Genomic DNA, 115343 nt, shown 5'->3' with positions numbered 1-115343 from the left:
TGGGCGATCCGGTCGGCGCGGCGCGGCATGCCTACGATTGCCTGAAGGACGACGGCACGGTGCTGTTGGTCGAACCCTTTGCCAACGACACGCTGGACGACAACATCAACCCGGTCGGGCGACTGTTCTATGCCGCGTCGACGTTCATCTGCACGCCGAACTCGCTGTCCCAGGAAGTGGGTCTGGGGCTCGGTGCGCAAGCCGGCGAGATGCGCTTGCGCAAAGTGTTCAGCGAAGCCGGGTTCAAGCAGTTCCGGCGGGCGACGCAGACGCCGTTCAACCTGATTCTGGAAGCACGCAAGTAAAGGGCCCCTTTACCCGGTCAACGGGACGTGACCGGGTAAACACCTGCTCGCGCTATTTATCGCCTGGAATGTAACCGTTGACGAACCAATGGTATTCACCCTCGAACGCCACCGTTTCCAGCATGACATCTCCCGGCTCGCTGGCAATGGCCTGCAGGACAACGTCAGGTATCACGATCTTGCCGCGTTTGAAGATCAGCGCCGGAACCCGGCGGGAAGTGCCGACAACAGCTTTGTATCTCTCAGGCACAGGATCCTGCTTCCAGACGGTTTCTCCTGCCTTGCGTCTGAAAACCAGATTGTCTTGCCTGGAAAACTCGTTCATGACGCCCGTGTCGAACAGGGGGTCGCTGGTCAAGGCTCTGATCCGTAAGAACAGCGGGAGTGCCTGTTCTTTCTCCATCGGAGCCATGCGGACAACCGCGTCATCTTCGCGTTTGAATCCTTTTGAGTACGGCGAAGGTGCCCCCAACAAGTGGTCGAGTTTGCCTCGTGAGTCATGCAGACCATCGCTGACCAACCGCATGGCGCTCGACCCTCCGAAACGCCCGCTGGCCCATTGTTTTTTCATGACTGCATTGAGATCGGGCAGGTCGTCAGTACAGTCATTCAGACAGGGAGTCTTGAGCCCCATGACCTCGATGATGTTGGTGGCGATTTTGGTTACCTGCGGCCCCGAACCAGAATCGTAGGAGTCGCCCAGGTCGGAATGGGCACCTGGCAAGCGAACCGTGAAGATCCGTTTACCCAGTTCTCTGGAACCGTATCCGGCGGCATAACGCTCATATTTGGAGTCGTCGTCGATGATGGGATGAAACAGGGTTCGCGTTTCATTCTTTGCCACCAGATGAAGGCCGAACTCAAGGTTCGGTGGAAACTCCAGATTCAACACATCGCCCTGGCCGGTTGCCACGGTATCGATCAGGATTGCCGACGACCAGACAGGCGCTCTGGTGCCTAACGAATGTTCCGCAGACGCGTCGTAGACCTCATTCAAGAAGTGCTTGGCAGTGGCGGCGCCCCGACTGAAACCAATGACCACGACCTTGACCAGCGTCGCCGATGGATTCTGCGCAATGAATTGCTTGAGTTGGGCAAATGCGTCGGCCGCCACCATACGAGAGCTGAACGCGAAGGCTGCATCTAGAGCGCATGGCCAGCTGTCAGCGCAACCTGGCCCGCGAATATAGGCTTTGCGGATAGCCGAGTCGGGGTACTGAACCGGCTTGTCGGCACGGTTGCCTTCAATCCTGTCAAACAACTGGGCAACAACGGTTTGAGTTTCACCCTCGGGGACTTGTTCGCGGTCGTTATTGGTTCCGTCGAAACTCATGACAAAAACGATCGTACCGGGCTTTTTGTCATTCACCCGCGGGATTTTTTCCAGGAGACCTTCAGTCGCAAGGACACTGGTCAGCTCCTCCATTGACGATTGGCTGATCGGTACATTGCGAGAGCCTGAAAAAAAACCGCTGCAGCCACCGAGTGCACCCGACAGGATCAAGGCTGCAAACGTTCGTGCACCGATGGAAAAAGCATTAAAAGTCACTGGACCTTCCATAGTTAAGGAGAGAGAGTTGCATCCATGCAAACCTTCGGTCGGTCAGCATCTGCGTGCTCGCTTATCGGCATGACACCGGCAAACTTGACGATGCAACATCGGCCAGCATGGCTGGCGAACGCTCTGGAGTTGACAGATGCCCCATCAACATCACGTGGATGAAATCGAACGTTTCCTCAGTCAGGGAGCATTTCTCGTCCTGACCGGCGCCGGCATCAGCACACCCTCGGGCATCCCCGACTACCGCGACAACAACGGCGTGCGCCGGGGCCGGCAGCCGATGATGTATCAGGAATTTCTGTCGGCGCCCGAGTCACGCCGTCGCTACTGGGCCCGGGCGATGCTCGGCTGGCCCCGTGTGCGCCAGGCGCAGCCGAATGCCGCGCACGAGGCGCTGGCCAGCCTGCAAAGTCATGGGCGGATCGGTGGATTGATCACCCAGAATGTCGACACCCTGCACGATCAGGCCGGCAGCCACGATGTCATCGAACTGCACGGCAGCCTGCATCGGGTGCTGTGTCTGGATTGCGGTTTGCGCAGCGAGCGGGATTCGATTCAGCAACTGATGGAGACGCAGAATCCGTATCTGGCAGGTGTCGATGCGGTGCAGGCGCCGGACGGCGATACCCTGCTCGACCCGGCTTTCGAGGCGCGTTTTCAGGTGCCGCATTGTCCTCATTGCGAAGGCGAACGGATGAAGCCGGATGTGGTGTTTTTTGGCGAGAACGTGGCGCAACCGACGGCGGCGCGAGCCATGGCGGCAGCGGAGAATGCTGCCGGGATGCTGGTGGTCGGGTCGTCGTTGATCGCGTATTCGGCGTTTCGCCTGTGCCGGGTGATTGCGGATCGGGGCAAGCCGTTGATTGCGATCAATCTGGGGAAGACACGGGCGGATGAGTTGCTGGATTTGAAGATCGAGGCGTCTTGCGAACAGCTGTTGCCGCTACTGACACAACGCCTCAATGCTCAGCCTTAAGGATGTCGAACAACGCCTGCGCCGCCGCCGACAACTCATTCCCGGAGTCAGTCAACACGCCAATCGCCCGCTCCACCACCGGCTCATGCAACGTCAGACACCGCGCCCCCAGTTCGCGCATCTGCTCGGCGCACAACGCCGGCACCGCGCTGACGCCCAGCCCGCTGGCAACCATCCGCCCGACCGTCGCCAGTTGATGGCTTTCGAATTCCACCGGCAGTTTCATGCCCCGGGCCTGCAGGTGTTCCTCAAGCATCACCCGCACCGTGGACGGGCGTTGCAGGGTGATGAACGGTTCCTGCAGCAAGGTCTGCCAGTCGATATCGGTGCGCCGGGCCAGCGGCGAATCCTGTGGCACCACCGCGACGAAGCGATCCTTATAAAGAGGTGTGAAGGTCAGCGAGGTGTTCTGCAACGGCTCGAACGCCACGCCGAGTTCAACCTGACGATCGCGGACCATTTCCAGCACTTGCTCGTTGATCACGTCGTTGACCGTGACGTTGACGTTCGGATAACGCGCACGGAAGGTCTTGAGGATCGGCGGCAGCAGGTTGCCGGCAAACGACGGCATCGCCGCCAGCGTCACTCGCCCCCGTTGCAGGCTGAAGCGCTGGCGCATTTCGTCTTCGGCGTTGTCCCAGTCGGCGATCAGACGCCGGGCCAGCGGCAGCAGCGATTCCCCTTCCGGGGTCAGCGCCACGTTGCGCGTGTTACGGCTGAACAGGCGCCCGCCCAGTCCCTCCTCCAACGCCTTGATGGTCAGGCTCAGCGCAGACTGCGACAGGTGCAGGCGCTCGCAGGCCACGGCGAAACTCAGGCTCTGGGCCACCGCGAGAAAGGCGCGAATCTGCTTGATGGTCATGATCGTGTCGCTCCAACGGCTAAGCTGAACATCCACCCGCCGACGACGGCGAGCATTTCTTGATCCTGCCCACGCTCCCGCGTGGGAACAGAGAACCAAACCAACTATTGAGCTTTATCAATCAATCAACCTTAAAAATCAACTTAACAAATATATCCCCCAGCGAGACACTCCAGTCATTCGGCTAGCCAGCCGCCCGACAAACAATAAAAGAGGTGCATATGGCAGGTTTCGACAAGCGCGTGTATTCCTACGAGGAAGCCATGGCGGGCCTTGAAAACGGCATGACCGTAATCGCCGGCGGCTTCGGCCTGTGCGGCATTCCGGAAAACCTGATCGCCGAGATCAAGCGTAAAGGCACCCGCGACCTCACCGTCGTCTCCAACAACTGCGGCGTGGATGGCTTCGGCCTCGGCGTGCTGCTGACCGACCGCCAGATCCGCAAGGTGGTCGCCTCCTACGTCGGCGAAAACAAACTGTTCGAAGAGCAACTGCTCAAAGGCGACATCGAAGTCGTGCTGACCCCGCAAGGCACCCTCGCCGAAAAAATGCGCACAGGCGGCGCCGGCATCCCGGCCTTCTTCACCGCCACCGGCGTCGGCACTCCGGTTGCCGAAGGCAAGGAAGTACGTGAATTCCACGGTCGCAAGTACTTGATGGAAGAGTCCATCACCGGTGACTTCGCCATCGTCAAAGGCTGGAAAGCCGACCACTTCGGCAACGTCATCTACCGCCACACCGCCCAGAACTTCAACCCGCTGGCCGCCACCGCCGGCAAGATCACCGTGGTCGAAGTCGAAGAAATCGTCGAACCCGGCGAGCTGGATCCGTCGCAGATCCACACCCCCGGCATCTACGTCGACCGGGTCATTTGCGGCACGTTCGAAAAACGCATCGAACAACGCACCATCCGCAAATAATCCAGGCTGACGGAGAACAAGAACATGGCACTTTCCCGCGAACAAATGGCTCAACGCGTCGCCCGCGAAATGCAGGACGGCTACTACGTGAACCTCGGCATCGGCATCCCGACCCTGGTCGCCAACTACATCCCCGAAGGCATGGAAGTCATGCTGCAATCGGAAAACGGCCTGCTCGGCATGGGCCCTTTCCCGACTGAAGAAACCATCGACGCCGACATGATCAACGCCGGCAAGCAAACCGTGACCGCGCGCATCGGCGCTTCGATCTTCAACTCTGCCGAGTCCTTCGCGATGATCCGTGGCGGTCATGTCGACCTGACCGTGCTGGGCGCCTTCGAAGTGGACGTGCAAGGCAACATCGCCTCGTGGATGATCCCCGGCAAACTGGTCAAGGGCATGGGCGGCGCGATGGACCTGGTGGCCGGCGCCGACAACATCATCGTCATCATGACCCACGCGTCCAAGGACGGTGAGTCCAAGCTGCTGAGCCAGTGCAGCCTGCCGCTGACCGGCGCCGGTTGCATCAAGCGTGTGCTGACTGACCTTGCCTACCTGGAAATCGAAAATGGCGCTTTTGTCCTCAAGGAACGCGCACCTGGCGTCAGCGTCGAGGAAATCGTCGCCAAAACCGCTGGTAAACTTGTCGTCCCGGACCACGTACCGGAAATGCAGTTCGCTGCCGAGTGAGGAATTCGAAAATGCAAGACGTCGTCATTGTTGCCGCCACGCGTACCGCGATCGGCAGTTTCCAGGGGTCGCTGGCCACCGTCTCCGCCGTGGATCTGGGCGCAGCGGTCATCCGCCAGTTGCTTGAGCAGACCGGTCTGGACGGTGCTCAGGTCGATGAAGTGATCATGGGCCAGGTGCTGACCGCCGGCGCCGGCCAGAACCCGGCGCGCCAGTCGGCGATCAAGGCCGGCCTGCCCCACGCCGTACCGGCCATGACCCTGAACAAGGTCTGCGGCTCGGGCCTCAAGGCCCTGCACCTCGGCGCGCAGGCGATCCGTTGCGGCGACGCGGACGTGATCATTGCCGGCGGCCAGGAAAACATGAGCCTGGCCAACTACGTCATGCCGGGCGCGCGCACCGGCTTGCGCATGGGCCACGCACAAATCGTCGACACCATGATCAGCGATGGCCTGTGGGATGCGTTCAACGATTACCACATGGGCATCACTGCCGAAAACCTGGTCGAGAAGTACGAGATCAGCCGCGAGCAGCAGGACGCCTTCGCTGCCGCCTCGCAACAGAAAGCCGCTGCCGCCATCGAGGCCGGTCGCTTTGTCGATGAAATCACCCCGATCCTGATCCCGCAGCGTAAAGGCGATCCTGTGGCGTTCAAGGTCGACGAGCAGCCACGGGGCGACACCACCGCCGAATCCCTGGCCAAACTGCGCCCGGCCTTCAAGAAGGACGGCAGCGTCACCGCCGGCAACGCTTCGTCGCTGAACGACGGCGCTGCCGCGGTCATTCTGATGAGCGCCGAAAAAGCCAAGGCCCTGGGCCTGCCGGTACTGGCGAAAATCGCCGCCTACGCCAACGCGGGCGTCGACCCGGCGATCATGGGCATCGGCCCGGTGTCCGCCACTCGCCGCTGCCTGGACAAGGCCGGCTGGAACATTGGCCAACTGGATCTGATCGAAGCCAACGAAGCCTTCGCCGCGCAATCCCTGGCAGTGGCCAAGGATCTGCAATGGGATCTGGACAAGGTCAACGTCAACGGCGGTGCCATCGCCCTCGGTCACCCGATCGGTGCATCGGGCTGCCGTGTGCTGGTGACCCTATTGCACGAAATGATCAAGCGTGATGCGAAAAAGGGTCTGGCGACCCTGTGCATCGGCGGCGGTCAAGGCGTGGCGCTGGCGCTGGAACGCGCTTAAACGCAAAAGAGGTTCAACGGCGGGCGGCGGATCCACGACATCCACTGCCCGTTGGCAACAAAACCCGGTACGACTCACGTCGCACCGGGTATTTTTTTGCCTGAGCGTCAGGCGAACTTCACCAGATTCAGCACCGGCAACGGCCCGCCCGGGAACTGCACCAGGCGCGCCCCCACGCTCAACTCGCCCAGGTCGATCCCGAAGAAGCCGAGCTGATCGATCAGCGCACCCACTTCAGCCTTGGCCTGCGTGTCATCCCCGGACAGAAACAACACGCGCTTGCCGCCCTCCGACGCTGGATCCGCTTCCAGCAAACGCGCCAGCAAGTGGTTGAACGCCTTGACCACCCGCGCACCCGGCACCCATTCAGCGAACACTTCGCTGGACGGCCGCCCCTGCAGATCCACCGGTTTGAACGACGGCGCTTCAATCGAGTTGTTGGCGTCGATGACGATCCGACCGCCGAAGTCCGGCAGCCCGGCCAGCGCCGTCGGCAGTTTCGACCAGTTCACCGCGACCAGCACGATGTCCTGGGCGGCCGCTTCTTCACGGGTAACGGCGCGGGCGGTCGGGCCGAGTTCTGCCACCAGCCCGGCCAAGGTCTCCGGCCCGCGACTGTTGGCGATGACCAACGGGATGCCCTGACGCGACAAGGCTTTGGCAAACGCTGAACCGATGGCGCCAGCGCCGATGATTCCGATAGTGTTCATGGTGTTCTCCAGAAAGTGGGGTAAGACTCGAAACGAATCTTGCGCTTGCCATTCCCACTTGATTAGCCGGTAATGCCTTGAATGATCTTCAAGCATCGCTATCAGGTCGAAACCATGGAAACCCTCGCCAATCTCGAATCCTTCGTCCGCAGCGCCGAGACCGGCAGCTTCTCCGCCGCCGCACGGTTGCTGGCGCTGACTCCGGCAGCGGTCAGCCGCAACGTGGCGATCCTGGAACGCAACCTCGGCGTGCGGCTGTTTCAGCGCTCGACCCGCAAGCTGTCGCTAACGGAGGCCGGTGAAGGTTTTCTGGCGAGTATCGGCGGCAACCTCGACGCCTTGCAGGCAGCGATTGCAACGGTGGCAACCGAGCGCGGCGAGCCGGCGGGTGTGCTCAAGATCAGCCTGCCGCCGACGTTCGGCATCGATCACATGCTGCCGCTGCTGCCGGAGTTTCTGGCGCGCTATCCGTTGATCCGCCCGGAATGGCACTTCGAAAATCGTCAGGTGGATCTGATCGCCGAGGGCTACGACGTGGCGATTGGCGGCGGATTCGAGCTGACGCCCGGTGTGGTTTCCCGGCGACTGGCCTCCGCTGAAATATTGGCAGTGGCCTCACCGGCCTATCTGGCCGGACGCACCCTGCCCCGGCATCCGACAGACCTCGCCGACCATCAGGGCATTGTCATGCGTGGCCTGCGCACCGGGCGCATCCGCCAATGGCAGATGCACAACGACGCTGGCGAACAGGCCAGCGCCCTGCTGAATCCGAATATTGTGCTGAACGATCCGATGGCCATGCGCAAGGCTGCGCTGCTGGGGCTCGGCGTGACGATGCTGGTGTTGCCCGATGTCAGCGTGCAAATCGAGCGCGGCGAACTGGTGCGGCTGCTGCCCGACTGGCAGTGCGATGCCGGGGCGATATCGCTGTACTACCCGAGTCGCACCTTGATGCCGGCCAAGACCCGGGTGTTCATTGACTTTGTGGTGGATGCCTTCGGCCGTTAGGCAGCCAGCTGCAGAATCAGCCAGGCATTCGCCCCACTGATCACCACAAACAACCCCCACGCCAGAACCCGGGTCGGCAACCGGTTCACAAACGGCCCCATCAGCTGTTTGTCGTTGGTCATGCGAATCAGCGGATACAGGGCAAACGGCAATTGCAGGCTCAACACCACCTGACTCAGCACCAGCAACTTGCCCACCGCGCCGTCGCCCATCAGCCACACGCCGATGAACGCCGGGATCAGCGCCAGCCCACGGGTAATCAGGCGCCGTTGCCAGCAGGGAATCCGTAGGTTCAGATAGCCTTCCATGATCACCTGCCCGGCGATGGTGCCGGTGAACGTCGAACTCTGCCCCGACGCCAGCAGCGCCACGCCGAACAGCACACTGGCCAGCGCGCCGCCCACCAGCGGATCAAGCAAGTGATAGGCGTCCTGGATATCCACCACATCGGAGTGCCCGGTTTGATGAAAAGCTGCCGCCGCGAGAATCAGGATCGCCGCATTGACCAGCAACGCCAGCGCCAGCGAGCCGATAGTGTCGATACGCGCCAGGTTCACTGCATCCTGTTTGCTCGCCAGATCCTGGCCGATCAGCCGCGTTTGTACGATCGAGGTGTGCAGGTACAAGTTGTGTGGCATCACCGTGGCGCCGAGGATGCCGATGGCCAGGTACAGCGGCGCCGCATCGCTGATCGCCGATAGCGATGGCTTGAAGCCTTGGGCGACGTCCGGCCAGTACGGTTTGATCAGCAGCAGCTCGACGAAGAAGCACACGCCGATGGTGCCCACCAGTACCAGCATGATCGCTTCCAGCCTGCGGAAACCACGGTTCTGCAGGGCCAGCACCAGCAATGTATCGAACGCCGTGAGGGCGATGCCGAACGTTAGCGAGCAACCCAGCAGCAAGTGAAACGCCAGCGCACAGCCGAGCACTTCCGCAAGGTCGGTGGCGATGATCGAGATTTCCGCCAGCACCCATTGCAACCGCGCCGTCGGGGTGCTGTAGCGTTCGCGGGACAACTGCGCCAGGTCGCGCCCGGTGGCGATACCCAATCGCGAGCACAGGCATTGCACGACCATGCCCGCCAGACTCGCCAGCAACACCACGAACAATAGGCTGTAGCCGAAGCGCGAACCGGCCTCGATGGCGGTGGCCCAGTTGCCCGGGTCCATGTAGCCGATCGACACCAGCAAACCCGGGCCGGCAAAACGCAGCACGCGTTTGAAGAACGAGGCATTCGGATCAACCGGGACGCTGCCAGCCACTTCCGGCGGGCAGAACGGCGCCGTGGCGATTTTGGGCAAACTGAATTTCACGCACACATCCAGAAACAAGTCGAAAGACGCAGCTTAGACGTTTCAGTCGACGCGCCCAAGCGCCGATGTGCTGCGCTCAGGGTTTGGCAGTGCCGAGCAATTGCTGGCGCAGTTCGGGATTGCGCGTGCGCGGATCCAGCCAGATGTTGAAAAAAGCCTGGGCGAACAACGGGTCGTCAATTTCATGCTGCAACTGTTGGCCGACAAAGAACCGCGCGCCCTTCCCCGGCAAATACACCCCGGTAATCCGCGTGCCGGCCTGCACATCGACAAACGATTGCTGCATCTGCGCTTGCCACACCGCCAATTGAGCCGGGCTGATGGAAGAACCAGCCAGGCGTTTGATCTCATCGACACTGGCCTTCACCAGATCTTCGCGGGACACATTGCGCCGGTAGATCAACTCCAGAGCGAAGGGCTGACCATCGGCCAACGGTCGCGCGGCACTCCACAATCGGGCGTTATAAATGTCGAAACCGAACACGCTGAAATCCCCGGTGCCGATGATCTGCGCGCCAGGCACTGCGTCCTGCCAACTGGCCCAGGTCGGCGTCAGCAGCAGCGCCCACAAGCCGATTCCGCAGCATCCACGCAACACCTTCGGTGTTCTGCTCATCGCGGCATCGACTCCGGTAAACCCTGATAGTCAGAGCATAGTCGGCGATTACGCCCGGCACTTTGTATACATTTATTGCATGCATTTACAGCAATCCATTAACGACAGTGCTAACGTGGCCCTCATTGATCCGATGGAGAGACCTGCGTGCTGATCCTCAAACTGCTGCTGATTCCCGGTTTCCTGCTGCTGATTTCCCTGGCCGGCAAGCGTTGGGGCCCCAGCGTCGCCGGGTGGCTGTCGGGGTTGCCGGTGGTGGTCGGGCCGATTCTGTTTTTTCTCGCCATCGAGCAAGGGCCGGCGTTTGCCGCGCAATCGGCGGTCGCGGCGTTGTCGGCCATGTTTGCGATGATCGCGTTTTGCGTCACCTATGCGCAGGTGGCGCAGCGGGCGAACTGGCCGCTGGCATTGGTAGTTTCTTTATCGGTCTGGGCCGTGCTGGCGGTAATCCTGTCGCTGATTCCGGCGTCACTGCCGTTCTCGGTGGCTGCGGCTGCAACCGCCCTTCTTGCTGCGCCGTACCTGTTTCCCAAGGTTCAACCGGTGGTCAGCGGGCCGGCACCGAAGTCGGACAAACTGATCTGGCGGATGATTGCCGGGGCGGCGTTGACGCTGGTGGTGACCATGCTGGCCAGCACCGTCGGCGAGCGTTGGAGCGGACTGCTCGCGGTGTTTCCGGTGTTGGGCAGCGTGATGGCGGTGTTTTCCCAGCAGACCCGTGGCCCGGCGTTCACCGCTGCATTGTTGCGGGCGACGGCGACGGGGATGTATTCGTTTTCGGCGTTTTGTCTGGTCCTGGCGCTGACCGTTCCAGGTCTGGGCTTCGGCGGTTTCGTGGTGGCGGTGGCCGTTTCGGTGGCGATGCTCGGGGTTACCCGGCAATTGCTGGCCAAACCGGTGCCTGCGCCGTCGACAAACTGAACCCGCCCGGACAAACCGCTCTGGAGTGCCGGGTGTGCTCCGTGGGATGATCGCCGCCCAAGCGCGACCATCCCTCGGAGATTCGAATGTCATTGCTTAGCAAGAAAGCCGTCGTCCTGTTGCTGGCGGCGGTGGCCGGTTTCGGCGCCCTCGATGCTCAGGCAGCCAAGGCCAAAGAGAAGGCTGTCACCGAGAAAGTCTCGATGCTCGACGGCAAGCTCAGTTTTGTCCTGCCCAAAGGCTTTGTCGGCGACCCGCTGCCGGCCGGCCCGACCGGTGCCAAGGGCACGATGTTCACCAACGACGCCACCAAAACGGTGGTCATCACCGCCGAAAACCAGATTCCCGAAGGCAACAACGTCAAAGACAACGACAGTGCGTTCCTCGACGGCACCGTGTCCGACTTCATCGACGCCCAGCGCAAGGCACTGCCGGACTTCAACAAGCTCAGCGAGAAAAGCCTGACCCAGAAAGGCAACGGCCTCGGCCTACGTCAGGTGGACAGCACCGCGACCCAGGGTGGCGGCCAGACCCTCAACACCACGCTGATCGCAGGCTCCGGCACGCACATGGCGCTGGTCCAGGTGATTTCCCGGGCCAGCGACAAGAGCGGTCACGATGCCCTGGTGAAAACCATCCTCAAGGAAAAGTGATGTTCAGGGATTGAGTCGCTGCAACCAGTCGTTCAGATCCCGAAGCTCGGCCGCGCTGATGCTGTGGCCGACGCCGGGATAGGCATGAAATTGCGGTTTGTAATCCAGCTTCTCCAACAGCTCTTTGGCAGCGGTGGCGCCACTGTAAGGCACTCGATCATCCGCCGTGCCATGGCCGATGAAGATCGCCAGCGGCGGATGCTGTTGCGCTGACTTCAGCTCACCCTTGAGTACCGGCAACACTCGCCCACTCAACGCGGCGATGCCACCGACCGCCGCCGGCTGCCTCAGCCCTACCTCGTAGGTCATCATCGCGCCCTGGCTGAAACCGATCAGGTACACCTTGTCCGGTTGCGCGTGATATTTCTGCGCCGCCGCAGCGATAAAGGCCCGCAGCTTCTGGCTGGCATCCTTCAGATCATCGGTCTCGCCGTTGTAGGCACCGTCACCCTTCTTGCGAAACCACTGGAAACGCCCTTCCCCCAACGCCATCGGCGCCTGCACCGACAGGTAGTTGTACTGCTTGGGCAACTGAAATTTCATACCGATCAGATCGGCTTCGTTACTGCCATAGCCATGCAGGAACACCACCAGCGGACGCTGTTCGGCGTCCGGGTGAACCTGAGCCAGGTAGTTGAGCGGCAGATCGGTTTGCAGCGAGGTTTGAGCATGGACGGCGCTGGACGCCAGCAGGGTCAGCAGAGCAAACACCTTCAACATAAGCCTTCCTTCACACAGTGCAGGGTTCGGGGCAGAGCCTAACACTGTGATCCGGAAGATGGGGGCATCAGTCGTTGATCAACTTGCCCGCCCGAATCGGCTCGCGCCCCGCCACTTTCGCCTGCCAGATGCCCGGCTGGGTGTAGCGTCCGCGATCAATGGCGAACAGCACGCCGCTGGTGCCGGCACGCACGGTGGTGACGCGGTCGTTCAGCGGATCGACCACTTCGAACAGCGCATCACCGCGCTCGACCCACTCACCGGCATCGCGCAGAAAGCTCACCACGCCGTGGTGCGGGGCAAACAGATATTCGGTGCCTTCGAACGGCATGCCTTCACAGCATTCGTCCGGTGCCTTCGGCCATTCGCCGCTGATGAAGCCCTGTTCGGCGAGGAACCCCAGAATCGCTTCGCAATTGGCCTGGGCCTGATCGACCCGGGTGTCGCCCATGCTCCCCAGTTCCAGGGTGGTGGCGAGGTTGGCCGGTGGAATCGCCGCACCCGGGAACATCCGCGCCAGACGCAGCCATGGCGTGGAGCACGATTCGTCGAACGAACTGCCGCCGGAGTCTTCACACAACAGCGCCACGCCAGCCTTCAGGCGCGCGGCCAGGGATTGCCACTGCGGCCAGTGTTGCGGCAATGCGTAGATGTGGATCGCGGCGTCGAAATCGCAATGCAGGTCCAGCGTGACGTCTGCCTCGCAGGCGTGGCGCAGCAACAGGCGATGCAGCGCTTCCAGTTGCGAAGCCGGGGCCGGCAGTTCGTCGAGTACCTGGCCCATGGTCTGACGGATCAGGCGGATGTTGGCCTCGGCATCGCTGCCCAACTGATCGCCGATACGCGCGGCCACCGGGGCGCTGAGTTCGACGAAGGAACGGTTGAAGTTCTTGCCGCTGCCCAGTTCGAAGCGGCCCATGTGACTGCCTTGCAGGTGTTGATCGAGACCGATCGGGTTGGCCACCGGCACCAGTTCGATCACGCCTTGCAACTGGCCGTTGCTTTCCAGCTCGGCCAGGCGTTTTTTCAGTTCCCACGCGGTGCGCATGCCCGGCAGCTCATCGGCGTGCAGGCTGGCCTGGATGTAGACCTTGCGCGGGCCAGCGCCGTAACGGAAGACGCTGAGGGAACGTTCGCTGCCCAGGTGGCTCCAGGGCAGAACATGATCGATGCGTTGCATGGGGAACTCCGGAAATTCTGTAGTCGCTGCCAGACAGCGACTGCATTGAAAAATGTGCTGACAGGATAAATCACAGGCGAAAAAAAAGTGGCCACCGCGTCGACGGGGCCACTTTTTTCTACGGCGTATTAATGGCCGTACACGTCAAAGTCGAAGTACTTGTCCTGCACTTGCTTGTACTTGCCGTTGGCGCGGATTTCGTTGATGGCGGTGTTGAATTTCTCTGCCAGCTCGGTATCGCCTTTACGCACGGCAATACCGGCGCCGCCGCCGAAGTATTTGGCGTCTTCGTAGGTCGGGCCGACGAATTCGAAGCCTTTGCCGGCGTCGGTTTTCAGGAAACCGTCGCTCAGGTTGACCGAGTCGGCCAGCATCGCGTCGATACGACCCGACACCATGTCCAGGTTGGCTTCCTGCTGCGAGCCGTAACGCACCAGTTCGATCCCGGCCGGTACCAGCACTTCGGTGGCGTAGCGGTCGTGGGTACTGGCGCGCAGCACGCCGACTTTCTTGCCTTTGAGCTCGACCAGCGGGTCTTTCACGCCGGAGCCTGCCTTCATCACGAAGCGCGCCGGGGTGTGGTAGTACTTGATGGTGAAATCGACGTTTTTCTTGCGGTCGTCAGTAATGGTCATCGAGGACAGGATCGCGTCGATCTTCTTCACTTTCAGCGCCGGGATCAGGCCGTCGAACTCTTGCTCGACCCAGGTGCATTTGACTTTCATCTGCTCACACAACGCATCGCCGATGTCCACGTCGAAGCCGGCCAGTTTGCCGTCAGGGGTTTTCATCGAGAATGGCGGGTAACCGGCTTCGATACCGATACGGATCGGCTTGGCGTCTTCGGCCACGGCGGTCAGGGACAACATCGACAGTGCCAGGGCACCGAACATAACCAGCTTTTTCATTTATTACTCCCGTGTGCGGAGGCTTTTATTGGCAGCTTTCGATTGTCAGGTTCGGCCTTGGGCTATGGAGCGCAAAGAAACCGAAGTGGCCGGCAGTCTATGGCGGCGCGCACGGGGCAAATTGTGTTTAAGCGACAAATACTTACAGAAAATCGGCGAGTGCCATCACGCAGGAAAAGTGTGCGCCAGAGCGGTGCAAGGGTTGTAGGACAAAGCCATTAAAAGTTGCCGCCGAGGGCGGCAACCCTCTGGTTATCAGCAGTCGCAAGCGATTGGCGCGGTGGCGACCCGTTGTGTCTCGACACTCAACTGAAAGCCTTCATCCAGCCAGCCGGTCACCCCGCCGATCATCTCCTTGACCGGATAACCCAGCGCTGCCAGCTTCACGGCGGCCTTGTTGGCGCCGTTGCAGTGGGGACCCGCGCAATACACCACGAAAAGTGTGTTTTTCGAGTAGTCCACCAGCCCTTCCGCCGTCAGCAAACGCCCGGGAATGTTAATTGCCCCCGGCACATGGCCGCGCTCGAAGGCCAGCGGCCCGCGCACGTCCACCAGCACGAAATCCATCTCGCCGGCCTCCTGGCTGTTGAAGACATCAGAACAATCGGTTTCAAAGGTCAGACGGTTGCTGAAGTGCATCAGGGCAATCGCCGACGGGGCGGCAGGAATTTCGCGAACCAGGCTTGGCATGTTGAATCACTCCTTTATCTGTGTGGGATGAACAGACTTTATCGAGCCGCCGCTTACCGCTACAGTGGCGCACAAGACACTCACCGGGAAGTTTCCGCCAAATGCCTGATTCACCTGGATTGGTCGCGATTCTGGCCTATGACGGCCTCTGTACCTTCGAGTTCGGCATCGCCGTGGAAATCTTCGGCCTCGCCCGGCCGGAGTTCGATTTCCCGTGGTACACGCACTGCATCGCTGCTGTCGATCAAGGCCCGATGCGCGCCATGGGCGGGATTCAGGTGCTGGCCGATGGCGGTCTGGAACTGTTGACGCAGGCGCGCACCATCATCATTCCCGGCTGGCGCGATCGCAGCGCGCCGGTGCCGGAGTCATTGCTCGAAGCATTGCGTGATGCGCACTCGCGCGGCGCCCGGTTGCTGTCGATCTGCTCGGGGGTCTTTGTTTTGGCCGCCAGCGGGCTGCTCGATGGGCATGGCGCCACCACCCACTGGCGCTACACCTCGGAACTGGCCGAGCGCTTCCCGGCCATCGATGTCGATCCGGATGTGCTTTACGTCGACTCAGGTCAGTTGATCACTTCGGCCGGCAGCGCGGCCGGGATCGACGCCTGCCTGCATCTGGTGGCGCGGGACTTCGGCACCCAGATCGCCAACTCGGTGGCGCGACGGCTGGTAATGTCGCCGCAACGCACCGGCGGTCAGGCGCAATTCATTCCGACACCGGTCAGCCCGACCCCGCGCAGCGACTTGTCGCGCGTCATGCAGTGGGCCCGCGAGCGCCTGCACGAACCACTGGAAGTACGCGACCTGGCCAGCGAAGCGGCGATGAGCGAGCGCACCTTCCTGCGCAAATTCACCGAAGCCAGCGGCCAGTCACCCAAGGCCTGGCTGCAACACGAGCGTCTGGCCCGGGCCCGGGAGTTGCTGGAAAGCACGCCGCAGAACACCGAGCAGATCGCCCAGCGCTGCGGTTATCGTTCGGTGGAAAGCTTTCGCGTGGCGTTTCGCAGCGTGGTCGGGGTGCCGCCATCGGTGTATCGCGAGCGCTTTGGTCGTGAGATCAAGGCTTGCGCAACAAATAGGTGTCCATGATCCAGCCATGCTCGGCCCGCGCCGCCTTGCGCACCCGTTCAATTTCATCGGCGACATCCTTGAGCTTGCCACTGATGAGGATTTCATCCGGTGTGCCAAGGTAGGCCCCCCAGTAAATCTCTGTCTCCTGATCCGCCACCCGATGGTAGGAATCTTCAGCATCGAGCATCACCACCAGACTGTCGGTATCACTCACCTGCCCCGCCGACAGGCGTCGGCCGGTGGTGATTTCAATCGAGCGGCCAATGGTGTTCAACGGCACTTTATGCTGCGCCGCCAGGGCCTGAACGCTGGTGATGCCGGGGATCACGTCGAATTCAAATACGCATCGCCCTGAGGCCAGGATTACCTGGAGTATGCGAATCGTACTGTCGTACAACGCCGGATCGCCCCACACCAGAAAACCGCCGCACTGCCCGTCAGCCAATTCGTCATTGATCAGGCGTTCGAAGGTTTGCTGCTTGGCGCGATTCAGATCATCGACGCTGGCGCTGTAGTCCACATCGCCGCGCTCACGCTCAGGGCTGTGGGCTTCGGCGAAACGGTACGTACGATCAGTGATGTAGCGCTCGCAGATTTCGCGACGCAGGTCGATCAACTTGTCCTTGCTCTGACCCTTGTCCATCAGGAAGAACACGTCCACCTGATTCAGCGCCTTCACCGCCTGCATCGTGATGTAGTCGGGGTTGCCGGCGCCAATGCCGATGACCAGCAGTCGCTTCATGAACGGTCTCCTTCAAAGTCGATGCCGGACAAGCGTAGCCGCCAGCGTCCGAAGAAACTCAACTCGACCACCGCCAACGGCTCGACATCGATGCTGTGGAAGGCCTGACCCTGCATGACCTGCATCAGCGCCGCCCGAATGATGAACGGATGCGTGACGGCCACGACATGACCCGGCGTCGTTTGCAGGGTTGCCAGCCATCCGGCCACTCGCTCGCCGAGTTGTGCCACCGACTCGCCACCATGGGGTGCGGCGCCGGGATCGTCGAGCCAGGCTTGCAGCGCTTCGGGCTCATTACGCTGCAGGTCCTTGATCGATAGCCCCTGCCAACGGCCCCAGTCGCAATCGCGCAGCGCTTCGTCAACCGTTGCATCGTGACCGAACCCTTCGGCGGTCTGGCGCGTGCGCAATTCCGGGCCGCAGATCAAACGACGCGGAATGGCGAACCGAGTGGCCAGCAAGTCAGACGCCAAGGCACTTTCTTCAACAGGCTCATCCGTAGGAAAACGCGCCAATTTTTGTGAGACGGTTCTGGCATGGCAAATCAAGGTCAAACGGGTGGCTTGCACAATGAGTCACTCGGTCAGAAGGTAAAAAACACCCGGCGAAGTGCCGACAGGGCAGCAATTGTGCCGTAAACCGGAGGGTTCAGGGCAACACCATTCAATTGACCACCCTCAACAAAGCGGCAATGTCTGACGCAACAATGGGCAATGGACTACAAGATCGATCGACAGACGTGTAGCCCTTGCTACACGGGCATCTCGCCCCATTTTGGGGCTTCACGGAAGCTGCGGAAAATTCACTAGACATGTAACGTCAGTTACATAAATACTGTTTTAACGGATTGTGAAGCGAATTCAACACACCCATCCAGCAGGAGCCCGGATGCCCCCTCTCAGAGACCTGATTACTGATCCCGGCCTGGACCTTACGCCCTCAGAGCGCAAAGTCGTCCGGGCCTTGCTCGATCAGTACCCGCGCAACGGGCTCGGCCCGATGGCGCGGCTCGCCGAGCACGCCGGCGTCAGCGATCCGACCATCGTGCGTCTGGTAAAAAAACTCGGTTTTGGCGGTTACGCCGAATTCCAGGACGCCCTGCTCAGCGACATGGACCATCGCCTGCGCTCGCCGCGCACGCTGTTGCAACCCCGTTCGAACCTGAACCAGGACGATGCCTGGAGCCATTATCTGGCCCACAGCCACAACCTGCTGGCGGAAACCCAGGCCCTGACCCAACCCGAAGACGTGCGGATTCTCGCGCAATGGCTGCTTGATACGCGCCATCAGGTCTACTGCTTCGGTGGGCGCTTCAGCAGCCTGATGGCCACCTATCTGCTCAATCACTTGCGTCTGCTGCGCCCCGGTTGCTTTGCGCTGGAGGACAACGCGCAACTGCCGGATCGCCTGTTCGACCTGCAACGCCAGGACGTGGTGCTGGTGTTCGACTATCGCCGCTACCAGACCCAGGCCCTGCGCGTGGCCACCGCCGCCAAGAACAATAACGCTCGCGTCGTGCTGTTCACCGACATTTACGCCTCGCCGCTGCGCGAACTGGCCGACATGATCATCAGCGCCCCGGTGGAATCGGCTTCGCCGTTCGACACCATGGTCCCGGCGCTGGCCCAGGTTGAAGCGCTGATCGCTTGCCTGACCCTGCGCAGCCCGGACCTGGCCGATCGCCTGGAAGGCATCGACGCCCTGCGCAACGACTTCGACACCCACTTGCTGGAGGATAAATAAGGATGTTCAGCCTTCCCCACCGCTCGCCGCGGGACCTGCCGTTTGTCACCGACCACACCGCACTGTTGCTGGTGGACATGCAGCGTGCCTGGCTCGAGCCGCAGTTCGACCCGCACCTCGAAGGCCCGGACGCCGCGTACTTCCTCAATCGCACACGCTCGCAAGTGGTGCCCAATCAAGTCCGTCTGCTCAACGCCTTTCGCGACGCACGGCAGAACGTGCTGCACACCCTGATCGAAAGCCTGACCGCCGACGGCCGCGACCGCTCGCTGGATCACAAACTGTCGGACATGCACCTGCCCAAGGGCAGCCCGCAGGCACAGGTCATCGCCGAACTGACCCCGGCAGAAAACGAAATCGTGCTGCCGAAGACCTCCTCCGGGGTCTTCAACTCGACCAACATCGACTACGTGCTGCGCAACCTTGAAACCCGTCATCTGATCATCGCCGGTATCGTCACCGACCAATGTGTGGACATGGCCGTGCGCGACGCCGCCGACCGTGGCTATCTGGTCACCCTGGTGGCGGACGCCTGCGCGACCTACACCGAGGCACGCCACAATGCCTGCCTGAACGCGATCAAGGGCTACTGCTGGATCACCGACACCGATACCGTCCTCGGTCGTCTGCGGGAGATGCAGCCATGAGCGAGCGCCTGTCGCCGTTGCCGATGACCACCATCGTCACCACCGACCTTATCGGCATCACCCGGGGCCGTTCGTTTCCCAGCGATGAGCTGGAGCACTATCAGGCCGCCGGCTGCGGCTGGGTGCCGGCCAACAGTGCGCTGACGCCGCAGGACATCATCGCCTCGACCAACCCGTGGGGCGCCTACGGCGATCTTCGGCTGATTCCCGACCTCGCCAGCCGCGTCACGGTGGGCAACGGCCCGGACGCCGCCGCCCCGGCGCTGGACTTCATCCACGGCGACATCCGCGAGACCGACGGCCGCCCGTGGGGCGCCTGCCCGCGCACGTTGCTGAGCGATGAAATCGAGCGTTATCGCGATCAGCTCGGGTTGCAGGTCAACGCCGCGTTCGAACACGAATTCAACCTGCACGCCGGGTTTGCCGAGCATCTGGCGTTCTCTCTCGAATCCCAGCGCCAAGGCGCTGAATTCGGCGGCTGGCTGCTCAGCGCATTGCGCGCCGGCGGTGTCGAGCCGGAAATGTTCCTGCCTGAATACGGCAAGCACCAATACGAAATCACCTGCCGACCGACTCTGGGTGTCGCGGCGGCGGATCGAGCGGTGAACGTGCGCGAAATCACCCGTGAAATCGCCCGGCAGATGGGCCTGGACTTGAGCTTCGCGCCGAAGACCGCCGCCGACGCAGTGTGCAACGGCGTGCACCTGCACGTCAGTCTGCTTGATCTGGCCGGGCAGCCGATGCTCTACGACGCCGGCACCAGCAATGGTTTGTCCACGCTGGGCCAGCACTGGGCGGCGGGCGTGTTGCATTACTTGCCGGCACTGTGTGCGTTCACCGCACCGACACCAGTGTCGTACGAGCGTTTGCAACCGCATCACTGGAGCGCGTCCTACGCCTGTCTGGGCCAACAGAACCGCGAAGCGGCGCTGCGCATCTGCCCGACCGTGAGCCTGGGCAACAAACCCGTGGCGAAGCAGTACAACCTGGAATTCCGCGCCATGGACGCCACCGCCTCGCCGCACCTGGCGATGGCTGCGCTGCTGATCGCCGGACGCCTGGGCATCGAACAGCGTCTGGCGCTGAACGCAATCACCGATGAAATCCCCGATGCACTCAACGACGAACAACGCGAGGCGCGGGGCATCGTTGCCCTGCCCGCCTCTTTGGCTCAGGCACTGGATTGCCTGCGTCGCAGCGAAGCGCTGATGGCAGCGCTGCCGGCACCGTTGCTCGACACGTATTTCGCCCTTAAAACCGAGGAACTGGCGCTGACGGAACAGCTCTCGCCCGCTGACCTGTGTGAGCACTATGCACGCCTGTACTGAATCCGCCGAGCTTGGGTTGTACACCCGACCGGTCTACAACCTGACCCGTGAAGATTCGACGCACCCGCTGATTCTGGTGTGCGAACACGCCAGCCGCTACATCCCCGATGCCCTGAACAATCTGGGACTGGATGACACGGCTGCGCGTGAACACATTGCCTGGGACATCGGTGCGCTGGAGCTGGCCGAACAACTGTCGGAAAAGATCGGCGCCACGCTGTTGAGTGCCAATTATTCGCGACTGTTGATCGACCTCAACCGGCCACGCCATGCCCCGGACAGCATTCCGGCGCAGAGCGAAATCTACCAGGTGCCGGGCAATCGCGAGCTCGACGAAGCCACCCGCGAATACCGTCGCCAGTGCCTGTTCAAGCCGTTTCACACCCGGCTGCAACAACTGATCGACGAACGTCTGGCCGAAGGCCGGCCAGTGCGGGTGGTGGGGATTCACAGTTTCACCCCGATCTATTACGGCCAGCCACGGGAGCTGGAAGTCGGCGTTCTATTCGGTCAGGCAAAGGCCTATGCACAGCGCCTGCTCGACGGTCTCGGTCAGCATCCGCTGAAAGTCGCCGGCAACCAGCCGTACAAAATCGACCCGCTGGGCGACATGACCGTGCCGGTGCACGGCGATGCCCGAGGCCTCGAATCGGTATTGATCGAGGTGCGCAACGACCTGCTGCGCAGCCCGGAAGCGGTGACCCGCTGGGCAAACTATCTGGCTCCACTGCTTTGAACATTGCTGTAAACACTGCTGACGCTGTAAACGACGGACCGACATAACAACTAAAACGAACGATTGGCTGACAAGGAGTTGCGCTTCATGGAAATAGAAGAGTTCGGCTACAAACAGGAGTTGAAACGTAGCCTGACACTGACCGACCTGGTGGTATACGGGATGATCTTCATGATCCCCATCGCCCCGTTCGGCGTGTATGGCTACGTCAACGCCGAGGCACCGGGGATGGTGCCTCTGGCGTATATCATCGGCATGGTGGCAATGGTTTTCACCGCGCTGAGCTACGGCAGCATGGCCCGGGCCTTTCCGATTGCCGGCTCGGTTTATTCATACGCGCAACGAGGCCTGAATCAACACGTCGGCTTCCTCGCCGGCTGGCTGATGCTGCTCGACTACCTGCTGATTCCGCCGCTGCTCTACGTCTATGCGGCGATGGCGCTCAACCACTTGTACCCGGACATCCCGAAAGTCGGATTCATCCTGGCGTTCCTGGTCAGCGCCACGTTCGTCAACCTGCGCGGCATCACCTTCACCGCCCGCATGAACATCCTGTTCCTGCTGGCGCAGCTGGTTGTGTTGGGGATTTTCCTGTTCTACGCCTGGAACGCCCTGCACAACGGTGGCGGCAACGGCCAGTTGACCCTGGCGCCGCTGTATCACCCGGAAACCTTCAATTTCGCCCTGCTGATGCAAGCAGTGTCGATTGCGGTGCTGTCGTTCCTCGGTTTCGATGCGATCTCCACGCTTGCCGAAGAGATCAAGGGCGATCCAGGCCGCAGCGTCGGCAAAGCGGCGTTGATCACCCTGATGGTGATGGGCGCGATCTTCGTCGTACAGACCTGGATCGCCACCGATCTGGCCGCCGGCATGGGCTTCAAGTCCGCCGACACCGCGTTCTATGAAATCGCCGAAATCGCCGCCGGCAGCTGGCTCGCGACCCTGACTGGTGTGGCCACGGCCCTGGCCTGGGGCGTGGCGGTGGCGATCACTTCGCAAGCGGCGGTCTCGCGCCTGCTGTTCGGCATGGCCCGCGACGGCAAGCTACCGAAAGTGCTGGCCAAGGTTCACCCGAAACACAACACGCCGTACCTGAGCATTTATCTGGTGGCCGTGCTGTCGCTGGTGATCTGCTACCTGTTCATCAACTCGGTGGACACCCTGACCTCGCTGGTCAACTTCGGCGCCTTGAGCGGCTTCATGCTGCTGCACCTGACCGTGATCAATTACTACTGGCGCCGACAGAAGTCCGGCCAGGTGATCCGTCACCTGATCTGCCCGGTGATCGGCTTCGGCATCGTCGCGGCCATCATGTACAACATGGGCGTCGATGCGCAGAAGCTCGGCCTGATCTGGATCGCCTTGGGTCTGGTGTACCTGTTCTTCCTGAACAAGCTCGGCGCCAGTACCGCGCTGCCTGACCCGAGCAATGGCTGACAAGAAAAAGGGCGGCGTCTGACAAGAATTCAGGCGACCGCCGCTTTAACGCGTGGAAACCGACAGTGATAGTCAGGTTCGGCGAATGGGCCGAACCTTTTGATACAGGAGTGCATCCATGCTGGTCTTACGTCCAGTCGAGCCAAACGACCTGCCTCAATTGCAACAACTGGCTCGCGACAGCCTGGTGGGCGTCACGTCCCTGCCGGATGACAGCCAGCACCTGGGCGAAAAGATCGTCGCGTCCTGCGCCTCGTTCGACACGAATGTCGCGGCCCAGGGCCCGGAAAATTACTTTTTCGTGCTGGAAGACCTGGACAGCCGTCGCCTGGTCGGCTGCTCGGAAATTCTCGCCACGGCCGGCCATAACGAGCCGTTCTACAGCCTGCGCAACCGCCACTTCACCAGCGCTTCGCGGGAACTGAACATCGAACATGGCGTTCCGGCGCTGTCGCTGTGTCACGACCTCAGCGGTCACACGCTGCTGCGCGGTTTTCACATCGACGCAGCGCTGGTGCGCACGCCGTTTTCCGAGTTGCTGTCACGGGCGCGCCTGCTGTTCATCGCCGCCCATGCGTCACGTTTTGCCGAAGCGGTGATTACCGAAATCGTCGGCTACAGCGACGCTCAGGGCCACTCGCCGTTCTGGGATGCGCTGGGAAAACATTTCTTCGACCTGCCCTACGTCGAGGCCGAGCGCCTGTGCGGCTTGCAGAGCCGTACGTTTCTCGCCGAACTGATGCCGCAATACCCGATCTACGTGCCGATGCTGCCGCTGGCGGCGCAGGAGTGCATCGGCCGCATCCACCCGGACGGTCAGGAAGCGTTCGACATCCTTGAGCGCGAAGGCTTTGAAACCAACAGCTACATCGATTTGTTCGATGCCGGACCGACCTTGTACGCGCGCACCGCCAACATCCGCTCGATCGTGCAGAGCCAGATCGCAACGGTTAAAGAGGAACCTCTGATCGACGCCCGCGGTCGTTATCTCGTGAGCAACGACGCACTGCACGGCTTCAGGTCGGTGGTCGCCGAGCTGGATTACCAGCCCGGTCAGCCCCTGGCGCTGACCCCGGCGATATGTGCGGCGCTGAACGTCGGCGCTGGCGACTCGATCCGGGTGATTGCCCTGTGAACCGCGCCCTCACCCAACGACAGTGCCCGAGCAGGCGCGCAAAAGGAGTTGCAGCATGATTGTCCGTCCGGTCCAAGTCAGCGACCTGCCAGCGTTGATGACGCTGGTGCAACAGGCCGGGCCGGGGTTCACCACCCTGCCCGCCAACGAAGATCGCCTGGCCCACCGGGTACGCTGGGCGCAGCGCGCCTTCGCCGAGCAGGTCGAGCGGGCCGATGCCGATTATCTGTTTGTGCTTGAAGACGACGAGCAGCGAGTGGTCGGGGTCAGCGCCCTGGCGGGGGCCGTCGGCCTGCGCGAGCCCTGGTACAACTATCGGGTTGGGCTGACCGTCAGTTCGGCACCGGATCTGGGCATCCAGCGGCAGATCCCGACCCTGTTCCTCAACAATGAACTGACCGGCCAATCGGAACTGTGCTCGCTCTTCCTGCGCCACGACCAGCGTCACGGCAGCAATGGGCGTCTGCTGTCGCTGGGGCGCTTGCTGTTTGTCGCCGAGTTCCCGCACCTGTTCGGCGAAAAGATGATCGCCGAACTGCGAGGCAGTGCCGACGAGCAAGGCTGTTCGCCGTTCTGGGACAGTCTGGGCCGGCACTTCTTCCAGATGGACTTCAGCCATGCCGACCATTTGTCCGGGCTGGGCAACAAGTCGTTCATCGCCGAACTGATGCCACGCCAGCCGCTGTACACCTGCCTGCTCACCGAACAGGCCCAGGCCGTGATCGGTCAGGCCCACCCCAACACCGAACCGGCGCTGAAGATCCTCCAGTCCGAGGGTTTCGCCCACAAAGGTTATATCGACATCTTTGACGGTGGCCCGGTGATCGAGGCGCCGATCCGCAGCATTCGCACGGTGCGCGACAGCCTGGAACTGACCCTGAGCATCGGCACGCCGGACGAACAGGCGCCGCTGTGGCTGATCCACAACCGCCGCCTGGAAAACTGCCGCATCACCGTCGCTGCGGGCCGCCGGGTCGGCAGCAGTCTGGTGATCGACCGCCTCACCGCCAAACGCCTGCAATTGCAGCCGGGCAACTCGGTACGGGCGGTGCCGCTGCCCAATCAACAGCAGCAGGCAGTGGCGGCCTGAGCGCCTCTGCCTGCAGCAAGAAAGCCTGAACAGGTTTTTCCTGGTTAACTTCCTCGTTAATTCGTCATGATCCTTGACCCATTGGCGTGATAGCCTTTTCACCTTCGGCGTTGACACCTTTGCTCAAGCCTTTCCATTCCTTTGTATTGGTGGAACTCGTATGACCAGGCTTTCTCATCAAGATTTGCGCCGTAACTTCCGTCAGCTGCTGGCTTCCGACACCTGCTATCACACCGCATCGGTGTTCGATCCGATGTCCGCCCGCATCGCCGCTGACCTGGGTTTTGAAGTAGGGATTCTTGGCGGCTCCGTCGCCTCGTTGCAGGTGCTGGGCGCCCCGGACTTTGCCTTGATCACCCTCAGCGAATTCGCCGAGCAGGCCACACGCATTGGTCGCGTCGCCCAGTTGCCGGTGATCGCCGACGCCGACCACGGCTACGGCAACGCGCTCAACGTGATGCGCACCATCGTCGAACTGGAACGCGCCGGCGTCGCCGCGCTGACCATCGAAGACACCCTGCTGCCGGCCCAGTTTGGCCGCAAATCCACCGACCTGATCACTGTCGCCGAAGGCGTCGGCAAGATCCGCGCGGCACTGGAAGCCCGGGTCGACTCGGAAATGGCGATCATCGCCCGGACCAACGCCGGCATCCTGCCGAACCAGGAAATCATCAGCCGCACCAAGCATTACCAGGCCGCCGGTGCTGACGGTATCTGCATGGTCGGCATCCAGGACTTCGATCAGCTCGAGCAGATCGCCGAACACCTGACCGTCCCGCTGATGCTGGTCACCTACGGCAACCCGGCGCTGCGCGACGACAAACGTCTGGCCGAGCTGGGTGTGCGCGTGACCATCGACGGCCACGGTGCTTACTTCGCGGCGATCAAGGCCACTTATGACAGCCTGCGCGAACAGCGCCAGATCTTCAGCCAGGCCTCGGACCTGAGCGCCACCGAACTGACTCACACCTACACCCAGCCTGAGGAATACATCCTCTGGGCCAAGGAATACATGAGCGTCAAAGAGTAACCTCGCACCACGCTACAAAGAGGCAGAGCGGCCCGACGCCATTACGAGTCCACTCGCATGGCGCCCGCCGCGAAACCGCTAGCTGCCGTTAGTGTTTCGCCAACTCCATAATCATCCGCGACAACAGATAAACCCGCGGCGCCACGCTCTCCACTTCCGCGTATTCCTCCGGCGTATGAATATTGCCGCCAACAATCCCGAACCCATCCAGCGTCGGCGTCCCCACCCCGGCCGACAGGCTCGCATCCGCCGCCCCGCCGCTGCCTTCTTCAGTCAGCTTGCGGCCAATCTCGCCGTAAATCCCCTGAGCCATCGCCATCAAACGATCCGACTCCGCCGTCTGCGGCATCGGCGGCAAGCCGCGTTGAAGCGAGGTCTTCACTTCGGTATCGGGAACCAACTTGTCCTGCGACACCCGCGCCAGATCCTTCTCGATCCGGTCGAACTCTTCCGGCACCGCCGCCCGCACGTCAGCCTTGGCCGTGGCCTGATCCGGGATCACGTTGGTGCGGTCGCCGGCCTTGAGCACGGTGAAGTTGATAGTGGTTTTCTTCGCTTCATCGCCGAGCTTGCCCAGTTGCAGGATCTGGTGCGCCGCCTCCATCGCCGCGTTGCGCCCCAGTTCCGGCGCGACGCCGGCGTGAGCAGCCTTGCCCTTGACCTCGACCAGCGCGGTGGCGCTGCCCTTGCGCCATACCACCAGACCATCCGCCGGGCGACCCGGTTCGAGGTTCAGTGTGACGTCATGAAGCTTGGCGGTTTTCTTGATCAGGTCGGTGGCAACCTCCGAGCCGGTTTCTTCGCTGGCGTCGAGCAGGAAGGTGATTTTCGCGTAGTCCTTGAAGTCGAGGTTCTTCAGGATTTTCAGCGCGTAGATGCCGGCGACGATCCCGCCCTTGTCGTCCATCACCCCCGGCCCATAGGCGCGGCCGTCCTTGATATGGAACGGACGCTCGGCGGCGGAACCTTCCTTGAACACCGTGTCCATGTGCGCCATCAACAGAATTTTGGCCTTGCCGGTACCTTTGAGCGTGGCGAGCACGTGGTTGGTTTTTTCCGGCGTGTTGGGCACCAGCTCGATAGTCGCGCCAAGCTTTTTCAGCTCATCAATTGCGATTTCGCTGACTTGTTTGAGGCCTTTTTCATCGCCGGAACCGGAGTCGATATTGACCAGCCGCTCCAGCAGTTTCAGGGCTTCGGGCTTGTATTGTTCGGCGTCGGCCATCACCTGTTTGTGCGGTTCGGCAAAGGCGCAAGCGGTGACGAAAGAAAGGGTCAGGCCGAGACCGGCGACCAGCAGGGAACGAGGGAATTTGAACGTCATGAATCAATCCTTGTTTCGTGTCGGGTACTGAACCGTACCTGACATCGCCCCAAGGCTCTATCCCGGATGCGACACCCCATCCGTTCAAACCGAACCCAGCACCTCGCGCCGCGGCGGATCGTCATTGCAACAGATCACCCGGTTGCGCCCAGTCGCCTTGGCTTCGTACAGCGCCTGGTCAGCGTCATTGAGCCAGCGTGTCGCATCGCCGTGAGCCGGATCGAGTGCGGCCAGGCCGATGCTCAGACTGACTTTCAGCGCCGGATTCTGCTCGTAGACCAGAAAGGAAAAACGCTCGCGCAAGGCTTCCATCACCTGCGCCGCATTGAACAGCGGCAAGTCCGGCAGGATCACGCAAAACTCATCGCCGCCGTAGCGTCCGGCCACGTCCGCCATGCGCAGGTTCTGCTTGAGCATCTTGCTCAACTGGCGCAGGACGATATCGCCGGCCACATGGCCGTAGGTGTCGTTGATCGCCTTGAAGTGGTCGATGTCGATCAGCGCAATCGCGGCGCCTTTTTGCTGCCCTTTGCAGCGCAGGAATTCGATGTCCAGTTGATCCTTCCAGGCGCCGTGGTTGAGCAGACCGGTGAGGCTGTCGGTACGGCTCAGCGCCAGCAATTCACGTTTCTGCACGCCCAGGGTGTAGGCCTGGCGAAAGCAGATCCAGCCCAGCGCCAACGGATACAACATCAACAACGGCAGACAGGCATACATCTGCGCCGGAGTGGTCGCCGGGATGAAGGCCGGGGCAAATACCACCAGCCCGACACCGACGCCCAGCAACTGCGCCGCCGACCCTGCCAGCAGAAAGCGCAGACCGCCGATGGCAACGTTATTCATCGCCATCATCGAAATGGTCGTGGCACTGGGCAGCGGATTGAATTGCATGGCAGCGACCCATAGGCCGCCAAGGAAGGCGTCGATCAGCAAGTTGCGGTGTTCGGCGTGGTAAGGGACTTTCGAGCGTCGTGCCCACTGATACGCCAGGTGTGGCCAGACCAGGCCGTTGAACAACATCAGCGCCCAGACCCAGGCCGGGGGATCGAGCGGATACATCGCGACGCTCACGCACAAAAGCCCCAGGACCAGCCCCAGGGTTCGCGATGTGTAAAGCCTCCTGGCCAGTGAAAGTCCCTTTCCTCCCGTTCTTCCCATAAGGGCCTCGAGTACACCGCAAAAGGATGTGCTCGGAGTCTAACAGGGCAACGTTAAATAGCCATCACCGGCCAGCGGCCGGCAGTCTCCGACCCCGCGGCCCGCCAATTCCGGCACACGGCAGGCAAATGATTGGCTATACATGAAGTAGGAAAATGGAAAAAAGACTCTAAGAAGGAGGCCCATGCAGACCTATCAAGTGTTGATCATCGGCAGCGGGTTTGGCGGCCAGTGCGCGGCGGTCAATTTGCTCAAGGCCGGCATCGACGATTTTCGCTTGCTGGAGCGGCGGGACTTTTTCGGCGGCACCTGGTGCCAGAACACCTACCCCGGCGCGGCGGTGGACGTGCCGTCGCCCCTGTATTCACTGTCGTTCGCACCCTACCCGTGGACGCAGATGTTCGCCGGACAGGCCGAACTGCATCGCTACACCGAACACGTGATCGAGCGTTTCGGCCTGCGCGAGCGGGTGGAACTGCAGGCCAATGTCGAGCAGATCGAGTGGGATGAAAACGAAAAACGCTGGGCCGTACACACCGGCGCCAAGGGCACCTATTACGCGCAGTTCGTGATCAATGCCACCGGGCCGCTGAGTCAACCGGTCGTCCCACACTTCCCCGGTCGGGATCGCTTTCAGGGCAAGACCTTTCATACAAACAATTGGGATCACAGCTACGACTATCGCGGTAAACGCGTGGCGATCGTCGGCAGCGGTGCCAGTGCCGTGCAGGTGATTCCGACGATTGCACCGGATGTCGCGCACTTGCACGTCTTTCAGCGCACACCCCATTGGGTGCTGCCACGCCCCGACCGAAAGTTCGGACGTTTCCAGCGCTGGCTGCTGGGGCTGAAACCGGCCTGGAAGCTGCTGCGCTGGCTGATCTACTGGCAGTTCGAAACCCGGATCATCGCCTTCAAATATTCGAAACCGGCGATTCAGATGGTGCAAAACCAGGCGCTGAAATTTCTCAAACGCCAGGTGACCGACCCCGAGTTGCGGAAAAAACTGACGCCGGACTTCACCATCGGCTGCAAACGGGTATTGCTCTCCAACACCTATTACCCGGCGCTGACCCGGCCCAACGTCACCTTGCACAGCCGCGAGCAAGGTATCGCCGCCCTCGACGAAACCGGCATCGTCACCACGGATGGCCAGCACATCGATGTCGACCTGATCGTCTGGTCGACCGGTTATGACGCCACCGATGGCGTGATTTCCTACCCGGTCAGCGGAAAAAACGGCGTAAAACTGCGCGATGTCTGGGCGCAGTACCCGCGCGCCTACCTCGGCACCAGCCTGCCGGACTTTCCCAACCTGTTTATCGTCACCGGGCCGAACACCGGTATTGGTCACACCTCGGCGCTGTTCATCATCGAATCGCAGATGAACTACATCCTCGACTGCATCCGTACCGTACAGGCCAAAGGTCTGCGCAGCATCGAAGTTCGCCCCGAAGCAGAACGTACCTACACTCAGATGATTCATCGGGAGATGGAGCGCACGGTCTGGAAAACCGGCGGCTGCCACAGTTGGTATCAAAGCAGGAGCGGTCACGTGATCGCGATGTTCCCCGGCTTCAGTTTCAGCTATCACCGCTTGACCCGGGCGCTGAAACCGGCCGACCACATTCTGTCTTGAACAAGGAAGACCCACGATGCTTTTGCTGTTTGTCGCCCTCGCAGTTTTCGTGGCCTGGAGCTGGTTGAGCTACCCGGCGGTCGGTCACTGGCTCTACGACCTGAGCGCAGCTTTGGAGGCGAAACTGTACCGGCTGCACAAGATTGAAGTGCCGATCGCCGAAATGACGGTGTCGACCTGGCAAGGCGGGCCTTACGAAGCGTCGAGCAGCATTCTGATGCTGCACGGCTACAGCGCCGAAAAGAACCTGTGGCTGCGCTTCGCCCGGCACTTTGTCGGGCAGTACCGGGTGATCATCCCGGACCTGGCCGGTCACGGCGAAACCGGCTTCAAGGCCGGTGGTGGCTACGATATTCCGGTTCAGGCCAAACGAATGATCCAGTTGCTCGACGTCTGCGGCGTCGAGAAGGTCCACGTGATCGGCAACTCCATGGGCGGTTACATCGCCGCGTGGCTGGCGGCAACCTACCCGGATCGCATCGCTTCGGTGGCGCTGATCGACCCGGCCGGCGTCACCGCGCCCGAGGCCAGCGACATGGAGCGTCACCTGGCCCGTGGGCACAATCCGTTCCTGATCAACTCCCGGGAAGAATTCCGACACTTCTATGCGATGACCATGGCCTCGCCGCCGTGGGTGCCCGGCCTGGTGCTCGACGCCATTGCCCAGCGCTACGAGCAACAACGTGACGAACTGGAAGAGATCTTCCGGGATTTTCGCGCAAGTCCGCCGATGGAACCGAAGTTGCCGGACATCAAATGCCCGGCGCTGCTGCTCTGGGGCCGCAAGGACCGGTTGATCGATGTCAGCAGTGTGCCGGTGTGGAGCAAGGGCATCACCAATCTGCGGGTGGATGTGTGGGATGGTGTCGGGCACATGCCGATGGTCGAGCAGCCGTCGAACACGGCGCGTTTATATCGGGAGTTCCTGGGGGAAAACTCACGCGCAGACAGGTAAACGGTCAGTCGTTGGCAGAATGAAGTTCGTAGGATTCTTCGTTTGCCCGCGTGGGCGAAGGCTGCGATCTTTTCCTCCATCCTTTACGTGACCGTGCCAGGAATTTTTTTCATGACCGTGCAGCCGTTCGTCAGCCCCGACCTGATCCGCCAACGCTTCTCCAAAGCGATGTCCGACATGTACCGCGAAGAAGTGCCGCTGTACGGCGCACTGATGGAACTGGTGGAGCAGACCAACCGCGAAGTGCTGGCCCGCGAGCCGCAGATCGCCAGCCAGTTGCACAGCACCGGCGAAATCGAACGGCTGGACATGGAGCGCCATGGCGCGATCCGCGTCGGCACCGCCGCCGAACTGGCCACCCTCGCCCGCCTGTTTGCGGTGATGGGCATGCAGCCCGTGGGTTATTACGATCTGACGCCCGCCGGGGTGCCCGTGCATTCCACGGCGTTTCGAGCAGTGCATGAAGATGCGCTGCAGGTCAGCCCGTTCCGGGTGTTCACTTCGCTGTTGCGACTGGAGTTGATTGAAGATCCGGAGCTGCGTGCTTTTGCGCAATCGGTGCTGGATCAGCGTTCGATCTTTACGTCAGAGGCATTGCGCCTGATTGAACAGGCCGAAGCCGTTGGTGGACTGACTGAGTCCGAAGCCGGGGAATTTGTCCTGCAAGCGCTGGAGACTTTTCGCTGGCACCACAGCGCCACCGTCACCGCCGCGCAATATCAGACCCTCAGCGCCCAGCATCGTCTGATCGCCGATGTGGTTGCGTTCAAAGGCCCACACATCAACCACCTGACACCGCGCACCCTGGACATCGACATCGTTCAGGCGCAGATGCCGCTGCATGGCATCACGCCCAAAGCGGTGATCGAAGGGCCGCCGCGCCGGCAGCATCCGATCCTCCTGCGTCAGACCAGTTTCAAGGCGCTGGACGAGCCAATCGCCTTCACCGACCAGACGCAAACCCGCGGCAGCCACAGCGCCCGGTTTGGCGAAATCGAGCAACGGGGTGCGGCGCTGACACCCAAGGGCCGAGCGTTGTACGACCGTCTGCTGAATGCGGCGCGAGATGAGTTGGGTGACTTCCCCAACGAAGCCAACGCCTCACGCTACAACGCGCTGATGACCCACCACTTCAGCGAATTCCCTGACAGCCTCGAAGGCATGCGCGAGCAGGAATTGGCCTACTTCCGTTATTTCTTGACAGACAAAGGGCTGGCGGCGGGTCGTCTCGCTGAGGTTTCGCTGCAAGCTTTGTTGCGCGACGGCTATGTGAAAGCCGAACCGCTGGTGTACGAAGATTTCCTGCCGGTGAGTGCGGCGGGGATTTTTCAGTCGAACCTGGGGGACGCCGCGCAGACGCATTATGGCGAGCACTCCAACCAGCAGTCATTCGAACTGTCCCTGGGACGTTCGACCATCGATGAACTGGGCTTGTATGCCGAGACTCAACGGCGTTCGATCGAGGAATGTTTGAAGGCGCTTGCCCGATAACGCGACGAGGCAGCACTTGGCCATACTGCGCAAGAAGTTGCGCAGTTCCCCGTAATAAAAACCCCATCAGAATCGCTGCAGCCCTTGCACATCAAGGGCTGCAGCCAAGTGCGCAAGAAGTTGCGCAGTACTGCGCAACTTCTTGCGCACTTTTTGCCTGAAATGCAGGTTTTTTCGCCCAGGAAACAGTTCCCTCCGTGCCATATCCTTGATCTACAAGGCTTCTGAAAAACTGGCACGCTCTTTGATAACAGTCAGGCACCCACCGGGCGATTTCGCCTCCCGGGCACCCTAACTTTATCCGCAAGGAGCACCTCCCATGGCAACACCAGCGTACATGTCGGTTACCGGCGAAAAACAAGGCCTGATCACTGCCGGCGCTTTCACCGCCGACTCCGTTGGCAACACCTATCAGGAAGGCCACGAAGACCAGGTCATGGTTCAGGCTTTCACCCACGACGTGATCATCCCGCGTGACCCACAGTCCGGTCAGCCAACCGGTCAGCGCGTGCACAAGCCAGTTGTGATCACCAAGGTCTACGACAAGGCTTCGCCTCTGCTGCAAGCAGCACTGACTTCCGGCGAGCGCATGAGCGAAATCGTTATCCAGTGGTACCGCACTTCGGCTCAAGGTACCCAAGAGCACTACTACACCACCAAACTGGAAGACGCGATCATCGTCGCCATCAACAACAAAATGCACAACTGCCAGGATCCAGGCAACGCGCACTTCACCCACCTGGAAGAAGTGCAGTTCACCTACCGCAAAATCACCTGGACCCACGAAGTATCCGGTACTTCGGGTTCCGATGACTGGCGTGCTCCAGTCGTTTAATTACGGCTGATCGTTTCAAGCATCGGCCAGCTCTGCTGGTCGATGTTGTTTACGCCCCTCCAGAATTTCGCGCGCGCTGACCGGTCTTGCGGTCGACGGGCGCCGCTGTACAGCACGAGGAACAAGGGATGTTCGCGCCGGCCAATGAAACCCACTTTGCCCTGACCATCGAAGGGCTTTCCGCCGATTTCCAGGTGTTTACCCTCACCGGTCGGGAAGCCATCAGCCAGCCGTTTGCCTTCGAGGTGGAGCTGGTCAGTGAGCAGCCGTCGCTGGACCTCGAAACCCTGCTGCACAAACCGGCCTTTCTGCAGCTGTCGCCCGACGGCAGCGGCATCCATGGCCTGATCGACCGCGCCGCGCAAGGTGATTCCGGCAAGCGCCTGACGCGCTACTCCGTGACCCTGCGCCCGCAGCTTTCGTACCTGGCGCACCGGATCAACCAGCGGATCTTCCAGAACCTCAGCGTGCCGAAAATCATCGGCAAGGTCCTCGAAGAACACGGCATCCAGGGCAACGCCTACGAATTCCAGACCGGCTCGATCTCCCCCGATCGCCTCTACTGCGTGCAGTACGACGAGTCGGACCTGCATTTCATCCAGCGCCTGTGCGAAGAAGAAGGCATTCACTACCACTTCCAGCACAGCGCCACCGCGCACAAACTGGTGTTCGGCGATGACCAGACGGTGTTCCACAAACTGGCGCCGGTGGCCTATCAGCAGGACTCCGGCATGGTCGCCAGCGACCCGGTGATCAAGCGCTTCGACCTGCGCCTGGAAACCCGTACCAGCCGCACCACCCGCCGCGACTACGACTTCGAAAAACCACGGATCACGTTAGAGAGCGAAAACCGTGGCGACGCCCTGCCCGACCTCGAGGACTACGACTACCCGGGCCGTTTCGTCGACCGCGAGCGCGGCAAGCACCTGGCCAAACGCGCCCTCGAACGTCACCGCAGCGACTTCCAGCTCGCCGAAGGCAAGAGCGATCAGCCATTGCTGGTCAGCGGCCATTTCCTCGCGCTGAAAGAACACCCGAAAGCCAAGTGGAACGACCTCTGGCTGCTCACCGAAGTCCACCACGAAGGCAAACAGCCGCAGGTGCTGGAAGAGTCCGTCACCAGTGACACCACCGCGCTGAAAGACGATTTCCATCAGGGCTACCGCAACCGCTTCCAGGCCACCCCGTGGGACGTGCCGAACCGCCCGCCCCTGCGCCACCCGAAACCGCGCATCCTCGGCAGCCAGAGCGCCGTGGTCACCGGCCCGCAAGGCCAGGAAATCCACTGCGACGAATACGGCCGGGTGAAAGTCCAGTTCCACTGGGACCGCGAAGGCCAGTCCGACGACAAGACCAGCTGCTGGCTGCGCGTGTCTTCCGCCTGGGCCGGCGCCCAATACGGCGGCATCGCCATCCCGCGCATCGGTATGGAAGTGCTGGTGACCTTCCTCGAAGGCGACCCCGACCAGCCGCTGATCAGCGGCTGCCTGTACCACAAGGAAAACACCGTCCCGTACACCCTGCCGGCGAACAAGACGCGCACCACCTTCAAGACCCTGAGTTCCATGGGTGGCGGCGGCTTCAACGAACTGCGCATCGAAGACAAGAAAGGCCAGGAACAGATCTTCCTCCACGCCCAGCGCGACTGGGACGAGAACATCGAACACGACCAGAAAATCCGCGTCGGCAACGAACGCCACGACGTCGTGGAAAAGAACAGCTACACGGAATTCAAGGCCGAAGAACACCACACCGTCTACGAAGACCGCAAAGTCGAAGCCCGCGCCAACGACCATCTCACCGTGGGCGTGAACCAGCACATCAAGATCGGCACCGGGCAATTCATCGATGCGGGGCAGGAAATTCACCTGAGCAGCGGCATGAAGGTGGTGCTGGAGGCCGGGGCTGAGCTGACGCTGGTCGGTGGCGGCAGCTTCATCAAGATCGATGGCGGCGGCGTGACCATGAGCGGGCCGGCGATCAACATCAACTCCGGCGGTGGGCCGGGGAGCGGGACTGGGGCGGCGCCGTTGATGCCGGGCGTGCTGAAACAAGCCGATGCCGACAAGGCGGGTGCTGTGCTGACGCCGGCGCAGATCAATACCCTCAAGCGTAATGCGCCGTTTTGTGAAGAGTGTGAGAAGTGTAAGGCGGGTGCATGCACGATCTGACTGTCGAGAGATTCGCATGGGCAAACTCAATGCGAGTTTTTGCAGCCTGCTTGCTGAGTGTCTTGCTGATTCAACCAATGACTGCTTCCGCCGCCGAGGCTCGCAGCACCGTACCCGACGACGTATCCAGCTACGTAATCAAGAGAAACAACTGTGACTCGCTTCGCGGTGATATTCCCGAGCAAGACCCGGCCGACCCTGACAACATTCACCGGCTCGCCAGCGAAGCGAACACATACTGCAAAGGCACAGATCAGCAACTGAAGCAGTTGAAAGAAAAATACGCAGAAAACGAAAGCGTGCTGAAAAGGCTTTCGGGTTACGAAGAACACATAGAAGCGGATATGAGCCAATAGGCTCACCCATCAAGGACGGTTGTTGTGGCATCTGAAAAAATCACCCCCCAGGCCTGGCTCTCCGCGCACCCGCTCAAGGCGAACGAACGCCTGTACCTGATCGTCAGCGCTGCCAGCGATGCCGACGCGCTCAAGACCCTGTATCAGAGCGAACCGTCCGTCCAGGCCATTCCCGTCTGGGGCGGAACGCCCTACTCCACCTGGCAACCAGTGATGCCTTACGTCGCCGAACTCAAGGCCAACTCCGCCTTCCTGCCCTGGATCAGCGAAACCGACGCCCTCGACTGGGGCTGGCTGGCCGTCTCCCGCTCCGAACCCAACGAAGTCTTCGAACACCTGCGCAGCCTGACCCAAGTGAAAATGCCGGACGGGACCGAAGTGTTTTTCCGGTTCTGGGATGGGCGGCATATCTATCCGATTCTTGATGGGTTGGGTGAGAGCGCTGGGGAGGTGCTGCCGGTGTTTGAGCGGTATCTGATCAATGGCCGCAGCCTGGAAGTCGGACCGAGGGTGGTGCCGAAGGTGAAGGAGTGGCCGTGGTGGGAGGTGCCGAAGAGGTTGCTGGATCAGTTGGCGAAAGAGGATCACGCGACGCTGGTCGGCAACTTGATGCAATGGCTCGAAGAAGCACGCCCGGACCTCTACAGCGCATGGCCCGAGAACAACCTGAAACTGAAAATCACCCGTTTCGTGCGTCGCCCGGATGCTCCGGACAACCTTAAAGAAGCACTGTTAAACCACCTGATTCTGGAGCAAGGCTGATGGATCGCGTTGCCTTTGTTGACAACCAACTGAACACCTTCAAGGACAGTTTGAAGCTGTATCAGGAACAGACCAAGACCTGGTACGCGAGAGCCGCCGACAAGGCCAGTCGGGCAGCCGACCTGCCTTCCCTTTTGGGCATGGAGCGAGTGATCAAGGTTGGCAACACCAGTAAGTCGGTGAGCATGACCGACGGCGACTTCTCTTCGAACGTGGCTCAATGCCCGTTGAAGGGACCGCTGCTGATCGAAAGTAAATTCGAATCGGTTTATGACATTCCCATCGGCGATATCGAAGTCGAGATCGTCGCAGTGGAAGGTGGTGCAGTCAGCAAGGTCAAACTCGATCAGCAAGGCAAGGCCAGCTGGACCGGCGGAATTCCCGGCAAGTTCTACAAAATCCGTGTTCACAACGAAGTGACGCCTGCGCAGATCGACGCTCTGTTCAGCTCCTACAGCGGCGTAACAGCAGACCTTGAAGGTTTCCTGCGCAAGGAGTGGGCCGGGTTCAAGCCGCAATGGTCGAATCTGTCGGCTTCGGGCACAGCGATGGCGATCGGCAACGGAATTCTTGAGGGTGGCTGGGAAGCGATCAAAGGCGTGTGGGATGGCATCAGTCTGGTGCTCGACATTCTGCAAGACCCCAAGAAATTTGCAAAAGATCTCGGTGCCGGCGTCCAGGACCTGATCAAAGTCGCCGAAAGTTCGCCAGACATCATGAAAAAAGCCATGTTGCTGGCCAGCGACGAAGCCGCTTTGTTCCTGCTGGTACGCAGTGCCGTGATCTGGTTGGCAGGCTTGCCGCCAATGAAAATGGCCGGCGACGTTGCGAAGATGACCACGGCCATTGTCGTCGGCATCGCGATCGACATCGTGATTGGCGTGGTCCTGACCATTGCGGCTGAAGGCACAGGGGTTATCTACCTCGCCGCCCGACTGAAGAAGTACGGTGAGCTTGTCATCAATGCTGTCACCAGCTTCGTGAAGTCGCTGTTCAAAATCATCAATGGCTTTATGGAGTATGTCGCGAAGTACACCGCTGTTGCGGCGCGTGGGGTGACAGCCAAGGTGAGGAACGGCGTCTCTCAGCTGCGCTTCGACGGGAAAAAGAACGCAAAACTGGGTAATGGCAAAGTCGGTGACGACGCTTCCAAACAGGCAAAGTCGCCCGCGGAAAAAAGTGCAGAGCCGGCCTCGGGGACATGCACCAACGGATGCCCGGTTTCGATGGTCACCGGCGAAGAGCTGCTGACGCTGACAGATGGCCAACTTGACGGCTTACTGCCGTTTGAATGGACACGCCTGTACAGAACCAGCGCCGTGGAAATCGACTGTGGCCTGGGCTACGGTTGGAGTCACGCTCTTGCCCACCGCATCGAAATCGTGGGCGATGAGGTCGTTTGGACCGACCACGAAAACCGCTCAACACCGTTCCCGCTTCCAAGCGAGCAACGCCCGGCGATCACTAACAGCCTCTCGCGTGCAGCCATTTTCCTCGGCGATGACCCGTCCGAATTGGTACTGGCCCAAGCAGGCAAACGCCCATCGTTCTACCACTTCCGCTTCAACAGCAAAGGCGCAACCCTGATCGCCATCAGCGACAGCTATGGCAATCGCCTGCACGTCACACGGGACATCCACGGGCGCATCAAACGCCTCGACAACGGCGCAGGTCGTGCCCTGCTTTTACGCTACGACCGCAAACATATTGTGGCTGTGGACTATCAGCAGTTTCTACCGGCGGACAATCTTGAGGATGCCTGGAACACCGTCCAGACGCTGTTCACCTACACCTATGACGCGCAACACCGGTTGATTGAAGCAAAGAACGCCTCAGGGGAAGCCGAGCGTTATAGCTACAACGATCAACACGTGATTCTGGAGCGGCAACTGGCCGGCGGCGCGAGCTTCTTCTGGGAGTGGGAGAACGAAGGCAAACTGGCTCGATGCATCCACCACTGGGCAAACTTCTCGCAGATGGACGCGCGCTACGCCTGGGATGACAAAGGCAGCGTGACCGTTACCAACGCCGATGGCAGCGAAGAGGTTTACACCCACGACGATCAGGCGCGATTGATCAGCAAGATCGATCCGGATGGTGCCGAGCATCTCAAGGCCTATAACGACAAAGGCCAATTGGTCGCGGAAAAAGATCCGCTCGGCGCCGTGACCGAATACCGATACGACGACAACGGATTGATGACCGCCGTCATCCCTCCTGAAGATGAAGCCACCACGTACGAATACAGCAACGGATTCGTCAGCGATGTTCACCGTGGCAAAGCCAGCTGGAAGTATCAACGCAACAGACAGGGTGATGTCACTCAGCAAATCGACCCGGATGGAAATTCGACGTTCTACAGCTACGACCGTCAAGGACGTCTGCTGGAGATCCGTCACCCGGATGGCAGCCGCCACCAACTGGGCTGGAACAACCTCGGTCAATTGCTTGAGGAACGCCTGCCCGATGGTGGTCAACGCAAATACCGCTACGATGCGTTGGGCCGGCAAATAACTCGGCAAGAAGAATCAGGTGCCATCACCCAATATCAGTGGGATACCGCCAACCGCCTCGCACAAATTATCTTGCCGGGCGGCGCAACGCGCGCGTTCACCTATAACGCCTACGGCAATGTCACTGCCGAACGCGACGAACTCGGCCGCGTCACCCGTTACGAATACGCCGATAAACTGCACCTCGTCAGCCGTCGCATCAACCCGGATGGCAGCCAGCTGCGTTACCGCTACGACAACTCGCGCCTGTTGCTGACCGAGATCGAAAACGAGCGCGGCGAGCATTACCACCTCGACTACTTCCCGAATGGCCTGATCCAACAGGAAACCGGCTTCGATGGTCGTCGCACCGCATACGAATACGACCTCAACGGCCAATTGCTGAAGAAAACCGAATTCGGTGAAGACGGTAGCGAGTTGGTAACTGAGTACCAACGCGACACCGCAGGCCGGTTGCTGGTGAAGACCCTTCCCGACGGCGAAGAAATTCACTACAGCTACGACGCCCTCGGCCGCCTGGTCAACGTCGACGACGGACACTGGCCACTCGCCTACGAATACGACCTACAAGACCGCCTCGTCACCGAACACCAGGGCTGGGGCACCTTGCGTTATGAGTACGACAGCGTCGGCCAGCTCAAGCACTGTCGCTTGCCCGATGGCAGCAAACTCGACTACCGCCACCAACCCGGCGGTATGCTCAGCGGCATCGACCTCAACGGTTCGCGTCTGACGACTCACCAGTTCAGCGGTGGTCGCGAACAGCAACGGCAGCAAGGCCTGTTGCTCAGCCAATATCAATATGACGAACAGGGCCGCTTGCAGGCCCACAGCGTCAGCCAGCGCGACAAAAACCTTTTCCAGCGCCGCTACAACTACGACGCAAACGGCAACCTCGCCGGAATCGACGACAGCCGCAAAGGCAGCCGCAGCTATCACTACGACCCGCTCGATCGCTTGATCAGCGTGCGTGGCGCGACACCGGAAAGCTTCGCCCACGACCCGGCCGGTAACTTGCTCGGCCAGAACAACGAAGGCACAGCCAACCTCGCCAACGTCAAAGGCAACCGCCTGCTGATGCAAGGCGACCGCCATTACGACTATGACGCCTATGGCAACCTGATCCGCGAGCGCCGTGGCGCCGGACAAAATCTCGTCACCGAATACCGTTACGACTGCCAGCATCGACTGATCGGCGCGAGCCTTCCGGGTGGCAGCACCGCGTCCTACAAGTACGATGCTTTCGGTCGCCGCATCGAGAAAACCGTCGATGGCCAAACCACCGAGTTTCTGTGGCAAGGCGAACGCCTGATCGCCGAAAGCGGCGACAACCGTTATCGCACCTACATCTACGAACCCGGCAGCTTCCGCCCGCTGGCCATGCTCGACGGCGAAGGCCCGCGCAAGGCAACGCCGTTCTACTACCAGCTCGACCATCTGGGCACACCGCAGGAACTCACTGACTACAGCGGCGAAATCATGTGGTCCGCGAAGTACCGCGCCTACGGCAACCTCGCAGCACTGGATGTCAGTGAAATCGACAATCCGTTGCGATTCCAGGGTCAGTACTTTGATGCCGAGACAGGGTTACATTACAACCGGCACCGCTACTACAATCCGGGGACTGGGCGTTTTCTGACTCCGGATCCGATCAAGCTTGCGGGTGGACTGAATAACTACCAGTACGTGCCTAACCCTACGGGATGGGTGGATCCTCTCGGCCTAGCTAGTGGACCAACAAATTGCCCACAGCCAGTTCCAGGCGGAACATGGAAATTCAACTCTGAAGTTGACTTAGACTGGAGAGGAACTCCGGGCACCTCTTATCAGCAAATGCATAAAGGACTGGACGAAGCATTTACTAGAACTGGTGTGCCGAAAAACGAATTTACAGTAACAAAATGGGGAAAAGATCAGTATGGAAAGTCCTACCCCACAGAATGGCGTGTACTAGAAGGCAAAAACAAAGGGGCAGAAGTAAACATAGATGATCCTCGTCTTGTTCCTTCCACTGATGGTCCTGCAGACCCCCATGTTGGATACCAGACGCCGGGGAAACGCGGTACTGGCGGCGCAGTTAGAGGACACATCTTATTAGAATCAGTGCCTGTATCACGCGCGAGAATTGGAGACCCGCAATGAACTACCTAGAAAAAGAAATAGACTCTGTCTTAGAAGAGCAAAAACTAGCAAATAAAAAACTAAGCGAAACTGAACTAGCCAACCTAATCAACGATTTAACGATCGCATTCTTCTCCTCCCCAGCGAAGAAGCTGGACCCATATTTTTTGAAAAACACCGAAAAAAATCATGATCCTGAATTTTGGAAAAAAGTTGACACCATAGACGACCTTGAATATCCCACTATAATAGTTCACGACAACAAAGCTCACGCTTGGAAACTAGAGTCTTCTACTGACCTCAAAGCGTTGCTACTCGAAACAACTGGCTTCCCATTCTGGATAATAGGTGAAAATTTTAAAACCTTGACATACATGGATGACCACGACTGCGTACACATCAGCAAAAAAACAAACAAATAACCCCCCAAAATAAAATAAAAAGGAAGAGTAAAAAAGGACAGACTTATTTTTCGACGAAGAAAATAAATCTGTCCCCTTTCAATTACGATAACGGCCTACCTAAAATATCATTTCCGAAATATGAAAAATTAAAAATGAAACTAGAGCCGACACTTGACATAATTCCATCGCTACTATTCCCTTTCGACATAAATAGCGATCAAGATGAAACCGTAGAAAACCTAATTGCAAAAACCGACATAAATAATGATGATGAGCTAACACACCTATTTAACACCCTGATCAAGCCTGAGTTTACAAAACGCATCATAAGCGAGCAGCAATGGTATATCGATACACTGACATTCTTTTTAAATAAAAATGAAAAATTTAATCGCGTATTTTCCGAAATCACGACGTACTTCTCTGAGGAGCCCATTGATAAGCGCCATTTCATGTCGGTCCTTCTTGAATGCTTGAAAAATACAAAACTTCATAACAAGCCAGACTAAAGGGGAAAGATCTGTTTTTCGCTGAAAAAATAAATCCGCCCCCTTTTAATCTTTATTTCTAAAAATCATTTTATTACAAAATTTGACAGATTTATTTCTCCTGACACCAGTAACACTAAACATCAACCCGGGTTTAACCACCACAAAGGACTGTCTTTTGACAAATCTAACACGCCCCCTAACCCTATTTCTCGCACTGTTTTTTTCAGTTAACGCAACTGCCCTGTCTCTACACTCAGAGAACCGTTCCGACGGTACAGTTGCTTTACTACTGACAAATGATCCCTCTTCGCCAAGCCTCCCGAAACTCAACGATGATCCGGCGATCCGTTCCGCATTAGTTGATTTCCTCGGTTATTCAACGGGCAGCTATACAAACGACAACACAATGATCGTGCAACAGGTTCTCGAATCGCTGGATTCAGAACTTTCATCTTTTGACGAAGGAGTTCCTGCCGGAAAAACCATGATCACGGCGATGAACGACGGGAACAACGGTCTCGAGCGGGCTGCATTGCTGCTGGATGAAAAGGGTCAGCTGGTTGCGGTCGGACTGGTAAACGGACACTGCACAGTAAAATCCCGAGAAGAAGCGTTGACCTGCAATGATCTGCCGGACACGGTGTTGACTATTTTCCAACCCAAAGGCTCGAAAAAAGATGATGCCGCTTCTCTTGTAACCTGGAGCAAACAGTTACCGCCCATGCTGGCCATCCGCGCCGAAAGTGATGACCCGGAAACACGGGCCAGTGCGCAGAAAATTGCGACTGTCGAATATGTTTCTACAGATCCGGAAAAAGGGGCGTGGACCACCTCGCAACTTCCCGCCGACTTCCCCAAACCCATGCTCTCGATGCTTCCTCAACGGGCTCACTTGATCGGAGCCGGAGCACATGGCGAATTCACGACACCCGGCATGGAAGGCACGCCCATGGAGGGTGACTGGGATGAGATGGCTGGCCGGCCTAAACACGAGTTCGAGGTGATCCTGCGTACCTATACCGACTACGCAAGCGTACTGGACTTCTACAAGCTGCAGGCCAAAAACGCCGAGATCAGCGGCAATGACAAAAAAGCACTGGTCGAAGGTTATATCGGTGGCGGGACCTACAAAGTGGAAATACGCAACAAGGAAAAAGAAGGCACCGTAATAACACTCTCAGCCTGGAAACAGGAAGTCTGATGACTAACAAGGGGCGCCCCCTGTCGCCCCTTGTCGCTTACCACTTCAAAGGCTGTTTAACGCCTCCTCTGCCCCTGGAGCCGAGCGTTCAACTGCCTTGAGCATCCAGAATTTCGCCTTGGCTTTGCTCTTGGTCAAACCACCTCTGCCTTGTGCGTACATGTTTCCCAACGCCAATTGGGCTTTGCCATATCCGGCATCGGCCGCCTTGCGATAGAGACTGGCAGCCTCGCGTTCATTGCGCTTCGCTCCACGGCCCTGTTCGAACATCCGAGCCATTTCATACTGGGCGTATTCATTCCCCTGAGCCGCCGACTTGCCAAACCAATCGAAGGCACTGGCTTCATCCTTTTCGACACCACGTCCTTCAGCCAGGACTTCTGCAAAATCAAACTGCCCAGAAGCATTCCCCGTCTCGGCAAACTTACGGAACCATTTGGCTGCCGCTACGTCATCCTGTGGAACCCCATCCCCTTCTTGGTAGATCATCGCCAATAGCATGTAGGCATCGGGATAACCGCCCTCGGCGGACTGGTTGTAGTAGGCCATAGCCTTGTCCATATCCTTGAGATTTTTTATCGAGCGGCCACCACGATGATAAATCTGCGCCAGATGGAATTGCGCTTTCGCATTGCCCTGCTCCGCAGCTTTCAGACTCCAGTAAACCCCGGCGTCTTCACCTTCTACACTCCAGTCCGAACTCAGTTCGTAGGCGAGTTCGGCTTGTGCCTCGGCATTTCCCTGTTCTGCAGGTTTGCGAAACCACTCTTCAGGCATGCCGGGCGAGAATTGCTCTACCACCCCGCAAAGGTTCTGCTGAATGGCTTTGCCAAATTCCAGTTGTGCTTGCAGATCACCCTTTACCGCGTCTTCGTGCAAGCGCTCCGAGTTAGGCGAACAGACCCCACCCTTCATCGCGTCGTACAGCGCTCGCGGTTCCTGTGCCCATGTGTTGCCTGTGCTGAACAGAGTAAAAAGTACCACACCGACCGGGATGAAAGTCTTGAAACAGCGGTTCATTGAAACGTCCTTGTGAATCGATAAAATTGAAAAAAACAACAACCAGCCAATAGATTTACGTCACCTCAAAAGCGCCTTCCCCCACCTCATACTTAACCACCACCCGATTCCCATACAACCTCCCCCTCTCCACCAAAGCCCCCACCTGCCCCTTCTCCCGCACCTCCCGCCAAATCTCATTCTCCCGAAACACCCTTCCCCCCTCCCGCACAAACTTATGCCCCAACTCAAACACGTGATACCGAAACTCCCGCTCCCGATCACACAACAACTCCCCCTCCAGTTGCGTCTCCCCGACCTTCAACTTCAGCTGAAAGCTCCGATCCGTCGGGTTGTGCAGTACCAGGTCGATGTAGTTGTAGAAGATCGCCGCGCCGGAGCCGAATGGCAGGACGCGGCCGTCGTCCGGGAAGGGGTCGAAGCTGTGGTTGGCGCGTTCGATGACGACCAGGGGTGAGTGAATGGCCATCCAGTGGATGAGGTTGCTGAGTTGGCAGATGCCGCCGCCGATGCCGGTGCGGGCCTGGCCGAAGGACAGTTCCATGCCTTCGACGTAGCCGCGTTTGCGTGTCGGGCGGCCGACGAGGCGGCAGAAGGAGAAATACTCGCCGGGGGCGATGGTGACGCCGTCGATGGCGGCGACGGCGAGTTTGAGGTTGATGACTTTGTTGTGTTGCAGCGCAAGGTCGGAGTCGCCGAGTTTGCGGATCAGTTTTGAGGTGTGTTTGAGGTAGCGATACGGCAAGCGCTCAGGCGTCGCGGCAGGTCGTGCGTAGCGTTTGCTCGAGCAGTGCCAGGCGATGTGGCGGAACAGTCTTTTTTGCCACACGCGCAGCCAGTAGAGGGACGGGTGGTAGAGGGAAAGTGGTTTCATCCGTGGCGAACGGCGCGGGCCGTTGTCTTCCTTGATCTGAAAAGGGCGGCGCATCTTACCGTGGAATATCGCCGTGTGCGCTGCTCGCGCAGGCGTCGCACGCCGTTACAAGTCGGCCGACGCCGAGCGTTTCGAAATTAAGCTTCAACTAAGGTTGCGTCCCTACCATCCGGGCCACGAAGCAGCGGGTGCGAGCGTTGATTGCCGCACACAAAGCCATTCCATTCGATGTGAGCCCGGATCATGAGAGAGTTTGATTTCCCCTCGGCACAACAGCCCGCGTTCAGTCTTGTATTGGTCAATTACAAAACCCCGGAAATAACCCGGATGTGCCTGGAGTTTCTCCAGGAATACGTCAAGGAACAGCAGATTCCGGTGTGGGTGGTGGACAACGATTCTGCCGACGAAAGCCTGGCTTACTTGCGCTCTCTGGGCTGGATCAACTTGATCGAGCGCCCTTCCCCTTGCAAAGAAGCCGGGCATATTGCCCACGGCAAGGCACTCGATCTGGCACTTGAAAAGGTTGAAACCGATTACCTGTTTTTACTGCACACCGATACTTTCGTATTCGACAACACTGTCTTTTCAATGATGATGAAAGAGTGCATGCAATCTTTGGATACAGCAGCCGTCGGTTGTGTCGAACAGCTGGACCGGGGTGTTTTAAGAGACACTTGGCGCTTGTCTTCGCGTTACTTCAAACACTACTTCCGGCGGGCCAAACTGCAGTTGGGCCTGCGCTCCCGGGAGCCAAAACCCTACCGGGAAACCCACCTGAAAAGCTTCTGCACCTTGTGGAATGCACGGTTGATCAAGGCTCATGGCCTGTATTTCTCGATGGATGACCGGGTCCCGGGATACACGCTGCAGGATCGATTAAGCAGCCTTGGTTACGGCATCAGATTTCTTTCGCCGCGGACGATTTTCCGCTACCTGGATCACATCCAGGCCGGCACCGTGGCCGCCGCCGGTGGCTATGCCAAGAACCACCGCCGCACCACCATGTACCAGCAAACACTCAAGCGTATTCAGATGCAGCAAGGCATGCGGCATGCCAAATCCTGAGAACAATAAAAAGGGCGACTTCACAGTCGCCCTTTTTTTATCCGAATTCTTTAGTCCTCTCTCCGGAGGAGGTGTCCGCCCAGTGTAATGGCCTGGCAATCCATGCACCGGTAAAGAGCCCTGACACTGGGCGAACGGGAAGGATTTTAATGGAAGTTGGCGGATATGTCGTGCTAATTGAGGATGAAATTTATGTACTAAAACGTTAACGGATATTGATCACCGATATTTCCCGAGAAACTTTCAGAATTATCGGATCCGATCATTTTATATGACTGTTCTCATACAACTACTTGTACAAGAACAGTCACGCTGTAGAGTTAATACTCAGCTTTCATGTTCACTGGTCACTTTTAATACATCGGTGTAAGTGACCACGACACTCTGCCCGATTTTCAGATCTTTGAGTTTGGCTTGGATTTCAGGCTTTTCGACATTGAGGGTTTTCGACTGGCCCGAAGGGTTTTCCAGGGTGACCTGGTTTTTCTTCAAATCAATTCTGGTGATTTTCAGTTGTACCTGAATCTGGCGGAATGCCTCGCCGCCCGGGTTGCTGCTGCCCACGACGTTGCGCAGCTCGCCGGTACGCTCGGTGGAGCCAGGCAGACCTTTATCCACGTCGGTGTCCAGGAAAGCCGCCACGGAACGGGTGACTTGAATGTCGACCTTGTCGCCAACCTTCAGGTTGGCGAGGTTTTTCGCCTTGTCGCTGAGCTGGACATGCACCTGGCGACCTTCTTCGCCTTCAAGGACAACCTGATGATTGGCCGGATCAACCGCCAGGACTTTGGTGGTGACCTGATCCTTCTCGACAGTCGCCGACAAAGGAATATCGGCCGCGAACGCCGTGGAGGCGGACAGGACAGTGGCGAGGGCAATGGCGTGCGACAGTGATTGAAGCTTCATATGCGGTACGTTCCCTGTGATGGATGGCAGCACACGGCGCATTCGGCACCGTGCGTGCCAAGGAGCATAGACGCTGATCCGCCGTCGCTCTTGGCACAGGGTGAATCAGTAGCCGGTCATCTCCAGATACCCGCGCCCGCCCTGACTGCCGCTCAACCGCACCGGGCCTTCCCAGTAAGGAATGCGCAACCCCATCCAGGCGCTTGGATTGATTGCATCGAGGGTGATCTGCAGATTCTTTTCCGGAATCCCGATCGACCAGCGCACCGGCATCGAACGGCCCGCGACCTTCGCGGTGTCCTGCGGCGTCAGTTTGATCTGCTCGGCATGCAGCGTTTCAGTCTGGCCATCGGCGCCAATCCAGGCACCGGTTGTGTACGGCGCGCCCTCCTTCTGGCGCATGCGGTAGAGCATGACGTGCGCGCCATCGTCCAAGTGCAGGGAAAACCAGTCCCAACCGGTCTGGTTGGCGGTCAGGGGTTGGCTGCTCCATTCGCGGTCGAGCCAGGCCGGGCCGTTGACGATGTAGGTCTTGCCGTCGATTTGCAGGGTGCCGCTGGCCTGGAAAAACGGCTGGCTGTAGTAATACGACGCCTGACCCTGCTCGGATTTCTGGCTGAAACCGTGATCACCTTGCAGCACCAGCGGACGGCTGGAAGTCAGGCGCAGTTGGTAGCTGAAGTTTTTGTCCTTTGCGCTGAGCTGCATGTCGCCCAGCGGATCACTCGCCTGACTGACGAAGCGCCAGTCATCGATCCACGCCTCGAACGGCACTGCACTCACCCCGGCCTGCCTGACGCCGCCACGGGCATACCGCTCGGCGGCGTGATGAACGCTGGCCGAGGTCACCGCCGCATGACCGAGCCAGATCGTTTGATTGGCCCAGCCCGGTTGCTCCGGCGAGGCGTTCAATGCGCTGCGAAACAACGTCCACTGCACGCCGAAATCGTTACCTTGGGCATCCTTGAGGTTGGCCGTGACATACCACCACTCGATACGAAAACCGTCATGAGCGCCATGATCCGCCGGAAAGCTGAACACCCGCCCCGGCACCACCGGCGTAAAGGCCTGCGCCTGAGCGCCCATCCCGGCGAAACCTTTCTGTTCCGGCGCCGGGTTGTCGCAGCCACCGAGCAACAGCGCCAGGCACACCACGGCGAAGTTAATCCTCATGGGCAAACGTCCTCAGCAAGTCCGCCGGTTGCGTGCGGTACAGCGAATACAGCGGCCACGCCGAGGCCAGTAGCGTTGCCAGCAGCGCCAGTCCGGTCAGTTGCAGCAACTGCAACGGAAACACCCGCAACGGCAGGCGCCAGCCAAAGGCCTGCACGTTAATCACCGCATCCAGACACCACGCCAGCCCGATGCCCAACGGCAATGCCAGCACCAGCGTCAGTACCGCCAGCAGCCAGGTCTGGCCGAGGTTGAGCAGCATCAATTGCCGTCGCGTCACACCCAAGGCCCACAACGGTGCCAATTGGCCGAGACGGCTCTGGCTCTGGGTCAGCAGACTGATAAACAGCGCCACACCGGCAACCGCCAGCGTCAGGCTGTTGAGCGCTGCCGTCGCGGCGAAGGTCCGCTCAAAAACCTGCACCGACCAGCCCTTGAGCCGCGCCTGATCGACGATGCGGCTGTCGTCGAGCTGAAAGCGTGCCTGCAAGGCGCTGAGCAATGCCGGAATCTTTGCCGGTTCGATCCGCAGGTTGAAACGGTTCGGCGTCAACTGCGGCCAACTGCGCAGCAGATGATTGCTGTTGACCAGCACATGCCCCTTCGGATTGCCGTAGTCGGCGTAGATCCCGACGATGCGCGGCGACCATGACAGGCCCGGCGTGGGAATCGTCAGGTGATCGCCCGGCCGCACCTTGAGCCGACGGGCGAGTTGTTCGCTGAGCATCACCGCATCGTCCGTAGCCAGCGCCGCCCAAGGATCGTCGCCCCGGGCTTCGAGCAGCGGCCAGTGCTGGCGGTAGTGCGGATGATCAATGATGCCGAACACCTCCGTCGGCCAGCCTTGCAACGTCACCGAAACCTGCCAGTTGGGCAGGATCGCCGTGACGCTGGGTTGCTGTTTCAGCCAGCTGTAGAGTTCGCGGGCCTGGGCCGGATTGCTCGGGTTCAGATAGAGCTCGGCAGTGAGCCGTTGTTCGAGCCAGTCGTTGAAGGTCTGGCGGAAACCGGCAGTCATGCTGCCAGCGCCGATGTTGGCCGCCATCGCCAGCAGCAGCGCCATCAACGCCAGACTCAGTGCCGGCAATTGCTGTCGGCAATCGGCGAGAAACCACTGCCTCAGCACCGAACGACTGCGCCCGAGCAAACCGTTCAACAGCGCACTGAGCACCACCGGCAGCGCCAGCGCGGCGCCGAGCAACAACCCGGCCATCAACACAAATCCGCTGGCAAGACTGTCGCCCAACACCAGCGCAATCAACGCAATCGCCGCAAACACTCCGGCCACCCAGCCCTGCCGGCGCAACCAGCGCGCATGCTGTTCGTGCCAGGCTTGCGGATCGGCCACCGCCAGCAATGGCAGACGCGCCGCCCGCAGCAGACTGTTGGCCCCGGCCAGTAACGCGCCGAGCAGGCTCAAACCAATACCGCTGAACCACCACCAGGGACTCAGGCGCAACTGCCCTGCCACTTCCGCGCCGTACAACCCGCGCAAGCTTGCGGCGACATCCGGCAGCAGCACACTGGCCAGCCAGTAGCCGCTGACAACACCGAACAGTCCGCCGATCAACGCCAGCGCTCCGAGTTCGACGATCAGGCAAGCGATCAGCATTCGCGCACTGACACCGCAGGCGCGCAACGTGCGCAGCAACCCGCGACGCTGTTCCAGTGCGAGACCGATGGCGGCATGCACGATGAACAGACCGACGACAAACGAGAGAAACCCAAGCGCATCGAGGTTGAGGTGAAAGCTTTCGGTCAGCCGCGCCAGATTGTTTTCTTCGCCGCTGCTTTTGAGCTGCAACTGGCCTTTGAACGCCGCCGGCACGTCGGCGTGAAAATCCTTGGGCAACAGCAGCCGCGACAGTTGATCGGGTTGTTCGAGCACGCGTTGAGCGACACCGATGTCCACCAGCAGCACGCCGGGCGCCATGTCCTTTTGCGCCAACAGCGGAGGCAACGTCTGACCGGTTTCGGTTTGTGGCGTGGCGCCTTCGGACAGATTCAGCGCTTGCAAGGTGGCGGGGGAAATCCAGGTGCTGCCCGGCGGGGTGAAAAATTCGACGATGCGCTCGATCGGCATCGCCTGCCCCGCCACCGCGCTGTCGGCCGGCAGCGACACCGGCTCGATGCCCATCAATTGCAAGCGCTGAGATTCGTGCCCCTTAAGGATCAAACGGCCCTGCAGCACCGGTGAAACCGGCCAGCCCTGACGGCGCAGATCGACAAACCATTGCTGGGAAAACGTCGCACCGTTCGGCGTGCTCAGGCTGGCCTGGGGTTCGCCGCCAATCATCTGGCTGGCGCGGGCGTAACTGTCCCGTGCCTGACTGTTGAGCGCTTCGACGCCAGTCAACAGGCTGGTGGCCAGCCACAACCCGGTGAGCACGCTGAAGAACTGCACCGGGTGTCGCCGCCAGTGACTGAGCAAGGCGATCAGCGTTTGCCGATAAACCCTCACGTCAGTCGACCGTTGGACAACACCACGCGCTCCGCCAGTCGCGCGGCCACGCGTTGACTGTGGGTGACCATCAGCAACGTGGTCGGCGTGTCGTCGAGCAACTCCAGCAACAGCCGCAGCACCTCGTCGCTGGTCGCTTCGTCGAGGCTGCCGGTGGGTTCGTCGGCCAGTAACAACTTGGGCCGCGAGGCCAACGCCCGACCGAGCGCGACCCGCTGCTGCTGGCCGCCGGAAAGTTGTTCGGGATAACGCTTGAGCAGTTCGCTCAGGCCAAGACGCTGTACCAGATGATTCTGCCAGCGCGGATCATGGCGCCCGGCGAGTCGCGCCTGAAACGCCAGGTTGTCTTCGATGCGCAGGCTGCCGATCAGGTTGTACTGCTGGAACACCAGACCGATTTCCGTGCGTCGCCAGTTGGCCAGTTGCGCTTCGCTCATTGCGTCGAGTCGATGTTCGCCGCTGTGGATGCAGCCGCTGTCGACTTTATCCAGGCCGGCGATCAGGTGCAGCAACGTGCTTTTGCCGCTGCCCGACTCGCCCATCAGCGCCAGACTGCTGCCGGGTTCGAGCGTCAGGTCGATGCCTTGCAACACGGGCAACGGGCCTTGGGGGGTGAGGTAGCTTTTGAAGACGTTTTGAACCTGCAGCATGCCGCCATCCGATCGTTGCGTGTGGGGCAAGGATAGCGGATCGCGACGGGTTACTGCCCTGCTGCAACACTCGTCGGCGCCTCACCCGGCGTGACGATGCTGTTCAGGTCGATGTGCTTCCACTCGGGCTTGGCACCCAACCGTGCATTGAAGCGGTAGTTGAAGGTGAAGTCGTCCGTCGTCGGCACGCTCAGTGGTTTGCCGTAGACCGATTCGATCCCCCCCAGGTCGTAGCCCATCAACTGCAGCAGGGTCGGGAAGATGTTGTAGTGACTGGAGCGATCCTTGTTCGCCGCCAGTTGTGCCGACCAGTCGAGTGTGTGCAACTGATCGCCCTGAATCACCACCAGCGGCACCAGTCCCTCCTCTTCCACCGGGTCGCCGCCGCAGTGGGTGTTGAGCCCCGGGTTGCCGCGCTCGTGCAGGTCCTGGCCGTGGTCCGAGGTGTAGATCAGCAGCGCGTTGTTCAGATTGGCCTGGGCAAACACCCGCGAGAAGAACTCGCCGACATTCCACAGCACGGTGTTCTTGTAGGCGTTGCGGTATAGCACCCAGTCATCCGGCTGGCCGTTGAAGCCGTCGCGCTTGCCGGTGTCGGCGATTTCGGTGAACTGGCCCCGTGGCAAGGTCGGGCGGTAGGCCATGAAGGCGTCCGGATATTTGTCGTGCACCGGGAAATGCGCGCCGACCTTGTTGATCACCACCAGCTCGGGCTTGTCGTCGTTGAGCAGCTCGATCAGCTTGGCAGCGGCGGCCATGTCGCGGTCGCGGACGCTGGTCTGGTCGAACTGCACGAACTCGTCGATGTCCTTTTTCTCGGTGTCGGTCATCAGGTTCTGCAGGTTGCCGCCGGTGCGCTGGGCGTCGATGTACACGGTGCGCAGGCCGGCCTTTTTCGCGTATTGCCAGATCGACGGCAGCGTACTGTTGATGCGCATGTAATCGGCGCGGGTGCCGCCGTAGCGCAAGGTGACGTTGGTGTCGGCGCTGCAATTGGCGATGGACGCCGCATAGCCGTAATTGAAAATGTCGACACCCGGATGCGCCTGCTTGAGGTTACTGTGCACACCGAACGGCGCGTTGATGTCCAGATAATTGCCGGAAATGCTTTCGTCGATGATCAGCACGATGTCGTGACTCACCGCCGGGCCGTTGCGCGCCAGGGTCACCGGCTCACGGGGGCCGACAGTGTTGTGCAGCGCCTCGTAGCCGAACAGGTTGAGGTAGGCCAGCGGCGTGTACATGATCGGCAGGCCCCGCGCCCCTTCCCCGGCCCGCACGAACAGCACGGCGCTGAGCAGCAACACCCCCAGCACCGGCGCCGCGACTCTCAGCGCATTGGGAACCGGAATCGAATGACGCGGCCGCAGGCCGATGCCGATCAACAGCAAAAGACCGTTGAGCACCCCGTGGACGATCGCATCCCGGTACTGATACGCCGCTTCCTGGATGAAGCCGCCCGAATAAACCAGAGAGACAAAACTGCTGTACGTCAGGTAATCGGCAGTGACCCGGGTATAGACATCAAAGAACACCGCCGAAATAAACATCGCCAATGCGAACAAGTGCCGAATGAAAGTCTGCCTTATATACGCCGTTAGTAGTAATGCGAAAGTCAGCGCCAAAAACATCGCGCCAAAAAGCAGTACTGCCGGACCGATACCCATGGCGTTTAAACGTTCAAGGTAATAATCGGAATAAAGCAATAGATAAATAACTAAAAGCAGTTCTTTCAAATATCGAAACATGGCGGTTCCGGGGCGCTGCCGACGGGGCACGGTCAATGAATTGTCGGTCAATTTCTGACACTAGCACCGCGCTATCAAAGCGCAAGAATTGTCGGACTTTTGCCAAAAGCGTCAAAAAAACATTGACTCATTACTGACACACCCAAGTCTCTACAGCCCTTGAATTTTGTGGCCTACGACCGTTTATCGTTTTCTTTGAATTGTGAAAAACATGTCAAGGACGGGACAAATCCAGATGCAGCAAGTACTTGATGGCTATTAGCCCCCAAAAACGGGGGTGTTATACACATGCAACATGTCATTTTGCTGACACGCTTTTCCCACCCTGCGCTATACCCCTTTTGACAGTTCCAATTCGATCTTCCTCCACCGTCTTACGAGGCACGCCAATATGGACGTGAGCGTATTTGGTACGGGCTATGTTGGCCTGATACAAGCTGCGGCACTTGCCGATGTCGGACATCGAGTACTGTGTGTCGATATAGATCCGAACAAGATTAAACAACTGCAACAGGCAGTTCCGCCTATCAGTGAACCGGGTCTGTCGGCAACTTTGGAAGAAAACATCAAGGCCGGGCGTTTGCTCTTCACCACCCAGGCCAGCGATGCCGTTGAACACGCCGAACTGATCTTCATCGCCGTGGGCACCCCGGCTGACGAAGACGGTTCCGCCGACCTCAGCCACGTGCTCAACGTGGCACGGCAGATCGCAAGCTTCATGGAGGCTGATCGCACCCTGATCATCAAGTCCACGGTGCCGGTCGGCACGGCGGATCAGGTACTCGACACCGCCAACAACGAATTGCGCCGGCGCGGCAAAAGCGGCCTGAACGTGCGGATCGTGTCCAACCCGGAATTCCTCAAGGAGGGCAGCGCCCTCGCCGACTGCATGCGCCCGGACCGGATCATCGTCGGCACCCAGGACCCCGAGGCCCGGGAACAGTTGAGCGAACTCTACGCGCCGTTCTGCCGCAACCACGAAAAACTGATGTTCATGGACAACCGCAGCGCCGAGCTGACCAAGTACGCGGCCAACGCGATGCTCGCCACCCGCATCAGCTTCATGAACGAACTGGCCAACCTCACCGAACTGCTGGGCGCCGACATCGAAGCCGTGCGCAAGGGCATCGGCTCTGACCCGCGCATCGGCTATCACTTCATCTACCCCGGCTGCGGTTTCGGTGGCTCGTGCTTTCCCAAGGATCTGCGCGCCCTGCTGCACACCGCCGAACACAACGGCATGCCGCTGAAATTGCTGCGCAGTGTCACCGACGTCAACGATACGCAGCGGCACATCCTGTTCAGCAAACTGAAAGCGCAGTTCCCCCAAGGCCTGGCCGGCAAATCTATCGCAGTCTGGGGCCTGGCGTTCAAACCCAACACCGATGACATGCGCGAAGCCCCCAGCCGCTATCTGATGGATGCGCTGTGGGCCGAAGGCGCCAGCGTGCAGGCCTACGATCCCGAGGCCATGTCGGAATGCCGGCGCATTTACGGCTACCGCGATGACCTGCACCTGTGCGCCACCCGCGACGACACCCTGGAAGACGCCGACGCACTGGTGATCTGCACCGAATGGAAGAACTTCCGCGTGGTGGATTTCGAACTGCTGGCCGACAAGCTTCGCTCGAAAGTGATCATCGACGGGCGCAACCTCTACAACCCGGAACAAGTGGCGGCCGCCGGCCTGCACTACAGCGGCATCGGTCTGCGGCATATCGCGCCTGACGGGTTGCGGTCATGAAAATCCTCGTCACCGGTGCGGCCGGGTTCATTGGCGCTCATTGCGTGTTGCGGCTGATGCGCGACGGGCATCAGGTCATCGGCCTGGACAATTTCAACGCCTATTACGACCCGCAGCTCAAGCATGACCGTGTGCGCTGGGTGCGCGGCCAGGTCGGCGACTTCCAGATCGCCAGAGTCGATCTGGCCGATGCTGCTGCGGTCGATGCGCTGTTTGTCCGCGAGTGCCCGCAAGTGGTGATCCACCTGGCGGCGCAGGCCGGGGTGCGTTATTCGCTGGAAAATCCACAGGCCTATCTGAACAGCAATTTGAGTGGTTTCCTGAACATTCTGGAAAGCTGCCGGCACCACCCGGTCGAGCACCTGATCTATGCTTCGTCGAGCTCGGTATACGGCGCCAATCAGCACACACCATACACGGTGCATGACGACGTCAATCACCCGTTGTCGCTGTACGCCGCGACCAAAAAAGCCAATGAGCTGATGGCCCACAGCTACAGCTACCTGTTCGGCATTCCCTGCACCGGGCTGCGCTTTTTCACGGTGTACGGGCCTTGGGGCCGGCCGGACATGTCGCCGATCCAGTTCGCCCGGGCGATCACCGAAGGCCTGCCGCTGAAGCTGTTCAACTACGGCCTGCACCAGCGCGATTTCACCTACATCGACGACATCGTCGAGAGCATCGCCCGCCTCACGGTCCATCCGCCGCATACCCATCCGGAATGGGACCGCGAGCACCCCGACGCGGGCAGCAGCATGGCGCCTTGGTGCCTGTTCAACATCGGCGGCCACCATCCCGTGGAGCTGAAAACCTACCTGGCCCTGATGGAAAAACACCTCGGTCAGAAAGCCATTGTCGAGCTGCTGCCCCTGCAACCGGGCGACGTGCTCAACACCTGTGCCGACACCGACGATCTGGCCCAGGCCACCGGGTTCCAGCCCCGGATAGAGCTGGATGAAGGCCTCGGGCGTTTCATCGCCTGGTATCGCGATTACTACCCGACTGCCTGTCGCCCACGCGCCGTTCGCGGCTGAACACCAGCGGAGGACTCCATGACTGGACATGAGAAAGGTGTACCGATCCAACATCTGGTTCGTGACAAACGCATGGATCCGGAACATCGAATGCGCCTCGACGCGGCCATCCACCGCCAGGGGCAAGGCTGGGTGACCGGGCGCGAGGGTGGCCGGCCATGGCAGCTGTCGCGCACCAACCGGGTGCTGGCCTGCTTCGGCGCGCTGGTGATTCTGGTGATGATTTCGCCGCTGCTGATCGGTCTGGCACTCGCCATCAAGTTCACCAGCAAAGGCCCGGTGATGTTCGTGCAGAAACGCACCGGCTATCGCGGCCGCAAGTTCGGCATGTACAAATTTCGCACCATGGTCGCCAACGCCGAAGAACTGAAAGAGTCGCTGCGCCACCTCAACAAACACGGTGCCGACGCCATCGACTTCAAGATCGACCAGGACCCGCGCATCACCCGGATCGGCGGTTTCCTGCGGCGCACCAGCCTCGACGAACTGCCCAACCTGATCAATGTGGTGACCGGCGACATGCGCCTGGTCGGCCCTCGCCCGACCTCGTTCAACGCCTACCGCTACAAGGACAAGCACCTCGCCCGTCTGGCGATCTACCCCGGCATGACCGGCCTGTGGCAGATCTCCGGGCGCAGCAATATCGACTTCGACCAGCGCGTTGAGTTGGACCTCAGCTACATCGCCGAGCAGAGCCTGTTGCTTGATTTGAAGATCCTGTTGAAAACCCCTTTCAAAGTATTCAGCGGCCACGGAGCAAGCTAATGGACGGTTCAACCAACAAAAGCCTGAGCATTGCCAGCCCCAGCGAGTCGAACCTGACGTCGACCGTGCTGGACCTGGATCTGCGGATCCTGTTCCTGACCGCCGCCAACCCCGGCGCCGGCACCACCACCAGCGCCCTGGCCATGGCCAGTCAACTGGCGCAGATGAGCAGCGGTCTGGTGCTGTACGTCGATGCCAGCCAGTCGGCGAACAACCTTACCCAGCAACTGAACCTGGGCAAGGAGCGCGGTCTGCGCGACCTGCTGTTCACCCCGGACAACCCGCCGCTGTTGCAAGACTGCGTGGTGCAGGTTTCCAGCCTGCCCTTCCACGTACTGCCCAACGGCCGGCCGATCCGCACCATGGAACACCTGACCGCCGAGCGCCTGAGTCCGTTGCTCGATCAACTGGGCAGCCAGTACCGCTTTGTGGTGATCGACGGCGACGCGGTGTATTCGGCCGCCGACACACTAGTCATCAGCACCCAGGTCGACGGCGTGGTGTTCGTGGTCCGGGCCGAGGACACCCGCTGGGAAGTCGCCCAGGCCGCGGTGCAACGGCTGACCCAGGCCGGGGCGAAAGTGGTCGGCAGCGTGTTCAACCGGCGCAAGTACTACATGCCCAAATGGCTGTACAAAAACCTGTAAGCAACGCGAGGGATGACGCAATGAACGCCAAGATACTGGTTCTGCTGATGCTGCCGCTTGCAGGTTGCTCCAGCAACTCCGAAACCCAGACCATGCCGGTGAATATCCTCACCGCCACCCCGGCCAATGCCCAGGCCACCGACATGCCGAAGGTCGAGCAGACCCTGCGCCCGCAGGATGTGCTGGACGTGATCTTCCACATCAGCACCAGCGGCTCGGACGCTTACCGCGTGCAGTCGGGTGACCAGATCGGCCTGAACTTCACCGCTGCCAGCCAGCTCAACGGCAACCAACTGGTGCTGCCGGACGGCACCATCAATCTGCCGGGCGCCAACACCTCGGTGAAAATCGCCGGGCTGACCAGCGATGAGGCCCGGGATGAAATCCAGCGTGCCTATCAGCGCAAACAGTTGTTCCAGCCCAATCGCAATCAGCTGACCGTGCAGATCATCAGTCCGCTGACCAACGAGCAGAACCTGAAAAGCGCCCTCAACCACCCGGCCACCGGCATGAGCCGCGAGATCACGGTGGGTAACGACGGCTACGCGAGCTTCCCGGAAATCGGCGCGGTGCCGCTGCAAGGCATGACCGTCAATCAACTGGAAACCTTCCTCAACAAACGCTATGCGCAACTGCCGGGAAGGATGACCGTGGACGTGCTGCTCAAGTCCACCGCCGGCAACGAGATCTATGTGCTGGGTGAAGTCGGTCAGCCAGGTTCCTATCCGATCCGCCGGCCGGTGTCCGTGCTCGAAGCACTGACGCTGGCCCGAGGTACCAACGTCAAGGCGCGTCTGGACTCGGTGATGATCATGCGGCGCAACGGCAACCAGGTGCAGGCCGTGCGCTACGACGTCGAGAAAGCGCTGGCCGGCGACGCCTCGCAAATTGCCTACCTGCAACCGGACGACATGCTCTACGTGCCGAAGACCAAACTGGCGAGTGCCGGTGATCTGGCACGGCAACTGGCCGACGTGGTGCTGTTCCAGGGCGTGGGGTTCAGCTTCGGCTACCGCGTCGACAACAAGGGCAGCAACAACAACTGACTCTCGGGTGACCTGACATGAATCCAAAGGAAAACTACCTGCATGAGTTCTTCAGGATCTTCTTCGCCAACAAACGGCTGGTGAAGCGTGTCTTCCTGATCTTTGCAGTGATCGCGCTGGTGCTGCCGATGGTGCTCAAACAGAGCTTCGATATCACCGCCCAGGTGATCGTGCAGTCGAAAAAACTCTCCCAGGGCGACGCCACCACGTCGCTGACCGTGGACAACGCCACGTTCATCCCGCCGTCACTGGCGGACATGGAAACCGAGAGCAACATCCTGCGTTCGCCGGCGTTGATCCGTCAGACCATCAGCGAACTGCGGGACAAGGGTGAATACACCCCGCCCCCCGGAATGTTCGCCAAACTGATCGGCGATCCGTTCCGGCGCTACATCACCTCGCCGCTGCGCCAATACCTGATCAACCCGCTGCGCAACGTGCTGGGGCTGGAGACCGATCCGGTGCGTGACACCGTGCTCGACGGGCTGACGCAACAGGCCATCGACAGCCTGAAGATCGAGACCCTGCCCGGTTCCAACGTGATCTCGATCGTCTACAGCTTCCCGGATCCGCATCAAGGCACGACCTTCGTTGCCGCCCTGCTGCAGAACTATCTGGTCAGCCGTCAGGCGCTGCAATCGATCGACCTGCCGCAGTCCTTCTACGAGACCAAGAAGCACCTGTATCAAGTGCGCCTCGATGGTCTGGAAGCCAATCGCCAGGCCTTGCTCGAACGCGTCGGCGCAGCGGATCCGAAGGAAGAAATCACCTTCCGCCTGAACGCGATCAACACCGAAGAACAGGCGCTGAACCTGTATCAGGATCGCCTGCTGCAAAGCCAGCGCTGGCTGGAATACCTGAAAACCAGCCTGGCCGCCGCCAGTAACAACAAGCTCAATGACTACACCTTCCCCTACACCTTCACCACCACCGTCGACAATGTGGCTTTCGAAGACCGGGAGATCAAACAGCTGGGCGAGCAACTGACCACCCAGGTCAGCCGCTACATGAACGATCTTGCAGTGTTCCAGCCCGGCAGCGAGCCGATGCTGCTGACCCGCGAACAGATCGCCCGCACCCGCCAGCAGTTCCTCAAAGTGGTGAGCAACCGCATTCAGGAACGCACCAACGATCTGGCCGTGGTGCAACAGGTGATCGATCAGAAGACGGCGCGCATCGCCGAGTTCAAGGCGCGCATCCATGACCTGCAGCAGACCCAAAGCAAACTGCGGCAGATGGACACCGAAATCGATGCCCTGCACGCCGCGTTCTCGACCTACGCCCAGCGCTTTGCCGAAAGCAGCACCACCCGCGCGCTGAACGACGACCTGTCGAACGCCCGGGTCCTGAGCCCACCGTTCGAGCCGACCGAAGCGGCGTTCCCCAAACCGCTGCTGATCATTCCGTTCGGCCTGTTCACCGGTCTGCTGCTGGCGATTGCCCTGGTCTACGTGCGTGAGTTCTTCGATCACCGCTTCAAACACCCGGCGCAAATCAGCCACGAGCTGGGCGTACCGGTGCTGCTGGTGATCAACGATCAGAGCACCCAGCCCGGCAATCCACACAAGAACTGGACCGTGCCAAGCTTCGTGCACTGGGTGCGCAATTGAACACGCCATCCTCCCCGAACGCCGCGCTGCCGATCATTCATTTGCTCAGCAGCGGCGGCTTCTATGGGGCCGAGCGGATGTTGCTGGATCATTGCCTGGCGACACCGGGACAGCATCAGGTGCTGTTTCTCGATGCGCCAGCGGAACTGATCGAGCGCTTTCGCGAGGCCGGCGTCGATGCGCAAGGGTGCGCCGGGCTCGGCGCATTGCTCGGGCATCTGCGCCAGCGCCGGGCGGAGCGTCCGTTGATCAACACCCATAATTTCAAGGGCCTGTTGTTCGGCTGGGTGGGCGCTTCGCTGTTGCGTCTGCCGCTGGTGATCACGCAACACGGCTTCACCCCGCGCAGCCGCAAGCAGAAGTTCTACACCTGGCTCAGCCTGCAACTGTGCCGCACGGCCTCGGTGGACCGGGTGGTGTGCGTGGCCGAAAGCATCGCGGTGCTGCACCGCCAGGCCAGCGTGCGGGCGGAGAAGCTGCAAGTGATCCCCAACGGCCTGCCGGCAGCGGTCGCCCAGCAAACGCTGCAAGCTGAAAATCCGCGCTGGCTCGCCGGATATGTCGGCCGGCTGAGCAGCGAGAAAGGCCCGGACCTGTTCCTCGACGCCCTGATCCCGCTGTGTCATCAGCACCCGCAGCTCGACGCGGTGATGCTCGGTGACGGCCCGGAACGCGAGGCGTTGCAGGCACGGATCGACGCCGCCGGGTTGCAGCAGCGCATTCGCCTGCCGGGTTATCAGAACGACATGCGCCACTGGTGGCAGCGACTCGACGCGCTGGTGATCAGTTCGCGCACCGAAGGCACGCCGATGATTTTGCTCGAGGCCATGCAGACCGGCGTGCCGGTGGTGGCCTTTGCGGTCGGCGGGATTCCCGATGTGCTGGAACACCGGCACAACGGCCTGCTCGCCGCGCCGACCGACAGTACCGCCCTGAGCCGGCAGCTCGACACCCTGCTGAGCGACAGCGGGCTGGCGCGCCGGCTGCGGGACAACGCAAAACGCACGCAACAGGACCGCTACGACCTCAAGGCCCTGGCCGAACGCTGGTCGCAGCTGTACATCCGCACGGCACGGGAGGCACGCGCATGATTTTCCCGCTCTCGATCGTCAGCTTGCTGGGTCTGGTCTGCATCGCCTTGCTGGCCAGCCCTTGGCCCTATCTTGCGCCGGGCGCGGTGCTCGGTCTGGTGGGGTTCGCCGTGCTCTACCGCAAGCCGACCTGGGGCCTGCTCGGCATTGCCGCGCTGGTGCCGTTCGAGGGTTTCTTCAAGGACAGCTCGCTGTCGGGCAGCAAGCTGATCGGCGCGTCGCTGGCCGTGATCCTGATGCTGCAACTGGCGATGCACCAGATCCCGGCGGAACGCCTGCGCAGCAATATCTGGCGTTACCTGATCTGGTTCATGGTTCTGTACTTTCTGAGCCTGCTCAACACCGATGACATGGGCATGTCCCTGGGTCATCTGCGTGAACTCAGCGTCGGTCTGATCCTGTTCGTCATCACCTTGCTGATCGGTCGCGAATTGAACCTCGACCTGTTCGCCCGCCTGGTGACGCTGGCCGTCAGCGCCACCTGTGCGATGGCGATGTTCTCGACCAAATTCCAGGATCAGGGCCGCGCCGCCGGCCTGCTCGAAGACCCGAACGCCTTCGCCATGCTGATCGCCTTCGCCGTGCCGCTGGGCCTGCTGCTGATCATTCGCAGCCCGAACCTGTTGCACCGTCTGTTCTGGGGCGGTTGCTGCCTGCTGCTGCTCGGCGGCATGACCAAGACCGAATCGCGCTCCGGGCTGGTGGTGCTGGCGTTGAGTCTGGTGATCGGTTGCTGGCACTACCGCGCACAACTGACACGCATCCGTCCACGGCACCTGGGCTTCGCCATGCTCGGCCTGGCGATCGTGATTCCGCTGGCGATCTATGCGATGCCCGCCGGCTATCTGGCGCGCATCCAGTCGCTGAGCGTGCTCAGTGCCGGCGCCCGTGGCCACGATGACGAATCCCTGGGCCGCCGCGCTTCGTACATCGTGGTCGGCAGCCAGATGATCCGCGAGAACCCGTTGCTCGGCTCCGGCCCCGGCACCTTTCCCCTGCATTACGCCACCACCGGTTACGCCAAGGCGTTTTCCGCCAACCGCAAGATCGGTGACCTGTACCGCCGGGCGCACAACACCTACCTGGAAATCTTCAGCGAACTGGGGATTCCTGCCGGGCTGCTGTTCGTCGGCATGCTCGGGCTGGGCCTGTACAACCTGATCCGCGCACGCCGCGCCTGGATGCAGCGCCGCGACTGGGAGCAGGCCGACATGATGACCCACCTGGGGGTGGGTTTCCTGTCGCTGACCCTGTTTCTGATGTTCCTCAGTGCACCGAACCAGAAGTACGTGTGGATCATGCTCGCGCTCACCAGCGTCCTGCGCCTGAAGGCCGAGCAAGCACCGTTGGTGGAGACCAGGGCATGAGCCGGATCAGTGTCGTCATCCCGATGTACAACGAGGGCCGCCACATCGGCCGCACGCTGCTGGCGGCGCAGAAAGCAGCCCATGCGGCCAATGTCGAGTGCGAACTGATCGTGGTCGATAACGGCTCCAGCGATGACGGCCCGCAGATCGCCCGCCAGTTCGGCGCAAAAGTGCTGGTGGTGCCGGGTGTGTTGATCGGCGCCCTGCGCAATCGCGGCACCGCCGTCGCCACCGGTGACTGGCTGGCGTTCATCGACGCCGACATCGAGATGCCCGAAGACTGGCTCACCGGGCTGTTCGCCCTCGAGGCCGAGGGCCACGCCGATGTGTTCGGACTGGATCTGCACACCCCCGCCTCTGCACCGTGGTACGCCGTGGCCTGGCAACGCCGCACCCTGCGCCCGACCAGCCACACCGCCCACGCCGTGGACTGGTTGCCCAGCTCCAACCTGCTGATGCATCGGCGCTGGTTCGACAAGGTCGGCGGGTTCAACGAATCCCTGCGCACCGGCGAAGACAAGGAATTCACCCTGCGCCAGAGCGAACAGGGCGCGCGGCTGCTGTCGGTCAACGAATCCGTGGCCCTGCACTGGGGCTACGAAATGAACTGGCGCGAATGGATGGGCAAGGAAATGTGGCGCCAGGGCAGTCATCTGCAACTGCTGCGCACTCACGGTTTCAGTTTGCGCCTTCTGCGCTTTCCGCTGTTGTCGCTGGCGGCGTGGCTGCTGGATCTGCTGGCGATTTCCGCGCTGCTCAACGGCTTTCCCCATCACGCCGCGGTCATGGTGTTCATGACCACGATCCCGGCGCTGGTGCTCAGCATCCGTCAGAGTCGCCGCCAGCACGATATCGGCCTGACCCTGCAACTGTGGGGGCTGCATTGGGTGCGCCTGCACCTGGCCGGCGCGGCGTTCATTCTCAGTCTGTGTCATTGGAACGCCAGGAGGCCTGCCCGTGGCTGAGTTCATTTTCTGGATGTGCCTGTTGCTGCCGGTGTACGCCTACGTCGGCTACCCGTTGCTGCTGACGCTGCTGGCACCGTTGTTTCCGGCGTGGCGCCACAGCCCGGCGCCACCGCTGAATATCAGTATCGTGATCGCCGCGCACAACGAGGCGCGGCATATCGAACACAAGCTGCGTTCGCTGCTGTCCCAGGATTATCAGCCGGCCACCCTGCAAATCATTCTGGCCAGCGACGGTTCCAGCGACGACACCGTGGCTTGCGCACACAAGGTGGTCGACCCACGGATCACCGTGCTCGACCTGCCGCGCCAGGGCAAGGCGGCGACACTCAATGCCGGTGTGGCCCTGGCCACCGGCGACATTCTGGTGTTCACCGATGCCGATAACCAGTGGTCGCGGGAAACCCTCGGCTACCTGCTCGCGCCCCTGAGCGATCCGCAGGTCGGCGCCTGTGCCGGGCACATGGTGATCCCGGTCACCGGCGGTGGCTTGAGTGTCGGTGACAGCCTCTATCGGCATTACGAAGGCTGGCTGCGCCGGGTCGAGAACCGCACCGGCTGCATGGTGTCCGCCGACGGCGCCCTGCTCGCCCTGCGCCGTGAATTGTTCGAAGACGTACCGGCGGAAGTCAACGACGACTTCTTCATCAGCACCTGCGCCCCGGTGAAATTCAAACGCATCGTCTACGTGCCTGAAGCGCAAGTGATCGACCACGGCGTCGATGAAGCGGACAAACAGTTCCGCCGCCGCCAGCGGGTCACCGTCGGTGGTTTGCAAAGCCTGGCCCAGCGCAGCGAGCTGCTCAATCCGCTCAAGCACGGGCTGTATTCGATCGCGCTGATCAGCCACAAATTGATCCGGCGGCTGGCGCCGATCCTGTTGCTGCCGCTGCTGCTGAGCAATTTCTGGCTGTGGGACGACCACGGTTTCTATCGCCTGAGCCTGATCGCGCAACTGATCGGCTACGCCATCGCGATTGCCGGGCTGCTGGATTCGCAACACCGCTTACCCAAACCGTTCCGCCTTGCGGCATTCCTGCTGGTGACATTGGCGGGCATGAGCATCGGCCTGTGGCAGTTCCTGCGCGGCCAGCGTTACGCCCAGTGGAACCCTGACCAAAACCGTTGAGAGGGCTCAAGCCATGGCGATCAAACAACTGATAAAACGCACCAGTGGCTGGCTCTATCTCAACTCGCCCGTGGGACGAAACCAGTTGCACGGCGCCGGGGTGATCCTGATGTTGCACCGGGTGCTGTCCAACGACCGCGCCGCCGACCTGCCGCATCGCAACGAACTGTGCGTCGGCCCGAAAGCCTTCGAGCATCTGCTGGTGTGGCTGCGCCGGCACTTCGACTGCGTGCCGCTGATGGAAATCCTCCAGCCCAACGCCCTGCGCCGCGAACGCCCGCAAGTGGCGCTGACCTTCGATGACGGCTGGCGCGACAACGCGGCCAACGCCTTCCCGCTGTTGCAAAAGCATCAGGTGCCGGCGAGCATTTTCCTCTCCACGGATTTCATCGGCAGCCGCCAGCGCTTCTGGTGGGAAAGCATCGGTGAAACCCTGTGGGGCAGCCACGGCGAAAAACCGCGCATGCACCTGATCGACTGCCTGCAGGCGCTCCACCATCCATTGCCGGTGCTGATGGACGACATCGATGTGGATCGTCGCAGCCTGACGTTGCTGCACTATCTGCAAAGCTTGAAGAACACCGACCCTTCGATCCTCGAACGCCTGACCAACGAATGCCCGCCCGAGTCACTGCCCCAGGCGCTGGACTGGCATCAGGTGCGGACGATGGAGGCTTCGGGTCTGGTGCGTTTCGGTCCTCACGGTGCCAGCCACGCGATCCTCACCGGTCTCGACGATGTGCGCCTGAGCGAAGAAATCAGCCGCAGCCGCGACGCCCTGAACAACGGCTGCAACCGGCCATTGCCGGTGTACTGCTACCCCAACGGCGATAACGACGCGCGAGTCCGCGAACAGATTGCCAGCCACGATTACCCGTTCGCCCTCGGCACCGGCACCGGCATCTATCGCGGCGCCGGCGATCCGCTGAACCTGCCGCGCTTCGGCGTCAGTCAACGCACGGCGCGCAACCCCGAGCTGCTGTCGTGGCGGATCTTTCGCGGGGCGCGACCATGAGTCGAAGCAGTTACCTCAAGCACCTGGCGCTGAGCATGGGCACCAAACTGGCGATGATCGCCCTGCGCCTGCTGAGGAACGTGTTGCTGGCGCGGATTCTCGGCCCCAGCGAGCGCGGCTTGTTTGCCCTGCTCAGCACCCTGCCCGACCTGATCAGCGCGGCCACCAGCGGTGGCTTGAATTCCGCCGTCGGTTACCAAGCTGCCAAGCAACGGCCGATGGGTTTGCTGCTGGCTCAGGTGCTGGTCTTTGGCTGCTTGCTGGCGGGGTTGTTGACCTTGCTGGTGGTGGCGCTGGTGCGCGAGTTCGGCAGTGAACTGGACGTGACCGTGCAACTCGGCCTGCTGGCGTGGCTGTTGCTGCTGGCGGTGCCGTTGACCGTGCTCAAGAGCGGTTTGCTCACGTTGCACAATGCATCCGGCGGCGTGGTCGCCTTCAACGCCTTGCGTCTGGTGGAATCCCTGGCTCCGCTGCTGCTGTTTCTCGCGCTGTTCTGGATGTGGAAAGAAGCAGCGCTGGAAGCGGCGCTGATCAGTTGGCTGGCCGGGATAAGTCTGGTGGTGCTGGCGGGTTGGGTCTGGCTCAAGCGCGCGCAGCCATTGCAGTTGCAATGGGATCGCGCCAGCCAGAACGAACTGCTGCGCTACAGCGCCCGCAGCCATCCGGATCTGCTGTTCCAGCAAGTCATCCTGCGCTCAGATTACCTGTTCATCGGCGCTCTGCTCGGCAGTACCGCGCTGGGTCATTACGCCATGGCCAGCGCCGCCGCCGAGCTGCTGCTGATCGTCCCGGAAGCCGTGACCACACCGCTGATGAAACGCCTGCTGCAACAGGACGAAGGCATGGACAAGGTCACCCCGCTGGCCCTGCGCCTGACCGCCACGGTGATGCTCGGCGCCTGCCTGACCATGGCGGTGATCGGTGAATGGCTGATCGTCACCCTGTTCGGCGCCGCCTATCAACCGGCGTATCCGGCGCTGCTGGCGTTGCTGCCGGGTCTGTTGGGCCTGTGCTACGCGAGCATTCTGCGGCTGGACCTGCTGGGCAAGAATCGCCCCGGCACCGTATCGCTGCTGATGGGCCTTGGCGCCTTGCTCAACCTGGCGCTGAATGTGGTGCTGATCCCGGCTTACGGGATTGTCGGCGCCGCAGCGGCATCGTCGATTGCCTATCTGGCGGTGACCGTGGCGATGCTGATGCTGTATTGCCGGTTGAGCGGCGTGCCGTTCTGGCAAACCCTGATCATTCTGCCCGCCGATATCGCGCCAATGTGGCTAATGTTGCAGCGTCGGAAGGCAGCATGAAAAGCCTCGCCCTGCTGCTCGGTCTCGGCCTGTCGCTGGACGCCTTCGCGACGTCGATGCGCTGGGGCGACATTCGTGACGGCAGCCTGTACCTGCAAGCGGATCGCCCCGACACCGTGACCGTGCGCTGGGCGCCGGCGTGGCAGGCGGACGCCAACGAAGAGCACCTGTACCTGCTCGATGGTCAGGGCAAATTGCAGGGCGACCGGTTCATCAAGGCCAGCGAAACCCGTGGCAGCCAGAGCTGGCCGCTGGCACCGGGCGCGGCGAGTTATCAGCTGGAAATCCCCGGCTACAGCTTCCGCAATTACCGGGTCGAACACGACGAAAACACCGTGGCGCTGTTCGCCCCGGCCAAGGTGCATTTCAGCGCGGAAACCCGTGACGGCGATGAGTTGTATTTCAGGATTGCACCGGGTGAACACGCGGTGCTCGCAGGCAAGTTCCACGGTGGCGTCAGCGCCCTGCAAGCGCAGCGGGTCGGCGACGGTCAACAGCTGTCACTGGCGCTGAAACCTTATCGCGCCTATTGGCAATTCGATCAGGTCGCGCTGCCGGTCAGCGATCGCGAACAAGTCTGGCGCCTGCGTCTGCAAGGCAGCGGCAAAGCGGCGTTCTGGCTCGATGGCACGGCCAATCTGTTCGCGCAAAACCCGCAGCAGCTCAAACCGCTGCGCGAAGAAGACGGCCAGACCCGCCTGACCCTGCACGACAAAATCCTCGGTCGCACCCCAGACCTGGGCATCGCCCTGCCCTACGTGATGCCGCCGCCCGCCAGCCATGCCGCCCTCGATGCGCTGAAACCGACGGCCGCCAGTTACTACAGCTTCGTCGATGTGACGGCGAAGAAGCCGCAGTTCGAAGATGCGTTTCGCCAGGTCTATCAGGATCGTTTCGGCATTCGTCAGGACATCACTCTGCTTGCCGGAAGCCAGCGTCAAGCCGACTTGCGTGCCGACGTGCAAAGCAACGGCGGCCTCGAAGCCTGGCTCGCGAGCACCCGGCTGCTTGGCGGCAAAGGCACGCACTACATCGGCTTTGCCGACGAGCCCAATCTCAATTATTCGAGTTACGAGCAATACCGCTCGATCTTCACCAGCATGGCCCGCCAGGTGCGCAGCGATCCGGCCAACGCCCGGGCCGGTGTGCGCATCGCGATGCCGGCCAGTTCGCGGCTGGTCAACGGCCCGTTCGCCGACAACGCCGCAAACAAACGGGGCATCGACTGGGCCCGGCGCCTGCTGGGCGAGTCCGCCGATCAGGTCGACGCACTGGCCTGGCATGAGTGGATGATCCGCGACCTGCTCGCTACTCGTGTCTACCGCGACAGCGTGCGCCGCGCCGCCGATCTGGTGGGCCTCGATGCCAAGGGCCAACCGCGCAAGGCCTTGCTGCTGGATCAGACCAATCTCTCCAGCGGCTCGAGCCTGAGCCCTTACGATCAGGAAACCCATTACACCTCGCTGTGGTGGGCCTCGGTGGTGATCAACGCCTCCCAGGACGGCTTGCTGACGATGCTCAACTGGTTCCAGGCCGCCGATGAGCCGGAATATCCCAAAGGCATGTTGCGCGTCTCGGCGGATGAACAACACTTCGAACTCAAACCCGTGGGCCTGGCCCAGCAGTTCATCCAGCAACACTGGCTGCACAAGGTGCTGTGGCTGGAAAACGATGCCTTCGAAGTCGATGTGCTGGCGATGGCCGGCGACGATCAGCGCGGCTTGCTGGGTGTGAACAAGGGCACGCGCTTGCAGCGTGTCGATCTGGCGGGCGCCAAGTGCCCGTTGAACAACGGCGCCCTGCGCTACTTCGGCGCCGACAACCGCAGCCGCGACGCGCCCTTCCGTTGCCAGGACGGGCGCGTGCGCTTCGAGCTGCCGGGGCAGACCCTGTTTTCCCTGAGCTGGCGCACTTGATGAACCGCCCGTTGATGTCCTGCCGCGCAGGCCACTTGCCGCGCGATGCCACGTCATCAGGAGTACCGACCATGAACGTTGTGAAAAAAATCAGCGAACACATCAAACAAAAAGGCCTGCGTGCGACGCTGGCCAAGGTGTGGAAGCACTACGTCTTTTCCCATCAGGAACTGTTGTGGATGGAGCGCGACCTCGTCAGCCCGGTGCCGCCCCACAGCCTCAAACCGTATCCGCCGCTGCGGGTGGTGAAGATCACCCCGGACAACGCCAGCGCCTTCGCCCGCTACTTCGGTGACCGCGTCGGCACCATGGCGGAGCTGGCCAACGAAGGTCACACCGGGCACATGCACCTTGACGATCACGGCGATGCGGTGGCCTTCATCTGGGGCAGCGCCCGGGACTATTTCGACCGTCACTATTACGGCTGCATGTTCCCGGTAAAACCCGGCGAGTTCTTCGAATTCGGTGGTGAGCTGACCCGTTCCTATTGGGGCACCGAACTGTCGGTGGACCTGCAACTGGAGCTGTGGAAAGCCATGGCCGCCCAGGGTTGCGACAAGGTCGTGGACGTCTGCGAATTCCACAACATCCCGGCACTCAAGCTGCACCTGCGCATGGGCTACACCGAACAGGGCCGGATCATGAACGTGTACACCCTGTTCGCCCGCTGGCGCTTCTACCGCGAAACCCGCTACAGCGGTTCGCGGCTGGATGCGTTGCGCAAACCTTCCCGTCCCTCCGTCACAGCAACGGCGACCTGAGCCTATGGCGCGATTCGAATGGCGCACCTCGCTGTGCGCCCCTGACTTCCCGGCAGCGGCTTATGAAGCGCTGCGCCTGCGGGTGACGGATCACACGCCGTTCAACAGCCTCGGCTGGTTGACTGCGGCAGAGCAGACACTCGACACGAACGAGCATCTGCACATTCTGCTGGGCTGGGAAGCGGACGAATTGCGCCTGTGCCTGCCGCTGGTGGCCGGCCGTGAACGCTTTGGCGGGATACCGTTTGCCGTGGTGCATCACCTCGGTTATCCGCTGGCGGATCGTCTGGCATTGCTGTCTGTGCTGGCGGCCGAGGACATGCGCCAGGCACTGCTGCTGATCCGCCAGCGCATCCCCCACGCCTTGCTGCAACTCAACGAACTGTCGGAGCCGGCGGGCGAGGAAAGTGTCCTCACACAATGGATGGCCCGCAGCTCCAACGCCGAACGACGCCTGAGCTGTCGGGTGCCGGTGCACCTGATCAGCGAGGCCGATCATCAGGAAGTCTCCGGCGATCCACGCTACAAGCTGCGCCGTGCGCGCAAACGAATTGCCGCCTGTGGCGCGGTGGTGCGGCGAATCACGCCCGATACCCTGACCATGGGCCCGCTGTTGCAAGCCATCCGCGAAGTCGAAGCGGTGAGCTGGAAAGGCGACGAAGGCGTCGGCATCTTCGCCACCGAGCGCAGCCGTCGTTGTATCGAAAACGCTTTCACCGCCCTCGCCGCCCAAGGGCTGGTGCGCGTCGTCACGCTGGAGCTGGACGGCCGCTGCATCAGCTACCGGCTCGGCCTGCTCGAACAGGGCCGGCTCTACGATTACAACCTCGCCTTCCTGCCGCAGTACGCGGATCTGGGCAGCGGCCGGGTGTTGCTGGAGGAATGGATTCGCTGGGGGCTGGATGACCATTGGCGCTGGATCGATGCCTCGCGGGTCAGCCTGGAGAACTCCAGCCACCAACTGCACGAACGCATGACCGGACAACTGGAGCACTGGCGCTGGAGCTTCTACTCCTGGCGGCCGAGCGGTGTTTTGCTGGGGCTGGGATTACGCCTCTGGCAGCGGCTAAAACCGAAACTGCAGCAGTGGCGCGCACGGCAGGCAACGACAAAACCGGCGTCCGTCGTAAAACCGGCAACCCACCCCACCACGGAGGGCGAACATGCCTCGCCAAGTCATAGTCAACGCTGACGATTTCGGCCTGAGCCCGAACGAAAACGCGGTGATCTTCAGTGCGTTCCAGGCCGGGGTCATCAGTTCCGCGACGGCCATGGCCAACATGCCGGCCTTCGAAGCGGCCTGCGCGATGGCCCGCCATCACATGCTGGAAGGTCGGGTCGGCCTGCACTTCAACCTGACGTACGGCCGGCCATTGAGCCAGGGGATTCTCGCCCGCCCCACTTTCTGCGACAGCCACGGGGTATTCGATCTCAGCCTTGCCCGGCACAGCCTGTGGCTGGTCCGTGAAGATCGTGAAGCGGTGCAGGAAGAATTGCAGGCGCAGTGGCAACGTTGTGTCGATCACGGCGTGCGCCCGAGCCATATCGATTCACATCAGCACGTGCACAACATCTGGCCGATCGGCGAGATCGTCGCGCGTTTCGCCGCTCACCAGGGCGTACCGGTGCGACTGGCGCGCAACCTGGGACAGAACCTCAGCCTGCCGAAGCGCCTGTTCAAGGGTTTGCTCAACCGTCGTCTGCAAGGGCTGGCCGGTGCAACCGCGGACTACGTCTGCACCCCGGTGGACCTGCGCAACGAGCCTGCGCCGACCGACGGTGTGCTGGAAATCGTCGCCCATCCGAATCAGCTCGGGGCCGATTTCGGTGATGCCTATCTACAACCCGGAGAGTCCCTGAGTCGCGTGCTAGAGCGGCGGCTGCCGGGGGTTCCACGGGTTTCCTACGCCGACTTGAACAAGGATTTTCTACGCGGTGCCGCGGCACTCGACTGAGTTACACAACTGGCAACACTTTCGAAGATGGCACTTTGAAATGTACTTGCCAGCTTGATCTATACCCACAAAAGCCAACTACAAAAACACCCGGGCTTCGGCCACGGAGGGCATCATGAGCGTCATCGAAAAGCTGCGCGAACGCATCAAGCAAAAAGGCCTTGGCCGCACGTTTTCCACCTTGTGGAAACGCTACGTGTTCTTCCACTGGGAACTGCTGTGGATGGAGCGCGACCTGATCAGCCCGGTGCCGCCGCACAAGCTGCGCCCTTACGAAGGCCTGCGCAAAGTCGACATCACGCCACAGAATGCCGGCGCGTTCGGCAAGCATTTCGGTGACCGTGTGCAGACCATGGCCGAACTCGCCAGCGAAGGCCACACCGGGCACATGTACCTGGACGCCGACGGCCACGCCGTGGCCTTCATCTGGGGCAGCACCCGGGATTATCACGACCGTCACTACTACGGCTGCAACTTCCCGGTCCAGCCTGGCGAGTTCTTCGAATTCGGCGGCGAAATGACCCGCGCCTATTTTGGCAGCAGCCTGTCGGTGGACGTACAAGTCACCCTCTGGCAAGCCATGGCCGCCCAGGGTTGCCACAAGGTGGTGGACGTCTGCGAAACCCACAACATCCCGGCGCTGAAACTGCACATTCGTATGGGTTATCACGAACAGGGCCGCGTCACCCACGTCTATGGGTTGTTTGGAAAGTGGCGGTTCTTCCGCGAGACGCGCTATGGAGGCTCGAGACTGGAACCTCTGCGTAAACCGGGACGGCCGGTGGTGACGGCGGCTGCGCAGGCTTGACAGCTTTTTCCTGCGATCTGTAGGAGCTACGCCAGCGTAAGCTCCTACAAAACCAGTTCCTGCTTGCCTACAGACTCTGACGATACATCCAAGTCTGATAAACGAACTGACTGACTGCTCGATCGTATCCAAGTGGATACAGTCGAGCTATGAACTACTTCATACAACAAACAGCAGTTTTCATGGCATGGCACACCTCGATTCGTGATGTGCGAGCCAAGGTTGCTATTGCCCGTCGCATTGATCGTGCGTCAGCAGGTAATCTAGGCGACATCAAACCGGTAGGTGACGGTGTATCGGAAATGCGCGTTGATGTCGGTGCCGGGTATCGGGTCTACTTTACGATGCGTAGTGGTGTTGTCATTGTCCTGCTGGCCGGTGGGGACAAATCATCACAAAGTGCGGACATCAGACGTGCAAAAAAAATGGCAAAGGAGGTTTAACCATGAGCCAGACTTTGACAACTTTTGATATGGCAGCATTGCTGGACAGCGATGAAGCCATCAGCGAATACCTTTCCCAAGTGCTGGCCGACGGTGACAACGAGGAGTTTCTTCGTGCAATCGGCTATGTAGTCAAGGCACGCGGCATGACTCAAATAGCCAAGGACTCGGGAATGGGTCGCGAAAGCTTGTACAAAGCTTTCGCGCCGGGAGCCAAGCCCCGCTTTGACACTGTGCTCAGAGTTATTCATGCACTTGGCATCGATCTCTGTGCGCAACCAGGGCATGTGCTGAATCATTCAACTACCTGAGAGTTGCGCTACTCGCCCTTCACCCCCACCCACGTAAAACACATCGGCATCTGCGCCTCGCGGTTCAGGTACTGGTCATACGCTTCTTCCCGGTTTGAATGCGGGTATTCCTTGAAGTGCGCGATGTTCAGCCCGGCGTCGAGGGCGGCGGTGAAGATGGCGCCGAGGTTGTGCACGAACCAGTACGACGGCGCCACCTGTTGCTCGACCTTGCCGACGTAGACGATCGGTTCCTGCTGCACGAACGGCTCGCGGCGAAAGTACGAGGTTGCGAGGCGAAACGGATCTTCGGCGTCGGGATCGACCATTTCCAGGAACGGGTGGGTCTCGTAGATCACCAGTTTCCCGCCCGGTTTCAGGGTCGAGGCGACATGGCGGAAGAATTCGCCGATGTCAGGCATCCAGTTGAGGACGCCGATGGTGATCAGCGCCACGTCGAAGCGATTGCGCAGTGATTCGGGCAAGTGATGAATATCGGCTTCGATGAATTCGGCCGTGTGCGGCGAACGGCCGTTCAGTTCCCGGGCCTGTTCAAGAAATGCCACCGATTGATCGACCCCGACGACACTTCGCGCACCCAGCGCGAACAGCGAGAGGCTCTCGCGGCCGTTATTGCAGCACAGCTGCACGACGTCTTTTCCATCGACGCCGACCTGTTCCAGCAACCCGCTCAGGGTTTCGTCGAGGCAGGAAAAACCGGTCTGGGTGACCTCTCTCAGCAAGGCCTTCCACTCGGCCGATTCCTGATGGTGACGGGCCGAATCGTTCCACGCCTGACGATTGCTTTCGATGGCGTTCTTGTTGTTTGGCACTTCCATGGCGCACTCCGCACGATGCTCTTGATTGAGCGGCCCGAGTCTAGTTGAGCGCGATGATCCAGGTTGTTGCGAACTTGTAAGCCAACGGGCGGCTATAGTTAATAGCCTTGGGGAAAACCGATTCCACAGGTGCCGCCATGCAAACGCTCAACCGGCTGCTGTTATCCGCCTGTCTGCTCGCCGCCACCCAGGCGCAAGCCCTCGACAGCAACTTCAACTACTACGGGGCCGACCAGCCCTTCGCCCACCCTGCTCCGCCGTCGCTGAATGCACAACCACCGCGAGCGTTCGATGACACGCCGCCTCAGGATTTCATCGTCATCCCGGATCGCCACGTGTTCCATGACTCACAGCTGCCGACCGTGGCCGATGCGACGGTGCGGGTGTTTATCCGCACCTACGATGCCGAGCGCGGCATCTACGTCAATGACGAAGTGCTGGACCCGACATGCCTGCTGGAGTGCCTGAGCCCGCCGAACCCACGAACCAACGCGGTTTACCACTGACGCTTGTCCGGGCGCGCCAGACCGAGCTTCTCGATGCGATAGCGCAGCATGTCGCGGCTCAGGCCCAGCAAGCGGGCGGACTTGGTGACATTCCAGTCGGTCTTGTCGAGCATCTTGCGCACCATGTCGCGCTCGACTTCCGGCAGGTTCATCGACTCGGTGTTGCTCGCCGGGCGCGGTTCGAAGTGCGGCACCTCGTGATGTTGATGCAGCGACGGTTCGTCCACCAGGCTCATGCACACGTTCAACTGGTGCGCGGCGATGGTGTCGCTCGGCGCCAGCAGCACGGTCTGTTCGAGCATGTTGCGCAGTTCGCGCACGTTGCCCGGCCAGGTGTAATTGAGCAGCAATTCTTCGGCCTGCTGGCTGAAATGCAGGTTCGGCTTGCCGTAGCGCTTGCCGTGGCTGGCGAGAAAATGCCGGGCCAGCAGCAGCGCGTCGTCGCCCCGGGCATACAGGCGCGGCACCTTGATCGAGATGATCCGCAGGCGAAAGAACAGGTCACGGCGAAACTTGCCCTGCTGGACCATTTGTTCGAGGTTACAGTTGGTGGCGCTGATCACCCGCAGATTGACCTTGCGCTCCTTCACCGAGCCGACCCGGCGAATGGTGCGGTCCTCCAGCAGCTTGAGCAGTTTGGCCTGCAGCACCAGGTCCATCTCGCCGATTTCATCGAGGAACAGCGTGCCGCCGTCAGCCGCCTCCACCAGCCCGACGCGGCGGTCCTTGGCATCGGTGAACGCACCTTTCTCATGGCCGAACAGCTCCGATTCCACCAGGTTGGCGGGGATCGACGCGCAGTTGAATTCAATGAACGGGCCTTTGCTGCGTACGCCATCGAAATGCAGCGCACGGGCCACCAGCTCCTTGCCGGTGCCTGTCTCACCTTCCACCAGCACCGGCGGCAGGTCGCCACCGGTCATGCGCCGCTCGGCTTCGAGCAACTGGCCGATGGTGTTCTTCAGATGCAGCATCGGCTCTGATTCGCCGATCAGCGCCTGCACCCCGGATTTCTGCGCCTCGCGCTCCTGATAAAACGACAGCGTGCGCTCCATCCGCTCAGTGGCCAGGGCCTTGTCCAGCAGCAACTTGAGCTCCGGCAATGCGACCGGTTTGGTGACGTAATGAAAGGCGCCCTCCTTCATCGCGACCACCGCGTCTTCGACATTGCCGTAACCGGTCATCATGATCACTTTCAGATCCGGCGCGCTGATGCGCAGCTTCTGGATCAGATCGTGACCGCTCATGCCCGGCAGCGAGTTGTCGGTCAGCACGATGTCCGGCATGAAGCTTTCCAGTTGCCCCAGCGCGTCTTCAGCCGAGTGGCAAACCGTCACCTCGAAGTCTTTGCGCTCCAGGTAGGTCTGAATATTGTCGGCCAACAGTTCGTCATCCTCGACCAGCAGAATGCTGTGTTCCATATTCCCCTCCCGATGCCACTTTAAAGTTGAGACTGACGCGGGTTCCTTCCTGCTCGCGGCTGGTCAGCACGACCGAGCCCTGAAAACGCTCCATGATTCTTTTGACCAGTGCCAGGCCAACCCCGAGGCCGCCCTGTTTGGTGGTGAAAAAGGGTTTGAACACCAATTGTTGTTGCTGCGCGTTCATGCCTTTGCCGGTGTCACCCACCGTCATGCAGACCTGGCCGGCGTGGGGTGCATCAATCTCGACACTCAGCACGCCGCCCTTGGGCATGGCTTCCAGGGCGTTGGCGAACAGGCTATTGAGAATCTGCGTCAGCAGCACCTTGTGGCTGACCACCGGCGGGCAGTCCTGCAGGTTGAATCGCACCTCGACACCGTTGCGCCGGATCAGCGCCTCGAACGCACCGAGGGAATCTTCCACGGCGGCGCGCAGCTCCAGCGCCTCGCCGTCGTCACTCATCGGCCGCAGCGAAACCAGCAACTCCCGGACCCAGCGCGACATGCGGTCCACCTGACTGATGATGTCGCCGATGTTGCGCTGGGCGCTCTGGCTGGCCACTTCCTGAGCCAGTTCGGCACTGGAGCGAATGGTTGCCAGCGGATTGCGCAGGCTGTGGGCCACCGCCGAGGACATCTCGCCCAGGGCGACAAAGGTTTCGTTGCTGATCAGTTGCTGTTGCTGGCTGTGCAGCAGGGTCGAGGCTCGCCGCACGATCCAGAACAGGCCCAGGTAAATCGCCGCCCCGCCGAGAATCGTCGCCGCCCAGATCGAGGCAAACCCGCGGTCGATACGATCTACCAGATCCGCCGGCTCCTTGTAGATCTCGACCATGGCGATGACTTTGCTTTTATCGGCGTTGAACATCGGGATGTAGTTCTCGATGAACAGGTATTTGGGTTCACGGGAGAGTTTCTGCTCGGGTTTCTCGTCGTCGATCTTGTGATAGCTGGAAGACACCGGCACTTTCATTTCGAACGATTCGTCCAGTTCGTCATCGTCCTCGAACTTGACGCCAATGAGTTCCGGGTTGGTCGACCAGATCACCGAGCGATCCAGGGCATAGACCGTCGCCAGCAGCACATCCGGCAGGTGTTCGACGTGATCGAGAAACTCGGCCCGGGCCGCGCCGTGGGCCAGCGGATCGACATCGGGAAAGTTTTCGTCCTGACGCGGGTCGAGCATTTCACCCATGGTGCGCAGCGGCGTGATGCCGGCATGGCGCATTTCCGCATCGCCGATGGCCTGGACGAATTGCGCAGTGAGCAGCGCATCGCGCTCGACGCTTTCAGTGACCACGAAGCGCGTGGAGATATAACCCAGCCCCAGCGCCACGGCGGCAATGATGAAAAAACTGGCCAGCGAGAACCAGCGCAGCAGATTGAACTGCGCGCCCCAACCCTTGATGGCGGCCGCCGCGACGTTTGGCGCCGGTGTTTGTTGTTCTTCCAGTCGTTGCATGGGGGTGCCCTGGCGTTTTTTTTGTATCGAACCGGTTACAGCCACCTCACGAGTGAGTGTAGGTGGCTATCACCGCAATACAGGACTCAAAGTCGCTATTTGGTCGCTAGCGCATACGGCTCACCGTTTCGCTGCTCGCGGCCGCACGGGTTGGCGTCAACACCCCGTCAGCCAAGGGCTGCGCGGTCGGGTGCTGGCGCTCGGTTTCATCGCGCAGAAAGTCGATGATCGACTGCGCCGACTGTTCGTCGAGGCGCAGGTTGGGCATCGGGATCCGCTCGTATCGTTCGAACAGTTGCAGCGCAATCGGGTCTTTTTCTGCCAGTACCCGATCCGGCTCACGGATCCAGCGGTTGAGCCAGGCCGGGTCACGCTGGCGGGTCACGCCGATCAGGTCCGGGCCGATGTTGCGCATGCCGATGCCTTCACCGTCCTGCGGGCCGAGGCTGTGGCAGGAGGCGCAACGGGTGCGGAACAGTTCTTCACCGTTGCTCGGCGGGCGAATTTCCGGCGCATTGGCGTAGCTTTCTTCGATACTCGGCTGCTTCCAGTTCTGCAGGGTGTTGGCCAGTTGATCGGCGAGGATCCACGGGTTCTCGAACGGCGAGGCCTTCATCCAGCGCCCGGTGCTCTGGTTACCGACGATCAGGCTCAGGTTGTGATCCTTGGTGCGGCCGTTGTCGACGCCCTCGATGAACAGCCCGAGTTTCTTGCGCAGGTCGGTGACGTCTTCGAATTCGCCGGTGAGGAATTTCCAGCCGGGGCCGACCTTGAAGCGTTGTGAATAGGCCTTGAGGACCTCGGGTGTGTCGCTCAGCGGATCGATGCTGATCGAGTAGAAAAAGATGTCCTGGCCGACCCGGTCCCCCAGCAGTTTCTGCACCTGGCGCAGGCGTGCGGTTTCCAGTGGGCAGGAGTCGCTGCAGGAGGTGAAGATGAAGTTGATCACCACCACCTTGTCCTTGATCAGGTCATCGAAAAAGCGCACCTGCTTGCCGTCCTGATCGGTCAGCAGGGTGTTGGGGAAATAGTCGCCACCCCACGGGGTGGCGGATTCGCTGGCGCCTTCGGGCAGCGCTTGATGGGCGATGAGCACCTGACTGCCGAGCAGGCAGGTGACCAGCACCAGGATCAAGTGCATGCCCAGGGCGCGGGAGCGCGGCGTCGGTCGGGTCATGTCGGCTCCCTCCCTGCTCATTTCTTCACGGTCACTTGCGGGCCGAAGCCATCGCCAGTGCGGAAGGTCGGCAGCGCGGCGGAGTTGACGTAGCGCACGCCATCCCAGCTCGGCAGCGGTGTCGGCATCAACTGCAGTTGCCCGGGTTTCTCGAGGTCCCAACGCAGCAGCATCGAGTTGTCCTCATGCTGGGTGTTGTGACAGTGCTCCATGTAGGTCCCGGCAAACTCGCGGAAGTTGATCGCCATTTCCACGCTGTCCAGCCCGTCGGCTTCGGAGCCGATGCGATAGACGTCCTTGCGCGCCCATTTTTCCCACTCAGGCGGAGCCTTGCCGCCACGGCTGAGGATGATCCCCTCCTCGAAGTGCACGTGCACCGGATGGCTCCAGCCCTTGCCGCCGAGCTTGATGTTCCACACCTCCAGGGTGCCGAACCCGGCGGTGCCGGCATCGGTCGGGCCGCTGGCCAGTTTCGTTGACGCGTTCAACCGGCGTGGGTCCATATGGAAACCAAAGCCGCCATCGGTCTTGACCGTCCACGGTGCTTCATCGGTGCCGTCGCTGCGGCCGAAGGTGAAAGTCCGGTGACGGGCGTTGGCCAGCAGCGCCTTGTCGGCGGCGTTGTCGCGGTGGATCTTCAGCGGGATCATCACCATGCCTTCAGCCTTGCCCGGTTTGGCCGGTTCGTAGGCTGCCGGGTCCATGGCCAGGTCCTGGCCGGTGAAAGGCTTGACGTTGAGCTGCAAGACCTTGCCCACCGCCGGATCACCCTTGTCCCATTGCGGGCCTTTGCTGGTCTGTTTGATCACCGCCAGGTACTTCTCGGAGAGCACGTCGGACAGCGAGATCGTCTCTTTCGGGCCTTTGCCGTCGTCCTGGGCCTGGAGGTTGACGAAGAACAGCTTGTCGCCGGGTTTGATGCCGTTTTTCGAGAAGTTGACGATGATGTCGAACCGCTCGGCGATGCCCTGGGTCGGCAGGATCGCGTTGTGGTTCTGTTTGTCACCGTCGGCATCCAGATCCATCGAGCCATCGAATGGCACGCTGTGCTCCATGATGTTGCCGTCGTTGGCGATCATGTGGAACGGCACGCGGCTGTAGGAAACGCCGGAGTTCTTCGGCCCCTGGAATTCACCGCCGGTGCCTTTGATTTCCCGCACCAGAGCGAGCTTGAAGTAGCGCGACACCGAACCGTTGAGGATGCGGAACCGATAACTGCGGGCGCGCACGTCGAGGGTCGGTTTCCACTGCCAGTTGACCAGCACCTGATCGCCGATGAAGCCATCGGTGTTGAACGGGTTGAACCACAACTGGCCTTCCTGATCCCAGGCCTTGTCGGCGAACACCAGATTGACGTCGTAGTCACGGTTGCCCCACGGCAAGGCGCTGCCGCTGGGGAAACGCAGGTTGACCCCGTCGTTCACCGATTCGTTGCCGCGATCCAGGGCGCTGTAGTAGTTCATCATCGCCGCGTTGCCCTTGTAGACGTTCTGCGCGGTGAAATCGAGCATGTGGTCGTGGAACCAGTGGGTGCTCATGGTTTCGCGCCAGTCGCCACGGATCTTGATGGTGCCGTGGTCGCAGGTCTTCTTCGCAGGCTGCAGGTCGTTGACCCACAGGGTTTCCCCCGGCGCGCACGGGAACGCTGCGCGCGGATCTTCAGCCTTGGTGTTGATGCTGTCGTAACCGGCGAGCTGGATCGGCCAGCGATAGTCGTAGTACTGGCCGGGGAAGAAAAACGCGTTGGCATAGCCGTCGCTTTCCGCCGGTGCGTGGCCGTTGTGTTCGTGGGTGGTGATGGTGTGCAGACCGAAACCACGGTTGGCCGACGGATCGATCGGCAGGCCGTTGTAGTGACGCATCATCACCGGTTGGCCGTAGCGCACCATCAGCAGTTTCGGCGGCAGCGTGCCGTCGAAGGTCCACACCGAGTTGTGGTTCTGCACCGGCATCGCCGGGTGGAAACGTGCATCGACACCCTTGGCGGTGCCATCCGTCGCCGGCACGCCGGCGACGTTGTGGTACAGACCGCCGGGGCCGAATTCGCCGACGGCATAACCGTGCATCTGCCGGCTGTCACGCAGGCCGCCGTTCAGACGCGCACCGGTCTGCACGGTCTTGTAGGCGACTTGCGGGTAGAACTCGTTCCAGCGCTGGTGCGCCCAGCCTTTTCCCGGCGGCCGGCCTTCGGCGGACGAACCGATGTGGCGGTTGAGGAACAGCTCGATCTGCGACTGCCACGGGTTGCGGTCGACGACGTTGGAGAACTGACTCGGGAACGGTGTCAGGCCCGGTTGGCGCAGGAACGCATCCAGCGCGGTGCCGGGTGGTGCGCTGCGGGCGACACTGCTCGGGTCCTGGGCCGGAGCCGGACCGATGGCCGCAGGCGGAAAACCCAGCGGCGCAGCCGGAGTGGTCGGGTCGAGTTTTTCCGGGCCGAACTCTTCGAACAGGACGATTTGCTGGGTGAACGGCTGAGCGCCAAACAGCGGGCTCGGCTTGCCGTTGGTGGGGTAGTTGAAACTGGTCTGCACGGTGGGTGGCAGGATGTTTTCCGAACGCGTGGTGTTGCGCGTGCCTTTCACCCCGTCGGGCAGATCGAAGGAATCTTCGTTGGCCTCGGGCATGGTCAGGATGGCGTTGAGGGCCGCCGGTTCATCCGCCGGCTCGTCGTAATATGCGGACGGGTCGGAGGCTTCCGGCTGGTTTTCGTCGTCGATCGGGCTCGCTCGGACCCCGGCCATATTGCCCAGAGCCAACATCAGAAAGACGCTCAACGGCGTCAGCAGAAACAGCTTTTTGGGGTCACGCGTTGTTCTGTCCATCACCAGCCGCCTCATCTAAGGAAGGGGTGATGGTGTTTTGCAATTAGCTCGCCAAAGTATTAATCCCCGTTGAAACAAGCTGTTACAGGCGCTGTTGGATTCCCCACTCCCCGGTGACCGGGGCCTGACACCCGCTCCTGGGGGAAAGTTCACCCCATTTACTGGATGAGCTGAAACGCCAGACGAACGGTGGTGCCCTCGCCTTCGCGGCTGTCCAGGGTCACCCCGCCGCCGAAACGCTCCATGATTCGTTTGACCAGCACCAGCCCTACGCCGAGCCCGCCCTGCTTGGTGGTGAAGAACGGCCGGAACGCCATGCTGCGCTGTTCTTCGTTCATGCCTTTGCCGGTGTCACTGAGCATGACGCTGACGCCGCCGTTGTTTGTGGGTTCGAGCGTAATGGTCAACGTGCCGCCCTTGTCCATGGCCTCCAGTGCGTTGGCCAGGAGGCTGTTGAGGATTTGCGTCAGTTGCACCGGTTGGCTCAGCACCATCGGCGTTTGTTGCGGATGAAGCACCACGTGCACCGCGTTTTTGGCGATCTGCTGTTCGAACGCCACCAGACTTTCGTGCAACGCCGCCACCAGGTTCACTGGCTCCGGTTCGTCGTTGAGCGGTCGCAGCGACTGCAGCAGTTCGCGCACCCACTTCGACATGCGATCGACCTGACCGATGATGTCCTTGATGTTCTTCTGCGCCGGCCCCGCGTCGAACTCCAGGGCCAATTCGGCGCTGGAGCGGATGGTCGCCAGCGGGTTGCGCAAACTGTGCGCCACTGCCGAGGACATCTCGCCCAGTGCGACAAAGGTTTCATTGGCAATCAGTTGTTTCTGTTGCACCGCCAGCAGGATCGCCGCCCGTCGCACGATCCAGTAAAGCCCCAGATAAATCAGCCCGCCGCCCAGCGCGGTGGCCAGCCAGATCAGCGCCAGACCGCGCTCCATGCGAGCGATCAGGTCCTTGGGCTCCTTGTAGATCTCGACCATCGCGGTGACGTTCTTGCCGTCGGCGTCGAACAGCGGAATGTAGTTCTCGATGAAGATGTAATCCGGCGGCACCACGAACTTCTGTTCTTCACGGCCCTTGTCGACGTTGTGATAACTGGCCGACACCGGAATCTTCTCGTTGAACGCGCGATCGAGGTCTTCGTCGGCATGGATGCGGGTGTTGACCAGTGCGGGGTTGGTCGACCAGATCACCAGGCGATCCGGCGCGTAAACGTTGGCGAGGATCACGTCCGGCAGATGCTCGATGTGATCGAGGAATTCGCCCCGGGCGCTGGCCCGGGCCGCCGGGTCGACGTCGGGAAAGTCCCGGTCCTGGCGCGGGTCCAGCAAGTCGCCCATGGTGCGGATATTGGGAATCGAAACGTGGCGAACCTCAGCCGAAGCGATGGCCTGAATGAACTGCGCCGTCAGCAAGGCATCACGCTGCACACTTTCTTCGATCACGAAACGCGTCGACACCGTGCCAAGCGCCACGGCTACCGTACCGATCACCGCCATGCTGATCAACGAAAACCAGCGCAGCAGATTGAACGGCTGCTTGCGCGAGCCCAGCCGCAGGCTGCTCTCCTCGACCGGTAGCGATTTTGACTGCATGTTCATGGCGGCGACTTCCCGATACGTCCCTATAGGGTTATAGCCCACGGTTGGGTGATTGCCCGGATGCGGGGGGTGAACGGCCCCACGATCACAAATCCGCAAATCCGCAAATCCGCTTTGCCGATGGATCCCCACAATCCCCAATGCTGGGGACTGTCGCCCGATGGCAGCGCTGCAAAAAATCCCCACCTTCTCTCGCCAACCTTTGCACCACGGGCCTTTGCGGCCCGTTGCCCGGCCGTTGGTATGGAAGTTGTAAAGCCCCTCTGCAACTGACCCACCCCCAAGGGGCAGGCACTTCGATAGAGGGATTAACTCATGCACCCTTTACTGTCCAAAACCGCGACCGTCCTGGTCGTGAGCGCCCTGGCCCAGGGCATGGCCCAGGCCGCTCTGTTCGCCGTCGATCCCGGACCCTATGCCCCGGCGACCGGCGGATTTGCCAGCTGGTATCAGGACACCCACGGACGCACCCTGGACCTGTGCCTGTCCAAAGCGCTCAGTTCGCGGGTGCCGAGCACGCCCGGCGCGCCTTCGTACATGTGCTCGCTGATCCCTGCGCCCGGCGTGTTCGACGACACCCAGCCGATTGTCTTCCCGGGCAATTTTCCCGACGAAGCGTTCTGGTTCACCGCCGACGGCACCGTGGTCGATGCAGCCCGGGGCATCAATCTGTCCTACGGCTCGGCCGTGGAAGCGGCGTTCAGTGGTGGCGATCCGGTGGAAGGCGACCAGATCAGCTTCGCCCGCATCCGCATCCGGGTCGATGTGCCCACCGCCGGTACTTATGTGATCACTCACCCATATGGCGTCGAAGTATTCAACGTCGACACCCCCGGTCGTCGCGCGATCAACATGACCCGCGACATCGGCATCGGCAGCCCGAAAACCTACGACGGCGCGCTCAAGGGGGACGTCGGGCCGTTCCTGCGCAGCGTCAACGGGCCCTACACCGAAACCAATCCGGTGAGCGGCGGCGCCGAACAGTTCGTCGGCGACCCGAACCTTGAAGAAGCGGTGACCGGCAGCCCGTTCAACACCAACTACCTGCGCATCGAAGGCCCCGGCGGGATCGACCTGCGTACCACGGTGTTTGCGGTTTCCGGCAAGTTGTCGACGGTGGTTCGACCCACGCCGTTGATCACCGAGCGCAGTACCTATTCGCGCAAACCCGGCGACAGCGCCCCGGTCGCCCAGCAGGACGTGTTCGTCAAAGCCCCGCCTGCTCCGGCCACCGTCGCCGTCACCAGTAGCACGCCGGTGCTCAACCTCAAAGAGGCCGATAGCACTGGCAGTTGGTACGCGCAGTCGCAGGTCAATCCAACCCTGCCGGCCACCTTGCAAGTGACCGCCGACAACCACCTGGCCATCGCCACCAGCTCGCCGACCACCCTGCCCATGAGTCTGACCGACCTGGTAGTGATCCAGCGCGCCGAGTACAGCCTGAGTTCCGGGCAACTGACCGTGGTGGCTTCGACCAGTGACGAAACCTCGCCACCGGTGCTCACCGCCACCTCCGGCACTGGCGCCGCCATCGGTGCGCTGGGCGGTGACGGCGCAGTGAAAACCCTGGCCACCGGGATCTCGCCGATTCCACCGGCCAGGGTCCGGGTGACGTCGTCCAACGGCGGCAGCGATACCGAAGAAGTGGTCATCGTGCAATGAACGCTCACATGCCCAGATCCGCATCAGGAGGCATCATGAACAAGTGGCCACGCTTCGCGCTCAACGCGCTCGGGCTGACAATCTCGCTGACCGGCAGTGCGTTCGCGCAACTGGCCGCCGTCGATCCCGGCCCCTACACCTTTGCCACCGGGAAATTCCCGATGTGGTACCAGGACAACAACCTGCTGTCGATGGAGCTCTGCCAGTCCCGCGCCGCCAGTTCGCGAGTGCCGGCTGCCACCCCGCCGGCGTACATGTGCACCCTGCTGCCGGAACCGGGGATTTTCGACGATACGCTGCCGATGGTCTTCCCCGACAACTGGCCGCCGGAAGCCTTCTGGTTCCTGGCGGAAACCAACATCCCCAACAATGGCGCCGGTTTTGGTATGGACGCCTATGTCGCCGGGATCGAAGCAGCGTTCGCCTCGGGAAACCCTGTGGACGGTGATCAGCAAAGCTTCGCGCGAATCCGCATCCGGGTGAACGTGCCTGTTGCCGGCACCTACACCATCACCCACCCGTACGGTGTGGAAACGGTCACCGTCACCACACCAGGCCGGCGGGCGATCAACATCACCAAGGACGTAGGCATCGGCGCCCCGGGCAACTTCAGCGGTGCGCTCAACGGCGCCATCGGGCCGTTCCTGCGCAGCATCAACGGGCCGTACACCGAAGTGAACCCGGACACCGGCAACGTCGAAACCTTCGTCGGCGACCCGAACCTCACCGAGGCGGTGACCGGCAGCCCGTTCAATACCAACTTCGTGCGGATCGACGGTCCCTCAGGCGCAGGCTCGATTCAGACCACCCTGTTCACCGTCGCCGGCAAGGTCCTCGACAACCGTCAGCAAACACAGGTCGCCCTTGATCGCGCCACCTATCGCCGGACGTCGGCCGGCGTGCGTACCGAAGTGTTCGCCAAGGCTGACAGCAGCTCGACCCTGTGCTTCCGCGAAACGTTGGCGCTGCTGCCCGGCCCACCGAAGACGCCGTGCCAGACCAGCCTGTTGGGTGACAACAACGGCCTGTTCTTCGGCCAGCGTCTGGGTAACGGCACGCTGCCGTCGGTGGTGGTCGTGACCGCGACCAACCCGGCCGGGACGACGCGCCCGACCTCGGTCTCTGCCAAGCTCACCGACGTTGTGAAAATCCAGACCGCGCGCTACAGCTGGGCCAATCACAGCCTGCTGATCGAAGCCACGTCGACCGATGAAGTCGCCGTGCCGGACATGGTCGCCCAAGGCTACGGTCGCCTGTCGAAGACCGGCACCCTGCAAAAAATCACTGTCGCCGACCTGACCCAGCCACCGGCTACCGTCACGGTCAAATCCGCCGCCGGCGGCAGCGACACCGAGCCGGTGGTAGTTGTCGGCAACGCGCCGGACACCGGTGAAAACCAGGCGCCGCTGTCCGTCGCCGACACCGGCAGCACCAGCTTCGGCGTGCCGATCACCCTCAACGTGCTGGCCAACGACAACGACCCGGACGGCAACGTACCGCTGACCATCACCGCGCTGACTCAACCGCCAGCCGGCCAGGGCACCGTGGCCCTGAACGGCACCACGTCGGTGGTCTACACCCCTCCAGCCGTGGTCAACGCACCGCTGACCACGACCTTCACCTACAAGGCTCAGGACAGCAAAGGCCTGGCCTCGGTGAACCCAGCCACGGTGACCATCAGCGTTGCACCGAACCGGCCACCGACCGCCGTTGCCGACAGCGTCGCAACGCTGGGCGTGGCGATCCCGATCAACGTCCTGGCCAACGACACCGATCCGGAAGGCAACGTGCCGCTGGGCGTCGCCAGCCTGACCCAGCCGCCGGCAGGACGTGGCACGGTCAGCACCGACGGCACGGTGATCACCTACACCCCACCGGCCACCGTGACCACCGCGTTCACCACGACCTTCACCTACATCGCCCGGGACAGCTTCGGCGCCCTGTCGACGCCGGCCACGGTCACTGTGCAAGTGTCGCCACGACCAGCAGCGGAAACCTTCACGATCACCACCTCGACCGTGCAGGCCCGTTCCGGCAACCGCTTCAACTGGGACTTCGCCGGCACCTCGTCGGTGACCACCGGCAACACCATCACCGTGCAGGTCACCACCCCGACCGGGCTGGTCACCCTCGGCACGACGACGGTACCGGTCACCGGACGCTGGCGGCTGACGCTGAACAACACGACGGTGGTGCCATCGGCCAACCCGACCGCCACGATTCGCTCGTCCCAGGGCACCGTTCGCACCATCTCGGTGACCACGCTGTAAGGCTGCGCCCCGCCTGCTTTCGGGTTGGCGGGGCAACGCTCGACGCTTAACGCCACACAGGACAACGCCATGAACACGCCGACCGCCGCCCTGCTTTGCCTGCTCGCCCTGTGCGGCAGTGCGGGCGTGCGCGCCGACGACCTGATGGACAACGACGACCTGGCGCCCTCCGCCGACCTTGGTGAACTGCCGCCCCCAGTGGGCCAGCAAGCCCTGATCGACCAGAACGGCCAGGCCAACCTCGCCCTGCTCTCGCAGAACGGTCAGTCGCTGCTTGGAAAGATCGTGCAATCGGGCAGCAATCAGGAAGCGTACATCCTGCAACAAGGCAGCGACCTGATGGCCTTGATCACGCAAAACGGTTCCGGCAACGCCGCATCGATCACCCAGAACGGCAGCCACAACCGCGCGCAGATTTCGCAAAACGGCAACAACAACGACGCCAGCATCGAGCAGGCCGGCACGGGGCTGCAAAGCGCCGTGACCCAGTCGGGCAACGGCATGAGCGTTTCGGTCAAGCAATATCGCTAAGCACTGCAATCATCGGAGAGTTCATCATGTTCAAACTGACGCCCCTCACCGCCGCCATCCTGGTCATGATCAGTGCCCAGGCCATGGCCGACGACAGCCTGTCCACCCAGAGCCAGGTCGGCACTGCCAACATCGCCGATGTAAAGCAGACCCAGGCCCCGTTCAGCAGCGCCACCCAGACCCAACTGGGCCAGGGCAACGACGCCGCCGCCGTGCAAGACCATGCCAGCAGCGTCATCACCCAGGACGCGGTCGGCGACTACAACGCCGCCTATGCCGAACAACTTTACGAAGACAACGGCACCATCACCCAGCAACAGACCGGCGCCTTCAACACCACCCACGCCAGCCAGTCGCTGGGCTTCGGCTCACCCAACACCGCCCTGCAACAGCAGCAAGGCACCGGCAACTTCTCGTTCGTCTACCAGGACTCGCAAAACGGCAGCGAAGGCAAGACCTTCCAGTTCGGCGACAGCAACGAAGCCAACATCGAGCAACTGTACGAAGGCAGCGGCAACAGCTCGGTGATCACCCAATACGGCACCGCCAACTACGGCACCGCCGAACAGGTCACCCACAACGGCGGGCAGATCGGCATCAACCAGGCCGGCGAAAATAACTACGCCTACGGCGACCAGCGCAACGGCACCGGCGGCAACATCACCATCAACCAGTTCGGCAACCTCAACGGCACCGAGATCTGGCAGGACTCGCAACTGGCCAGCCAGGCCACCGTCAACCAGTACGGCGACAGCAACGAAACCGTGGTCGACCAGAGCTACGGCGAAAACAACACCGCCGCCGTCACCCAGGTCGGCAACACCAACGCCATCTACGCCGACCAGTTCGAGTCGGTCAACTCGACCCTGGCGCTGTATCAAGTCGGCAACGGCAACGTGCACTACACCTACCAGAGCGGCGACGGTCACACGCTCAACGCCACCTCCGTAGGCAACGACAACAAGGTCTACGCCAGCAACTGGAAAGGCCCGCAACACGGTGGCCAGTTCGGCAGCAACCAGCGTGCCACAGTCAATCAGGCCGGTAACGGCAACATCGCCAGCTTCACCCAGGACGGCGTCGGCCACGTCATGACCACCCACCAGACCGGGACCGGCAACAAGACCACGGTCAGTCAGGCTGATTCCTACAACGAGCTGTACTTCGACCAGAACGGCAGCGACAACATCCTGATCTCCGACCAACGCGGCACCACCAACCTGGCCCAAGGCACCTCGAACGGCTCGGGCAACAGCACCGAATTCGACCAGTCCGGCACCGGTAACCAGGCCTACACCGCGCAGCTGTATGGCAGCGACAACATGATCACGGTCAAACAAGCTGACACCATGAACGTGGCGTATGTGACCCAGGGTGGGACGGGGAACATTGCCAATGTGGATCAGAGCGGGATGACTCAGACGGCGAATATTCAGCAGTTCGGGTCGGCTAACCAGGCGACGGTTTTGCAGCAGTAAGGGTTGGGTGTTGGAAAACCGCGACCTGTTGAGGGTCGCGTTTTTTTTGCGCTGACGCTTGAGTGGCGTCCTACGGAAAACGGAACGTTTTCAGAAAATCGGGGAGTTTTCTGACGAATTCTGGCGGTTGGCCGTCGGAAGTGCAGGCTCTAGGATTTGCCGGGACACATTGATCCCCACGGAGCTTGGCCAACATGCAATTCATCCAGACAGCGACGACAGCGATACCATTACCGAATAGACTTCCTGGCACCAAACCCGGAGGTTCCATGATCGACCCGTCTTTGATCGACCCACTGTGCCCGGTTGTTTCGGATCTTGATCCTGAGGAGCAGGCTGCGAGTTATGACCGTTGGTTTCGGGCCGAAGTACAGGCCTCTCTCGATGATCCGCGTCCGAATATTTCGCATGACCAGGTGATGGCTGAGATACATGCCTTGCTCAAGGCAAAAGACAATGGTTTCGAGGTCGATTGAGTGGAGGCCCGAAGCACGGGCCAAGCTGATGCTAATTATCGACTTCATAACAGAAAGACACCCCAGAGCAGCCAGAGAACTCGTCAGGGCGATTGGAAAAGCTGCATCCAACCTTCTGGAACATCCTCGCCTCTACCGAGCCGGTCGGATCCCCGGCACTCGAGAAGCTGTTGTACATTCGAGTTATCTGATCATCTATCGAGTAACCGATCGAATAGAAATCGTGAACGTACTGCACACGCGTCAGGAGTATCCGCGAACTCGTTTTTTCTAATCCGTTGTTAACTCCGCCCCAAACAAAAACCGCGCTCCTGTCAGGGATCGCGGTTTTTTCGTATTGCCGCTGCGAGAGCCTCACCCCGCCTCATGCTTTCTTCGTTTTTCCTCCATCAGGGCCGACATTTCAGCCATCACCTGCTCATTCGGAATGCTGGGTCGTGGGTCATCGATTGAAGCCTGTACTTTGGCACGCAACCAGCGGTCATAGCTGGCGGCCTGCTCTTCACTTTCGAAGTCTGAAACGATTGGGGAAATCAGGGGATCCATGGTGACTCCAATTTGAAAATGAAAAACGCGGCACTTTTCTTGGGTCGCGTTTTTTATTGGGGATGGATCAGCCCTTCAGCTCGACGTGATCCAAGGCCTGATTCACGGCCAGCTCACTCAACATGAGGATCTGCGCGATACCCAAAGCGGTCTTGCGGTGGGCGGGGTCGAGGGCGGCGGCGAAGTTGTTGAGCATTTCGCTGGCGGAGCCCAGGGATTCGCAGGCGTTGGCGAGCAGGGATTCGGTGTTGTAGGCCGGATTGGTGAGGTACATCGGGGCGGGTTCGTTGACGCTGCCCATGATGTGGGCGCCGGGGCAGAGGTAATGATCGAGCGCGCGTTCGGCGGCTTCGTGGAGTTTTTTCGAGTTGATTGAGGTGTATGGGGAGGTTGGGTCGGTTTCGAGACTGGCTTGGTTTTCGGGTGGGTTGGGTGTTGGTTTTTTCATGGTTATTTCGTCCTCATTGATGGTTGCAGCCGGCCCAATCGACTTCCAGGAAGAATGGGTGGCAGCTGTACGCGGGCTGGAAATCCGGGGAGAACGCGACCCGGCAGACATAAATGTCTCCCGCGCACAGCCGCCATAACAGCGTGCACACAATGAAGGTGCGCAAGCATACGTTATGAAAAGCGATTTCGCTTTCTCGCACATCCGGGTTTCCAGACCCGATCGCTGAATTGGCAGCGACCAAAACAGGCTAGAGCCCGCGCTTCCGACGGACAACCTGAAAACCTTGTGGGAAGGATCGTTAAAACAGACACAACTTTTAAACATTCAAGAATGGAACGCGGAGCGTCCCGGGCTGCATTCCCACGCGGAGCGTGGGAACGATCAAAGCAAAAGCAATCCGCTTTCCGCTTCTCACCACTCAACACAATGAGCGTTAGCTCGAGTACCGCTCTTGACGTGCTGGCCCCATCGGAAGGCTGAGTGGAGGGATTTATCCGGGGGTGGGAGCGCAGCGACCGTTCGACGAAGTCGAACACATCGAGAGGAGGTGCAGCGAAGCAAACCGGAGGCGATGCCCCCCGGATGAATCCCGGAGCGAAGGAACCCCGAGCCCCAGCGAGGGGCCGAACGCCGGGGCCCAGACCTTTGGTTACTTTGGGGCGTTTGCCAAAGTGACCCGCTGTAAGAGCGGAACCGCCAGTCGCAACACCCAAAAAAACGGATATACACACAACCCCAAAAGAACCTGGTCGGCCCAAAGGCCGCCAAGTTCACTCCGCCTCAGGATCCACCTTGTTCTGAGTCAAATACCGATTCAAGGTCTCATCCGCAGCAGGCGAAGAATTATCCCCGGCCACCTGCCACAACCGCCGCTCAATCCCCTGCGCCAGCAAATGCCCCACCGCCGCCTCGATCGCCGAAAGCACACACAACTGAGCCGGCTCGTTAGTCGTGTACCCAGCCTCCGCCTCGAGCAACTTCTTGAACTCGATAAACTTGAACACCCCGGCACTGCGCGCCACCGAATAAATCGTCTTGCTGGTCATCACATTCGCCAGCACCTGCCCGCTACGAACATCCACCGCGCGCAAGTTCACCGTCACCTGATCCACGCGATATTCCCGGGACAGATCAATCCCCAGATACCGCGCCCCTTCCCCACCGCTGCGCACATTGGTGTCATAAGCGATGATCCCGCCCTCGAGCATCATGTTCGCCGCCTGCAACGGCGGCAGCTCGGCCTGGATGTTCACCGGCGTATTCGGCTTCTTCTGCGACGCTCGAATAATCTTGCGTTCGGTCAGCAGGTTCTGCAGCCCTTCCCGCTCCAGCACCACAAACCAGCCGCTGGCCTGCAAGGCATCCATCAACATCGACGCCGCGCCCTGGGTGACGCTGGTCGAAAACGAACTCGCCGGCGTCGGTTTGTACTGCCCGGTCTGGTCACGGAAGCCGTACACCACCGCCATCAAGCGGCCCTTGGGCCGAGGCATTTTCAGCAAGTCGTAGTAGGTCGAGGCCCTGGGGGTCAGGGTCGGAGTGTCGGTGTCCTGCTCGGCCGACATCGGCTCGCGCAGACCACACCCTTGCAATGCTGCCAACATCAGCCCTAGCGCTATTATTTTTTTCATGTCCTGCACTCCCCGGAACCGTCATCCCGTCATGGGTTGAGGCCGTTCACCTTGATTTCAGAAACCTCGCCGCTCGCTCGGTCGGTCACTTCAATCGAGAGTGCCCCCGAGTCGTCGACGACGTTGACGATAAAAGCGTCGGTGGACAGGCTCCCCGTGTTGCCGGTGGAGATGTTGTCCAGCAGTTGCCCTAGCAACCGCGACTGCAATTGACTGGTGAAACGTTCGAGCGCCGAAGTGCCGGCCACCGTCGTGCGTTTCTTGAGGTCTGGATCGTCGAAATCGTTTTGCGCCTGGGCGTTGTTAAGCAACCAGGTGCCGTTGAGCGGGTTGCCGCCGAACGACGGGTTGACCGGCGTGTAGACCAGTTCAGTGGCCTGGACGGCGGCAGCGCCGGCGAGCCCGATCAACAACCCTGGGATCCACAATCCGCGGCGCCGTGAGAACGTTGTCGTGTTCATAGTTCGTCCTTCTCAAGGTCGGTGGTGTCCTGCAACAAGGCTTCCAGCTTGCGCCGGACGACCTCCAGTCGAACCGAGTCGGCGGCCTCGTAGGCCTCGTCCTTCAGTTCCACGGTGTTCGGCGGCAGGAAGCGCCGATACACCAGGCGTTGCTGATATTCCACGGTCACAAGGCTCCCCCAGCGCGCGTCGGGGCGCTCGCGCACCACCAGGTTGAAATCCATCGGGCTGGTGTCACGCAGGCGTTCGCTGAACGAGTAATAAAAGTCGTGGCCGATGTGCGAGATCGTGTCGTCGACGATGAAGCCCATCATTTCGTCTTCCTCGGCGGCGCACGCGCAGCACGCCACAACAGTGAGGAGCAACGCGCACCACCACTGGCGGCTCATGGCTGCAACGCCTGCGGCAGGGCCGACTGGCCTTTGACCGGGGTTCCATTGCCAGGACCGGTGCCATCGAGAAAGGCTTTCTCGGCCACGAACTGCCAGTCCGAATAACGCTGCATGCCCTCGAAATCCGACCATTGCGACGGGAAGTCCGCCTGCTTCAACGGCACCTCGGTGGACGGACTGTTGATCCCGGTGATGCGTCCGTCGAAACCCCGTTGCAGCGCCCATTCACCGCCGCCAATCGGGTCCGGGTAGAGCTGGCGCAGGTGATGCCGTGGCTCAGGAAAACGTTCGTCCTGCAGCAGGTCGGCCAGCTCTTTCGGGTACTGCGCCAGCCCCGGCGAACTGCGGTAGTAGCTGCGCAGCGCCTGGGCGTATTGAGTGCCGACCCACAGCAGTTGCTTCTCGCGATCACGGCGCGACACGGTCGACCACAACTCGCCGGCACTGGCCAGGCCCATACCCATGATCACGATCAGGAACAGCACGCCCAGGTAGGTGAACCCGCCCTGCTCCGCGTGCTTACCACTCGGAATACTGGCTGCCATCACGCGCCCTCCCGGTAGCTCCGCTCTTGATATCGGCCACGCCACCCGCCACGCCGTCCGGCGGCGCGATCAGCACCCACTGGTCTTTGCGCTCGGTGATCGGGTCCAGCGGCGCGTTGCGCAGGTAGCGCAGCTCCACCAGTTGTTCGAGAGAATCGGGATAGCGCCCGGTGTCGCCGTAGTAGTGATCCAGTGCCTCGCGCATGGCCGACAGGCTCTGGCGCAGGGTGGTTTCCTTCGACGCTTCCAGGCTGTTGAAGTAGCGCGGCAGTGCGATGGTCATCAGGGTCGCGATGATCGCCATCACCACCATCAGTTCGAGCAAGGTAAAACCCTTTTGCCGGCCCATGAGAGTCACCACTCGCGGTAAGCGATGCCGTTGAGGCCACGGCCCCTGGCGTGGGAGTAGACGTCGAACACGTCCTCGCCATCGCGCGGGTTCTGGGCCGAACTGTCGTAGGCCCGCAGGCCCCAACCGCCGTTGTCGTCACGCTTGGCCGGCACCAGCGGGTCGTGGGGTATCCGGCGCAGAAAGTAGAACTTGGCACCCTTGGCACTGCGCACATCGCGCACGCCTTCGACCAGCACCTTGAGGTTCGGCGGATAACCACTGCTGTTCAGCGACTTCTCGATGTAGCCGGCATCGAAGGCCCGCTTGTAGGCATCGATGCCATCGCGGATCTGATACAGCGCGGTGCGCAGCTCCTGCTCTTTGCCACGCCGCACCAGGGTCTCGGTCAGCGGCGCGGCCATGCCGGCCAGCAGGCCGATCAGGGCCAGCGTCACCACGACTTCGATCAAGGTAAAACCGCGCTGGGAGGCGTTCATGATCAAGGTTTCTCGACGGTGACACGGGTGGTTGCCACGGCGGCATCACCGATGGCCCGAGGCTGCGCGGCAGGTGCCGGCATCACAAAGTTCTGCGAGCGATCCGGTGCCTGGATGTGCATGCTGGTTTCGGTGCCGGTCGGGAATTCCATGTCCGACGGGCTCTGGTACGGCAGGTTGCGCACGATCCGTGGGGTGATCGACAGCACCAGTTCCGATTTGCCGATGGTGTCCTTGTTGCTGCCGAACAGCCGGCCCAGACCCGGAATGTCGCCGAGGCCCGGAATCTTGTTGCCGGTGGCGCCATGGTCGTTGCGTACCAGACCGGCAAGGATCTGGGTTTCGCCGTCGTGCAGACGCAGCGAGGTCTGGGCGTTGCGGGTATCGACCTGCACCGGGATCGTGCCCTGACGGGTCGGTTCCAGCGGCGTGGCGTTACTCACTTCCAGGGCGATCTTGATCGCCACTTCGTTGTTCAAGTGCACGGTCGGGGTCACTTCAAGCTTCAGACCGACATCCAGATACGTGACGCTTTCGGTGATCACCGGCCCTTGGGTGGACGGTACCGACGTGGCGCTGATGATCGGCACGCGCTGACCGATGTGAATACGCGCCTGCTCGCGGTTGCTGACGCGGATCACCGGGCTGGCGAGGGTGTTGATGTCGTTGTCCTGTGCGTTGATCTTGGCCTGCGGCGATGGCCCGATCGAGATGCGGTCGGAGTTGATGCCCTTGAGCTGGCCCAGCAGCGTGACGGGCGAACCGTCACTGTTGAGCACGCCGAAGGTGCTCGGCCATTGCAGGCCCAGATCGAGAATGCGCTGGGTGGCGACTTCCATCACTTCCACTTCCAGCACCACCTCGGGGTTGGACTGGTCTTGCGATTGCAGGAGTTTCTCGGCCATGCGAATCGCGTCTTCGGTGTCGCGCATGGTCAGGGTGTTCAGGCGTTCGTCGACGAACACGTCGCGGGTCTTGAGCATGGTCTTGATCATGTTCAACGCGGTGTTGGCGTCGATGCTGGTCAGGTAGAACGTGCGCATCACCAGCTCTTGATAGTCCTTGAGCTTCTGCGGCGAGTCCGGGTAGATCAGCAAGGTGTTTTCGTTCACCACTTTCTGGTGCAACTGGTTCTGTTGCAGCAGCAAGGCCACTGCGTCTTCGATACGCACGTCACGCACGAAGATCGTGGCTTTCATGTCCGGGCGCAGGTCTTTGTCGAAGATGAAATTCAACCCGGCGACCTGGGACAGCACTTCGAAAATAGTCTTGAGGTTGGCGTCGCGAAACTCCAGGGTCACCGGGCGATCGAGCCGGGTGCGGAGTTGCGGGTACTGGATCACGTTGCGGCTCTGCACCAGACGGATGTTGCCTTGCAGCTCCAGCGCACCGTCGTTTTTCGGGTCGAGTTCGAGGATCTGTTTGACTTGCCGGTCGGCGCCGTAGATGTCGCCCCGGCGCAGGTCGCCACGGGCCAGTTCAAGTTTCTCGTCCATGCTGCGCAGGTAGTCGAGCTGGCGCAGGGCATCCTGGGCGCGGCGGTTGTTCGGTTCGATGGTCAGCACCCGGCTGTAGGCCAGGCGTGCGTTGGCGAAGTCGCGGCGAGCGCGATCGGTGTCACCCGAAGTCAGCAGCGCCGTGATCGCCTTGGCCCGGCCGCTGTTGAGCAGCAGGTGCAGCTCGGTATCCCGTGGGTTTTCCCGCAAACCTTCCTGGATCCGGGCCAGGCCTGCCTCGTACTGCCCCTGATCGATCAGGTCGGCGGCTTCCTTGTTGGCGACCTGCGCGGTGCTGCACGCGGTCAGCCCGGCGCACAGGCCGAGGCTCATCAGCAAACGGGAACGATTCATTGCGTACTCCCCACAGACAAGGTCTGCGACAAATGCAGAGGCAGGTAGACCAGGCTCAATTCCAGATCGGAAATGCCGGTAATCTTCCAGGTGTCGTCGATCACATCCCCGTTGCGCACGACGTAGATTTTTTCGCCGTCCTGCAAAAACACCTGCAGGTCGCTGCGGTCATGCAGGCGGCCGACGAACTGGAACGGCACCGGTGGCAGGCTCGGGGCTTGCACCGCCGGGGTCAGGTTGACGGGTTGCTCGGTGACCGTGGCCAGAGTTGGCGCAGCCTTCCAGGACTTGGCGGCAAACAGGTCGCCTGCCGGGCTCAGGTCCTTGATCGGCGCTGCGCCAGCCTTGGCGCTGCTGGCCGGCAAAGCGCCACGGGCGGTGGTTCTGGCCGGGGTCGAGACGGCGACGTCAGTGGCGTCCGCGTCGTCGCTCTGCGAAAAATACTCGGGCAACCAGGCCAGCGCCGCCGCCACGCCGAAGAACGCCACCCACCCTGTTACGCGCTTGGTGTTCATCACGACCTCGACAGGTAAAGGGTCATACGGATCCGGCCGTTGAGGTCGGTGTCGGCGATCTTCTTGCGTTGAAACTCGACGTCTTCCACTACTACCGCCGGCAACTGGCCGAGCAACGCATGCAGGAAGCGGCGCAGTTGCGGGTAGCTGCCGCGCACCGGCAGCAGGATCTGGTAGCGCGCCAGATGAGTCTTGGGATCGACGCCGAGGGCGTATTCGCCGCGCGCCAGGGTGATGTGTTCCTGCGCCGCCAACGCGTAGATGCGGTCGATGGCGACGGTGGCTTGCGGCTGGGCCGGCAGCTTGTTGCGAAAATCATCGAGCTGACGTTGCGGCACCACCGGCGGCGCAATGCTGCCGTCCTCGACCTTGGCCAGGTACTCGGTGGCCTCCTGGGTCTGCTGGCTGAGCTGTTGCAGCGACTGCCAGCCCGGCAGCAAACCGCCGAGCGCCCAGGCGACGCTGATCAGCAGCAGCGCCGACCCGGCCAGGCCTGGAACGCCGAGGCCCTGCAGGTATTCGTGGACGATCAGTCTAGGGATTCGCATCGCCCATCTCCCAGGTTGCCGACAGGTTGAATTGCACCGGTTGCTCCGGCGATTTGACGACGATTTCGTGGCTCAGCAGCGACACGTCGGACAGCTCGTCACTGGCCTCCAGCCGTTTGTGGAAATCCAGCATCGCTTGCAGATCCCGCGCCTCGGCGCTGATCCGCACCTGCCCTTTGCGCGCATCCGGGGTCAGGGTCAGCAAGGCGATGTCATCACGGGGCATGGCTTCGAGCATGGCGAACAGGCGTTCCCAGGGGCGGCGCAGTTGCTGCGAGACCTTGCGCATTTCAGCGAGGTTCTGCGCCTGCTCGCGGGTTTCCGCCGGGCTCAACGTTGTTTTGGCGCCGCTGTCGCCGGTGAGCTGGCGCTGGGTGTGCTGCAAGTGACCTTGCTGCTGTTCGGCCTGATCGCCCAGGTGCTGCTGGACGCCGAAGCACACCAGCGCAAGGAACACACCGCCGCCGAGCAGGCTCCAGCCCAACGGGCCGGAACGCGGACGGGGCTGGAAATCGAGGTTCAAGGCGCGCATCTCAGGCCACCGCCCGGGACATGACGTACAAGGCGTCACGCACGGTCATCGAGTCGTCTTCGAGGGTGCGCAGGTGCACCCCCGCCACATCCGGTTGTGCATCGAGGCGCGCCGGGGCATGCAGATAAACGTTGAACGCGCGTTCGCTGGTGGAGGCTTGCAGTTGCCGTTCGCGACCGATCAGCGCCGTCAGCGCCGCGTCACTATCGCTGCCGCCCACCGAGCGCACCGACGCCCAGCGTCCTTCCCTGGCCAGCAGCAACACGCTGCGTTGCGGCTCGGCGACCACGAACAGGAAGTCGCCGGCGTCGAGGCTTTTGTCGAAGCGGTTGAAGGCGCTCATCAGGTACGGCTGCACCGAGCGCAGACGCAGGTTGCGACCAGTGACCTGCGTGCGCAGACGTTCCAGCAAATCCTGCGGCAAGGCGCTGGCGATCCGGTCGTGGCCGGCCGGCTCGGCGGACAACACCAGGCTCCAGGGTTGGGTCGGTGCGCCGAACAGGTCTTCGAAGCACAGCTGGGCGAAGCCGCGCAGTTCTTCAGGGCTGCTGATCTGCTCGCTCCACGGCACCAGGCAGAAACGGCTGAAATGCCCGGAGATCAACACGCTCAACTCCGAACCTGCGCGAGCGTGTTCGCCGAGCAGGCGGTCGAGGGTGTCCAGCGCCACCGCGTAACTGTGGAAGCCTTCGTCGATGTAGCCGACGCTGCCCAGCCACAGGATTTCGCTGCCCCTGCGCTGGCCGAGGCCGACACCGCTGGCGCCGAGCACGGCGACAAATTGATCACGCGATAAAAGTGACACGATTGATCTCCTCCAGCGTGGTCCGACCGTGCTCCACCAGCTCCAGCGCCGATTCGCGCAACAGGCGCAAACCACGGGAACAGGCCAGGGCTTTGATCCGGGTGATGGGCTGACGCTCGACGATCATCTGCCGCAGTTCGTCGTCCAGATGCAGCAGTTCGGCAATCGCCGTGCGCCCGCGATAACCGCTGCCCCGGCAGTGGCCGCAGCCCTTGCCGTGGACGAAGTGGTAGTGGCCGACCTTGTGTGGGTCGAGGCCGGAAGTGCGCAGTTCTTCATCGCTCGGGGTGGCCGGTGCGCTGCAGTGGCTGCATACCAGACGGATCAGGCGCTGGGCGAGAATCGCGTTGAGCGCCGAGACCAGGCTGTAGGGGTCGATTTCCATTTGAGTGAAACGGCCGATCACGTCGAACACGTTGTTGGCGTGGATGGTGGTGAAGACGAGGTGCCCGGTGAGCGCCGATTGCACGGCGATCTGCGCGGTGTCCGGGTCGCGGATCTCGCCGACCATGATCTTGTCCGGGTCGTGGCGCAGGATCGAGCGCAGGCCACGGGCAAAGGTCAGGCCCTTTTTCTCGTTGACCGGAATTTGCAGCACGCCCGGCAACTGATATTCCACCGGATCTTCGATGGTGATGATCTTGTCCACGCCGTGGTTGATCTCGGTGATCATCGCGTACAGCGTGGTGGTCTTGCCGCTGCCGGTGGGGCCGGTCACCAGCACCATGCCGTAGGGTTCGGCGGCCAGACGCCGCAGCTGGCGCAGGGTTTCGTCTTCAAAACCCAGCGCCTGCAACTGCACGCCGCAGACCTTGTCGGCCAGATCCTGTTTGTCCAGTACCCGCAACACCGCGTCTTCGCCGAAGATGCTCGGCATGATCGACACCCGGAAGTCGATCTGCCGGCCGCTGATACCGATTTTGAAGCGACCGTCCTGGGGCACGCGTTTTTCCCCGATGTCCAGTTCGGCCATGACTTTGACCCGGGAAATTACCTGCTCGGCGAACTCGCTGCCCTGGATCTTGCTGATGTTGTTGAGCACACCATCGATCCGGTACTTGATCACCAGACCGTTGCCGGTGGTGCCGAGGTGGATGTCGCTGGCGTGCATCTTCAGCGCGTCGTAGAGGGTCGAGTTGACCAGTTTCACCACCACGCTCGAGTCTTCGCTGATGCTGGTCAGCGACAGGCTTTGCAGGGTGTCGACCTCGCTGCCGGCGTCGGCCTGGGCGTTGAGCGATTCGACGGCGTGGAAGCTTTCTTCGTGGCGGGCCAGATAGGCCTTGAGGTCGTCGGCGTGCACCAGATACAGCGGCGCGCCGTGCAGGCATTCGTCGATCCAGGCCAGGCGCGAGGTGTCGAAGGGGTCGGCGAACACGCCAATGACTTCGTCGTGGTGCCGCAGCAGGATGAATTCACGTTTGAGGCATTGCGCGAGGGTGACCCGGTCGAATACCGGGGTCGCTTGAAACAGCGTGTCGGTGTCGAGCACCGGGTAATGAAGGGTGGCGCCGAGGCTGGCAATGAACGGCATCGGCGCCAGTTCGCAAAGGACATTGAGTGCATCGAGCACCCGCTCCCCGCAAGTGCCGGCCCGCGCCCGGGCCTGGGCCAGTTGTTCACTGGAGAAGCGTGTCGGGGCACACGCAGGCTGCAACGCATCGACGACAACGGACAGACGTTCCATGGCTTGCTCTCCAACACCCGGGGCTTGAGGCCCTGACGGCGCGGGAGGCGGGTTCGGCGAGTGCCGGAACGTCTATCGCGCCATTACTCCCCGGTGAGCATTTGATCGTCGTCCGGTGCCATGACCTCCGACCGGTTTCGTCGGCGGTCCGCCAGCACCCAACTGCCATCGTACAACTGCAACGGGAAGCTCTCGGTCCTGCTCTGGCGTCGTTCGACGAAGCCTTCGGATTGGCTCGCACCGGGTTTCGCTTCGCGCTGGATCCCCAGAAGGTCGCAGACAGCTCGGGCCAGTTCCGCCAAGGGAAACGGTTTGAACAGGATGTGACTGACCCCCAGTTGCCGCGCCCGCTCACAGACTTCAGCGGTCGGGTGACCCGTTATCAGCACGAAATGACACGTCCTGTTCTGGCGGACCGCGTCGAGCACCTCGAACCCTTCCATATCGGGCAAGCGGTAATCGAACACCAGCACGTCGGGAGCGAAGGTCTCGGCCTGGCCGATTCCGTCTGCGCCGTCATGTGCAATCCGGACGTCCAGCCCTTGCGCCGACAGGTAATCCTGAAGGTTCTGTGCAAGCAGCAGTTCGTCTTCGACAACCAGTACTTTGTTAACCAAGGTGAACTCCTTGCAGCTACAAATCCGGCCTCTTCACATCAACTGCCCGAACCTGCTGGAGTGCGCCTCACAAGAGGTAACGCACACTTCGTGCCAGGCCGAGTGCCGGTAAATTTTGGTCTTCATGTCCTTGAATTTGATGACAATGCCCGCTCGTCCCGGTACCCCGTTCCCCAGAAACGGGGAAGCACCTGAATGGGCATCGAAGCCATTCCCCACTATTGGGGGGGAACCTTCAATCGTCGTCAATTCGTTCGATCCTGTTCTGCGCCCGCAATTGCGCGAGCACCTGGCGACGAGCCAGGGCCTGTTGCTGTCGGGCACGCTGTACCCGGACTGTTGCAAGCCCCTGCACCTCTGGGACATCGGCTGCCTCCAAGTGGTTCGGCAAATAAATCAAATGCCAGCCGAATGGCGAGCGAACGGCATCGCTGGCGAACGTTGCGCCCTCGACCACGGAGGCGCGCATCTGCATCAAGCGTAGACGCGCCGCTGCGTCTGTGGCGGCATCTGCACCCGGCGCCACCCGAACCAACAGATGCCGAGCCTGCAAGGTGTTTGCGCGGATCAACGTGGCGAACATCTGCTGCGCCGCCAGTTCGCGACGGGTGTACTCGGTGAACGAGGCCTCGTCGAACCCCGCATCCTGCAAGCGCCGCATAAACTTGTCGCTACCACCGATGGCGACGCGGATCTGCGAAACCTGTTGCTGCACCGCTTGATCATCGACCTTCAGGCCACGTTTTTGCGCCTCCTGCCACAGCAGTTCCTTGTCGATCAGCGTGTCCAGTGCGGCCTGACGCAGTTGTTTATAGGCCTTGGGACTGCGAATGCTCGCAACGGCGCGACCCCGGTCTTCCAGGTACTCAGCGAAAAACCGCTCCAGGCGAAACTCGGAAATCACCTCGCCGTTGATCCGCGCCGCCACCGGTTCCGGATTGGCGAACGCCATCGGCAACCAGCACGCCAGCAGCCACAACACGCTTCTGAGCTTCATGATCAAGGCCTCCGTTCAGGGGCTCGCGAGAATCGGTTTGTAGGGTGCGACCAGATAGAAACGCTGATCGGGCAAATCCACGGTGACCACATGCGCCCCGCTCAGGCCCGAACGTCGTCCGGGGCCGAAGCTGAGACGCGGGGTCAGGCCGGTGTCGAAGTCGTGCAGGCCTTCGAGGGCTGTCACCATTTTTTCGCGGCTGGCGTCGCGCCCGGCCTGCTTCATGGCTTCACTGAACAGCAGCATCGAGGCGTAGGCACCGACTTGCAGCACCGCATGCTGCGCACCAAGGCCCTGATGTTCGCGCAGCAGGGTCAGGGCCATGCGCCCGACCTGGGTCCAGTCGCTGGGCACAAAGGGATAGGCCAGGAAGACGCGCCGGGAAAAGCCCTCGGGCACTTGCATCAAATCACCCGCCACCTGCCCCGACGTCGCGAACAGATACGGCACTTGCCCGGCATGCTGCAGCCCCGCCGCCAACCGACTGAAACCGCTGCCGCTGCCCAGGTAAAACACTGAGCGTGAGCCCAGCGGCAAGGTATCCGCCGCCGGGTCGTAGGCCTGCATTCGGACATTTTTCCAGCCGTGACCCTGCAAGTATTGCCCCAGCGCCTGCGCGGCCTGCACCTGAGACGGGTCGTCGGGATAGGCGATCAGCGTCGGCCCTTGCAGCACTTTCAGGCTGGCGGCGGCGTAGTCGGCCAGGGCGATCAACTGCTCACGCAATCCCGGCAGCGGTTCAAAGATCTGCGCACTGGCCTGCACCGAACCCATCAGGGACAACGGCCCGATCAGCGGCAGACCGGCCTGTTCCAGACGCGGCGCCAGTTCGTTATCCAGCGCCGGAGCCAGCGGAGCAATCAGCGCAAAGACCTTTTCCTCGTCGATCAGCCGTTGCAGGGCCTGTTCGGCGCTGGCGCGATCCGGCCCTGGATCGACTACGGTCAGGCGCAAGTGCCGGCCATGAATGCCACCGGCCTGATTGATCCGCGCCACGCTGCCGTTGAGCACCGCCGCCACGGTAGCGCCCTCCTCGGCCAGCGGTCCCTGGCTCGGCAGCAAAGTGCCCAGGTGCAAGGTCTGGTCATCGAGCCCCGGATCGCGATCATCGGCCAGGCGTTTGAGATAAGCGGTGAGGTTGCGCTGATCCTTCATCGACAGCAGAAAGCGCGGCATGCTCGGGTCGAGCCGATTGTTGCCGGGGTCACGTCCCTCCTGAATCACCCGCGCCAGGCTGCTGTCGGTGTAGGCCGGGTAGCTGCGACCATTAACCTGTTGCTGACCGTGGAGGCTGGTCAGTCGTGACCAATTCAGCTCCGGTGGACGCACGCCGCCTTCGGGCCGACCGAGGCCGTCGGTGCCGTGGCAGTTGGCGCACGGCAGACTCGTGGCCGGCAGCAACACGTCCGCCGCACCGACCCGCGCCATGATCGCCTCGCCGCTGGCCGACTGGCCTTCACGGTAAAGGCGCTTGCCGGCGCTTTCTTCATCGGTCAGCGGCAACGCAGCCGCGCCGAGGCTGGCGCCAGCGAGCAGGATCAGGGCGAGGACGCGGCGTTGGTTCATGGCGCGGACTCAGCGGCCGGCCACGGGCATTGTCAGCAGCTGCAAGCGCTGGGCAATGGCGGCGGCCGGGGCGTCGGGACGGATCTTGCTCCAGCGTTTGTTGGCGACATCGCCGACGATCAACTGGGTCGAATGCTGCTCCGGCGTCGGCACGATCTGGCCGATGCGACCGAGCACCAGATCCATCTGCGCCTTGTCGCCGGTAAGGAAAAGCCAGTGAGGGTCATCGGCGCCCTGCTTCAAGGTGTAAGCCTTGAGCACCGCCGGCGTGTCGCGCAGCGGATCACTGGTAAGGGAAATGAAGGTGACGCCTTCGGCCTTGTCGCCCAGCAGCTCGCGGACTTCCTTGAGCTTGCGGGTGATCAGCGGGCAGGCATCGTTGCAGCTGGTGAAGATCACGTTGAGCAGCACCACGCGATTCTGCAGCGCGTCACTGTAGAAACGCTGAGTGTTGCCATGCTGATCCAGCAACGGCGTGTCGGTGAACCAGGTCTTTGCGTCGTGGGTGCCTTTGGCCGGCGCGGCGGTAACCGGTGCCGGAGCATCGGGTACATGGCCTTCGTGGGCGAACGCCACGTTGCCGAGAATCAGGAAACAGATTGTCAGGGAGATCCAGTGGAGCATTCTCATGGCTGTTGCTCCATGGCAATCGCGGTGTGTCTGGCGTGGGTGCGCAGACCGCTGAGTTTTTCCACTTCCTTGGCCAGCAGCGCCGGGTCGGTGAAGCCGTAGTAGCGCATCCAGTGACGGCTGTTGCCGTCACCGACGAGGATCAGCGGCTGATGATTCTTGAAGTCACCGCTGAAACTGCCCAGCCCCTTGAGGGTGGCGTTGATCGACTGCGGTGAACCGGTCAGCCAGCTCCAGCCCGGCCCGCGCTGGAAAGAGCGGGCGTAATCCTGCAGGCGTTTCGGGTCGTCGCGCTGCGGGTCGATGCTGATCGACACCAATTGCACTTCGCCGCCGACCCGCGAGCCCAGCTGTTTCTGCACCTTGCCCATGATCGACGAGACCACCGGGCAAACCGTGGTGCAGCTGGTGTAGATGAAGCTCATGACGACGATTTTGTTGTGCACCAGATCCTGTTCCAGGTGCACGGTCTTGCCGTTCTGGTCGAGCAGCGGCACGTCGATGAATTTGACCTGGGTGTGTTCCTGAGTGCTGGCGGCCGGTGCCTTGTGCCCCGCGTGTTCGTCCGCCGAATGGGCCCGGGCCTGATGAATGCCGGCGGCCAACAGACACAGGGTCAGCAGGCCGGATGATGCGAATCGGTTCATGGCGTTGTCCTCGTCACTGAGTCTGGCCGGGCAACACCCGGACACTGGCAAATGTCTTGTCATCGAAACCTGCGCCCAGCGAAGCCGCGCGCACATGCAGGTACCAGGCGCCGCTGCGGTCGAGGGTCAGCGGGGCTTCGTACACACCGTCGGCGACTTCCAGCGCCGCCACGTCACGGGGCCGCGACGTCGGCGCGAGGAAGTAGCGCAACTGCACGTCTTTCACGCCCGTGCGCTGCACCTTCTGTTTGCCTTCGACGATGCGGAACCGCACCACGTACGGGTCATTGAGCGCCACGGCAGCCTTGCCCGGCAGGAACTCGACTGTCGGCGGCCCGACGTGTTTTTCAGCCGCGCCGTCGGACTCCACCTGCGCGCTGAAGCAATGAATGATGTTCGGCTGGTTGAGCAGGAACGCCACGTCGAAACGCCCCGCCGCCGGCAGTTTCACCCGGGCGCTGTACAGCCCCGGCGACACCTCGCGCAGGCTGCGGTCGACCACCATGGCCGCACGCGCGACCTGCCCGCGATTGGGGTAGCCGGACATCGGCGCGTTCATGCCTTCGGCGTAGAAATAGGTAGTGTTGTCCACCGGGTTGACCACGAACACCGCGTTGTCATCGCGGGATACAGCCAGACTCGACGCCAGCGGTAAATCCCCGGCCAGCCGTGGCGGTTGTGGCCCGGCCTCGAAGCCTTGAGTAATCGGCTGCCGCCCTTCGCCAAGCGAAGAAAGGTTGATCATGGTGACTTTCGGCGACGCCAGCCCGCGCACGTAGGCGTAGGCCTTAGTGAAAACAACCTGATAGGGCTCGGCGGATACATCCAGATCATGGATCGCCGCGTCGTTGGCGGCGTCGATCACCGTGGCGCGGTTTTCCAGGGTATTGAGCACCACGCCGAAGCGGCCATCGGCGCTGAAACCCATCGGGCCAAGGCCCTGTTGCAGCTTGATCACCCGCCGCACGGCGCGGCTGTTGCTGTCGATCACCGTGACGGTGCCGTCCTTGCCGTCGGCCACATACACCGCGCCGGACAGCGGCGAGTACGCCACCGACAACGGGCTGGAACCGGTTTTGATCTGTTGCAGCAGGCTCAGGGTGGCAATGTCGATGACGCTCAACGTACCGTCGTCGCGGTTGCTGATGAAGGCGAAGCGGCTGTCCTTGCTGAAAGTGATTTCGTGGTGGCCACGACCGGTCGCCAAGTGTTTGAGCGGTTTCAGGCTTTGGGCGTCGATCACGGTGACCCCGGACTCTTCGGCCTTCGCCGCGTTGTTGCCGACCCACAACAGGCGCTCATCCGGTTGCAGCACGACCCGCACCGGTTGGCTGCCGGCGGCCACCGAGTCGAGGACTTTGAATTGTTCACTGTCGATCACTGCTACTTCCCCTGCCGTCGGCATCGACACGAATACCCGTTTGTTGTCCCTGGGCGTGACCCAGTCCATCGGCGGTTGCTTGAGTTCGATCCGCGCCAACGTGCTGGTGATGCCGCCGACCGAGACCGATGGATCGATCACCGAAACGCTGGCATCGCGGTTCATCACCAGCAGAAAGTAGCTGTTGAGATCGAGTAGCGGCCGCGCGCCGATGTTGGATTTGAGGAACGTCCCGACCCGGGATTTGCAGCTCTTGTCGCGGCCCTGGGCCTGGTCGGCGGCAACGGTTTGCGGATCGATCCAGGCCCCCGGCGCCACCCCGGACAGCGGCTGGCCGGAGGCGCCATCGGTGACGCGGAACTGTACGTCGGCGAACTCGCCTTCACGCAGTTTGCCGTCGCGGGCCAGCGGTTGCAGGTTGAACGCGATGGACACGCCATCACGGGTCAGCGTCTGCGCCAGGGCAAGCTCGCCAAGGGTGAGCAGCGCACCTGCGATGGTCAGCAGACACACGCCGATGATGTTGATGATCCTGTTCATGTCGCTCTCCCCTGCAAATCCATTCCAGTCCGGCTACTGAACGGGCGGTGCCGGCTCCGGCTCATTGGTCACCCGCAACAATCCCCACAACCCCGCCGTGTTGCCGAACGAGGCGTTGTCGCGGAACAGGTAATCCCCCGCTATCGCGTTGGCACCGCCGGCGCTCGGCAACATGAAGCTGAAGTGCGCCGCCGGCAGCACGCTTTCGCGGGCGCCGATGTACATCGACATCGGGTTGTAGCCGAACTTCACCGAGCCCACGCCGGGGGTGTTCATCGGGTAGCCGCCGACATCGCTCTTCTCCGACTGGAACGGGTTGACCGACCACAGATGCCCGTCGAGCTGGAAGGTCGAGCCACGGCTGCCACCGGTCGGCATCAACACATGGGTGCGGAACGGCTGACCCGGTCTGGCGTAGAACACCGGGGTCTGCGGATCGCCGCCGACCAGCGCATTGCTGTAGGCCATGTGCGCGTTCGGCACGTCGCCGTAGCCGTGGCCGTCGGCGCGGCCGAACGGTGCGTCCGGCGCCAGGCCGAAGCGGTACCACATCGGTTCGGCCTTGTAGTTGATGGCCATGCCGGCGTTGTCCTTCGGATCGTTCGGCACGCCCATGCCTTCGGAGGCGATGCCTTCCACCGGTCGGCCATTGGCCCAGCGCAGGTTCAACGCGCGCTGCCAGACCATCGCAAAGTCGCGATAGACCGTCTGCCCCGCCGCCGTCACCGTGGCGCTGACCTTGCGTGCATCGTCGACCCAGGTGGCGCCGACCGGCAGGATACTCATCGCCCCGCCGAGGCCTTTTTGCGGTTGCTTGATCACGTCCGCCGGAGTGAAGTTGAGGCCGCCGAACTCCACCGCCGTGGCATTGATGTTGTCGACGCTGCGCCCCAGTTGGGTGATCGGTTTGCCTTCGCGCTCCAGGTGCCCGGCGTAGTACTGATAGGTACGGGTCGGGTAGGCACCGGTGCTGCCGACACGCGGCGGCACGGTCTGGATCGGGTTGGCGCCGACGTTCACCCCATCGGATTTGGTGATGTCGTAGGCCAGCAATTGCGCGTGCAGTCCGACGTGGCTGGACGGCCGCAGCAGGTTGTTGTTGAAGGTGGTCGAGCCGTCGCCACCGTTGCGGTCACGTTTGACCAGCCCCTGCAGGATTGCGGTCTGCGCCAGGTCCGGCATCACGCTCGGCAAGCGGTTTTCCAGGGTGATGTTGATGCAGTCGCCGGCAGCGGCACGCAGCACCAGCGGCTCGACGGGAATGCCGGGTTTGAGCTTGCCCGTGGCCGGATCGAGATCCGACTTGCGCACATACAGGATCGCCGTCGGGTCATGGATCGGCCCGCTCTGGCCGCCGATGGTGAGGGTTTCGCCATCCTCGGGATCGGTCACCGTCACCTGCGGAATGCTCACTGGCCGTGAGTTGAATACCAGCGTGCCGCCCGCTGGATTCAGCGGTCCGCCAACATGCTGGCCGAGCCCGGCCGAATCACCGATGGTCAGCCCCAGCGGGTTGCGCAGGATGTCGTTGGCCAGCACCGCGACGATTTCATAATTGCGCTGCACGGTGGGCCGGGTGCCGATGCCGTTGGGGTTGGCGCTGATCCGTGGGCAACTGCCTTCGAACGCCACGGTGTTGCGCATGCCGGTAGGTTTCGGGTTGTTCGGCAGCGCGAACAGGTCGTTGCGTTGCGCGGTGTAGTTGCGCATCACGCCCCAGATGCCGTTCCAGTAGCCTTCGATCGAGGCGTCCATCGAGTACAGATAATCCCCGGTGGTCGCAGCCGAACTCGACAGCATCGACACCGGCGCAATGAAGCCCATCTGCTCGGAGATCCCGACCATCTGCGAAGCGCGCCAGCCGGAGTTGGAGCTGTTGCCGAACCCGGACCCGCTCTGCAGCCACTTCACGCCGTGCAGGGTGACGTTGTGCTCTTCTTCGTGGCCGCCGGCATGCACCCGCAGCCGCACGTTGTCGCCGGTGTAGGTGCGCAGCATCGGCGTGAACGGATCGCCAGGTTCGGCGCCGCCCTTGTTGATGTGCGGCGGAAACTGCGTGGTGCCGCCGGTAGGCCCGGTGGCCGAACTGATCTGGTTCGGTGCCAGGTTCAGCGCCGGGATGGCACGGTCGGTGCGGCTCTGCATGGCGTACGCCAGGTCACCGCCGAGGCCGTCGGCCTGCATGCCGCGCTTGCCGTCCGGGCCGACTTTGTTCGGGTCGAACACCCGCAGGCCCAGCGGTTCGTTGCGATAGTTGACGACGAACATGCCGGGGTCATCCACGGAAATCGCCTGCGGGCACGGCCGGCTCGGGCAGCCCGGTATGATCCCGCCGCGCGCCTCGACCACCGCTTCGAGCAGGTTGCCGGCGTTGTTGCGCACCGGCGGGTTGATCGCGAATCGGAAGCTGTCGGCCGTGGCCGGGAACGCTTGGGCATTGGGGATGCCGTTCGGGCCGGCGCCCACGTACACCCCGGCTTCATAGGCGTGCTGGAAGTCGCTGTACTCCAGGAAGAACTCGCGGAAGCTGTCGTTCAAACCGTCGCCGTCGAGGTCGCCGGTGTTGATCACCGCTTGCCACGACGTCGGGCCGCCGTCCTGCCGGGCGCCGCTGTACAGAGGCTCACCGGTTTCGGCGTGGAACCAGGTGGAACCGGCCGGTTCCGCCAGCACCGTGGCGTAGAGGCCGATCTGTTGGTGGGTCGATGGGCCGAGGTGGTCGTGGGTGAAGATCGTGCCCAGGCCGCGATCCACGCCTTTGCTGTTGATCACCGGATCGACGAACCAGCGCTGCATCGCCGTGCGCGCACCCATCCAGTCGCTGCGACCGTACTGGCCGAAGAACGGATGCGCCTTGGCTTTCGGGCAGGCCGGAGTGCCGTCTCGCGGGTCGGTGCCGGCGCACTGGTTGAACTCGCGAATCGCGTGCACACGTTCCTGCACGGCGCCGGGGGAAAGCACGCCGTCCTCGTAGTTCCAGCCGTTGGAGGAACCGTCCGCCGCCGTCAGGTCCCACTTCGGCAGGTGAATGTGCTGTCCGATCACGTCGGTCGGGGTGCGCACCTGATAGTCGTCCATCTCGTAGACGGCCGGCACCAGGTTGGTTTGCTGGTATTGCACGCAGTCGAAGGTGTTCATGCGCATCACCAGCGGCTCGGGCGGACGCTGCTTGGTGATCACCGGCCAGGCGTCTTCCCACAGCGCGAGGATGCGGGCTTGCGGGAAGTGATAACCGACCTTGTTGTACACCGCGTCGAACTGGATGTTGGCGGCTTTGTAGACTCGTGGCCGGTCGGCGGTGAACGTCGAGGCCCCGACAAACGACATGCCGTCGAGCCGCTCACCGCTGTTGAATTCGCCTGTACCGGCGCTGCTGGTCAGACGTTTTTGCCGATCGTCCATGCACGGTTCGTAATACGGCGCGCCGGCAATCGGCAGAGCACCGTTGGTGCGGAAAGCCTTGGCCACAATCTGATTGCCGGGCAGCAAGGCAAAACTTGGGTGATCCTTTTTCGCGTGGAACGCCATCGCTGCCTGTTCGACTTCGGTGCCTTCTTCCGGCAGGTAAATCGGCTTGGCGCGGGTGACTGCCTTGGAAAAGTCCAGTGACGTGGTCACGGTGAGCGCTTCGCCGCCAGCAGACTTTCCGTCCAGTGCATGACGCGGCAAACCACCGTCCCAGCCGCCGGATTGAGTCGGATCAAGGTTGGCCCACAACGCCTTGCCGCTGGCTTTGAGCGATTGCGCGGTGGCGGCGTCGAGCATGTCCAGCGGTGGGGTCGGCGGACGTTGCCCGACCGAACTCTCCATGCCGCCGATCCAGAACGGATAGCCGGGATTTTTCAGGCTGCCGTCAGCGTTGCGGTTGGCTTCGCTGCGATCCACCAGGGCCAGTGAACCAACAGCCTGGTTGCCAGCGTTGCCGCCGTGGTGATCGTCGTCGCCCTCTTCTTCGTCATCGTCGTCATCGTTGCCGGCGACCATCGTTTCGCCGATTTTCGGCACCACGACGACTTTGCCCGGCATCGGCGCCATGGCTTTGCCCGGCAGCGGCACCACCGCCGGAATGGGCGTACCGGCGATGATTTCGCCATCCGGCAAGGCGCGGGCGCCCGCAGCAGGTTTGCCGCTGCGCAGGGCATAAGGCTCGCTGTGGAAACCGTCGGCACCTTGCTCGGAAACCTCAAGTTTGGTGCCCTCTTCAAACACATCGTGCACCCGCCACATGGCCCACATGCCCTGAGCGAAGTGCGGATAAAAGTGGCAGTGGTAGATCGCATCGCCCGCCACCCGGTTGCGGTTGCCCGAGCCGCCATTGGCGATTTCATAGGTGTAACCGGCGCCCGGGCCGATGCCTTGGGCGTCGACGTAATCGGAGTTGTCGTCGTTGGGGTTGAACAGCCACTGGTGGCCGTGCAAGTGGAAGATGTGGTGTTCGTACCCGTTGTGGGTGTTGCGGAATTTGACGAAGTCACCGATGTAGCTGTGAGCGACGTTCGATGGCTCTGACGGATACAGGGCCATGGTGGCTTTCACGCCGACCTGATCGGCACGTGGCGTCTGGCCCGGGGCGATGTTCTCAAGCCCGGTGTTGGCCGGCACATCCACCAGCATCGCCACGTCGCCGACGGTGTGCGAGCTGAGGAAGAATTCTTCGTAGGCGCAGGACAGGCAATCGTGCATCGGCCCCACGCCCAGACGGTTGGCAATCACTTCGGCGCCCATGCCGCCGGCACCGTAGTTGATCATGAACGAGTCGCGGGTCGGCTCCAGCACGTGGCCCATGACCGGGTCGGCAAAGTACGCCGGGAACGCCTGGGTGACGGCGGTTTCATCCTGGAACTGCGCGGCGAAATCACGAAACGGCTCCAGCCGGTTGGGCAGCGCCGGGTTGCGTTTGCCCACCGATTCCAGTGGATAGGTGATCGGCGGAAAGCTGCCGTCGGGGTTGCTGCCCATGACGATGGCATCGCTTTCGCTGGAGATGATTTCACTGCCGTCGACCATGCTGATGATCGGCGAACCGGCCTTGCCTTCGCGCAGCCACGGCTCGCGTTGCGGGTAGCGGGCCTGATAATCGACGATGGGGTGTCCGGCGGGGGTGCGGCCCGTGCTGGCCAGGCGCATTTCTTCTTCGGTGAGGGTGTTGCGGTAAGTGCGGCCGCCCTTGGGCACGACCACCACTTGGGCAAACAGACCATTGGCATTGTTGCCGGCCGCGCCCTCCCCGCCGAATGTCGCGCCACGGCTGCTGACATCGAACGCCCCTTCCCGCTCGGCGTACAACAGGTAGGAACGGCTGGCACCGGGGGCGACCAGACTGTTGGCGTTGCGCCCGGTGAACGAGGCGATGTCGTCGATGCTGTTCACCGCTTGCAGGCCGTTGACCTGGAAACCGACATGCCGGTCGGCGACTTGTTCGTCGGCCTTGAAGGCTTCGCCGACGTTGGCGTTTTCCGCTTCGCCCTCGGGCTCGGCGTGATGATTGGGATTGGCCTGATACGCCAGCAGGTTTTGCAGGTTGATGGTCAGGCAATCCCCCGCTGCCACGCGCAGCACCAGTGGCCGTGGACGCTTGTCCGGGCGCAGCGACACTTTGCCCGGCACCGCCGAACCGCCCTGGGCCAGTGACCGGTCATGGTCATCGACCACGTCGCGACGCAAGGCGAACATCATGCCGTTGACGTTCTGCGCACCGAGGCGGTTGAACATCAGCGGCTGATCGAAGGCCACGACGTTGGCCACCAGATTGCGTTCGCAGCGCACGGCGGCGCTGGCCAGTTCGACGCTGAGCATCGAAGCCAGCAACAGTAGCCAGCTCAACAGGGACGGTGCGTGGTGAATGCCAACCATGATCGGAAACCTCGTAGTGGGTGCTCACAGGGAATGATTCTCGACAAACCCGCTGGAGCAATCTGCATGCCACAAAAAATTGCATTACCGCTCAGTCAGTTACACAAGCCACTTGAGAATCCGGGGAAAATTCCCCACCCGATTCCCCGTTTTTCCGACCCGGCGGATTTGCCCCGAAAGTGGGGAAAACCGGGTTGAAGGTTTACAACGGCGCGTCCGCCGCCAGCCCCTGCAAACGCCGGTACTGGCGCAGGACGCTGGGCACATAACGCTGGGTTTCGGCAAACGGCGGGATCACCCGGCCACGGCTGAGCACCGCGTCGGGGCCGGCGTTGTAGGCCGCCACGGCCAGGGCGATGTCGTTGTCGAACAGGGTCATCAGACGCTTGAGATACCGGGCCCCGCCCTGGATGTTGGCGCGGGGGTCGTAGACGTCGGTCACGCCCAGTTCCCGGGCGGTTTCAGGCATCAGTTGCATCAGCCCGCCGGCGCCTTTGGGCGATGTCGCGCCGGGGTTGTAGTTCGACTCGGCGTTGATCACCGCGTGCAACAGCGCTTCGGGCAAGTGATTGGCTGCAGCGGCGGCCGACACCAGCTCGGCGTAAGGCTGATTGGCGATCAACTGCGGTTGTTGATCGAGGCTGACCACGGGCATTTGCGCCTCGTGAATCACCCGTTCGTAGGTGCGTCCGGGGCGGTGAACGTTGGACAGTACGTAGCTGCCCTTGGCGTCCACGGAGACAAACACATCGGCCTCGGCGATGCCGGTCAACAGCATGCAGCCAAGCAGTCCTGCGCAGATTGGATTGAGCATTGGGCCTCCCCTGACTGGCCCGAAAAATTGGGGAAAATGCCCCACTGACCTGTCGTGATTCAGCCGTACGCAAGCACTGTGCCGACTCTTGAAATGCCCGTATTACAAGGGCTTCAGCCCACACGCAGGATTTATCGGGGGCTGAGCATGGCAATTGCATAGGCCCTGGGGCGACTCGGCTGCCACTCACCGGAGGTCATCATGAAGCTGCATGTTCGTCCGCGCGCCCAACGGGGTTTCACCCTGCTCGAATTGCTCGTGGTGCTGGTGGTGCTCGGCCTGCTGGCCGGGATCGTCGCGCCCAAATATTTCGCCCAGCTGGGGCGCTCCGAAGTGAAAGTCGCCAAGGCGCAGATCGAAGGCCTGAGCAAGGCGCTGGACTTGTATCGGCTGGAAGTCGGCCACTACCCGTCCACCGAACAAGGCCTGCAGGCGCTGGTGACCGCGCCGAGCGACGAGGCGAAATGGACCGGCCCGTACTTGCAGAAAAAACTCCCGCAGGACCCGTGGGGCCGTAACTACACCTACCGCTACCCCGGCGAAAACGCCGAGTACGACTTGTTGTCGATGGGTAAGGACGGCCAGCCCGGCGGCGAAGGCGAAAACGCCGAAGTCACCAACTGGCAATGAGCGGAGCACAGGGCATGCGTTTTCATCTGAAGGCAGTGGGCAAGGCCGGCGTGGTGACGCTGAACATCGAGGCGCCCGGTCACAGTGAAGCACGGCGTATCGCCGAGGATCAGGGCTTGCGCGTGGTCAGCCTGCACGCCGAGCGTCACTGGCGTTCGTTGCGCCTGAGCCAGCGTGAGACCTTCAACCTGGTGCTGTTCAGCCAGGAACTGACCACGCTGCTCAACGCCGGCCTGCCGTTGATCGATGCACTGGAAAGTCTGGCGGAAAAAGAAACCGCCCCCGCTGCCCGCAAAACCCTGAGCGAGCTGGTGCGGCTGCTGTATGAGGGCAAGTCGTTCTCCCAGGCACTGGCCCAGTTGTCGGCGGTCTTCCCGCCGCTGTACGTGGCGCTGGTACAGTCCAGCGAGAAAACCGGCGCGGTCGGCGATGCGCTGGGTCGATATGTCAGCTATCGCCAGCGCATGGACGAGGTGCGGCAGAAGATCGTCAGCGCCTCGATCTACCCGCTGCTGTTGCTGGTGGTCGGCGGTGGCGTGGTGCTGTTTCTGATGGGCTACGTGGTGCCGCGCTTCAGTCTGGTGTTCGAAGGGCTGGGCTCGAACCTGCCGTGGCTGTCGCAGATGCTGATGAGCAGCGGCATGTTCCTGCACGCGCATCAGGGTGAATTTTTCGGGATTCTGGCGGCGATCATCACCGCCCTCGCCGTGTTGCAGAAACAACCGGCGTTTCGTCGAGGGCTGGATCGGCTGGTGGAAAAACTGCCCGCCGTGCACCAACGGATCTTCATGTATGAGCTGGCGCGGTTTTATCGCTCGCTGGGCATTCTGCTGCAAGGCGGGATTCCGCTGGTGACGGCCATGGGCATGGTTCGCGGCCTGCTCACCGTGGCCTCGCGGGCGCGGCTCGACCAAGCCTGCGAGCGAGTGCGCGAGGGGCAGTCGTTGTCCACTGCGCTGGAACTCAATCGGCTGGTGACGCCCGTATCCCTGCGCCTGCTGCGCGCCGGCGAGCAGTCCGGCAACCTCGGGCAAATGATGGAACGCAGCGCCGACTTCTACGACGAGGAAATCAGCCGCTGGATCGAGTGGTTCGTGCGGCTGTTCGAACCGCTGCTCATGACCTTCATCGGTCTGTTGATCGGGGTCATCGTGATCCTGATGTACATCCCGATCTTCGAACTCGCTTCGAGTATCCACTGACCCCGGGAACGGGTCGGATCACA

105 protein-coding genes (1 of these 105 cut by a window edge) are annotated in these 115343 nt (G+C 61.4%); 57 read left to right on the top strand and 48 right to left on the bottom strand.

Going from position 1 to position 115343, the window contains the following annotated elements:
- On the top strand, positions 1-305 hold the 3' end of the coding sequence (locus M5B44_RS09095; protein WP_169429810.1) for a class I SAM-dependent methyltransferase. The gene continues 742 nt to the left of window position 1, outside the view; 305 of the gene's 1047 nt are visible here — the last part of the coding sequence; its start codon lies off the left edge, out of view; it ends in the stop codon at positions 303-305.
- 52 nt (positions 306-357) lie between these two features.
- On the opposite strand, the gene M5B44_RS09090 is transcribed toward M5B44_RS09095, so the two are convergent.
- On the bottom strand, positions 358-1854 hold the full coding sequence (locus tag M5B44_RS09090; RefSeq protein WP_248738912.1) for a phospholipase effector Tle1 domain-containing protein: 1497 nt from the start codon (positions 1852-1854) through the stop codon (positions 358-360).
- Positions 1855-2002: 148 nt separating this feature from the next.
- On the opposite strand from M5B44_RS09090, the gene M5B44_RS09085 reads away from it, so the two are divergent.
- The gene (locus tag M5B44_RS09085; protein ID WP_248738911.1) at positions 2003-2842 is read left to right on the top strand and encodes an NAD-dependent protein deacetylase; all 840 of its coding nucleotides are present in this window, start codon (positions 2003-2005) and stop codon (positions 2840-2842) included.
- Here the strand turns inward: M5B44_RS09085 and M5B44_RS09080 are convergent.
- Positions 2826-3704, bottom strand: coding sequence for a LysR family transcriptional regulator (locus tag M5B44_RS09080; RefSeq protein WP_085708697.1), 879 nt, complete (start codon positions 3702-3704; stop codon positions 2826-2828). The genes M5B44_RS09085 and M5B44_RS09080 overlap by 17 nt on opposite strands.
- Positions 3705-3925: 221 nt before the next feature.
- On the opposite strand from M5B44_RS09080, the gene M5B44_RS09075 reads away from it, so the two are divergent.
- From M5B44_RS09075 to M5B44_RS09065, 3 genes are read left to right on the top strand one after another with little or no spacing between them, the layout of a single operon-like run.
- Positions 3926-4624 carry a CoA transferase subunit A gene (locus M5B44_RS09075; RefSeq protein WP_248738910.1) on the top strand — a complete coding sequence of 233 codons (699 nt, stop codon included), beginning with the start codon at positions 3926-3928 and terminating at the stop codon, positions 4622-4624.
- A gap of 24 nt (positions 4625-4648) precedes the next feature.
- Positions 4649-5314, top strand: coding sequence for a CoA transferase subunit B (locus tag M5B44_RS09070; protein WP_248738909.1), 666 nt, complete (start codon positions 4649-4651; stop codon positions 5312-5314).
- An 11-nt stretch (positions 5315-5325) separates the two neighbouring features.
- Positions 5326-6507 (top strand): acetyl-CoA C-acetyltransferase, encoded by a 1182-nt coding sequence (locus M5B44_RS09065; protein ID WP_085733159.1) that lies wholly within the window; start codon positions 5326-5328, stop codon positions 6505-6507.
- 107 nt (positions 6508-6614) lie between these two features.
- On the opposite strand, the gene M5B44_RS09060 is transcribed toward M5B44_RS09065, so the two are convergent.
- Entirely contained in the window at positions 6615-7217 is a 603-nt protein-coding gene (locus M5B44_RS09060; RefSeq protein ID WP_248738908.1) for an NADPH-dependent F420 reductase, read from the bottom strand.
- Between the two features lie 114 nt (positions 7218-7331).
- On the opposite strand from M5B44_RS09060, the gene M5B44_RS09055 reads away from it, so the two are divergent.
- Positions 7332-8225: a LysR family transcriptional regulator gene (locus M5B44_RS09055; RefSeq protein WP_248739123.1), complete on the top strand. Its 894-nt coding sequence runs from the start codon at positions 7332-7334 to the stop codon at positions 8223-8225.
- Here the strand turns inward: M5B44_RS09055 and M5B44_RS09050 are convergent.
- Together M5B44_RS09050 and M5B44_RS09045 are read right to left on the bottom strand one after the other, a co-directional pair.
- The gene (locus M5B44_RS09050) at positions 8222-9541 is read right to left on the bottom strand and encodes an Nramp family divalent metal transporter (protein WP_192560396.1); all 1320 of its coding nucleotides are present in this window, start codon (positions 9539-9541) and stop codon (positions 8222-8224) included. The genes M5B44_RS09055 and M5B44_RS09050 overlap by 4 nt on opposite strands.
- 76 nt (positions 9542-9617) lie before the next feature.
- Complete coding sequence (locus M5B44_RS09045; protein ID WP_248738907.1) at positions 9618-10157, bottom strand: chalcone isomerase family protein; 540 nt, start codon at positions 10155-10157, stop codon at positions 9618-9620.
- Between the two features lie 147 nt (positions 10158-10304).
- Here M5B44_RS09045 and M5B44_RS09040 point away from each other — a divergent pair, with 147 nt between their 5' ends.
- On the top strand, positions 10305-11078 hold the full coding sequence (locus M5B44_RS09040; RefSeq protein WP_248738906.1) for a hypothetical protein: 774 nt from the start codon (positions 10305-10307) through the stop codon (positions 11076-11078).
- Between the two features lie 86 nt (positions 11079-11164).
- On the top strand, positions 11165-11731 hold the full coding sequence (locus tag M5B44_RS09035) for a hypothetical protein (protein WP_085708705.1): 567 nt from the start codon (positions 11165-11167) through the stop codon (positions 11729-11731).
- Positions 11732-11734: 3 nt separating this feature from the next.
- On the opposite strand, the gene M5B44_RS09030 is transcribed toward M5B44_RS09035, so the two are convergent.
- The 4 genes from M5B44_RS09030 to M5B44_RS09015 all read right to left on the bottom strand — a co-directional run bounded on the left by M5B44_RS09030 (position 11735) and on the right by M5B44_RS09015 (position 15229).
- Positions 11735-12451: an alpha/beta hydrolase gene (locus M5B44_RS09030; RefSeq protein WP_248738905.1), complete on the bottom strand. Its 717-nt coding sequence runs from the start codon at positions 12449-12451 to the stop codon at positions 11735-11737.
- Between the two features lie 67 nt (positions 12452-12518).
- Positions 12519-13631 carry a succinylglutamate desuccinylase/aspartoacylase family protein gene (locus M5B44_RS09025; protein WP_248738904.1) on the bottom strand — a complete coding sequence of 371 codons (1113 nt, stop codon included), beginning with the start codon at positions 13629-13631 and terminating at the stop codon, positions 12519-12521.
- Between the two features lie 128 nt (positions 13632-13759).
- A complete protein-coding gene (locus M5B44_RS09020; protein WP_007956251.1) occupies positions 13760-14539 on the bottom strand; it encodes an ABC transporter substrate-binding protein in 780 nt (259 codons plus the stop codon).
- 255 nt (positions 14540-14794) lie between these two features.
- Positions 14795-15229 (bottom strand): rhodanese-like domain-containing protein, encoded by a 435-nt coding sequence (locus tag M5B44_RS09015; protein ID WP_248738903.1) that lies wholly within the window; start codon positions 15227-15229, stop codon positions 14795-14797.
- 101 nt (positions 15230-15330) lie between these two features.
- Here M5B44_RS09015 and ftrA point away from each other — a divergent pair, with 101 nt between their 5' ends.
- The gene (gene ftrA, locus M5B44_RS09010) at positions 15331-16320 is read left to right on the top strand and encodes a transcriptional regulator FtrA (protein WP_248738902.1); all 990 of its coding nucleotides are present in this window, start codon (positions 15331-15333) and stop codon (positions 16318-16320) included.
- Here ftrA and cobF read toward each other — a convergent pair.
- Positions 16289-17044, bottom strand: coding sequence for a precorrin-6A synthase (deacetylating) (cobF, locus tag M5B44_RS09005; protein WP_248738901.1), 756 nt, complete (start codon positions 17042-17044; stop codon positions 16289-16291). The genes ftrA and cobF overlap by 32 nt on opposite strands.
- Positions 17041-17613: a histidine phosphatase family protein gene (locus M5B44_RS09000; RefSeq protein ID WP_248738900.1), complete on the bottom strand. Its 573-nt coding sequence runs from the start codon at positions 17611-17613 to the stop codon at positions 17041-17043. The genes cobF and M5B44_RS09000 overlap by 4 nt, the downstream gene beginning before the upstream one ends.
- A gap of 319 nt (positions 17614-17932) precedes the next feature.
- Between M5B44_RS09000 and M5B44_RS08995 the strand changes: the two genes are divergently transcribed.
- The 8 genes from M5B44_RS08995 to M5B44_RS08960 all read left to right on the top strand — a co-directional run bounded on the left by M5B44_RS08995 (position 17933) and on the right by M5B44_RS08960 (position 26190).
- Positions 17933-18787, top strand: coding sequence for a MurR/RpiR family transcriptional regulator (locus M5B44_RS08995; RefSeq protein WP_096822903.1), 855 nt, complete (start codon positions 17933-17935; stop codon positions 18785-18787).
- Between the two features lie 2 nt (positions 18788-18789).
- Positions 18790-19434 (top strand): isochorismatase family cysteine hydrolase, encoded by a 645-nt coding sequence (locus M5B44_RS08990; RefSeq protein WP_248738899.1) that lies wholly within the window; start codon positions 18790-18792, stop codon positions 19432-19434.
- On the top strand, positions 19431-20762 hold the full coding sequence (locus M5B44_RS08985) for a glutamine synthetase (protein WP_248738898.1): 1332 nt from the start codon (positions 19431-19433) through the stop codon (positions 20760-20762). The genes M5B44_RS08990 and M5B44_RS08985 overlap by 4 nt, the downstream gene beginning before the upstream one ends.
- On the top strand, positions 20746-21498 hold the full coding sequence (locus M5B44_RS08980) for an N-formylglutamate amidohydrolase (protein ID WP_248738897.1): 753 nt from the start codon (positions 20746-20748) through the stop codon (positions 21496-21498). Before M5B44_RS08985 ends, M5B44_RS08980 begins: the two co-directional genes overlap by 17 nt.
- Positions 21499-21585: 87 nt before the next feature.
- Positions 21586-22935, top strand: a complete 1350-nt coding sequence (locus tag M5B44_RS08975; RefSeq protein ID WP_248738896.1) for an APC family permease — start codon at positions 21586-21588, stop codon at positions 22933-22935.
- A gap of 118 nt (positions 22936-23053) precedes the next feature.
- Positions 23054-24070, top strand: a complete 1017-nt coding sequence (locus tag M5B44_RS08970; RefSeq protein WP_248738895.1) for an arginine N-succinyltransferase — start codon at positions 23054-23056, stop codon at positions 24068-24070.
- Positions 24071-24125: 55 nt separating this feature from the next.
- Entirely contained in the window at positions 24126-25160 is a 1035-nt protein-coding gene (astA, locus tag M5B44_RS08965) for an arginine N-succinyltransferase (protein WP_248738894.1), read from the top strand.
- A gap of 160 nt (positions 25161-25320) precedes the next feature.
- Complete coding sequence (locus M5B44_RS08960) at positions 25321-26190, top strand: isocitrate lyase/PEP mutase family protein (protein ID WP_248738893.1); 870 nt, start codon at positions 25321-25323, stop codon at positions 26188-26190.
- 88 nt (positions 26191-26278) lie between these two features.
- Here the strand turns inward: M5B44_RS08960 and M5B44_RS08955 are convergent, their stop codons facing one another.
- Positions 26279-27514, bottom strand: a complete 1236-nt coding sequence (locus tag M5B44_RS08955) for a M20/M25/M40 family metallo-hydrolase (RefSeq protein ID WP_248738892.1) — start codon at positions 27512-27514, stop codon at positions 26279-26281.
- An 84-nt stretch (positions 27515-27598) separates the two neighbouring features.
- Positions 27599-28672, bottom strand: coding sequence for a diguanylate cyclase (locus M5B44_RS08950; protein ID WP_248738891.1), 1074 nt, complete (start codon positions 28670-28672; stop codon positions 27599-27601).
- Between the two features lie 184 nt (positions 28673-28856).
- Here M5B44_RS08950 and M5B44_RS08945 point away from each other — a divergent pair, with 184 nt between their 5' ends.
- The 11 genes from M5B44_RS08945 to M5B44_RS08895 all read left to right on the top strand — a co-directional run bounded on the left by M5B44_RS08945 (position 28857) and on the right by M5B44_RS08895 (position 43611).
- A complete protein-coding gene (locus M5B44_RS08945) occupies positions 28857-30311 on the top strand; it encodes a flavin-containing monooxygenase (protein WP_248738890.1) in 1455 nt (484 codons plus the stop codon).
- 16 nt (positions 30312-30327) lie between these two features.
- Complete coding sequence (locus M5B44_RS08940; RefSeq protein ID WP_248738889.1) at positions 30328-31266, top strand: alpha/beta fold hydrolase; 939 nt, start codon at positions 30328-30330, stop codon at positions 31264-31266.
- Positions 31267-31377: 111 nt separating this feature from the next.
- Positions 31378-32757 (top strand): VOC family protein, encoded by a 1380-nt coding sequence (locus M5B44_RS08935; protein WP_248738888.1) that lies wholly within the window; start codon positions 31378-31380, stop codon positions 32755-32757.
- 319 nt (positions 32758-33076) lie between these two features.
- The gene (locus tag M5B44_RS08930) at positions 33077-33592 is read left to right on the top strand and encodes an Hcp family type VI secretion system effector (protein ID WP_007949952.1); all 516 of its coding nucleotides are present in this window, start codon (positions 33077-33079) and stop codon (positions 33590-33592) included.
- A gap of 128 nt (positions 33593-33720) precedes the next feature.
- Entirely contained in the window at positions 33721-35763 is a 2043-nt protein-coding gene (gene tssI / locus M5B44_RS08925) for a type VI secretion system tip protein TssI/VgrG (RefSeq protein WP_248738887.1), read from the top strand.
- Entirely contained in the window at positions 35751-36119 is a 369-nt protein-coding gene (locus tag M5B44_RS08920; RefSeq protein ID WP_248738886.1) for a hypothetical protein, read from the top strand. Before tssI ends, M5B44_RS08920 begins: the two co-directional genes overlap by 13 nt.
- Positions 36120-36143: 24 nt before the next feature.
- Positions 36144-36881, top strand: a complete 738-nt coding sequence (locus M5B44_RS08915; RefSeq protein WP_248738885.1) for a DUF4123 domain-containing protein — start codon at positions 36144-36146, stop codon at positions 36879-36881.
- Entirely contained in the window at positions 36881-41536 is a 4656-nt protein-coding gene (locus M5B44_RS08910; protein WP_248738884.1) for a polymorphic toxin type 47 domain-containing protein, read from the top strand. Before M5B44_RS08915 ends, M5B44_RS08910 begins: the two co-directional genes overlap by 1 nt.
- Positions 41533-41937, top strand: a complete 405-nt coding sequence (locus M5B44_RS08905) for a hypothetical protein (protein WP_248738883.1) — start codon at positions 41533-41535, stop codon at positions 41935-41937. The genes M5B44_RS08910 and M5B44_RS08905 overlap by 4 nt, the downstream gene beginning before the upstream one ends.
- Positions 41938-42071: 134 nt before the next feature.
- Positions 42072-42428, top strand: a complete 357-nt coding sequence (locus M5B44_RS08900) for a hypothetical protein (protein WP_248738882.1) — start codon at positions 42072-42074, stop codon at positions 42426-42428.
- A 157-nt stretch (positions 42429-42585) separates the two neighbouring features.
- A complete protein-coding gene (locus tag M5B44_RS08895) occupies positions 42586-43611 on the top strand; it encodes a hypothetical protein (RefSeq protein WP_248738881.1) in 1026 nt (341 codons plus the stop codon).
- Positions 43612-43656: 45 nt separating this feature from the next.
- Here the strand turns inward: M5B44_RS08895 and M5B44_RS08890 are convergent, their stop codons facing one another.
- Together M5B44_RS08890 and M5B44_RS08885 are read right to left on the bottom strand one after the other, a co-directional pair.
- The gene (locus M5B44_RS08890; RefSeq protein WP_248738880.1) at positions 43657-44631 is read right to left on the bottom strand and encodes a tetratricopeptide repeat protein; all 975 of its coding nucleotides are present in this window, start codon (positions 44629-44631) and stop codon (positions 43657-43659) included.
- Between the two features lie 55 nt (positions 44632-44686).
- Positions 44687-45505 carry a VanW family protein gene (locus tag M5B44_RS08885; RefSeq protein ID WP_248739122.1) on the bottom strand — a complete coding sequence of 273 codons (819 nt, stop codon included), beginning with the start codon at positions 45503-45505 and terminating at the stop codon, positions 44687-44689.
- A 243-nt stretch (positions 45506-45748) separates the two neighbouring features.
- On the opposite strand from M5B44_RS08885, the gene M5B44_RS08880 reads away from it, so the two are divergent.
- Positions 45749-46570 carry a glycosyltransferase family 2 protein gene (locus M5B44_RS08880; RefSeq protein WP_248738879.1) on the top strand — a complete coding sequence of 274 codons (822 nt, stop codon included), beginning with the start codon at positions 45749-45751 and terminating at the stop codon, positions 46568-46570.
- A gap of 327 nt (positions 46571-46897) precedes the next feature.
- Here the strand turns inward: M5B44_RS08880 and M5B44_RS08875 are convergent, their stop codons facing one another.
- The 5 genes from M5B44_RS08875 to M5B44_RS08855 all read right to left on the bottom strand — a co-directional run bounded on the left by M5B44_RS08875 (position 46898) and on the right by M5B44_RS08855 (position 53508).
- Positions 46898-47476 carry a hypothetical protein gene (locus M5B44_RS08875; RefSeq protein WP_248738878.1) on the bottom strand — a complete coding sequence of 193 codons (579 nt, stop codon included), beginning with the start codon at positions 47474-47476 and terminating at the stop codon, positions 46898-46900.
- 105 nt (positions 47477-47581) lie between these two features.
- Entirely contained in the window at positions 47582-48649 is a 1068-nt protein-coding gene (locus M5B44_RS08870; RefSeq protein WP_248738877.1) for a lipocalin-like domain-containing protein, read from the bottom strand.
- Positions 48639-51110 carry an FtsX-like permease family protein gene (locus M5B44_RS08865; RefSeq protein WP_248738876.1) on the bottom strand — a complete coding sequence of 824 codons (2472 nt, stop codon included), beginning with the start codon at positions 51108-51110 and terminating at the stop codon, positions 48639-48641. The genes M5B44_RS08870 and M5B44_RS08865 overlap by 11 nt, the downstream gene beginning before the upstream one ends.
- Positions 51107-51760, bottom strand: a complete 654-nt coding sequence (locus tag M5B44_RS08860) for an ABC transporter ATP-binding protein (protein WP_248738875.1) — start codon at positions 51758-51760, stop codon at positions 51107-51109. The genes M5B44_RS08865 and M5B44_RS08860 overlap by 4 nt, the downstream gene beginning before the upstream one ends.
- Before the next feature lie 50 nt (positions 51761-51810).
- The gene (locus M5B44_RS08855) at positions 51811-53508 is read right to left on the bottom strand and encodes a sulfatase-like hydrolase/transferase (RefSeq protein ID WP_248738874.1); all 1698 of its coding nucleotides are present in this window, start codon (positions 53506-53508) and stop codon (positions 51811-51813) included.
- A 391-nt stretch (positions 53509-53899) separates the two neighbouring features.
- On the opposite strand from M5B44_RS08855, the gene M5B44_RS08850 reads away from it, so the two are divergent.
- The 19 genes from M5B44_RS08850 to M5B44_RS08760 all read left to right on the top strand — a co-directional run bounded on the left by M5B44_RS08850 (position 53900) and on the right by M5B44_RS08760 (position 73419).
- Positions 53900-55252 carry a UDP-glucose dehydrogenase family protein gene (locus tag M5B44_RS08850; RefSeq protein WP_248738873.1) on the top strand — a complete coding sequence of 451 codons (1353 nt, stop codon included), beginning with the start codon at positions 53900-53902 and terminating at the stop codon, positions 55250-55252.
- Positions 55249-56286, top strand: coding sequence for an NAD-dependent epimerase/dehydratase family protein (locus tag M5B44_RS08845; RefSeq protein WP_085712112.1), 1038 nt, complete (start codon positions 55249-55251; stop codon positions 56284-56286). Before M5B44_RS08850 ends, M5B44_RS08845 begins: the two co-directional genes overlap by 4 nt.
- Before the next feature lie 18 nt (positions 56287-56304).
- The gene (locus tag M5B44_RS08840) at positions 56305-57051 is read left to right on the top strand and encodes a sugar transferase (RefSeq protein WP_085712111.1); all 747 of its coding nucleotides are present in this window, start codon (positions 56305-56307) and stop codon (positions 57049-57051) included.
- A complete protein-coding gene (locus M5B44_RS08835) occupies positions 57051-57698 on the top strand; it encodes a CpsD/CapB family tyrosine-protein kinase (RefSeq protein ID WP_248738872.1) in 648 nt (215 codons plus the stop codon). The genes M5B44_RS08840 and M5B44_RS08835 overlap by 1 nt, the downstream gene beginning before the upstream one ends.
- Positions 57699-57718: 20 nt before the next feature.
- Complete coding sequence (locus tag M5B44_RS08830) at positions 57719-58744, top strand: polysaccharide biosynthesis/export family protein (RefSeq protein ID WP_248738871.1); 1026 nt, start codon at positions 57719-57721, stop codon at positions 58742-58744.
- 17 nt (positions 58745-58761) lie between these two features.
- Positions 58762-60354, top strand: coding sequence for a GumC family protein (locus tag M5B44_RS08825; RefSeq protein ID WP_248738870.1), 1593 nt, complete (start codon positions 58762-58764; stop codon positions 60352-60354).
- On the top strand, positions 60339-61445 hold the full coding sequence (locus tag M5B44_RS08820; protein ID WP_412546966.1) for a glycosyltransferase family 4 protein: 1107 nt from the start codon (positions 60339-60341) through the stop codon (positions 61443-61445). The genes M5B44_RS08825 and M5B44_RS08820 overlap by 16 nt, the downstream gene beginning before the upstream one ends.
- Positions 61442-62812, top strand: a complete 1371-nt coding sequence (locus M5B44_RS08815; RefSeq protein WP_119429858.1) for an O-antigen ligase family protein — start codon at positions 61442-61444, stop codon at positions 62810-62812. Before M5B44_RS08820 ends, M5B44_RS08815 begins: the two co-directional genes overlap by 4 nt.
- On the top strand, positions 62809-63777 hold the full coding sequence (locus M5B44_RS08810; RefSeq protein ID WP_248738868.1) for a glycosyltransferase: 969 nt from the start codon (positions 62809-62811) through the stop codon (positions 63775-63777). Before M5B44_RS08815 ends, M5B44_RS08810 begins: the two co-directional genes overlap by 4 nt.
- Positions 63770-64906 (top strand): glycosyltransferase, encoded by a 1137-nt coding sequence (locus M5B44_RS08805; RefSeq protein WP_085712104.1) that lies wholly within the window; start codon positions 63770-63772, stop codon positions 64904-64906. The genes M5B44_RS08810 and M5B44_RS08805 overlap by 8 nt, the downstream gene beginning before the upstream one ends.
- Before the next feature lie 13 nt (positions 64907-64919).
- A complete protein-coding gene (locus M5B44_RS08800; RefSeq protein WP_248738867.1) occupies positions 64920-65921 on the top strand; it encodes a polysaccharide deacetylase family protein in 1002 nt (333 codons plus the stop codon).
- Positions 65918-67225 (top strand): lipopolysaccharide biosynthesis protein, encoded by a 1308-nt coding sequence (locus M5B44_RS08795; protein WP_248738866.1) that lies wholly within the window; start codon positions 65918-65920, stop codon positions 67223-67225. Before M5B44_RS08800 ends, M5B44_RS08795 begins: the two co-directional genes overlap by 4 nt.
- The gene (locus tag M5B44_RS08790) at positions 67222-69141 is read left to right on the top strand and encodes a hypothetical protein (RefSeq protein WP_248738865.1); all 1920 of its coding nucleotides are present in this window, start codon (positions 67222-67224) and stop codon (positions 69139-69141) included. The genes M5B44_RS08795 and M5B44_RS08790 overlap by 4 nt, the downstream gene beginning before the upstream one ends.
- Before the next feature lie 71 nt (positions 69142-69212).
- Positions 69213-69902, top strand: a complete 690-nt coding sequence (locus M5B44_RS08785) for an N-acetyltransferase (RefSeq protein ID WP_085733210.1) — start codon at positions 69213-69215, stop codon at positions 69900-69902.
- A 4-nt stretch (positions 69903-69906) separates the two neighbouring features.
- Positions 69907-71094: a GNAT family N-acetyltransferase gene (locus tag M5B44_RS08780; RefSeq protein ID WP_248738864.1), complete on the top strand. Its 1188-nt coding sequence runs from the start codon at positions 69907-69909 to the stop codon at positions 71092-71094.
- Positions 71066-71857 carry a ChbG/HpnK family deacetylase gene (locus M5B44_RS08775; protein ID WP_248738863.1) on the top strand — a complete coding sequence of 264 codons (792 nt, stop codon included), beginning with the start codon at positions 71066-71068 and terminating at the stop codon, positions 71855-71857. Before M5B44_RS08780 ends, M5B44_RS08775 begins: the two co-directional genes overlap by 29 nt.
- A gap of 115 nt (positions 71858-71972) precedes the next feature.
- On the top strand, positions 71973-72665 hold the full coding sequence (locus tag M5B44_RS08770) for a GNAT family N-acetyltransferase (RefSeq protein WP_248738862.1): 693 nt from the start codon (positions 71973-71975) through the stop codon (positions 72663-72665).
- A 149-nt stretch (positions 72666-72814) separates the two neighbouring features.
- Positions 72815-73108, top strand: a complete 294-nt coding sequence (locus M5B44_RS08765) for a type II toxin-antitoxin system RelE/ParE family toxin (protein WP_102622395.1) — start codon at positions 72815-72817, stop codon at positions 73106-73108.
- Positions 73109-73110: 2 nt separating this feature from the next.
- Positions 73111-73419, top strand: a complete 309-nt coding sequence (locus M5B44_RS08760; protein ID WP_248738861.1) for an addiction module antidote protein — start codon at positions 73111-73113, stop codon at positions 73417-73419.
- An 8-nt stretch (positions 73420-73427) separates the two neighbouring features.
- On the opposite strand, the gene M5B44_RS08755 is transcribed toward M5B44_RS08760, so the two are convergent.
- A complete protein-coding gene (locus M5B44_RS08755; protein WP_248738860.1) occupies positions 73428-74237 on the bottom strand; it encodes a class I SAM-dependent methyltransferase in 810 nt (269 codons plus the stop codon).
- Between the two features lie 137 nt (positions 74238-74374).
- On the opposite strand from M5B44_RS08755, the gene M5B44_RS08750 reads away from it, so the two are divergent.
- The gene (locus M5B44_RS08750) at positions 74375-74743 is read left to right on the top strand and encodes a hypothetical protein (RefSeq protein ID WP_248738859.1); all 369 of its coding nucleotides are present in this window, start codon (positions 74375-74377) and stop codon (positions 74741-74743) included.
- On the opposite strand, the gene M5B44_RS08745 is transcribed toward M5B44_RS08750, so the two are convergent.
- The 5 genes from M5B44_RS08745 to M5B44_RS08725 form a co-directional block, all read right to left on the bottom strand.
- Complete coding sequence (locus M5B44_RS08745) at positions 74734-76164, bottom strand: sigma-54-dependent transcriptional regulator (protein ID WP_119429847.1); 1431 nt, start codon at positions 76162-76164, stop codon at positions 74734-74736. The genes M5B44_RS08750 and M5B44_RS08745 overlap by 10 nt on opposite strands.
- Complete coding sequence (locus M5B44_RS08740) at positions 76133-77626, bottom strand: ATP-binding protein (RefSeq protein WP_248738858.1); 1494 nt, start codon at positions 77624-77626, stop codon at positions 76133-76135. The genes M5B44_RS08745 and M5B44_RS08740 overlap by 32 nt, the downstream gene beginning before the upstream one ends.
- A gap of 106 nt (positions 77627-77732) precedes the next feature.
- Positions 77733-78803 (bottom strand): SCO family protein, encoded by a 1071-nt coding sequence (locus M5B44_RS08735; RefSeq protein WP_248738857.1) that lies wholly within the window; start codon positions 78801-78803, stop codon positions 77733-77735.
- A 17-nt stretch (positions 78804-78820) separates the two neighbouring features.
- Entirely contained in the window at positions 78821-81628 is a 2808-nt protein-coding gene (locus M5B44_RS08730; protein WP_248738856.1) for a multicopper oxidase domain-containing protein, read from the bottom strand.
- 158 nt (positions 81629-81786) lie between these two features.
- A complete protein-coding gene (locus tag M5B44_RS08725; protein ID WP_248738855.1) occupies positions 81787-83235 on the bottom strand; it encodes a sensor histidine kinase in 1449 nt (482 codons plus the stop codon).
- Between the two features lie 315 nt (positions 83236-83550).
- Here M5B44_RS08725 and M5B44_RS08720 point away from each other — a divergent pair, with 315 nt between their 5' ends.
- The 6 genes from M5B44_RS08720 to M5B44_RS08695 all read left to right on the top strand — a co-directional run bounded on the left by M5B44_RS08720 (position 83551) and on the right by M5B44_RS08695 (position 89926).
- Positions 83551-84897, top strand: a complete 1347-nt coding sequence (locus tag M5B44_RS08720; RefSeq protein WP_248738854.1) for a hypothetical protein — start codon at positions 83551-83553, stop codon at positions 84895-84897.
- Between the two features lie 35 nt (positions 84898-84932).
- Positions 84933-87167, top strand: coding sequence for an Ig-like domain-containing protein (locus tag M5B44_RS08715; protein ID WP_248738853.1), 2235 nt, complete (start codon positions 84933-84935; stop codon positions 87165-87167).
- 69 nt (positions 87168-87236) lie between these two features.
- Complete coding sequence (locus M5B44_RS08710; protein WP_248738852.1) at positions 87237-87698, top strand: curlin; 462 nt, start codon at positions 87237-87239, stop codon at positions 87696-87698.
- Between the two features lie 26 nt (positions 87699-87724).
- The gene (locus M5B44_RS08705) at positions 87725-89176 is read left to right on the top strand and encodes a curlin (RefSeq protein WP_248738851.1); all 1452 of its coding nucleotides are present in this window, start codon (positions 87725-87727) and stop codon (positions 89174-89176) included.
- Positions 89177-89445: 269 nt separating this feature from the next.
- Positions 89446-89652, top strand: a complete 207-nt coding sequence (locus M5B44_RS08700; protein WP_085748459.1) for an antitoxin — start codon at positions 89446-89448, stop codon at positions 89650-89652.
- The gene (locus tag M5B44_RS08695; RefSeq protein ID WP_412546965.1) at positions 89609-89926 is read left to right on the top strand and encodes a type II toxin-antitoxin system RelE/ParE family toxin; all 318 of its coding nucleotides are present in this window, start codon (positions 89609-89611) and stop codon (positions 89924-89926) included. Before M5B44_RS08700 ends, M5B44_RS08695 begins: the two co-directional genes overlap by 44 nt.
- Positions 89927-90006: 80 nt before the next feature.
- Here the strand turns inward: M5B44_RS08695 and M5B44_RS08690 are convergent, their stop codons facing one another.
- The 22 genes from M5B44_RS08690 to M5B44_RS08585 all read right to left on the bottom strand — a co-directional run bounded on the left by M5B44_RS08690 (position 90007) and on the right by M5B44_RS08585 (position 113488).
- The gene (locus tag M5B44_RS08690; protein WP_248738849.1) at positions 90007-90198 is read right to left on the bottom strand and encodes an antitoxin; all 192 of its coding nucleotides are present in this window, start codon (positions 90196-90198) and stop codon (positions 90007-90009) included.
- A gap of 67 nt (positions 90199-90265) precedes the next feature.
- A complete protein-coding gene (locus M5B44_RS08685) occupies positions 90266-90646 on the bottom strand; it encodes a DUF6124 family protein (RefSeq protein WP_248738848.1) in 381 nt (126 codons plus the stop codon).
- A gap of 773 nt (positions 90647-91419) precedes the next feature.
- Complete coding sequence (locus M5B44_RS08680; protein ID WP_248738847.1) at positions 91420-92280, bottom strand: CsgG/HfaB family protein; 861 nt, start codon at positions 92278-92280, stop codon at positions 91420-91422.
- Positions 92281-92309: 29 nt separating this feature from the next.
- Positions 92310-92741, bottom strand: a complete 432-nt coding sequence (locus M5B44_RS08675; protein WP_248738846.1) for a curli assembly protein CsgF — start codon at positions 92739-92741, stop codon at positions 92310-92312.
- Complete coding sequence (csgE, locus tag M5B44_RS08670) at positions 92738-93130, bottom strand: curli production assembly/transport protein CsgE (RefSeq protein WP_248738845.1); 393 nt, start codon at positions 93128-93130, stop codon at positions 92738-92740. Before csgE ends, M5B44_RS08675 begins: the two co-directional genes overlap by 4 nt.
- Positions 93127-93678, bottom strand: coding sequence for a type II secretion system protein (locus tag M5B44_RS08665; protein WP_248738844.1), 552 nt, complete (start codon positions 93676-93678; stop codon positions 93127-93129). The genes csgE and M5B44_RS08665 overlap by 4 nt, the downstream gene beginning before the upstream one ends.
- Positions 93653-94027 carry a type II secretion system protein gene (locus M5B44_RS08660; RefSeq protein WP_248738843.1) on the bottom strand — a complete coding sequence of 125 codons (375 nt, stop codon included), beginning with the start codon at positions 94025-94027 and terminating at the stop codon, positions 93653-93655. Before M5B44_RS08660 ends, M5B44_RS08665 begins: the two co-directional genes overlap by 26 nt.
- Before the next feature lie 5 nt (positions 94028-94032).
- Complete coding sequence (locus M5B44_RS08655; RefSeq protein WP_119427956.1) at positions 94033-94506, bottom strand: type II secretion system protein; 474 nt, start codon at positions 94504-94506, stop codon at positions 94033-94035.
- Positions 94507-94508: 2 nt separating this feature from the next.
- Complete coding sequence (locus M5B44_RS08650; protein WP_248738842.1) at positions 94509-96356, bottom strand: secretin N-terminal domain-containing protein; 1848 nt, start codon at positions 96354-96356, stop codon at positions 94509-94511.
- Complete coding sequence (locus M5B44_RS08645; protein ID WP_248738841.1) at positions 96353-96871, bottom strand: hypothetical protein; 519 nt, start codon at positions 96869-96871, stop codon at positions 96353-96355. Before M5B44_RS08645 ends, M5B44_RS08650 begins: the two co-directional genes overlap by 4 nt.
- On the bottom strand, positions 96871-97419 hold the full coding sequence (locus M5B44_RS08640; RefSeq protein ID WP_248738840.1) for a GspMb/PilO family protein: 549 nt from the start codon (positions 97417-97419) through the stop codon (positions 96871-96873). The genes M5B44_RS08645 and M5B44_RS08640 overlap by 1 nt, the downstream gene beginning before the upstream one ends.
- Positions 97406-97951, bottom strand: coding sequence for a PilN domain-containing protein (locus M5B44_RS08635; protein ID WP_248738839.1), 546 nt, complete (start codon positions 97949-97951; stop codon positions 97406-97408). Before M5B44_RS08635 ends, M5B44_RS08640 begins: the two co-directional genes overlap by 14 nt.
- A gap of 1 nt (position 97952) precedes the next feature.
- On the bottom strand, positions 97953-98756 hold the full coding sequence (locus M5B44_RS08630) for a hypothetical protein (RefSeq protein ID WP_248738838.1): 804 nt from the start codon (positions 98754-98756) through the stop codon (positions 97953-97955).
- Positions 98737-100443 carry a GspE/PulE family protein gene (locus M5B44_RS08625; RefSeq protein WP_248738837.1) on the bottom strand — a complete coding sequence of 569 codons (1707 nt, stop codon included), beginning with the start codon at positions 100441-100443 and terminating at the stop codon, positions 98737-98739. The genes M5B44_RS08630 and M5B44_RS08625 overlap by 20 nt, the downstream gene beginning before the upstream one ends.
- 83 nt (positions 100444-100526) lie before the next feature.
- Positions 100527-101060: a response regulator gene (locus M5B44_RS08620; protein ID WP_085712069.1), complete on the bottom strand. Its 534-nt coding sequence runs from the start codon at positions 101058-101060 to the stop codon at positions 100527-100529.
- A gap of 235 nt (positions 101061-101295) precedes the next feature.
- A complete protein-coding gene (locus M5B44_RS08615; RefSeq protein ID WP_248738836.1) occupies positions 101296-102057 on the bottom strand; it encodes a SurA N-terminal domain-containing protein in 762 nt (253 codons plus the stop codon).
- Positions 102058-102072: 15 nt separating this feature from the next.
- A complete protein-coding gene (locus tag M5B44_RS08610) occupies positions 102073-103623 on the bottom strand; it encodes an ABC transporter substrate-binding protein (RefSeq protein WP_248738835.1) in 1551 nt (516 codons plus the stop codon).
- 9 nt (positions 103624-103632) lie between these two features.
- Positions 103633-104253 (bottom strand): SCO family protein, encoded by a 621-nt coding sequence (locus M5B44_RS08605; RefSeq protein ID WP_248738834.1) that lies wholly within the window; start codon positions 104251-104253, stop codon positions 103633-103635.
- Positions 104250-104900, bottom strand: a complete 651-nt coding sequence (locus tag M5B44_RS08600) for an SCO family protein (protein WP_248738833.1) — start codon at positions 104898-104900, stop codon at positions 104250-104252. Before M5B44_RS08600 ends, M5B44_RS08605 begins: the two co-directional genes overlap by 4 nt.
- 13 nt (positions 104901-104913) lie before the next feature.
- Positions 104914-106821, bottom strand: a complete 1908-nt coding sequence (locus M5B44_RS08595; protein WP_248738832.1) for a YncE family protein — start codon at positions 106819-106821, stop codon at positions 104914-104916.
- A 33-nt stretch (positions 106822-106854) separates the two neighbouring features.
- On the bottom strand, positions 106855-112674 hold the full coding sequence (mnxG, locus tag M5B44_RS08590) for a manganese-oxidizing multicopper oxidase MnxG (protein WP_318653924.1): 5820 nt from the start codon (positions 112672-112674) through the stop codon (positions 106855-106857).
- A gap of 202 nt (positions 112675-112876) precedes the next feature.
- Positions 112877-113488: a lytic transglycosylase domain-containing protein gene (locus M5B44_RS08585; protein WP_248738831.1), complete on the bottom strand. Its 612-nt coding sequence runs from the start codon at positions 113486-113488 to the stop codon at positions 112877-112879.
- A gap of 201 nt (positions 113489-113689) precedes the next feature.
- Between M5B44_RS08585 and gspG the strand changes: the two genes are divergently transcribed.
- Both gspG and M5B44_RS08575 read left to right on the top strand, forming a co-directional pair.
- Positions 113690-114118, top strand: a complete 429-nt coding sequence (gene gspG, locus M5B44_RS08580) for a type II secretion system major pseudopilin GspG (protein WP_248738830.1) — start codon at positions 113690-113692, stop codon at positions 114116-114118.
- Positions 114119-114132: 14 nt separating this feature from the next.
- Positions 114133-115320, top strand: a complete 1188-nt coding sequence (locus M5B44_RS08575; protein ID WP_248738829.1) for a type II secretion system F family protein — start codon at positions 114133-114135, stop codon at positions 115318-115320.
- Positions 115321-115343: the final 23 nt, after the last annotated feature.

It is taken from the genome of Pseudomonas sp. MWU12-2029 (genome assembly GCF_023242425.1).
Lineage (GTDB): Bacteria > Pseudomonadota > Gammaproteobacteria > Pseudomonadales > Pseudomonadaceae > Aquipseudomonas > Aquipseudomonas kribbensis.
This window is presented reverse-complemented; position numbering and strand designations above follow the sequence as displayed.

Coding starts and splice junctions, on each gene's coding strand:
- M5B44_RS08910 (WP_248738884.1), top strand. CDS start 36,881: ATGGATCGCGTTGCCTTTGTTGACAACCAACTGAACACCTTCAAGGAC.
- M5B44_RS08735 (WP_248738857.1), bottom strand. CDS start 78,803: ATGACCCGACCGACGCCGCGCTCCCGCGCCCTGGGCATGCACTTGATC.
- M5B44_RS08595 (WP_248738832.1), bottom strand. CDS start 106,821: ATGAACAGGATCATCAACATCATCGGCGTGTGTCTGCTGACCATCGCA.
- M5B44_RS08975 (WP_248738896.1), top strand. CDS start 21,586: ATGGAAATAGAAGAGTTCGGCTACAAACAGGAGTTGAAACGTAGCCTG.
- M5B44_RS08725 (WP_248738855.1), bottom strand. CDS start 83,235: ATGAACATGCAGTCAAAATCGCTACCGGTCGAGGAGAGCAGCCTGCGG.
- M5B44_RS08815 (WP_119429858.1), top strand. CDS start 61,442: ATGATTTTCCCGCTCTCGATCGTCAGCTTGCTGGGTCTGGTCTGCATC.
- M5B44_RS08780 (WP_248738864.1), top strand. CDS start 69,907: ATGGCGCGATTCGAATGGCGCACCTCGCTGTGCGCCCCTGACTTCCCG.
- M5B44_RS08800 (WP_248738867.1), top strand. CDS start 64,920: ATGGCGATCAAACAACTGATAAAACGCACCAGTGGCTGGCTCTATCTC.
- M5B44_RS08645 (WP_248738841.1), bottom strand. CDS start 96,871: ATGAACACCAAGCGCGTAACAGGGTGGGTGGCGTTCTTCGGCGTGGCG.
- M5B44_RS09065 (WP_085733159.1), top strand. CDS start 5,326: ATGCAAGACGTCGTCATTGTTGCCGCCACGCGTACCGCGATCGGCAGT.
- M5B44_RS08740 (WP_248738858.1), bottom strand. CDS start 77,626: ATGCAACGACTGGAAGAACAACAAACACCGGCGCCAAACGTCGCGGCG.
- M5B44_RS08615 (WP_248738836.1), bottom strand. CDS start 102,057: ATGAAGCTCAGAAGCGTGTTGTGGCTGCTGGCGTGCTGGTTGCCGATG.
- M5B44_RS09070 (WP_248738909.1), top strand. CDS start 4,649: ATGGCACTTTCCCGCGAACAAATGGCTCAACGCGTCGCCCGCGAAATG.
- M5B44_RS08980 (WP_248738897.1), top strand. CDS start 20,746: ATGCACGCCTGTACTGAATCCGCCGAGCTTGGGTTGTACACCCGACCG.
- M5B44_RS08635 (WP_248738839.1), bottom strand. CDS start 97,951: ATGCGCGCCTTGAACCTCGATTTCCAGCCCCGTCCGCGTTCCGGCCCG.
- M5B44_RS08575 (WP_248738829.1), top strand. CDS start 114,133: ATGCGTTTTCATCTGAAGGCAGTGGGCAAGGCCGGCGTGGTGACGCTG.
- M5B44_RS08705 (WP_248738851.1), top strand. CDS start 87,725: ATGTTCAAACTGACGCCCCTCACCGCCGCCATCCTGGTCATGATCAGT.
- M5B44_RS09075 (WP_248738910.1), top strand. CDS start 3,926: ATGGCAGGTTTCGACAAGCGCGTGTATTCCTACGAGGAAGCCATGGCG.
- M5B44_RS09035 (WP_085708705.1), top strand. CDS start 11,165: ATGTCATTGCTTAGCAAGAAAGCCGTCGTCCTGTTGCTGGCGGCGGTG.
- M5B44_RS09045 (WP_248738907.1), bottom strand. CDS start 10,157: ATGAGCAGAACACCGAAGGTGTTGCGTGGATGCTGCGGAATCGGCTTG.
- M5B44_RS08995 (WP_096822903.1), top strand. CDS start 17,933: ATGCCCCCTCTCAGAGACCTGATTACTGATCCCGGCCTGGACCTTACG.
- M5B44_RS09060 (WP_248738908.1), bottom strand. CDS start 7,217: ATGAACACTATCGGAATCATCGGCGCTGGCGCCATCGGTTCAGCGTTT.
- cobF (WP_248738901.1), bottom strand. CDS start 17,044: ATGAAGCGACTGCTGGTCATCGGCATTGGCGCCGGCAACCCCGACTAC.
- M5B44_RS08870 (WP_248738877.1), bottom strand. CDS start 48,649: ATGAGGATTAACTTCGCCGTGGTGTGCCTGGCGCTGTTGCTCGGTGGC.
- M5B44_RS08760 (WP_248738861.1), top strand. CDS start 73,111: ATGAGCCAGACTTTGACAACTTTTGATATGGCAGCATTGCTGGACAGC.
- M5B44_RS08955 (WP_248738892.1), bottom strand. CDS start 27,514: ATGACGTTCAAATTCCCTCGTTCCCTGCTGGTCGCCGGTCTCGGCCTG.
- M5B44_RS08675 (WP_248738846.1), bottom strand. CDS start 92,741: ATGAACACGACAACGTTCTCACGGCGCCGCGGATTGTGGATCCCAGGG.
- M5B44_RS08905 (WP_248738883.1), top strand. CDS start 41,533: ATGAACTACCTAGAAAAAGAAATAGACTCTGTCTTAGAAGAGCAAAAA.
- M5B44_RS08945 (WP_248738890.1), top strand. CDS start 28,857: ATGCAGACCTATCAAGTGTTGATCATCGGCAGCGGGTTTGGCGGCCAG.
- tssI (WP_248738887.1), top strand. CDS start 33,721: ATGTTCGCGCCGGCCAATGAAACCCACTTTGCCCTGACCATCGAAGGG.
- mnxG (WP_318653924.1), bottom strand. CDS start 112,674: ATGGTTGGCATTCACCACGCACCGTCCCTGTTGAGCTGGCTACTGTTG.
- M5B44_RS08660 (WP_248738843.1), bottom strand. CDS start 94,027: ATGGGCCGGCAAAAGGGTTTTACCTTGCTCGAACTGATGGTGGTGATG.
- M5B44_RS08695 (WP_412546965.1), top strand. CDS start 89,609: ATGCCTTGCTCAAGGCAAAAGACAATGGTTTCGAGGTCGATTGAGTGG.
- M5B44_RS08970 (WP_248738895.1), top strand. CDS start 23,054: ATGCTGGTCTTACGTCCAGTCGAGCCAAACGACCTGCCTCAATTGCAA.
- M5B44_RS09025 (WP_248738904.1), bottom strand. CDS start 13,631: ATGCAACGCATCGATCATGTTCTGCCCTGGAGCCACCTGGGCAGCGAA.
- M5B44_RS08840 (WP_085712111.1), top strand. CDS start 56,305: ATGACTGGACATGAGAAAGGTGTACCGATCCAACATCTGGTTCGTGAC.
- M5B44_RS08830 (WP_248738871.1), top strand. CDS start 57,719: ATGAACGCCAAGATACTGGTTCTGCTGATGCTGCCGCTTGCAGGTTGC.
- M5B44_RS08700 (WP_085748459.1), top strand. CDS start 89,446: ATGATCGACCCGTCTTTGATCGACCCACTGTGCCCGGTTGTTTCGGAT.
- M5B44_RS08650 (WP_248738842.1), bottom strand. CDS start 96,356: ATGAATCGTTCCCGTTTGCTGATGAGCCTCGGCCTGTGCGCCGGGCTG.
- M5B44_RS08930 (WP_007949952.1), top strand. CDS start 33,077: ATGGCAACACCAGCGTACATGTCGGTTACCGGCGAAAAACAAGGCCTG.
- M5B44_RS08690 (WP_248738849.1), bottom strand. CDS start 90,198: ATGGATCCCCTGATTTCCCCAATCGTTTCAGACTTCGAAAGTGAAGAG.
- M5B44_RS08850 (WP_248738873.1), top strand. CDS start 53,900: ATGGACGTGAGCGTATTTGGTACGGGCTATGTTGGCCTGATACAAGCT.
- M5B44_RS08730 (WP_248738856.1), bottom strand. CDS start 81,628: ATGGACAGAACAACGCGTGACCCCAAAAAGCTGTTTCTGCTGACGCCG.
- M5B44_RS08770 (WP_248738862.1), top strand. CDS start 71,973: ATGAGCGTCATCGAAAAGCTGCGCGAACGCATCAAGCAAAAAGGCCTT.
- M5B44_RS08605 (WP_248738834.1), bottom strand. CDS start 104,253: ATGAGAATGCTCCACTGGATCTCCCTGACAATCTGTTTCCTGATTCTC.
- M5B44_RS08985 (WP_248738898.1), top strand. CDS start 19,431: ATGAGCGAGCGCCTGTCGCCGTTGCCGATGACCACCATCGTCACCACC.
- M5B44_RS08845 (WP_085712112.1), top strand. CDS start 55,249: ATGAAAATCCTCGTCACCGGTGCGGCCGGGTTCATTGGCGCTCATTGC.
- M5B44_RS08715 (WP_248738853.1), top strand. CDS start 84,933: ATGAACAAGTGGCCACGCTTCGCGCTCAACGCGCTCGGGCTGACAATC.
- M5B44_RS08860 (WP_248738875.1), bottom strand. CDS start 51,760: ATGCTGCAGGTTCAAAACGTCTTCAAAAGCTACCTCACCCCCCAAGGC.
- M5B44_RS09080 (WP_085708697.1), bottom strand. CDS start 3,704: ATGACCATCAAGCAGATTCGCGCCTTTCTCGCGGTGGCCCAGAGCCTG.
- M5B44_RS08655 (WP_119427956.1), bottom strand. CDS start 94,506: ATGAACGCCTCCCAGCGCGGTTTTACCTTGATCGAAGTCGTGGTGACG.
- M5B44_RS08765 (WP_102622395.1), top strand. CDS start 72,815: ATGAACTACTTCATACAACAAACAGCAGTTTTCATGGCATGGCACACC.
- astA (WP_248738894.1), top strand. CDS start 24,126: ATGATTGTCCGTCCGGTCCAAGTCAGCGACCTGCCAGCGTTGATGACG.
- M5B44_RS08935 (WP_248738888.1), top strand. CDS start 31,378: ATGACCGTGCAGCCGTTCGTCAGCCCCGACCTGATCCGCCAACGCTTC.
- M5B44_RS08880 (WP_248738879.1), top strand. CDS start 45,749: ATGAGAGAGTTTGATTTCCCCTCGGCACAACAGCCCGCGTTCAGTCTT.
- M5B44_RS09085 (WP_248738911.1), top strand. CDS start 2,003: ATGCCCCATCAACATCACGTGGATGAAATCGAACGTTTCCTCAGTCAG.
- M5B44_RS08790 (WP_248738865.1), top strand. CDS start 67,222: ATGAAAAGCCTCGCCCTGCTGCTCGGTCTCGGCCTGTCGCTGGACGCC.
- M5B44_RS08785 (WP_085733210.1), top strand. CDS start 69,213: ATGAACGTTGTGAAAAAAATCAGCGAACACATCAAACAAAAAGGCCTG.
- M5B44_RS08835 (WP_248738872.1), top strand. CDS start 57,051: ATGGACGGTTCAACCAACAAAAGCCTGAGCATTGCCAGCCCCAGCGAG.
- M5B44_RS08990 (WP_248738899.1), top strand. CDS start 18,790: ATGTTCAGCCTTCCCCACCGCTCGCCGCGGGACCTGCCGTTTGTCACC.
- M5B44_RS08960 (WP_248738893.1), top strand. CDS start 25,321: ATGACCAGGCTTTCTCATCAAGATTTGCGCCGTAACTTCCGTCAGCTG.
- M5B44_RS08890 (WP_248738880.1), bottom strand. CDS start 44,631: ATGAACCGCTGTTTCAAGACTTTCATCCCGGTCGGTGTGGTACTTTTT.
- M5B44_RS09055 (WP_248739123.1), top strand. CDS start 7,332: ATGGAAACCCTCGCCAATCTCGAATCCTTCGTCCGCAGCGCCGAGACC.
- M5B44_RS08600 (WP_248738833.1), bottom strand. CDS start 104,900: ATGAACCGATTCGCATCATCCGGCCTGCTGACCCTGTGTCTGTTGGCC.
- ftrA (WP_248738902.1), top strand. CDS start 15,331: ATGCCTGATTCACCTGGATTGGTCGCGATTCTGGCCTATGACGGCCTC.
- M5B44_RS08710 (WP_248738852.1), top strand. CDS start 87,237: ATGAACACGCCGACCGCCGCCCTGCTTTGCCTGCTCGCCCTGTGCGGC.
- M5B44_RS08875 (WP_248738878.1), bottom strand. CDS start 47,476: ATGAAGCTTCAATCACTGTCGCACGCCATTGCCCTCGCCACTGTCCTG.
- M5B44_RS09015 (WP_248738903.1), bottom strand. CDS start 15,229: ATGCCAAGCCTGGTTCGCGAAATTCCTGCCGCCCCGTCGGCGATTGCC.
- M5B44_RS08920 (WP_248738886.1), top strand. CDS start 35,751: ATGCACGATCTGACTGTCGAGAGATTCGCATGGGCAAACTCAATGCGA.
- M5B44_RS08885 (WP_248739122.1), bottom strand. CDS start 45,505: ATGAAACCACTTTCCCTCTACCACCCGTCCCTCTACTGGCTGCGCGTG.
- M5B44_RS08810 (WP_248738868.1), top strand. CDS start 62,809: ATGAGCCGGATCAGTGTCGTCATCCCGATGTACAACGAGGGCCGCCAC.
- M5B44_RS08665 (WP_248738844.1), bottom strand. CDS start 93,678: ATGGCAGCCAGTATTCCGAGTGGTAAGCACGCGGAGCAGGGCGGGTTC.
- csgE (WP_248738845.1), bottom strand. CDS start 93,130: ATGAGCCGCCAGTGGTGGTGCGCGTTGCTCCTCACTGTTGTGGCGTGC.
- M5B44_RS08625 (WP_248738837.1), bottom strand. CDS start 100,443: ATGGAACGTCTGTCCGTTGTCGTCGATGCGTTGCAGCCTGCGTGTGCC.
- M5B44_RS08745 (WP_119429847.1), bottom strand. CDS start 76,164: ATGGAACACAGCATTCTGCTGGTCGAGGATGACGAACTGTTGGCCGAC.
- M5B44_RS08950 (WP_248738891.1), bottom strand. CDS start 28,672: ATGGGAAGAACGGGAGGAAAGGGACTTTCACTGGCCAGGAGGCTTTAC.
- M5B44_RS08680 (WP_248738847.1), bottom strand. CDS start 92,280: ATGAAAAAAATAATAGCGCTAGGGCTGATGTTGGCAGCATTGCAAGGG.
- M5B44_RS09030 (WP_248738905.1), bottom strand. CDS start 12,451: ATGTTGAAGGTGTTTGCTCTGCTGACCCTGCTGGCGTCCAGCGCCGTC.
- M5B44_RS08610 (WP_248738835.1), bottom strand. CDS start 103,623: ATGAACCAACGCCGCGTCCTCGCCCTGATCCTGCTCGCTGGCGCCAGC.
- M5B44_RS08825 (WP_248738870.1), top strand. CDS start 58,762: ATGAATCCAAAGGAAAACTACCTGCATGAGTTCTTCAGGATCTTCTTC.
- M5B44_RS08755 (WP_248738860.1), bottom strand. CDS start 74,237: ATGGAAGTGCCAAACAACAAGAACGCCATCGAAAGCAATCGTCAGGCG.
- M5B44_RS08900 (WP_248738882.1), top strand. CDS start 42,072: ATGAAACTAGAGCCGACACTTGACATAATTCCATCGCTACTATTCCCT.
- M5B44_RS08940 (WP_248738889.1), top strand. CDS start 30,328: ATGCTTTTGCTGTTTGTCGCCCTCGCAGTTTTCGTGGCCTGGAGCTGG.
- M5B44_RS09020 (WP_007956251.1), bottom strand. CDS start 14,539: ATGAAAAAGCTGGTTATGTTCGGTGCCCTGGCACTGTCGATGTTGTCC.
- M5B44_RS08685 (WP_248738848.1), bottom strand. CDS start 90,646: ATGAAAAAACCAACACCCAACCCACCCGAAAACCAAGCCAGTCTCGAA.
- M5B44_RS08855 (WP_248738874.1), bottom strand. CDS start 53,508: ATGTTTCGATATTTGAAAGAACTGCTTTTAGTTATTTATCTATTGCTT.
- M5B44_RS08640 (WP_248738840.1), bottom strand. CDS start 97,419: ATGCGAATCCCTAGACTGATCGTCCACGAATACCTGCAGGGCCTCGGC.
- gspG (WP_248738830.1), top strand. CDS start 113,690: ATGAAGCTGCATGTTCGTCCGCGCGCCCAACGGGGTTTCACCCTGCTC.
- M5B44_RS08720 (WP_248738854.1), top strand. CDS start 83,551: ATGCACCCTTTACTGTCCAAAACCGCGACCGTCCTGGTCGTGAGCGCC.
- M5B44_RS08585 (WP_248738831.1), bottom strand. CDS start 113,488: ATGCTCAATCCAATCTGCGCAGGACTGCTTGGCTGCATGCTGTTGACC.
- M5B44_RS08775 (WP_248738863.1), top strand. CDS start 71,066: ATGCCTCGCCAAGTCATAGTCAACGCTGACGATTTCGGCCTGAGCCCG.
- M5B44_RS08750 (WP_248738859.1), top strand. CDS start 74,375: ATGCAAACGCTCAACCGGCTGCTGTTATCCGCCTGTCTGCTCGCCGCC.
- M5B44_RS08795 (WP_248738866.1), top strand. CDS start 65,918: ATGAGTCGAAGCAGTTACCTCAAGCACCTGGCGCTGAGCATGGGCACC.